The organism is Bifidobacterium sp. UTCIF-1, assembly GCF_006408915.1.
Classification (GTDB): domain Bacteria; phylum Actinomycetota; class Actinomycetes; order Actinomycetales; family Bifidobacteriaceae; genus Bifidobacterium; species Bifidobacterium reuteri.
Genome location: NZ_JFAG01000015.1, coordinates 1 through 85,217 on the forward strand (window position 1 = coordinate 1; position 85,217 = coordinate 85,217).

Genomic DNA, 85,217 nt, shown 5'->3' on the forward strand with positions numbered 1-85,217 from the left:
TCTGATGCCGTCCCACAATTCGCGCTTGTACAGTCTGCACCAGTTGGCCTCGTTGAAGTACCGGGCCTCGGTGTGACGACCGAGCTTGTCCCCGATCAACCTGAGACTCTTGCAGAACACGGTCTGATATGCGGCGAGCGGATGCTCGAACACGGTGATCGTGCCGGGGGCGTCGGCGCCGACTGCTGCATCCGCGGCCACCTCCTCCAGCTGAGAGACGCCGAACTGACGCCAGCGGGCCTTGCTCATATCCGCACCGGTGCTGAGCAGCGCATGCAGCAGCAGCTCGATGTTGCGCCGGTCGAGGATATCGTCATTGTCAGCGAACGCAATGTACTCGCCATGCGCGGCGTCCAAGCCGGCGTTCTGCGCCTTGGAGATGCCGCCGTTGGTCTGGTGAATCACCGTGACGCGGTCGTCCTGCGCGGCGTATTCATCGCAGATCGCGGGGCTGGAATCCTTCGCGCCGTCGTCCACCAGAATCACCTCAAGGTTCGTGTACGACTGCCCCAGGATCGAATCCACGCAGTAGCGCAGATACTTCTCGGCGTTGTACACCGGCACAATCACGGAGACGAACGGCGTTGATTCGGCGGCTGGCATGGCGGACATGATTCTGGCTACTCCTTTATATATGTGCAGTGGACCTGCGTGCGTGTGCGCGTGTCCGGCATGTGAGGGCGCGTGCGATCATACCAAGTATCGCACATTGCACATGCATGTGCCTCGCTCATTCGGCATCATCTTCGGTATCGCAGGGCAGCGGGAGTTGTCTGAGGGCGTGGAATTATCGCTAGTTTACTATAAATCATCGGCTGAATAGCCTATAATTTCAAGTATACTTGAAATCGAAGGGTCAGAGGGCGATGAATTACATTGAACGAGAGGATTTGATGCATGCGCTGCGAGCGCATCGTGGTACGCAAGCAGTCAAAGTGCTGGTGGGCGTTCGCCGCTGCGGCAAGAGCACGTTGCTCGGTCATTACGCCCAATCGCTGATAGACGAGGGCGTGCCGGAGCGCAATGTGTTCATCAAACGGTTCGATTCCTTTGATGTGCCGCTGGACTATGATGCCGAACAGTTATACCGTGACCTACAAAACGCTGTGGAGCGATCCGAACCGGGCATGTTCTATGTGTTTCTCGACGAGATACAGGAAGTAAGCGGATGGGAAAAGGTGGTTCGTCGTCTGCATACGCGAGAACTGACGGATGTATATATCACCGGTTCCAATGCCTATCTGCTCTCCGGCGAGCTTGCCACCTACCTAGCTGGGCGTTATGTAGCCGTGCCCGTGTTCCCGCTGTCGTTCCGTGAATACTCGACATATGCGGCAAGCCTTGATAGCAGGCAGACACAGGAGCGTCTGTTCGCCTCGTACATGATGTTCGGCGGTATGCCCGGTCTGTATGCGGACGGCGACGTGCGGGAGGTCAACCAGGGTAAGGCCGCTGAGATATTGGGTGCCATATACGAATCCGTAGTGGTCAAGGATGTGGCCACCCGGTACGGCGTTCGTGATATGGCGACATTGGAAAAGCTCAGCCGATATCTGTTCTCCACGTCTGGCAATCTGTTCTCCACGAACAAGGTGGTAGGAACGCTGAGATCCGCCGGCATTGGCATTGCGAGCGCGACGGCAGAGAACCAGATCGATGCTTTGGAGAAGGCGTTCATCATCTACGGTTGTGAGCAGTCAAGGATTCGGGGCAAGGAATTGCTTCGACCGCAGCGCAAATACTATCCCGTCGACAATGGTTTCCGCAATCTTGCCAACGGTTTTAACGGTGCCGATCAAGGTGCACAACTCGAGGGAATCGTGTTCATGGAGCTGAAAAGACGTGGTTACGCGGTGTCGATCGGTGCCTTGCCTGACGCGGAAATTGATTTTGTAGCACGGCGTGATTCCGACACTGTATATATGCAAGTCACCTTGAATATGACCGACGAGGCGACGCGTGCCCGCGAGCTCGCTCCGCTGCGGCGGCTGAACAGTGCATTCCCGCGCACGGTGCTGACGCTCGACCGCTTCGGTCTTGGTGTCACCGAGGAGGGCATTCGGATTGTGAATGCACTCGACTGGCTGCTCGGAGCGGAATAGGGGAGGGGAAGGCTCGGGTGGGCTCATGTTTCCGGGATAGCTGATTGACTGTCTGTGAGGAGCTGCACGGCGCGGCGCCCCAACTCGGCCCGTTCGGCCCCGTTCGACCGCGGGGCGACCGCGCAAGGCTGGTGGCTGGTTCACCGCCAGCCTTGCGTCAGTCCCGCTTGAACAGATCCCTGGTGTAGACCTTGTCCTTCACGTCCGCGAGGTCGTCGCTCCAGCGGTTGGAGACGATCACGTCGGCGCGCTGCTTGAATGCGGCGAGATCGTGCGTCACCTCGCTGCCGAAGAAGTCAGGCTTATCGAGCGTGGGCTCGTAGACGAGCACGGTGACGCCTTTGCCTTTGATGCGCTTCATCACGCCCTGGATGGCGGACTGGCGGAAATTGTCCGAACCGGCCTTCATGGTCAGGCGGTACACGCCCACCACCGGGTCGGCCACGCCGGACGCCTTCGCGCGGGCCACCAGCTCCAGAATCTCCGTGGCGATGAAGTCCTTGCGTGTGGTGTTCGAATCCACGATTGCCTCGATGAGGTTCTGCGGCACCTTGTCGTAATTGGCGAGCAGTTGCTTGGTGTCCTTCGGCAGGCAGTAGCCGCCGTAGCCGAAGCTCGGGTTGTTGTAGTCGTCGCGGATGCGCGGGTCGAGACACACGCCCTTGATGATCGCGCGGGTGCTCAGACCGCGGCTTTCCGCATACGTGTCCAGCTCGTTGAAGTATGCCACGCGCAGGGCCAGATACGTGTTGGCGAACAGTTTGATCGCCTCGGCCTCGGTGGTGCCCACCACCAGTTCCGGGATGCCTTGCGTGCCATCAGGGTTCACGCGCTCGTGCTCGGACGGCTCCGCGCCCTGGGACAGCAGCTCGACGAACCGGTGCGCAGCGGCGACCGCCTCCGCGTCATCCTGCGGTGCGCCGGCCACGATACGACTCGGATGCAGATTGTCGTACAGCGCATGGCCTTCGCGCAGGAATTCAGGGGAGAACAGGATGCGCCTGTCACCAAGCTCCTCGCGCAGTTTCGCCGTGTACCCCACCGGAATCGTGGACTTGATCACGATCCAGGCATCCGGGTCATGCTCGCGGACGGCGGCGATGGCGGCCTCCACGCTTGAGGTGTCGAAGTAGTTCTTCTGCGGGTCGTAGTTGGTGGGCGTCGCGATGATCGCGTAATCGGCGCCCGTGTACGCCTGCGCCGGGTCGAGTGTCACATGGAAATCAAGCGGACGCTCGCCGGACTGGTTGCCGTCGAGGAATCGGGTGATCTCCCGATCAACGATAGGGCTTTTACCGGCGTTGAGCATGGCCACCTTCTCCGGTACGATGTCCAGCGCGTGCACCTCATTGTGCTGGGACAGCAGCAGCGCCACCGAAAGTCCCACGTAACCGGTACCTGCAACCGCGATCTTCATATCGACTTGCCTTCCTGTGTTTGCGCTGTGTCTGGTTTGCGCTGACGTCGCCGGCGTTGTCGCCGGGCACCGCGTGCGGCAACTGGTGTGTTGCCGCACGCTGGCCGTTGTTGTCACTGCCTTGATCAACCAAGCACCAGCCTAGTCCATGTCGATGTGGTTATCCGGGCTATGGTTCTCCTTGTCGCAATTTCCTCTTGCTGGTGTGGCGTCAGTGAGAGGAATTTGCAACGGGGCGGGCGATCGGACAGATTGGTGCGGTGGCGACCAGGTAGGTCAGGACAGCCGTGGTGCCTGTCCGTAGCGTCCAGCCGAAGCCGCGGTGTCAGGGTCGCGCTACCATGAACCCAAGCGACTATGCAAGCGCATGTGAACATGGATGATGAAAGGTTGGTGACGCATGGCACAAGGCGAAGCGACTGCGGCAGCGAACGCGAACGTGGTTGAGTACCCCGATTTGGTGATTGTCGGTGCGGGCCTGTTCGGTTTGACGGTGGCGCAGCAGGCTGTTGAACATGCGGGTGCGCGTGTGCATATCATCGACGTGCGCGATCATATCGGCGGCAACGCGTACTCGTACTTCGACGAGGAGACGGGTGCGGAGATCCACAAGTATGGCGCGCACCTGTTCCACACGTCCAACAGGCGTGTGTGGGAGTACGTGAATCGCTTCACCGAGTTCACCGGCTACGTGCACCGCGTGTACGCCACCCATGACGGCGTCGTGTACCCGCTGCCGATCAACCTCGGCACCATCAACCAGTTCTTCCATGCGCATTACACGCCGGCCGAAGCGCAGGCGCTGATCGAGGAGCAGGCGGGCGAGCTGGCCGGCACCGACCCGGCGAACCTGAATGACAAGGGCATCCAGCTGATCGGACGTCCGCTGTATGAGGCGTTCATCAAGAACTACACCGGCAAGCAGTGGCAGACCGACCCGGCCGAGCTGCCCGCGTCGATCATCAAGCGCCTGCCCGTGCGCTTCAACTACGACAACCGCTATTTCAAGGACACGTGGGAGGGGCTGCCCAAGGACGGATACACCAAGTGGATGGAGCGGATGATCGACGACCCGCGCATCACCGTCTCGCTGAAGACCGATTTCTTCGACGAGTCGCAGCCGTATAACAAGAAGGCGCTGCGCGAGGCGGGCGTGCCGGTCGTGTACACGGGCCCGGTGGACCGCTACTTCGATTACGAGCTGGGCGATCTCAAGTGGCGCACGGTGGACTTCAAGGAGGTCCGCTACGACGAGGGCGACCACTTCGGCTGCCCGGTGATGAACTTCTCCGACGCGGACGTGCCGTACACGCGCGCCATCGAGTTCAAGAACTTCAACCCGGAGCGTCGCGAACGGCAGAACCCGGACAGGACGGTCGTGTGGGAGGAGTACTCCCGCTTCGCCGAGCGTGGCGATGAGCCGTACTACCCGATCAACACCGAGGCGGACAAGGCGCTGTACGCGCAGTACGAGGAGAAGGCCGCCGCCGAGCCGAAGACCGTGTTCGGCGGGCGCCTCGGCACGTACAAGTACTACGACATGCACAACGTGATCGACACCGCCCTGACCGCCTACGAGCAGCAGGTTGCGCTACTGCTCGCCGCCGAAGCCGCCAAGTAGGCGGCTGAGGGCCGCTGAAAAAGCGCGTGCGAGGCCGCAGCCGTGGTCACGGTCGAACGAGACCGGCGTGACGATACGGGAAGCAACGGGTTGTTCCGCTCCGCCAGTTGCGAAACGGGACAGCCCGTTCTATGTTTGCGCTGCATGGTCGTCGCATTGGCGATAACGTGGCGGAAAGCTGGCGGATTCGGCGGTAAAGTGGCGGAAAGCTGGCGGTAAAGTGGCGGAAAGCCCGGTTCCTCAGAGGCGAACGTGCTTAGTGTGACGATTCTGTAGCCGGCTGGTACTTTGTCCGCGGTCCGCTGCCTGTGCGTATCAGTAATTGGCCGTTGACCAATGCGTTGATGGTTTTCGCTGCTGTGGATTGTGAGGCTCCGATAACCGATTGCGCTTGTTTGCGGGTGATGCTGCCGTGTTCTTTGGCGTAATCGAGAATTCGTTGTTGCCTAATTGGCAGCGCGGCTTCTGAAGCTGAGTTGACGCTCGGCGTTCCGGAATATGGGAGCGATGATTGCGCCGAGGGGAAAGGCGTTTGTTGATGTTTGGGAAGAACCAGACGAAATGCGTGATCGCTGATATCAAATGAAGGTTGAGTCGCGCAGTTCTTGTAATCTCCGACGATTCTTCGGATACCTGTGCCATATGCCTCTACGAGGTTGAGACGGTAAAACACGTTGGCTAGTTTGGGATTGCGCTGAGAGGAGATGCCGTTCATCATGTCTGCGCGAGTGAAGTTTGCCGGCAGTCCGCCGAGATTGAGGAATTCCATGTGATTGCTGAACACGCTGATGAGTGCAGGACCTGAGAGCCCGTAATCGCGATGGACAATGAGATTGAGCAATGCCTCGCGCAATACCAAGGGGGAATAGTCGTAGCTATCCACGCGGCGCATCGCCTCGCCCGTATGTGAGCGCACTGCATTATGCCGTGCTATGAATTCATTGACTTGATTGAATTGGGTGATGAGCGAACCTGTGAATTCCTGCCTGTTCAGGAATACTTCCTTGACTTCGTCTGCGAACACGGCGGCTTTGATTGAGGCATCGCATTGATCTGAGAGCAGCCAGGCCAGATTGGTGTAGACTCCGTCTGCATTAACCAGCCCAAGTGTGCGCTGTGCTTGTGGCGTGAATGACAGTGCCGCGTCTGCGAATGCTTGCTGGGCTGCGATAAAGGTGAGTTCCTGATTGAGGGATATCGCATCTTCGAAGGAGTCGCCGGCGGTCTGCCTGATCATGTCGATGATGGAGGATTCTGATGCCGGGATGGAAGCTGCTCCTGAACGGATATATACGCCTGCAGGCCTGATCCCTTTATCGGCTAGATAGTAGGGGCGATGTGCTCCCCGTTGTACATGTACGGCCACGATTGGCATGCTGTGCATTGTTTCGGCATCAATGGAGACAAAGCTCATGACATCGGGACGTATGCCGTCAGAAATCGCTTGCGTCGCACGGCGCATGGTTTCGTCAATGTCGTTGATGCCTATAACGGTGCCATCGTCTTCAATGCCGAGGTATATGGTGCCGCCGTCGGTGTTGGCGAAGGCGATGGCTGATCGTTTGGCACCGTCCACCCATGTGCGTTTGAATTCCAGATGGGGGCCTTCAATGAGTTTTTCCATCGCGTTGTTTCCTTCGATAGTGCATTATCTTCTATCTTATCTATTATCTTCTATCTTATCTATTATCTTCTCGTAAGGTAGAAGATAAGATAGAAGATAGATAAGGCGGCGGGTTGCCGTAGTAGGCTGGTGGCTATGGCTATGAGACTTGCACGTTTTTCGCTGAATGATTCGCCGCGCTACGCCTTCGTGCAGAAGGATGAGAACGACGGCAAGGACTATCTCGTCGAGCTGGACGGCCATCCGCTGTCTGGCGGTCAGGTCACCCCCACGGGCAAGCGGTACGCGCTCGACGCGGATGGTATCCGCCTGCTCTCCCCAGTGATTCCTTCCAAGGTCTACGGTCTGGCCAAGAACTATGAGGCCCATGCGCAGTTCATGCACGAGGCCGGTCATTCCGAGATCGCGCACGCGCCGGAGGACATGGTCATCTTCACCAAGCCGTCCACCTCGGTGATCGGTCCGGACGACCCGATTGTCTACCCGGCCTGCTCCAAGGACATGAACTTCGAGCCCGAAGTGGCCGTGGTGATGGGACGCATCGCCAAGAACGTGCCGGTGGAGAACGCGATGGATTACGTGCTCGGCTTCACCTGCGTCAACGATGTGACGTTGCGCGACCTGCAGGGCATCGACCCCACGTGGACGCGCGCCAAGGGTTTCGACACCTCCTGCCCGCTCGGCCCGTGGATCGTGATGCGTGACGATCTCAACTGGCGTGACGCGCACATCTCGTTCACGCTGAACGGTGAGGATGTGCCGATGGCTTCCGGCACCACCGCGAACCTCATCCACGGCATCCCGGAGCAGATCGCCGCGATCTCCTCGTTCTCCACGCTGCTGCCCGGCGACGTGATCATGACCGGCACGCCGAACGCCTCCGGCCATCTCGACCCCGGCGATGAGACCATCGTGCACGTGGAAGGCATCGGCGACCTGCGCAACGTGATCGTGCGCGCGTAAGCTGACTGGCAAAACACTGACCCGGTCATCTTTCCTGTTTGGGGAGGTGGCTGGGCCTTTGTGTTTTCGTTTCACATAGTTCTGCGACTTCTGTTGTTGGGGGTTGGTTGGTGGGTGACGAAGCGGAACTGAGGGGTGGTGAATTCGTCAACGAATGAATGACGCGGACCACTAGGGCGCGCCAAGCCGTGGTCCATATAGTGGGATGATGTTCAAAGCGATGCGACAATGGCGTCGTAGAGCCGTTTGTGGCGGGTGCGACGATGCGCGACAGCCACTGTTTCCTTGACGTTGCATGACGGAAACATAATCGCCACATTGATTCATAACATTATATTCATTCTATTGAATACCCGCGTGGAGGTGCACAAAGAGGCAGGCAGCCATCGATGTGGCTGCGCCCCATTGCCGAACGGGCGATCAGTGGAATGACCCAAGAGGAAGGTGCGATATGAAACGGAATATGATTACGGCAAGCTCTGCAACGGCCGGCGTGTGCGCACTGGCAATGCTTCTTGCGGGCTGCGGCAGCGGCCAGGGTGGCGACGGTTCGGCGACCGCATCGGCGGGCGTTCCTGAAACCGTGAACTACGCGATCCAGCAGGATCCGGGCAAGCTCAACCCGCTCACCAACGCCACAGGCGACGGCGTGCAGCTCGCCACCCTCGCCTATGAGGGCCTGCTTGTCATGCAGGCCGACCAGCAGCCGAAGGGCAATATTGCCAAGGACTGGAAGGCCACCGCCACCGAGGCCACCTTCACGTTGAAGGACGACGTGGTCTGCTCCGACGGCACCCCGCTCAAGGCCAGCGACGTCAAGGCCACCTTCGACTACGTGATCAACGAGGCTCCCGACTCCCAATACAACGGCGTCTACGTGCCCGAAGGTGTCGAGGTCAGCGCGGACGACAGCGCCAAGACCGTGACCTTCAAGGTCAGCACCCCGCAAAGCTTCCTGGCCGAGGAAGTCGGCCAGCTGCCCATCGTCTGCCCGGCCGGTCTCAAAGACCCCTCGGCAATGGACGCCAAGACGTTCGGCACCGGCCCCTACAAGCTCGACAGCGCAACCGAAGGCCAGAAGTACACGTACGTGCGCAACGACGACTACAAGTCCGGTCTGCCGGACGGCACCAAGATCACCGACCTGCCCAAGACCATCGTGGCCAGTGTGGTGACCGATCAGTCCACGCAGGTCAACATGCTCAGCTCCGGTGAGCTCAACCTCGCCAAGCTCAGCGGCACCAACCAGGACCGCGTCGACACCACCACCTACAAGGACGTGAATGCCGGCTCCATGCCGATGACTGCGTTCTTCAACCAGAACAAGGACCGCGCCACGGGTACGCTCGAAGTGCGCAAGGCCATCGCCGAAGCCATCGACCGCACCAAGGTGGGCACGGCCATCACGTCCGGCAAGGGCGAGGTCATGAAGACGATCATGCCTGCGGGCTCTTCGGTTTGCGCCGGATTCGACTCCTCCAGCGCCATTGCCAAGACGGACGCCAAGGACGCCAAGAAACTGCTTGACGAGGCGGGCTGGAAGGCCGGTTCCGACGGCGTGCGCACCAAGGACGGCAAGAAGCTCACCATCAAGCTGCTCTACAACTCCACGTCCGGCGCTGCCGTGGCCGCAGGTGTCGAGCTCGTGCAGAAGGAACTCAAGGAAGTCGGCATCGACGCCCAGCTCGCCCCGTCCGACCAGTACACCAAGGTCATCTTCTCCGGCGGCGACTGGGATGTGGTGATCGCAGGCATCACCGCCAACACCCCGGCCGAATGGTTCGGCATACTCTCCGGTGACGTGGTCCCCAACGGCGGCAACTGGACGTACAACGAGGATCAGGACTACATCCAGCTCGCCAACACGGCTGCCACGCAGGCCGGCGAGGCATCCTGCCCCGCATGGCAGAAGGCCGAGGACCAGCTGATGAAGAACGTGACGTTGCTGCCGATCGCCCAGTCCTGGGACAAGTACTACGCCAAGGGCTTCACGGTGAGCACTGACGGCAGCAACTTCCTGCCCACCACCTTCAAGGCCGCATGACGGCAGACGAGCCGGATCATACAAGGGCCTGCAGGGCGCGTCCTGCAGGCTCTCGTCCACGCCCGGAGCCAATCAGAGCCAATCACAATCAAAATCAAACCAAAACCAACCTATGACACCACCAAGGAAACCAAGGAGTATATCGTGAGCGAAAGCAGCAGCACGGCGTCAGGTGTCACAACGACCCGCCGGACGCACCGCCGCATGAATCCATGGGTGAATTTCGTCGTTCGACGACTCGTGCGCACGGTCGTGGCGCTTTGGGTCATCGTTACCGTGGCGTTCGTGGTGCTGCGATTCTCCGGCGGCGACCCGGTGCGCAACGCGCTCGGCGTCACCGCATCGCCCGAACTGGTGGCTCAACGCCGGGCCACGCTCGGCCTCGACAAGCCGCTGCCCATCCAGTACGCGCAATACATCGCCGGACTGTTCCACGGCGACCTCGGCATCTCCATCATCTCGGGTCGTTCGGTGTCCGAGATCGTGGCCACGCGACTGCCGTGGACCGTGGCGCTCGCCGTGCTGGCTTTCCTGGTGATTCTCGTATTCTCCATCCCAATCGGCATGGCGATGGCCGTGCACACGCAGGGCGACCGCCATCGTGGCAGCGAGCTCGTGTTCACTGGCATTACCGGCTTCTTCGGCAATATCCCGGACTACTTGGTGGCCGTGATCCTGGTCGCCGTGCTCGCCGTGAACCTCAAACTGTTCCCGGTGGCCGGCGCGAACAGTCCCGCATCGTTCGTGCTACCGGTGGCCGCGCTCTCGCTGTCGTCCATCTGCTCGCTCTCGCGCATCGCCCGCATCCAGACCTTCCACACCCTGAACGATGACTATGTGCGTACCGCCCGCGGCAAGCGCCTGAGCCCGATGCGCATCTACTGGCGTCATGTGATGCCGAACATGGTCTCCACGATCATGGTGCTCGTCGGCAACACGCTCGCGCAGATCATGACCGGCACCGTGCTGATCGAGCAGGTCTTCAACTGGCCGGGCATGGGCACCGCGTTCACCAACGCCATCACCTCACGCGACTACGGCATAGTCCAGGGCCTGGCGCTCGTCTATGGCTTCCTGGTGCTGCTCATCACCTTCCTCGTGGATGTGGTGGTGGCGCTGCTCGAACGCCGTTCGACCATGCTGGAGACCGCATGATGAGCAGCGGTATGGCACACGATTGGCTTGCGTATCGCACACACAGCGCAGTCCCGGAGCAGCACACAATCTTCGGAAACCGGACCGGAATCAGTGCCGGAAACCGGATCGGAATCAAGAACGAAATCAGGAATAAGGGAGCGTACCAGTCATGAAACGCACGAAGCAGTTCCTCTCCTCGCCGCTGGTGATAGTGTCCGGCGCGATGATCGTCGTGCTCGCGGTCATCGCCCCCGCCGTGTGGGGCGCGGCGGCGAACACCGAGAACCCGATGTTCCTGCTACGCAAACCTTCCGCCGAGCACTGGTTCGGTACCGACCAACTCGGACGCGACATCTTCGCCCGCACGATGGTGGCCACGCGCCTGTCGCTGGTCACGGCACTGATCTGCACCGCCGTATCCGCCGTGCTCGGCATTGTCGTGGGTGCGGTGCCGGTGGTGTTCGGCAAGCGCGCGCAACGCTGGACGTCGTCGATCATCAACGTCTGGCTTGCCTTCCCGGTGATTCTGCTCGCGATGCTCACGGTGATCGCGCTCGGCACAGGTGCCGCAGCCACCACCATCGCCCTGACCATCACGATGACGCCGACGTTCGCGCGACTTGCGCAGACGCTGTCCGCCACGGTCGCCGGCGCTGATTATATGGCCGCCGCGCGAATGTTCGGCGTATCCGGCCGACGACAGGTCTTCTACTACATTCTTCCCGAAGTCGCCGAACCGTTCGTGGCCAACGTCACCCAGTCGATCGGCGGCGCGATCCTCGCCATGAGCTCCCTGAGCTTCCTCGGGCTGGGCGTGCAGCCGCCCGTCTATGATTGGGGCCGACTGATCAACGAAGGCTTCTCCCAGGTGTATGTCTCGCCGATGGCCGCCGTGGGACCGGGCATCGCGATCGTGTTCGCGGGCCTTGCCTTCAGCCTGTTCGGTGAAGGCATCTCCAACCAGATCCGCCGCGCCTACAAGCCGCTGCCGAGCGCGATGTCGAAGCGTGAGCTCGACAACCCGCCCAAGATGCTGGACAAGACCAACATGGATCTGGTGGTCAAGGCCGCCGCCGAGCGTACCGAACAGCATCGTGTCGAGGTCGAGCGGCTGCGCGCCGAGGACCCGCAGGCCGCCGTGGTGACCGTGCCCCGTCCGGCGCCGGTGCTGTCCGTGCGTGGCCTGACCATCTCCTTCCCGGAGGGCAAACGTTGGAACACGCCGGTCAAAGGCATCAGCTTCGATATCGAAGCTGGCGAAATCGTCGGTCTGGTGGGCGAATCCGGCTCGGGCAAGTCGCTGACGATGATGTCCGTGGCCGACCTTGCCGCGCCCGGCTCGTATGTGGCCGCCGACTCGATTCGGTTCGAGGGCACCGACATCGTCGGCATGCTGCCGAAGGACAAGCGCAAGCTGCTCTCCGGTATCGGTGTGGTGTTCCAGGATTCGCTGACCGCATTGAACCCGTCCATGCGCGTGGGCCGTCAGCTGGCCGAAGTGCTCGAATGTCAGAACGGCACACCGCGCAAGGAGGCTATGGAACGCGCGGTGGAGGCGCTGGAGCATGTGGGCATCGACCCCACGCAGCACGCCGAGCGCAAGTTCCCGCACGAGCTGTCCGGCGGCATGCGTCAGCGCGCGATGATCGCCATGGCCGAGATCAATCATCCCAAGCTGATCATCGCCGACGAGCCGACCACGGCCCTCGACGTCACCGTGCAAAAGCAGGTGCTCACCCTGCTGCGCAACGAATGCGCGCGCAACAGGCAGGCCGCGGTCATCGTCTCGCACGACATCGCCGTGCTTGGCGAGATCTGCAGCCGCATCATGGTGATGTACCACGGTGCGATAGTCGAGATCTTCGACACCGCGCTGCTGCGCACACCTGAGAAACTCAAGCATCCGTACACACGCGCCCTGGTCAGCTCGATTCCGACGCTGGAGACCGACAAGAGCCGGCCGTTGGTCACCATCGACGACGAGCTCGTTTCGCAGCAGTCCGCCAATCTGGCCGATGACGATGCACCTGCCGCTTCGGCGAAAACCATCGCGGACGCCACCGGCGCTGCCGATGCCGCCGCTGAAACCGCAGCCGTGAAGGAGGAGCGATGAGCAACGAAACGATTCTTGAAGTCCGCGACGCCTGCATCACCTTCGAAAAGCGCGACTCCGTAGTGCACGCGGCCGACCACATCTCTCTGACCATGAAGCGCGGCGCGATGCTCGGCCTGGTGGGCGAATCCGGTTCCGGCAAATCCACGCTCGCCAAGGCCATCGTGGGCATGCAGCCGTTGGATTCCGGACAGATCATCATCGACGGCCTGAGCCAACACGACCGCGCGAAGCTCCGCGGCCATGCGCGCGCCGAAATCGTGCAGATGGTGTTCCAGGACCCCTATTCCTCGCTCAACCCGCGCATGAGCGTGGGTGACGCGATCGGCGAGGTGCTGGAGACCTACGAGCATCTGAGCGCCGAAGAGCTTCGTGATTCCGTGGCGGAACTCCTGAGGCTCGTGCATCTGCCGGCCGAAGTGGCCTCCAAGATGCCCGACCAATTGTCCGGCGGCATGCGCCAGCGCATCGCCGTAGCCAAATGCCTTGCCGTGCGGCCGAAACTCATCGTGGCCGACGAGATCACGTCGGCATTGGATGTGTCCGTGCAGGCCGTGGTGCTCAACCTCATCCGTTCGTTGCACGAGCAGCTGGGCCTGTCGATGCTGTTCATCAGTCATAATCTGGCCGCCGTCCGATACATCTGCGACGACATCGCCGTGATGCACCACGGGCGCATCGTGGAGGTCGGGCCGGCAGAGCAGATCGTCAGGAGTCCGAAGGATCCGTACACGCGCTCGCTGGTCGGCGCGATCCCATCGCTGGGCGACGCCGGGCGCGACGTGCTGCTCGATCCGGCGCTCGCCGCCGGTGCTCCGCAGCCCGAGGGGCAGCGATGAGCGCAGTCGGATTGGCGGCGATGACGGAGATGACGAAGACTGTGCGGTCCGAAGACCACGGAGCCCATTTGTCCGCCGACGAGCGTGCGCTGATGGCCAAGGCGGATGTATGGCTGGACGCGCATGCTGAGGAATTCGAAGAGACGCTGTCCCGCTGGGTCGCCGTGCCCTCGATCTGCGATGACCGGTATGCCGGCATCGCCGGTGCTGCGATTGCCGCTGGCGATGCCGGCGGTGAGGCTGAGTGCCCATCGGCTTCGACGCCTCTGGGTCCGGCTGTGGCTCAGATGTTCGACACCGCTGCCGCGGACATGCGCGCCATGGGCCTGCAGCCAAGCGATCACGCGGGATACGCGCTGTCTGCGGCCGTGGAAGATGGTGAATCCCGTGCCGATCTGCCGGTCGGCGGTGACGACGAGATTGCATTGATCAGCCATCTGGACGTAGTGCCGGCCGGTGACGGCTGGACGCGGGCGCCGTTCCGGCTCACCCGGGAAGGCGAGTTCGTTTTCGGGCGCGGCGTGCAGGACTGCAAGGGGCCGTCGCTGGTGAACCTGTTCGTGCTGCGTATGCTCCGCGAGCTTCACGTGCCGATGCGTCATCGTGTACGTGCGCTGATGGGCGGCGGCGAGGAGACCTGCATGAACGATCTGCGCGGATACCTGCGGCATGAGCGGGCGGCCAAGTTCAGCGTGGTCACTGACGGTCCGTTCCCGGTCAACTATGGGCAGAAAGGCATCCTACAGATGGTGCTGAGCATGCCTGCGCCCGGTATCTGGCGTCATTTCACCGCCGGCTCCGCCGCCAACGCGGTACCAGGCGAGGCTTCGATACTGCTGTCCGGCTTCGCAGCCGGTCAGGTCGAGGCTGCGCTCGCAGCCGCTCCGGCGTGCTATCGTAACGTGATTCGTTGGGAACTGTCTGCCGCCGATGATTCCGGATATAACGGCTTCGACACCGCCGGCAAGGCTCCTTCGGTCACCCTCCACGCGCAAGGCGTGGCGGGGCATGCGGCGTTTCAGGCGGGCACGGTGAACGCCATCATGCTGCTCGCCGGATTCCTGAGCGAATCCGGTCTGCTCTCAGGGGCCGATCATGCCGCGGAACTGGCCACGGCCCGCGCGCTGTTCGCCATCGCGAAGTCCACGGACGGCCGTGGACTTCGCATCGCGTGCGCCGACGAATCCGGCCCGCTGACCTTCAACCTGGGTAAGGTCGAGCTTGACAAGGTCGAGCCCGGCCTTACCAAGATTGAAGGCGGCGAAGACGGTGCCGCACAGCCGGAGGATGCTGGCCAGTCCCAATGCCCCGTCGGAAGTCCCAGCCGGCTGCTGTTGCACTGCGACAGCCGGTACCCGGTCTCCGTCAACGGCACCAATCTGGAAGCCGGGCTTCGCGCCGCCGTCGACGCCATGCCGGGTGTGCGCGTCGAATCGCTGCACGACGAGCCGGCGTACCGCATCGACCCGAACAGCGCGGCATGTGTGACCCTGAGCCGGGCGTTCAACGATTTCTTTGATGCGGACAAGCGGCCGTTCACGATGGGCGGCGGCACCCATTCGCGTCTGTTGCCGCAATCGGTCACGTTCGGCGCGGACTTCTGGTACATGGACGACATCGCGCGCAAGGTTGGACGCCCGGGCAAGCCGGACGGCATGAGCGCGGACGAGGGCGGTGCCCACAGCGCGGACGAATGCGTGAACCTCAGGAATCTGCTGACTGCCGCCAAGCTGTACCTCCTCGCCTTGACCAGATTGGACAGAGTACTGTGAAACAGAGTCGTGAAACAACCGTGAAACATAGCGTGAAACAACGCGGGCATCGATGGGCGCACAAGCGCGGAAAGGACAACGGATGAGCAGTGAATCCCGTCACCAGCCAGGTCCGGCAGCCCCCGACCTAGACAAGGCCGTCCGGCTGGACTTCACCAACGAAACAGGGGAGCGGATTGAGTACGAGACGCGTGTGAGCCTGATTGACGTGCCGCGATCAGACGAGGACCGCCGGCCGGTCGGACGCATGTCCGTCACCTCGTTCGTGCGGCAGCTCGACGGCCATGCCGACCCGGCGCGTCCGGTGCTCGTACTGTTCAACGGCGGGCCGATCGTGGCCAGCACCGCGCTGCTGCTCTCCGGCATCGGGCCGAAGCGCGCTGCGTTCAGCGACGACCTCACGGCCCCGGTGCGCGACTCCTTCCATCTGGAGGACAGCCCGTCCTCGCTGCTGACCGTCTGCGATCTGCTGGTCATGGACGCCATCGGCTGCGGATACGGGCGCTATGAGCAGGATGTGGACGTGGAATCCAAGTACACCGCCCGCGAGGACGCCCGGCAGTTCGCCGAAGCCGCCGCGCGTTGGATGGTGCTGGAGGGGCGCGAGACCTCGCCGCTGTACATTCTCGGCGAGAGCTACGGCACCGTGCGCGCGCCGCTCATGGCCAAGGCGCTACTCGAGCTCGGCGACACCGCGATAGCGCCCGCCGGCGTGATCCTGATGGGTACCACCACGAACATCCAGGAGGTGCACGATCGTCTGCGTTCGGTGGTGGCGCCGGCCAGCTCGCTGCCATTGATGGCCGCAGTCGCTTGGTATCACCACAAAGGTTCGCTCGACGCCGCCGATTGGCGCGAGGCCATCGATCATGCGCGCGAGTACGCGTACGGCCCCTACCTGCACGCCCTGTACACCGGCTCCCGGCTGCCGGCCGAGGAGCGCCGGGCGGTGGCCGCCGAGCTTGAGCGCATCACCGGCATCAAGACCGCCGAATGGCTCAAGAACCGACTCAACATCTCCAAGGACCGGTTCCGTTCGATGCTGTTGGAGGACGACGGCGACGTGCTGGGCGTGTACGACGCACGGTACAAGGCCACCGCCTCGCCGACCTATCCGGTCGACCCCTCCAGCAGCCGTGTCGAGCCGGTGCTGTCCGCGTGCGTGCACCTGTTCTACAACGACCTGCTCGGCGTGGATCGCGCAATCACTCATGTGGAGGCGCCGGGCGACGTATGGTCCGTCTGGGATTGGAGCGTGGGCGCGCCCAGCGATTCGGTGAGCGCGGGCGAGAAAAAGTCGCCGTTCGACGAATTCGATTACGCGGGGGCGGTGGAATACTGCCTGCAGCAGGTGGCCGGATTCCGGCTGATGGTGGTCAACGGCTGCTACGACACCATCACCACCGTGGGCGCGTCGGATGCGCTCATCGCCTCGATCGACGCGCCGGAAGGCAGCGTGGTGCAACGCATCTACCCGGCCGGCCACATGACCTACACCGATCGCGAATCGTCCGTGTCGCTGAACCACGACCTCGCCGACTTCGTTACCGGCCGCTGAGCCTCGCCGAACGATCCGCCCGATACGGTATGCCATCCGTTGCGCGGCGCGAGCCGCATGCGTCACCGCAGCAACGCAACGGAATCATACGGAAGTAATAATAAAGAAAGGAACATGATTATGACTGCAGCATCCTCGGCTCCTGAAAGCATCGCCGCTTTCCGCCACAGGGAGGATCTTGCCTCGATTCCGGTCTACCGTCAGGGCAAGCCCGCGCCCACGGACCGTCGCGCGTTCAAGCTCTCCAGCAACGAGAACCCGTACGGTCCGCTGCCTTCCGTGGTCAAGGCGATCGACGAATCCGCGCTCGCCACGATGAACCGGTACCCGGATATGCACGGCTGGAAGGTGGTGGAGCGCCTCGCCAAGCGATACGACGTGGATCCGGCCGCCATCATTCTGGGCGCAGGTTCCTCCGAGATCATCACCGAACTGGTGAACGCGCTGACCGGACCAGGCACCGAGGTCATTTACCCGTGGCGCAGCTTCGAAGCCTACCCGATCATCGTGCGCGGCGCCGGCGCCACCCCGGTCGAAGTACCGCTGACCGTCGACCTGAGGCACGACATCCCCGCGATGATCGACGCCATCACCGATCGCACGCGCCTGATCATCGTCAACAACCCCAACAACCCGACCAGCACCACCGTCTCACGCGCTGAGGCCGAACAGCTGATGGAAGCCGTGCCGAGCGACGTCGTGGTGCTCTTCGACGAAGCCTACTACCAGTTCAACACCGATTCGGATACCGAAGTGGCCATGGACCTCTACCGCAAGTACCCGAACGTCGTGGTGGCGCACACGTTCTCCAAGGCTTACGGTCTGGCGGGCCTGCGCATCGGCTTCGGCATCGGCCCGGTGCCGGTGATCAACGAGATGAGCAAGGTGGCGCTGCCGTTCGCCGTCTCGGATGTGGCGCAGACCGCCGCCGTCGCCTCGCTTGACGCGCAGGATGAGCTCGACGCGCGCGTCAAGGACATCATCGCCGAGCGCGAGCGCATCATCGACGCGCTGCGCGGGCAGGGCTGGCATGTGCCACCGTCCGGAGCGAACTACTTCTGGCTGCAGCTTGGCGGCCTGACAGACGCCGTGGCCGACAAGCTCACCGAGGCGGGCGTGATCGCGCGCGTGTTCAGCGGCTGCGGCATCCGCGTCTCCATCGGCACGCATGAGGCCAACGATCTCGTCATCGAGACCTGTGCGTCCGTAATCAGTGAACTGCCGGCGGCTGCCGAGCAGTGGGGCGAGTGACAGCGGAAGGGATGGTGTTGATGATGACGGAAGATATCGCAGGAGTGACTGGCTCTGCCACTGGGATCGGTGCTGCGGCTGCCGCTGCGGCGGCGAACGCGGCACCGGAAGGCTTTGCGGCGCATCCGGCGGCGGTTTCGCGTGGATTCACCTGGACCGATGGCTCATCGACCATCGATTACACGGCTACGGCCGGTCACCTGGACATCCGTGAGAACGACGGTTCGCCGATAGCGTCGCTGTTCACCGTCTCCTATGTGGCGCAGAAGGTATCCGGCGACGCGGCGGCCGTTGCGGCGGCGGGCGGGGAGCGTCCGGTCACCTTCCTGTTCAACGGCGGGCCGGGGTCGTCCAGCGTGTGGCTCAACACCGGCGGCTTCGGGCCGAAGAAGGCACCATCCATGGCGCCACAGCCTTCGGGGGCCGCGCCATATCCCATCGAAGACAACCCGTATACACTGCTGCGCTGGTCGGATCTGGTGTTCATCGACGCGCCGGAGACCGGCTGGTCGACGATGGCGCCCGGCGTGCCCACCTCGCGCGCATGGGGCGTCGATCAGGATGCGGATGTGTTCAGCCGAGCCGTGATCGACTGGCTGGGCGCGAACAATCGTTGGAATGCGCCGAAGTACCTGTTCGGCGAATCCTATGCCACCACGCGAGTGGCGGTCATGGCCAACATGATCCAGAACCGCTGCATCGATCTCAACGGCGTGGTCATGCTGTCCAATCTGCTCGACTGGGCTGGCGAACAAGCCGGGTCCGATGCCGGATACATCAATCTCATCCCCTCATATGCGGCGGCTGCGGCGTATCATAAGGCGCTCGCCGCAGGCAAGGACGCCGTCGAGGCGAATGCGACGGTGACCGATGATCTGCTGCGCGAGGCCGAGACGTTCGCGTTGGGTGATTATGCGGCCGCGCTGATTCAGGGTGACCGGTTGCCCGTCGAGCGGGAACGTGAGGTGGCACGGCGGCTGGCGGAACTGATCGGCGTGGACAAGGGCCTGCTGTTGCGCCGGCATCTGCGGTTGGACATGGAGGATTTCCGTGCGGCGTTGCGCGGTTCGGAAGGCAAGATGATCGGCCGGTTCGACGCACGGTTCGTGGCGGACAACGATTATGTGGTGGGCTCCGGCGGTGCCGATCCGGCCACGAACGATGCGGCCACGGCGGGCGTCAATTCCGCGGAGACCTGCGCGTTCCGTGCCGCGTTGCATGATATTGGGTATGTCTGGAACCGGCCGTATCTGGTGCTCAACAACATGCAGGTGGAGCCGAATTGGAATTGGATGCATCAGGCGCCGGCAGTGGACGGGCCGATGATGTGCCCGAATACCGCGCTGGACCTGTCGGCGGCCATGCGGCGCAATCCGCTGCTCAAGGTGGCGGTGATGGGCGGCAAATACGATCTGGCCTGCCCGTATCTCTCGGCGCGCAACGACATCGCGCATCTGTTTCTGGCACCGCGGCTGCGCGCGAATATCTCGTATGGACTGTATGCCACCGGACATATGGCCTATGTGGATGCCGCCGCGCTCAAGGTCATGGACGCCGACCTACGTGCGTTCTACCGTGACGGACAGTTCTAGGCCTTGACCATGCGGTGGTCGTGCAGCACGGCTTCGACGCGGTCATCATTTTGGTCGATGATGACGTCGATCAGGGCCAGATGTATCTTCAGGCGCTCGTCGCTGGTCGGGTCGAAGCCGCTCACCCCCAGCGTGGGATCGGTGTCCTCGGCCAGAATGTAGTCGACCAGATTCTGGTAGAAGCTGCGCAGCATGAGGTTCGGGGTGATGTCCGCGATACGTCGGTGCAGCTGCCAGTTGACCTCCTCGCTGGAGGGTGTGTGCCATTGCTCGATCAGCGGCGTACGCAGCGCGTTCAGGTCGGCCACGTCCTGGTCGGTGCGGCAGCGCACCGCGTCATGCATGACCTGCGTATCCAGGCCATCCAGCACCTCGACCGCGTTGTTCACGTCGATCTTGTGCTGGGTCTTCAGGTCGACGATCTCCAAGGCCAAGCGGGACAGCGGCGGCTGGTCGGCCACGAAGATGCCTCCCTTAGGTCCCGGCTTGACGATGACGATGCGGCGCTCGCGCAGGATGCGCAGCGCCTCGTTCAGCGTCGCGGGGGCCACGTTGAACTGCTCGAGCAGTTCGGTTTTCGTGCCGATGCGGCATCCTGCCGGCAGATGGCGGGTGCGGATGCCTTCCTCAAGCGCGTCGGCCACGGTCCCGGACACCGATTGCGTAACGGTCATGCTTCCTCCTTGGCGTTGTCGCCACTATCTTCCCAGCCTACCGCCTTGCAGAGCATGGGCGGGTACCGCCAGCGGCATCGGATAGCCCGTACATCAATTCGTAATAATCATTATTATAGTTATAGAAAACGTGTGGACAACAAACGTGAGGACAACGGACGGAACAATCTGATAATCATCGAGGAGGACTGATGACCCGATTCACCACCGGCGGCGACGCGCTCGCCGAAGCCCTGATCGCGCAAGGCGTAGACACCATCTTCGGTATTCCCGGCGTGCAGTTGGACGCCGCCTGCGACGCGCTCTACTACCGCAAGGCGCAGATCCGCTACATCTGCGCGCGCAACGAGCAGGCCGTCACCTACATGGCCGACGGCTATGCGCGCAGCTCGGGCCGCGAAGGCGTGGGTATGGTGGTGCCCGGTCCCGGCGTGCTTAACGCGCTCGCTGGCCTCGCTACGGCATACTCCACGAATTCGCGTGTGCTGCTCATCTGCGGTCAGGTGGATACTCCGCAGATCGGCAAGGGCGATGGCGTATTGCATGAGCTGCCCGACCAGACCGGCATCATCGCGCGCCTGTGCAAATGGCACGCGCTGGCTAAACATGCGGAAGACATCCCCGGCCTGGTGGCCGAGGCGTTCCGCCAGCTGCGGTCCGGCCGTCCGCGCCCGGTGGTGCTGGAGATTCCGCCGGACGTGCTCGCCGCGTCGATTCCCGCCAATCTGGCGATTCCCGGATATGTCGAGCCGGAGCCCGTCGCGCCTGCGGACGAGGTGCTCAGGCGTGCCGCCGAGCGCATCGCCCAGTCGCAGCGCCCGCTGATCTACGCTGGCGGCGGCGTGCGCGCGGCCGGCGCATCCAAGGAGATCACCGAACTGGCGCACCTGCTGGGGGCACCTGTTGTGGTCACCGAGAACGGCCGCGGCGACATCGACGCTGACGATCCGCTGGCGTTCGATCAGGTGGCGTTCCGCAAACTGCGTGAGACCGCCGACCTCATCATCGCTGTCGGCTCGCGTTTCGTGGGTAGTTTCGGCGGCGAGCTCAATGTGAACGGTGTGCCGTACATCTGCATCAACGCCGACGCCGCGGACCTGACCGGCCCGCGTCACCCGGAGATCGCCGTGCTGGGCGACGCCAAGGTGGCGCTCGCAGGGTTGGTCGGGCTACTTGGCGGGGCGGGCGAGCCTGCAGTCGCTTATCAGCCCATCGACCGGAGCGAGGAACTGGCCGAGGTGCGCGCCTGGAGCGACCGGACGCTCGCCCAACTCGACCCGCAGCGCGAATATCTCGACGTCATCGGGCGCGTGCTCGGCAAGGACGGCGTATTCGTCAGCGAATACACGCAGATCGGATACGCGGCGGCGATATGCATGCCGCGCCACAGCCCCGAGACCTACATCGGCCCGGGCTATGAGGGCACGCTCGGCTTCGGATTCGCCACGTCGCTCGGCGTGCAGGCTGCGGCGCCGGACCGTCGCGTGGTGTCCGTCAGCGGCGACGGCGGCTTCTCCTGGACCTTGCAGGAGCTGTCCACCATGCGTCGGTTCGGGCTGGCGGTGGCCGCCGTGGTGTTCAACGACGGCTATTACGGCAATGTGCGCCGCATTCAGAACGGCAATTACGGCGGTCGAGTGTTCTCCTCGGACCTGACCGACCCGGACTACATGAAGCTTGCAGACGCGTTCGGCATCGCCCACGCGCGTGTTTTCGACCCGCAGGAGCTGGGGCGTGCGCTGGAGAAGGCGCTTGCCAGCCGGACGCCGACGCTGATCGAAGTGCCGGTGGCGGATTTCCCCTCGCCGTGGAACCTTGTGCACGAAGGTCTGCCGACCCCGCCCGCGCTGCCCGAGCATGCCGATCGCGTGCCGCGGGAGTAGCCGAATCCCAAAACTTGAGTCACCTCCGCTCAAGTTTTGGGAATAGAATGTGCCATAGGTCGGTTGAATGAATCAGAACATGACACGAATGCCCGCCTAGGGCGCGCGGTCATGATTCGGCAAGCGGCGGGCCGAGCAATCGGGCCGCCAAGGCCGGATCGCAAACCGTGCGCAACCTCGGGCGGGCATACAAGAATACTTTGGAGGAACACATCATGGAACAGAAGTTCACCACCATGGCCCAAGAGGCCGTCGGCGACGCCATTCAGAGTGCGTCCGCCGCTGGAAACGCGCAGGTCGAGACCCTGCATGTGATGGATGCGCTGCTGCGTCAGGAGAACGGCGTGGTGCGCTCGCTGATCGAGGCGGCGGGCGGCAACGCACAGGCCATCGGAGCCGCCGTGCGCAACGCGCTGGTCGCGCTGCCGAGCGCATCCGGCTCCACCACCTCGCAACCGCAGGCCAGCCGTCAGCTGACCGCGGCCATCGCCCAGGCCGAGAAGGAAATGCAGCAGATGGGCGACGAATACGTCTCCACCGAGCATCTGCTCATCGGCATCGCAGCCAGCAAGCCGAACCAGTCGGCTGAGATTCTTGAGAAGAACGGCGTGACCGCGGCCGCCCTGCGCAAGGCCGTGCCCGGCGTGCGCGGCGGCGCGAAAGTCACCAGCCCGGATGCGGAAGGCTCGTACAAGGCGCTGGAGAAGTACTCCACCGACCTGACCGCCCGCGCCAAGGAAGGCAAGCTCGACCCGGTCATCGGCCGTGATCAGGAGATCCGCCGTGTGATTCAGATTCTGAGCCGTCGTACCAAGAACAACCCGGTGCTGATCGGTGAGCCCGGCGTCGGCAAGACCGCCGTCGTCGAGGGACTCGCCCAGCGTATCGTGGCCGGCGATGTGCCGACCACCCTGCAGGGCAAGAAGCTGATCTCGCTTGACCTCGGCTCGATGGTGGCAGGCTCGAAGTACCGTGGCGAATTCGAGGAGCGTCTGAAGGCCGTTCTGAACGAGATCAAGAACGCCAACGGGCAGATCGTCACGTTCATCGATGAGATCCACACCATCGTGGGCGCGGGTGCCGCCGAGGGCTCCATGGACGCCGGCAATATGCTCAAGCCCATGCTGGCCCGTGGCGAACTGCGTCTGATCGGCGCCACCACGCTGGACGAATACCGCGAGAACATCGAGAAGGACCCGGCGCTGGAGCGTCGTTTCCAGCAGGTGTACGTGGGCGAGCCGTCCGTCGAGGACACCATCGCCATCCTGCGCGGCCTGAAGCAGCGGTACGAGGCGCATCACAAGGTGACGATTGGAGACGATGCGCTGGTCGCGGCGGCCACGCTGTCCAACCGGTACATTTCCGGCCGTCAGCTGCCCGACAAGGCCATCGACCTGGTCGATGAGGCGGCCGCGCATCTGCGTATGGAACTCGATTCCTCCCCGGAGGAAATCGATGAGCTCCAGCGCAAGGTGACCCGTCTCGAGATGGAGGAGATGCAGCTCAAGAAGGCCGAGGACCCGGCATCCAAGGAGCGCTTGGGCAAGCTGCAGGCCGAACTCGCGGATACCCGTGAGAAGCTCAGCGGCCTCAAGGCGCGTTGGGATGCCGAACAGGCCGGCCACAACAAGGTCGGTGAGCTGCGTGCCAAGCTCGACGACCTGCGCGTGCAGGCGGACAAGTACACCCGCGAGGGCAACCTGGCCGAAGCCTCGAAGATCCTGTACGGCGAGATTCCGGCGATTCAGAAGGAGCTCGCCGCCGCCGAGAACGCGGACGCCGAGTCCAAGGACGCCGGCTCCACCGACCCGAACAGCGAGCCGATGGTCCCGGACCGCGTGGACGCCGACTCCGTGGCCGAAATCGTCTCCGATTGGACCGGCATCCCCGTCGGCCGCCTGATGCAGGGCGAGAACGAGAAGCTGCTTCACATGGAGGACTACCTCGGCAAGCGCGTGATCGGGCAGAAGGAAGCCATTCAGGCCGTGTCCGACGCGGTGCGCCGCTCGCGTGCCGGCATCTCAGACCCGAACCGCCCGACCGGCTCGTTCCTGTTCCTGGGCCCCACCGGCGTGGGCAAGACCGAGCTCGCCAAGGCGCTCGCGGACTTCCTGTTCGACGACGAGAAGGCCATGGTGCGCATCGACATGTCCGAATACATGGAGAAGGCGAGCGTGAGCCGTCTGATCGGCGCCGCTCCGGGTTACGTCGGCTACGAGCAGGGCGGTCAGCTGACCGAGGCCGTGCGTCGTCGCCCGTATTCGGTGGTGCTCTTCGACGAGGTCGAGAAGGCCAACCCGGAGATCTTCGACGTGCTGCTGCAGGTGCTGGATGACGGCCGCCTGACCGATGGCCAGGGCCGGACCGTGGACTTCAAGAACACGATCCTCATCATGACCTCCAACCTCGGCTCGCAGTTCCTCGTGAACGAGGATCTCGACGCCGACGCCAAGAAGAAGGCCGTGATGGACGCCGTGCACATGAACTTCAAGCCGGAGTTCCTGAACCGTCTGGACGATATCGTCATGTTCCACCCGCTCACCCGCGAGGAGCTGGGCGGTATCGTGGACATCCAGGTCAATGCCGTGGCCCAGCGCCTGACCGACCGTCGCATCACGCTCGACGTGACCGACTCCGCCCGCGAGTGGCTGGCCAACACCGGCTACGACCCGGCGTACGGCGCCCGTCCGTTGCGTCGTCTGGTGCAGACCGAGGTCGGCGACCAGCTGGCACGCATGCTGCTTGCCGGTAAGGTCCACGACGGCGACACCGTGCTGGTCGACCACACCGGCGGCGAGCATCTCGAGCTCTCCGCCTGGGCCAGCGACCAGATCGTCGGCGACGACCCGGATGTGGAAGTCGGCAACGTCTCCGAAGACAAGTGACGTTGCGGGTGTTCATCGCGCTTGACGCTGTTGCGAGAGCGCATGAAGGCTGAATAATGGTGGCTGCAGGTTTCTGCAGCCACCATTATTGTTGAATGCCATGCTGTTTTGCTGCTTATCTCGCTTACGAGGGGCTGATTCGGCGCCCCGGGGAGATCTATCTGCGTTACGAGGGGCTGGTCCCTCAAGTAACAGCGCTCCAAAACGGCGAAATGGCGTTGACGAAACGTGGTTTTCACGCGTAGCTCAGCTAGTGTCCAGCCCCTCGTAACGCAGATAGATGTTCCAGAAAGCGGAAATCAGCCCCTCGTAAGCGAGATATCACGAGATAGCGCGGGTTGTTGGCTTGGCTATGCGGGTGTGTTCCGTATGCGTTTGCACTTGGCCCCTTCTGACGATGGAAGCAGGCGGCGCGCGGAGCGCGTCTCTGATTGCAAGACGAGCTGTCCCGGCGGGACTGAGGGGTAGTGAATTCGCCGACGTATTTCTGGCGCAGGATAGTAGCGGTTGTACTATCCCGTACACATCGGTGAATACTGTGGGCGGAGACGCGCACTCGTTGCAGTGGAGGAGAAGAAGCAGTCATGACCGGACGATTCGCGCCGACACCATCGGGGCGCATGCACATAGGCAACGTGTACGCCATGCTGGCCGCCTGGCTGTCCGCCCGTTCGCGCGGCGAGCGCATGTTGCTGCGCATCGAGGACGTGGACAAGCCGCGTGTGATCGCCGGTGCCGACCGTCTGATGATGGACGACCTGCGCTGGCTCGGCCTCGACTGGGACAATGCGGCCTCGCCCATGTACCAGTCGCGCCGCACCAAACGATACGAATACGCGCTGGACTGCCTGCGCAAGGCGGATGGCGTGGTCTACCCTTGCTTCTGCTCGCGCGCGGACATCCGCGCCGCCTCTGCCCCGAACGAGGGCGACGGCTTCATGGTCTACCCCGGCACCTGCCGTCGACTGCTCCACGATCACCCGGAAACCGTGCGGGCGCGACTGGCGCACGGAGACCAGCATTCCATTCGCATCGCCATGCCCGAAGCGGGAGAGTGGACGGCTGCCTCAGATGCCATCGGTGGTTCCTGTGACTGCGCGGACAGGGGCGATGCCAGCGCCGTCCATGAAACCGTCCATGAAGGAATCCGTGGTGGAGCGGCGTCGTTCGATGACCGCATATACGGCCCGCAAGACTACGATCTGGCCCGCGAAGTCGGAGATTCGGTGATTCGCCGGGCGGATGGGCTGTTCGGCTACCAGCTTGTCGTGGTCGTGGACGACTTGGACATGGGCGTCGATGACATCGTGCGCGGGCGTGACCTGCTGCGCTCCACGGCATTGCAGATGTGGATCCGCAGATGCCTGCTCGCCGGCGGATTCCAGCCGGAATGCTCGCCGGGCATGGGGGTGGGCGACTCGTCCGCATGTCCAATCTCGCGTCTGGATTCCATCACCATCGACGCCACCCGGCTTGCTGATGCCGGTTGTGCCGCACACGTCGGTAGTGCGTCCGGCAGAGTAGGTTCCCGTCTTCGCTCGCCGGTGAATCCTGCGTACGCGCATTTGCCGCTGATTGACAATGCGGCCGGCCGTCGTCTCGCCAAACGCGAGCGTTCGCTCGACATGGGTGCCCTGCGCGCGCGTGGCATCGCCCCCGAACAGATCATCGGCTACTGCGCCTGGTTGCTGCGCGTCCGTCCGACCCCCGAGCCCTGCACGGCTGCCGAGTTGGTTCCCGATTTCAGCTGGGCTCCTCTGCGCGCCGATCATCCCGACAGGGCCCTTGACCCGAGTGACCCCCTCACCCCGTCATGGCTCGCCGACGCATTATCGGTGTAACCAGTCGTTCGTGCGCCTTCACAAGACGCTCATGGGGCTGTTCATGGGGACGTTCATGGGACACTGGCCTATGCCGGCGTCCGTTGGGCGGTAATCTGATAGCACTGCAACGGAAGGATACGGAAGGAATCCAATGTCTGCAAAATTGCTGAGAAATGTGGTACTGGCCGGCGCTGCGGCCGCCGGTGCCGCCGCATGGGCCGTGGCCCCTCGTTCGTTCAACGACAAGCGCCGCAACTTCGTGCCGTCCATCCCCGAGGTCTGGTATGCGCACCGCGGCCTGCATGACGCCGGCTCGGGCCTCGTGAACCCCGCCGACGCGCCCGAGTACTCCGGCGACGACCCGATCAGCGCCCAGGCGGACACCACCAACACGGCGATGTCCGAAAACGCCGATTACGTGGCGCTCGCCCGCCGCATGGCCATGAAGGCAGGCTACGGCAGTCCGGAGGTCACCGGCCCCATCGCCCCCGAGAACTCGTTGGCCGCGTTCGCCGCCGCCTGCGAAGCCGGCTACGGCATCGAACTCGACCTCCAGCTCACGCTCGACGGGCAGGTGGTCGTGGTGCATGACGCCGACTTGCTGCGTGTGGCCGGCGATCCGCGTCGCGTCGAGGATCTCACCTACGACGAGCTCACCCGTATTCCGCTGTTCCCCGGTGCCAAGCCCGGCGATCTCAAGGCCAAGCCGCTGCCTGGTGCCGATGCGAATCCGCCGCTCGTGGTCACGCCGTCCGCCGCGCCGGAAGGCTACTATCAGCACGTGCCGCTGTTCTCCGACGTACTCAAGGTGGTGGCCGGCCGTGCTCCGCTGATTGTGGAATACAAGTTCAGCGACAATAGCGCCTGGGATGCGCGCACCGAGGAATTGATGGAGAAGGGGCACGCGCTGCTTGAGGACTACCGCGGGCCGTACGTCATCGAATCCTTCCATCCGGGCGCGGTCAACTGGTACAAGCAGCATCACCCCGAGGTCTGCCGCGGCCAGTTGAGCTGGCCGGCGAAGCTGCAGAAGGACGGCCCGCTGGAATGGGGTGCCGGACTGCTGGCGTTCGATTGGCTGTCGCGTCCTGATTTCGTGGCCTATGACTGGACCGGCGGCGCTTCGCCGCAGGTGCGACTGGCTCGTGCGATGGGTGCCACGGCTGTGTCCTGGACCGTGCGTAGCAGCGACGAGCTGGCCCAGTGCGACCAGTACTTCGACCGCCACATCTTTGAGGCGTTCGTCCCCGACGCACGGTAGCGCCGTGCTGCGGTGTAGGCGGGATATGCCCATCATGTAGGGAACTTCCCACCATGTAGGGAACTTCCCATCATGTAGGGATTTTCCCATGATGTAGGGATGCGGAATGGCGGAATTCCGCGGAATCGTAAAAACTACTCCCTACACGATGGGGTAATCCCTACACCGTGGGTATCTTCCTGGGCGGGCGGGCGGCTTGGGCGGGCGTCCGGCCCAGGAAGATGCTTGGCTGGCTACTTATGATACGGTTCGCCGGCGTTGATCTTGTATGCCCGGTAGATCTGCTCGAGCAGGATCACGCGCATGAGCTGATGCGGGAACGTCATCTTCGAGAAGCTGAGTTTGAAGTTCGCGCGGCGCAGTATCGCGTCGTCAAGGCCGATTGATCCGCCGATCACGAGCTGGATATGACTGACGCCGTGCAGTCCCCAATCCTCGATCTTGGCAGCGAATTCCTCGCTGGAGAGCTGTTTGCCGTCGATGGCCAGCGCGATGAGAAACGCGCCGTCACGAAGGTGCTTGGCGATGCGTTCGCCTTCTTTGGCCTTGATCTGCCGTTCGATGCCTTCCGAAGCATGCTCAGGCGTCTTTTCGTCCGCGACTTCGATGATGCTGAGTTTGCAGTACCGCGAAAGTCGTTTGGAATATTCGTCGATGGCGTCGCGCAGATACTGTTCTTTCACGCGGCCCGGCGCAATGATGTCGATTTGCATACTACTTACGTAAACAACGATGGATAATGCTCTATAGTCTCACCAAACGTACGCTGAGTGACCGTGAGCGTACGTTTGGTGAGTAAAGTGGTGCTGAAACCTCGGCAAACGTACGCTAAGACGCTTGATGTACGTTCGACGAGACATTGTCGGGATTGATGGGATGCGTCGGCCGGCACATCCCGCTGAGCTGTCGGCCGACGCAGGTCAGTCGATCACGCCGTACAGGCGATCGCCGGCGTCGCCCAGACCCGGCACGATGTAGCACTTCTCGTTGAGCCTCTCGTCGACCGCGCACACCACGACCTTGAAGTCGATGGACGGGTCGATGTGCTCCTCGACGTACTTGATGCCTTCGGGGGCGGCGATGATGTTGATGGCGGTCACGTCCTTGGCGCCGCGCTCCGCCAGATAATGCGTGGCGGCGACCAGCGTGCCGCCGGTGGCCAGCATCGGGTCGATGAGGAAGCACTGACGGCCGGACAGGTCTTCCGGCAGACGGTTCGCATAGGTGATCTGCTGGGTGGGATGGTCCTCATCGCGCTTCATGCCCAGGAATCCGACCTCGGCGGTGGGCAGCAGACGGGTCATGCCGTCGAGCATGCCGAGACCTGCGCGCAGCACCGGTACGATGATCGGGCGCGGTTCGGCCAGCTTCTTGCCGGTCATCGGGGCGACTGGTGTCTCGATCGGCACGGATACGACGCTCAGGTCGCGGGTGGCTTCGTAGGCCTCCAGCATGACCAGCTCGGAGACGAGCTCGCGGAAGGTGGAGGAGGGGGTGTTCTTGTCGCGCAGCACGGTGAGCTTGTGCTCGACCAGCGGATGGTTCAAAACATGCAATTCCATAGCTCCCAGACTACCCGTTGCCGCCGGGGAAACGGAAATTCGCGGCGTGCAGGTCGGGGAGGCAGGGCAGGGAAAGCTCAGCGGGCTGTTACGAGGCATGACTGTTCCTATGGCTACATTGCCGACTTCGGCTGTTCAATTACCGGTCATCCGGCATTCGCGATTCTTGTCCATTCGGGACATGTCGCCTTTCTAGCGTTGTGCATAAGAGCATTCGCATCGTCGCCAGCCAAGGCCGAGGACGAATGCTTGCGTCTGATGATGCCACAGGCAAGGGCATCGATGCAGACTGACATTGATTGAGGGAGGGACAATGTCCGTATTCACCCAGTACAAGCGCGCGATCGCCGGCCTCGCCGCCGTCGCCACGCTCGCCGCGAGCTTCGCGGCCGCAGTGCCGGCGATGGCTGACGACCAGCCGGCCACCTACCCGTCCGACAGTACCAAGGCCGATCCTCAGGTGCTGCTCAAGGAGTTCAACAACTACTGGACTCCGGTGGACAACCCGAACAATGACGAAACCACCGTGTTCCGTGGCGATGTCACCGATGCCGGTGCCTCGATTCTCAAGCAGAACGATGATCTGACCGTGGCCATCAACAACAAGGCCGCAGATGATGACGCCGCAGGCACCAAGGTCGACGACCATTACAGTCAGCTGCAGAAGGCGCTCATCGACGGCGATCAGAACAACCGCGAAACCTATTGGGATGCCTTCGGTCCGATCATGGGCGAATGGTTCTGGGATGGCATGGTCGTCGATCCGACCACCAAGACCCGCGCCCTGCAGAAGACCTACGACCTGCTCAACGGCATGGTCGGCTACATTCCCGTGACCGGCGCCAAGTACAGCTTCAACTATCCGCGCCCCTCGCTGAACAGGACCACCGGCGGTGACCTGTTCGACCGCAGCGCGAACGGCAAGAACGACATGAAGGGCCTGGCCGCCGAGCTGCCGCTCAAGCGCGCCGCCGACTGGGACAACCCGTGGCAGGATCCCTACCGCAACCTGCCTCACGGTGCCGGCTACTCCGGTCTCGCTGGTTCGCTGGATGACAGCGGCAAGTACAAGAACAACCCTTCGCAGTCCTTCCCCTCCGGCCACACGATGGCGTTCTACACCTCTGGTCTGGTGCTCGCCGCGATGATGCCGGAATTTGCCCCGCAGATCGCGGCCCGTGCCGCCGAGGGTGGCAACAACCGCATCGTGCTCGGCGTCCACTACCCGCTGGACATCATCGGTGGCCGCATCGTCGGTGAGGCCTCCGCCGCCGGCCGTCTGAACGACGACGTGTACTTCGAGCAGGTCGTCAAACCCGCCCAGCAGGAGCTGCGCGACTACCTGACCAAGCGCGGACAGGAAGCCGGATACGGCAACACCTTGGATGAGATCATCGCCAAGACGAACGCCACCACGACCAACGGCTACAAGAACCTCAACACGGACGCCGTGGCCACCGAGCCGGTCACCGACGTCAAGTCCGCTGTCGACGTGTACACCCAGCGTCTCACCTACGGTTTCGCTCCAGTCTCCGCCACTGACCAGCCAGCACGCGTGCCCGCCGGTGCCGAGGGCCTGCTGCGCACCGTGTTCCCGACCCTGACCGCCGACCAGCGCCGTGAGGTGCTCGCCCGCACCGAAATCCAGTCCGGCTACCCGCTCGACTCCACCTCCGACGGCTGGCAGCGTCTGAACCTCGCCGCAGCCTTCAGCTCCAAGGTCACCCTCGATGCCAACGGCAACGTGGTGAATGTCGAGCCAGGCCAGAAGGCCGAGGTCGTCAAGCAGGAAGTGCCGGACAACGGTAACAACAACGGTGGCGATAACGGTGGTAACAACGGTAACAATAACAACGGTTCCAATAACCAGAACAACAACGCCGGTAATAACAACAACGGTTCCAACAACCAGAACAACAACGGCGGCAATCAGAACAACAACGGTTCTGTCAACAAGCCGCAGAACGGCAAGGACAACGGCAAGAACAACGCTTCCGACAAGAACGGCAAGCTGACCGATACCGGTGCTGACGTCAGCGTCTTCGCCGGCATCACCGTGTTGTTCCTCGCCGCCGGTGCCGCGCTCGCCATCGCCCGCCGCGTGCGTCGTTGATCTCGGCCGATGAGTCCCAGTGGTCACCAGTTGATTCCCGGCGAATAGTCCTCTGCAGGTAAATTGGTGCCTCGTACGAACCGCTGCAGGTAATTTGTGTCTCTGTATGGCCTCGATACGGCCGTACACAGACACAAATCACCTGCAGCGGTCGTATATATACCTGTTTTACCTGCAGAAACGAGTCCTATATAGGCACAAATCACCTGCAGGCTTCCACGCGATACACTCCGCGACCGCCTGCAGGTTCGTAATAAGCACTGATTTACCTGCAGTCCTGTTCCAGACTTCTGCCGAGGAACAGGACTGCAGGTATTTTGTGTATTCCAGCGCTGTCGTTTATGTCTGCTACCCGAATCACATCGCGAACGGCTCGTAGTAGATATCGTCGGCGGCCACCCCGTGCTTGAACAGGATTGCGCGCACGGCCTCCATCATCGGCTGCGGACCGGCGATCAGATACACGGCGCCTGGGCGAATCATCGGCGCGATCGTGGCCTCATCAGCGCGTCCGGCCTGCAGTCGCACGCGCGTGGCCGGCGTCGTGCGGCCGAACTGTTCCAGCTGGTCGCGATAGATGAAGTCGCGCTCCGACCGAACGGTGTAGAGGAAATCGACCTGCCGTTCGCCGTCCGCGTACGCGGTGAGGACGCCAAGCAGCGGTGTGATGCCGATGCCGCCGCCGATCAGCGCCAATGGCGTGCGCTGCTGCGTGCCGGTGCCGCCGGCCGTGCGCCCCTGCTGCACGGCGGCCTGGTCGGCCTTGGTGGTGGCGCGGCGGTCGTGCTCGTCGATGAATTCGGCATAGCGTCCATACGGCGGTACGATGCGCACCGCGTCGCCAGGGCGCAAGGCGGCGATGCCGGCGGTGAAGTCACCATCCGCGCGAATCGCGAACGCCATGGTCGGCGCATCCGGATGCGGCATCGTAATGGTGGTACCGTCAGCCGACGTGGTGCTTACTGCGGTGTTCGAGGCGGCCGCGCCCACAGCGAACGAGACGGCCCCCGGTGCCGGATACGAATTCGTCAGCGAGAACGGATGGAATTCGCCCATGCCGCGCTTGCCGGGGAAAGCGATGAATGCGAAATCGCCCGGATTCCAGCGGATTGTGCCGCCGCCTAAGCCCGTGCCGCGCGCGTTGCTTCCCGCGTCGGCGGCATTGCGCGGCCGTGAAACACCGCGCGAGCCGTTCGCATCCTCAATCGCCACCGTCAACTCGGTGACGCGATCGGCCAGCGGCCGAACGGAGACCACACGTCCACGCAACGCGAACGCCTCACGGTTCACCGAACTCCAGATGTAGTACGCAAACACGATGATCGTCGTCGCGTCGAGCAGGAAAATGAACGGTTTGATGGACGCGATGTAGTCAATCACATGCACATGGATCACGATCAGCGCGATGGCCACCAGATTCAACCGATGCAGCCAGACGCTCATCTCATGCCGGAACACCTGCTCCAGCGCGCGCTTGATCCGCGCCAGAACCGGCACGCGAGCAGTCAGCCATCCGGCCATGAACACCAGCGACCACACCGCCACGGCCATGAACAGGTACAGTCCCAGATGTCCCGTCAGGCCGATGAGTTCGCCGGCACCGGGCAGCAGCGACTGATGCACGAACGCCAGCACGATGGCCAGAATCGCCAGCACGCCGTGAATCATATACATATGCGGCAGGCCGACCGTTCGGTCCACCCAGCGCGGGCGACACGCGAGGTACACGGCCGCGAGCATCCATACATAGGCGATGACGCCGAGTTCCGCGCCGAACATCGAACTGCTGTACAGGGCGGGGAAGCCGGCGACGAGCGTCGCCAGAAACGGCAGCGGGATGATGAACAGCACCACCGCCCAAGCCAGGGCGATGTGCGAGGAGATGTGTTTCATGGATTGATCCTTATGGTAAGTGAGCTTTTGTATGGGCTCGTACGTGGGCTCTTGTGCGGGCTTTTGTGCGGGCTCTGCGGCGGCGAGAGCCAGGTTGGTGAACGGTGGGGGCGTGTGCGGCTTCCGTGCGCGTGATGGGGGCGTTCCAGTCGCGTTGGTCGTGCTGCCGAAACCGCGTGGCGCCGTGTTATGCGTCGCTGTGCCGTGTGTGTTGTACTGGGCAGCACTGCACAGCCCGGCTGTATTCGCTCCGCTCGTATTCGCCCGGTTTGTATTTGTTTGGTTTGTATTCGCGCCGCCCGCAAGGTTGGTTGCTGTGATTGTCGATTTCCATGGTCATACGATTCCAGTGGCCTATTATGCTCCTGTTTGTGGCATGACGTCGGGTGCGGTTTTGCCCGGCGCGAACTGCGTGATGCTGCCGTCCGCGCGGACCAGCACCGCATGGAGACTGGCCTGAGCGACTGGATTCTGGTCGATGATGTCGCGGAACGTGCGCTCGCCGGCGCTGATGGCGGCGGTGGCCCACATGTCCGCGAACGCGAGATGGTCGTCGACGATGGTGGCCTGTGCCAGGTCGTGCGCGTTGCGGGTGATGTGTTCGCCGCGTTTGCTGGTGCCGGAGGTGGCGACCGCGCCGTTGCGCAGAGTGATGGTCCGCAGGGTGGCGTTGGGGTTGGCGGGATCCTGCACGCCGATGCGCCATACGAAATCGCTGGTGTCGGCTACTGCGGTCTGGATGTCTCCGCCGCCTCCCAGCGCGGCGGCGTCGCATTGTCCGGATGTGATCAGCGGCATGAGAAACCGCTCGTGCGCTCGTTCGATGGCCCAGCCTTTGACGATGCCGGTCGGGTCGTATTGGCCGGCGTGCATCGGATTGAAATGACCGCGGGTGAGCTGCTTGGCCTGCTCGGCCAGCGCGTAGATTTGCGCGAATTCGGACTGTGATTCGGATTGTGATTCGGACTGGGATTCGGACTGAGAATAGTGGGTCTGAGCTTGGCCGGCGTGTCGGTTGTACGGCGGCGCTGCATAGTGGACGCCGGACTTTGTCGAGGATGCTTTGCTTGTGACGAGCATGGCCGACCAGTCGCCTCGTCGGGCTGCGGCAACCTGCGAATCGGCGCGGAATGGGGAGAACGTGGTGTCGATGTGCTGCAGGTATGCGGTGATCTGCGGCGTGATCTCGTCGATGCATGTGGCGAGGTAGGCGGCATCGCGGCTGTCGCTCGCCAGCTGGATGGTGAACGGGATGGTCATCGCGTGGATGACTCGGGCCTGAATGGTGGTCATGATCGGTGCTGTCCGTATGGGCTGTTGGCTGTTGCCGGCTGTTGTTGGCTATTGGTCGCTAACTTATTTGGCGGCGTTCAGCGACTGGTTGATGGCGTCCTGCAGCGAATTGACGAAGGCAGTGGAGGTTTCGGTCGCTCCGGAGACGAACTGGATATCCGCGCTTTGCGCGCTGATCGCGCGTTCGGTGAGCATCGGGAGCGCCTGGGCGTTCACGGACTGTGAGCGGCCATGGGTCGGGGCTTTCACCGTGGTGATAGTGGTGATTTTCCCGCCCGCGACCGTGACCTGCAATTGGATCTCGCCATAGGCGTTCGGACTGGCCACGCTGGTGTAGGTGCCGTCCTTCAGGGTGTTGGAGTCTGTGGATTCAGTGTTGCTGGAGTCGGCGGAATCAGTGGAATCGTTTGAGTTGGTGGAATCGTTTGAGTCAGTGCTGTTTGCGCTGTTGGAGTCGGTGGAGGACTCAGATTGGGCGTTGGCGCTGCTGCCGTTTCCGCTGGATGTCGTGCCGTTTGAGGCCAGGGCAGATCCTGTGGTTCCCGCCTGCTGTGCGAGATGAGGCTTGATGAACAGCAGAAAAGCGTCGCCAATGATTGCCAGGCCGGCCAGTACGGCGATGGCGGCGCGCGTCACGGTTTTCATGGTTGCTCCTCATGTGTTGTCTTCTTGTACAGCGTTTCGTCAGAGATTCGTCGGCCTATTCCGCGGCTTCCCGGGCGATTGGGCCGGCTTGTGCGGCAGGCCCGACGGGCGGCGACGTTTTGGCTACGTACTGCTGCGAAAGTGCTGGTATTGAGTCTCGGTGTTGTGTGCGTAATGCACTGCGCATCGAATACCACAACCTCGATGACGCGTTGGAATTCCCCACATCGAAAATAACAAGCCGATGCTGGCGACGTCGTATATGTATCCTGAGAATTCGCTGAAATACAGCCGTTTTGTGATGTAGCTCTCATCGCGCGTAGCGCGTCCATACTTGCAGGACGGGCTGTCAGCGAAGCTGACTGGGGGAGAGACGGCATTGAACCCCCAATTATTAGTGAGACGGACCAGTAGGCTTGCTGCCGAACGGGTGAATCGATTGCATGGATCATCCGTATCCTCGGCCGATTGCCTGGCTGATTCGTCCTGATACTTGAAAACAGCCTTGAACATGGCTTCAGAGACAGATTCTCATGTCCTTGAAATGCGATTCAGCCATATTCGGGCTTCCGGGACGGGTTTTCTTGTCCCGGAAACGCGATTCCGTCGTTTTCGCGCTTCGGGGACGGGTTTTCGTGTGCCTGTGCCTGTGGCGTGTGTGTGGCGGGGGTTGGAAATCCTTGGAATTCCGCCATTCTTTCTGAATGGTGATTGATGTGGTGCGGGAGGATCTGTCCCGGAACGACGAAACGGGTCGAATTACGCTTCCGGGACAGGTTTTCGTGTCCCTGAAACGCGATTATGCGGTATTCAAGCTTCAGAGACAGATTCTCGTGTCCTTGAATCACGATTCTGCCGTTTTCGGGCTACAGAGACAGATTCTCGTGTCCCTGAGACGCGTTTACGTCGTATTTGAGTTTCCGGGACAGGTTTTGTGTGCCTGTACCCATGATGTGCGTGTGGTATGAGCTGGAAATCCTTGGAATTCCGCCATTCCTTCTGAATGGTGCTTGGCGTGGTGCGGGAGGATCTGTCCCGGAACGACGAAACGGGTCGAATTACGCTTCCGGGACGGGTTTCCGTGTCCCTGAAATGCGATTCAGCCGTTTTCGGGCTCCAGGGACGGATTCTCGTGTCCCTGAGACGCGTTTACGTCGTATTTGAGTTTCCGGGACAGGTTTTGTGTGCCTGTACCCATGATGTGCATGTGGTATGAGCTGGAAATCCTTGGAATTCCGCCATTCTTTCTGGGCGGCGATTGACGTGGCGCGGGAGGTTCTGTCCCGGAACGGCGAAACGGGTCGAATTGCGCTTCCGGGACGGGTTTTCGTGTCCCTGAAACGCGATTATGCGGTATTCGGGCTTCAGAGACAGATTCTCTTGTCCCTGAAGTGGGATTCTGACGTTTTCGTACTTCCGGGACGGGTGTCGTGTGCCTGTGCCTGTGGCGTGTGTGCGGCGGGGGTTGGGAATCCTTGGAATTCCGCCATTCTTGTTTGCGGTGCGGGTGATGAATCATCGCAGGTCGTCGCGGATGCTGCCACGCCAGCGCAATATCGCGTTATTTGCAGAGCTGCGGCACAAGGTGCAACGCAAGCATCCACCATGTCGTCTCACTTAATGTACGCTGAGTGTCCGTCAGCGTACATTAAGCGAGAAAAGCCATGAAAAGAAGTGTGGGGCGTCGAACCGCGAAAGCGCCTGTCGGCGCAAGGGCCGCTCGCGGCGGCAAAAAATGGAGCCCGGGGCTTAAGCACGGCCCGACGCGGGTATCAGTATAGTTTGCGATGAACTGGGGCACGCCGGAACAGGCGGATATCAGCTGATGGCTGATGCCGAAGTGGTGGATTGGGTCTCTCCCTCAGTCACGGGCCAAGCCCGTGACAGCTCCCTCATCAGAGGGAGCTCTGTTGCGGAGCTTTCGGTCATTTCCCTCGCCTTGACTGTCATTAAGCCCTCGCTTAGAAGCGCTCCCAGCATTTCTTGCAAAGCTTAGCCCACCAGAGGGCTGGTCTTTCCCCAGCCGCGGTCCAAGTCCCTCGTCGGAGGGGAGAGATAAGCGAGCCACTACTCCAGCCGGCCGCGACGCCAGAGGTGTGCGCCGTGCTCGAACGTGCGGGCGGTACTCATCAGGTTTGCGCCGGTGTGTAGGAGTTTGGCCGCCTGAGCGCGTGCGGCTTGTTCGGCTTCGGGGGCGCTGCCGCCATTCGCGGTCGCGCGCTGCACACGCCGTCGTGCCTCCACGCGCAAGCCCAGCGCCACCACATCGGTGAACGCCGCCGCGCGCTCCAGCGCCACGGCGAAATCGCCCACAAATGCACCGGAGAGAATCGAATCCGCCAATCGCACGATGTCATCCTCAGTAGGTGCCTGATCCACGCCGGCGATGGCGGAAGCCGTGGTGGCCACCGGTTCGCCGAGCCGCCAGAGCCGGGCGATGGAATCGCGGTTGCTGCGCATCCACGTGCGCAGCATGTATAGACGCCACAGCACGCCGGGCAGTGAATCGGGCTCGGCGTCGCTCCACAGTTCGGCGATCTCGTCCACGCCGACGGTCTCCACCAATGTCAGCACGCGTTGCACGACTTCCGGATCCTCGCTGTGGCGCACGCGGTCGAGTAGCGCCGCCGCGGAAAGATGGCTCATCTCGCTGATAGCCTGCGGATCCATGCCGCCCGCCAGCCCGTCGGCCACCGCCGGGTCAAGCTGTGCCGGGCGCGAGGGGCGCGAAGCACCCATCCGCACTGGTCCGAATGCGGCACCGGCTGCACGCAACGACCCGAAGCCCGGGCCAAGTCCGGAGCCGCCATGCGCCGAAGCGTGAGCGGCGGCAGCGGCAGCGGACGAGTTCGAGGAATCGGGGTATGCGGGTCTAGTAGACAAGCGGTTGCACTTTCTGAATATCGATGATGACCGGGCCATCCGGAGTACTGATCACGAACAATGCTATCGCGGTGCCGGTAGGCATGTACGGTGATTTCGCGATGAGCCGTCTGCCCAGCGCGGCCGGCCGGCACAGTTCGCGCAGATGCTCGAACATGCCGCCGATGACCGGGCGATGCATGCAGATCGCCGTGCCTTGCTTGCGCTCAAGCGCGAAATCGATTTCGCTGAGCATGGACTCCCACGCGGCATCGGGATTGATGGCGAATGCATCTTCCGTCATCTCGTCCAGTTTGACCATGTCGCTCTTGGTCTCCCACGCGAAATGCTCCAATGTCTGCTGGCAGCGCAGCCAAGGCGAAGTGGCGATGCGAATCGGATTGAAGCAGGCGAGCTCGGCGTTCAGCGCGAAGGCAGCCGCCGCGCCACGCGGTGTGATCGGGCGATTGGCGTCCGTGCCTTTCCACAGTTTGCGGGCCTCCGCCTTGCCGTGTCGCACGATGATCACCGGCTGGGAGTCGAGCGCACCCTCCTGCACACGGTCGACAAACAAGGCCAGAATGTCTTTATCCGTGGAATGCGTCAGGCGTTTGCGCGCTTCGACCGGCGTCAGCCAGAGCATCTGGTCGATTTCGCCCTCGTCGGCACGGTGAACCGGCCCGAAGGCGTGCGTGCGTCGCAGATTATCCACTGGGCTGATGACCTTGGCCATCCAGTACATCACATGTTTGCCGGTGCCGGACAGATTCCTGGTGTGCCTCTGGACGCATCCTTCTTCGGACTGCGGATAGGTGATATCGCCCAGATACGGGCCAAGCGCCACTGGCAGGCCGGTTTCCTCGCCCATCTCGCGCACGGCGGCGTGGCGGTGGGATTCGTTCGGGTCGAGCTTGCCTTTCGGCCAGCTCCAGTCGTCATACTTCGGACGGTGCACAACGCACAGTTCGATATGACCGAGTACGTTGTGCGAAGCGTCTGAGAGGATTTGCGGGTCTATGGTTTCGCGGGTGTCGTGGGTCGTCCGCGGCTCCGGTCGCCCCTGTGCGTGTTCTGGAGTGTTGTTCGTTGCTCTGTCAGAGTTCTCGGCGGTCTTCCACCGGTAGATGATGCCACCGGCGGCTTCTACGACATGCCTCATGCTGTTGCTACCCATCACTGGTCATTGTAGGGCAAAACCCGCTGCCGCTACGTAGTTTGTGCTGGTGATACGACGATGCCCGGTTCCCACAATCGTATGGGAACCGGGCATCGTCGTATCACCTGTGTCGCAATCCACTGTACCAGTGTTTTGCGCGAGCGTTCACAAGCGCGCTGTCTGCATCCGTATCAGCGTGCGCGATTGTTCACAATCAGCTGTGCGCGCTGCGGCTGCGGGAGTGCTTGCGGATCAGGTACTCCTGGCTGTCCACCAGCGGACGGCCTTCGTCGTCCTTGGTGTGCAGCACATAGGTGCCGTCCGGCTGCATGTGCCAGCTGACCGTGGAGTCGGCCATCTGCAGATCCACGTACTTGATGAGCTCGTCGATCTGCTCCGGGGCGGTGATGCGCACCAGAGCCTCCACGCGACGGTCGAGGTTGCGGTGCATCAGATCGGCGGAGCCGATGTATACCTCGGGGCCGGAAGCCGGGCCTTCGCCGATCTGCGGGCCGTCAGCGTTGCAGAAGGCGTAGATGCGGGAGTGCTCAAGGAAGCGGCCGAGGATCGAACGCACGCGGATGTTCTCGGACAGGCCGGGAACGCCGGGCTTCAGGGCGCAGATGCCGCGCTCGACGATGTCGATCTTCACGCCGGCCTGAGAGGCGCGGTACAGAGCATCGATGGTCTTCTCGTCCACGATGGAGTTGACCTTGATCTTGATCCAGGCCTCCTTGCCGGCGCGGGCGGCATCCTCCTCGCGGCGGATGCGCTGGATGAGACCGGTGCGGATGGTGCGCGGGGCAACCAGCAGACGGTGGAAGCTGGACTTCGGCGCGTAGCCGGACAGCTGGTTGAACAGGCGGGTCAGGTCCTGACCGACCACCGGATCACAGGTCAGCAGACCGAAATCGGTGTAGATACGTGCGGTCTTCGGGTTGTAGTTACCGGTGCCCACGTGGCAGTAGCGACGCAGGCCGTCGGCCTCCTGACGCACCACCTCGATGAGCTTGCAGTGGGTCTTGAGGCCCACGATGCCGTACACCACGTGCACGCCGGCGCGTTCGAGCTTGCGGGCCCACGCGATGTTGGCGTCCTCGTCGAAGCGCGCCTTGATCTCGACCAGGGCCAGCACCTGCTTACCGGCGTGTGCGGCGTCGATCAGTGCGTCGATGATCGGTGAGTTGGAGCTGGTCCGGTAGAGCGTCTGCTTGATAGCCAGGACCTTAGGATCCGCAGCAGCCTGTGCCAGAAAGGCCTGCACAGAGGTGGAGAAGGAGTCGTAAGGGTGATGCAGCAGGATGTCGCGCTCGCGGATGGCGGCGAAGATGTCCTGCGCACGGGACGACTCGACTTCTGCAATCTGACGGTTCGTGGTCGGCACGAACGGACGGTTCTTCAGGTCGGGGCGATCGACGCCACCGAGCTCGAAGAGCACGGTCAGATCCAGCGGGCTGGGCAGACGGTACACCTCGTCCTGGCTCACGCCGAGCTGGTCGGCCAGTAGCTGGGAGAGGAACGGGCTGGTGTCGTCGGTGATCTCGAGGCGGATCGGCGGTCCGAAGCGACGGCGCAGCAGTTCCTTCTCCATGGCGTTCAGCAGGTTCTCGGCGTCATCCTCTTCCACGTCGATGTCCTCGTTGCGGGTCACGCGGAAGGAGCGGGCCTCCTTGATGATCATGCCCGGGAACAGGGATTCGAGGTGGGCGGCGATGAGCTTCTCCATGGTGATGAAGCCGTAGCGCTCATCCTTGGATTCCTCGTCGGTCATGTCGTCGACCGGCACGAGGCGCGGCAGGTTGCCCGGGATCTTGACGCGGGCGAAGTGGGACTTGCCGGACGACGGGTTCTCCACGATCACGGCAAGGTTGATGGAGCCGCCGGAGATGTAGGGGAACGGGTGGGCGGGGTCCACCGCGAGCGGGGTCAGCACGGGGAAGACCTGCTGGCGGTAGTAGCGGGAAAGGCGCTCCTGCTCGGAGGGGGTGAGCTTGTCCCAGCTCAGCAGGACGATGTGCTCCTTCTCCAGCTCGGGCAGGATCGTGTCGATGGTGTAGTGCGCATGCTCGTTCTGGAGGCGATGCGCGGTTTCGCTGATGGCGCGCAGCAGCTGGCGTGGGCTCAGGCCGGCTGCGGACGGCACTGCGATGCCGGAGTCGATGCGGCGCTTCAGGCCGGCCACGCGAACCATGAAGAACTCATCAAGGTTCGAGGCGAAGATGGCGGAGAAGTTGGCGCGTTCGAGCAGCGGCACATCTTCATCTTCTGCTAGCTCAAGCACGCGCTGGTTGAACTTGAGCCAGCTCAGTTCGCGGTCGAAGAAGCGATCCTCGGGCAGCGGGGCTTCGCCTTCCTTATCGACGCGGCGGTCATTCTTGTCAGTCTCGGCAATGTGCTCTGCGATTTGGCTTCGCAGAATTGCCTTTGAGGGTGCGTCAAATATTTGTGCCATAGCTTATATCGTATGCTTTGGCGTGGCCGTATACGGGGGTTACTCGCGAGAGTTCAGACTCCGTTCATATTGGTGTCGCAGTCTCGGGCGCCGGATGGATGCTGGGCGGCTAATTGTGGTCGGTCGATTGTTGGCGGTTGGGCGACACGCCGACGGCGGCTCTGGAAGGAACGAAAGCGAACATTGTACGGGTTCGAACCGCACTCAACCATTCGTTTACCGGCGTTGAGCCTGTGCGAATGAACAGTTGTGATAAAAATCGAACATCCGCGATGCGCGGCTTGCGGCATCGGTGATGCGCGAATACATTATGAGGTACAAGGAAAACAGAACAGAGCAGAGCCCACAAATAGTGTATGGTCACGAGGACTGTTACGTTGGACGGGCATTGGAAAGACTTACCGTTGCAACGATGATGTTGTGCAGAGATTCTGCTCTATGCTGTGGAACTTGTAGAAAAGGCCCGCTCCGGCGGGCCTTTTTCTTTGCCTGTTTTGTACGGGGGTGGGGCCCTTCCTCGGTGTGTTGGCGGTATCGCGCTGGGCGGCCGTTAGTGATGGTTATTCTCGCGCAATGGGAAATCTGGGAGACTCGGGGAAACCACGGGAACCCGGTATTGAGCGTGCATGTGTACAGTGGAGGCATGACGGAAACACAGCGAACGCCTGAAGGTTTCAAACCTCGTATCAAACCGGCCGATGCCGATGATGGCCGTCCGGTTTCCATCTCCGCGCGTCTGGGCAGACTGCAGTTCCATACATCCGGTAAATTCCGCGTTCTGCAGGCGGCGGATATCCAGGATGGGGCGAAAATCGCCAAGGACACGGTATCGTTGCTGGCGGCGAGCGTCGACGCCACACGACCTGATTTGGTGGTGTTCTCGGGCAACCAGATCGCCGGGTTCGGCCCGGACTTCGCGGGGTCGTTCAAGAAGCGGCGCTGGAGCAAGGAACCCATCGGCCGTAGTGCGTTGGACAAGACGCGCACGCTGGTGCGCGGCGCTATCGCACAGTTCGTCGCGCCTCTCGAGGAGCGCAAGGTACCGTGGGTGGTGACCTACGGCAATCATGATTTCCAATGCGGCCTCGACAATGAGGAATTGGATGCGATCTACCGTGAGTTCCCCGGCTGCGTGAATGCGGCCGATACGTTGCTGCCTGACCAGACCATATATACATGTGAACCCGGTACCTTGGCGCTGCCGGTGCGAGATGTATCCGATACCCGCAATGTGTTGGGTTTGGTGATTGTGAATTCCGGTGATTATGCCCGTGGCGGTGGCTTTGGCGCACCGTCCGTCCGGACGTTGGACTTCCTGAGGCAGGTGCCGTCATTGTTGAGTGATGGCGGCGGCGAGGAGGCTGCCGGGTCGGCTTCATCGGCGCAGGGCGCGTCTGCGAATGCGCCGGTGCGGTCGATGGTATTCCAGCACATGCCGCTGCCGGAGTACTACCACGTGCTCAAGCCGGTGCCGTCGAACACGGCATACGCCATGCAGGGGTATCGCGATCATGCCGATACCTATTACATCCTCGACGAGCAGCGCACCCAGCCCGGCGGGTATCTGGGGGAGGGTATCTCCTGTCCTGACCGGTCGGGGGAGTTCGCGATTCTGCAGCAGAACGATGGCTACTTCGCGGTGGCCGCAGGCCATGACCATCGCAATGGGTTCGTGGGCGACTATCAGGGACTGATGTTGATCGCCACACCCACCTGCGGATTCAACACTTACGGTCCGGCGCCCGGCAAACGCGCCACGAGACTGATCGAATTCGATGCGCGTCACCCCTATGAGCCGCGTACGCAGTTGCTGGAATTCGAGGAGCTGGTAGGCAAGCCCAGCTCCAAGCAGGCGTACACCTATGCGCTGAACCAGTCAGCTCCAGGCGAGGGCGAAGGTGACGATCTGCTACGCAAGCCGTCGCTCTGGAGCCGCCTGACCGGTCTGTTCAACTAGTGGCCTATCGGACTGCCTTGACTAGCGCTTCGGTGAGGTACTTGCCGGCGGCCATCACCAGCGGGGCGTAACGGCGACCCGGCGCGGCACCCATGCGTCCGGTCGGCCCGGAGATGGAAATCGCGGCGATGACCTGGCCGGAGGCGTTGCGGATCGGGGCGGAGATGGAGCACACGCCCTCCTCGCGTTCGTTCACCGATTCGGACCATCCGCGCTTGCGCACGGCGGCGAGCTTTGTTGCGGTGAACTTGGCATGGCGCAGGCCCTGGTGGAGGCGTTCGGAATCCTCCCACGCGAGCAGGATTTGGGCTGCGGAGCCGGCTTCCATCGAGAGCATGGCGCCCACCGGGATCGAATCGCGCAGGCCGGAGACGCGTTCCACTGCGGCGATGCAGACGCGCTGATCGCCCTGACGGCGGTAGATCTGCGCGGATTCACCGGTGCGGTCGAGCAGCGTCTGCAAGATCGGGCCGGCCGCGGTGAGCAGACGATCCTCGCCGGCCGCTGCGGCGAGCTCGGCAAAACGGGAACCCAGTACGAAACGTCCATGCTGGTCGCGCAGCACAAAACGATGGCGTTCGAGCGCGATTGCCAGACGATGCGCGGTCGGGCGGGCCAATCCGGTGGCGGCCACGAGCTGGCCGAGCGTGGACGGTCCAGATTCGAGTGCGTCGAGAATCTTCACGGTTTTGTCAAGTACGCCGACGCCGGAGTGGATTTCTCCGTCATCCGATGCGGATGGAGTGGCGACTGCCGGAGCGTTGTCAAGTGTTTCGGTCACGGCAGGGTCGGTTGCTAATGGTTCTTCTTGGGAATCAGTCATAATATACGCGATTATGCCATCTCACATTGTGAAATGGCAAATCAGGGAAGTGTCTCACGAGGTGATCACCGGTGAAGCGGACTCCCGTTGATGGAGAATCGTTGTGCGCGCTCACAATCAAGTCATCGCCTGAGTCGCCGCCGACGCAACGCCAAGATGGCGTCGGATATGTCGACATATAGACGGTGGCAGGCATCACCGCGGTGTCTTGTACGCCGCGAAATTGCCACAACGTCATGGCGCGATCGCCATATGACGGCAAGGAGCGCCGTTCGCGAGGCACCGCTATCTCAGTATCCGGCCTGAGTGAAGCCGCACCTCACCTGACCACATAGGCTTATACCACGAACAAGGCGCGAATACAATACCTCGCGCGGAATTTTTTGGAGGAACACTATGGGAACGACACTGGCCGAGAAGGTCTGGGCCGATCATCTGGTGCGCAAGGGCGGCGACGGCGCTCCCGATCTGCTGTACATCGATTTGATGCTCATGCACGAAGTCACCAGCCCGCAGGCGTTTGAAGGCTTGCGTCTGGCCGGCCGTAAGCCGCGTCACGTCGATCAGCTCATCGCCACCGAGGATCACAACACCCCGACCGTTGACATCGATCGCCCGAATCCGGACAAGACGAGCGCCCTGCAGTTGAGCACGTTGGAGAAGAACTGCAAGGAATTCGGCGTGCGACTGCATCCGCTGGGCGACGCCGATCAGGGCATCGTGCACGCGTTCGCGCCGATCCTTGGCTTGACCCAGCCGGGCATGACCATCGTGTGCGGTGACTCGCACACCTCCACCCATGGCGCGTTCGGTGCATTGGCATTCGGCATCGGCACGTCCGAGGTGGAACATGTGATGGCGACGCAGACCTTGAGCCTGAAGCCGTTCAAGACCATGGCCATCAACGTCAACGGCAAGCTGCCGGCCGACGCCACCGCCAAGGACATCATCCTGGCCATCATCGCCAAGATCGGCACCGGCGGCGGCCAGGGCTACGTAATCGAATACCGTGGCGAGGCGATTCGCGACCTCACGATGGATGAGCGCATGACCGTGTGCAACATGTCCATCGAGGCTGGTGCCCGCGCCGGCATGATCGCCCCCGACGAGACCACGTTCGAATACCTGAAGGGCCGTCCGCACGCGCCCGAAGGCGAGATGTGGGACAAGGCCGTGGCGTATTGGAAGACGCTCAAGACCGATGACGACGCCGTGTTCGACAAGGTGGTGGATATCGACGCCACCAAGCTCGGCCCCTATGTGACGTGGGGCACCAACCCGGGTCAGGGTCTGCCGATCACCGCCGACGTGCCGGACCCCGCCAAGATCGCGGACGCCACCGAACGTTCCGCCGCCGAGCGCGCGATTAAGTACATGGGATTGAAGCCCGGCATGCCTATTAAGGACATCGCCGTGGACACCGTGTTCATCGGTTCGTGCACGAACGGCCGCATCGACGACCTGCGTCAGGCCGCCGCGATCATGAAGGGCCACCACAAGGCGAAGAACATCCACCGCGTACTCGTGGTACCGGCGTCCTCCCGCGTCCGTCTTGAGGCGGAGAAAGAGGGCCTTGACAAGGTGTTCAAGGACTTCGGCGCCGAATGGCGCAACGCTGGATGCTCGATGTGCCTCGGCATGAACCCGGACAAGCTGGTGCCGGACGAACGCTCGATTTCGACGTCGAACCGCAACTTCGAAGGTCGTCAGGGCAAGGGTTCGCGCACGCATCTGGCCTCTCCGGCCGTAGCCGCCGCCACTGCCATCCGCGGTACCATTTCCTCTCCCGCCGATCTCTGATTCATCAACTATTACGTATTGGCCCCCTCTGCGAAGGGGGCTCCCGGCAGCGCCGGGTGGGGCAGAGACCCCGAAAGGACAATTATGGAAAAACTTACTACGTTGACCGGTGTGGGCGTGCCGCTGCGCCGCTCCAATGTGGACACCGACCAGATCATTCCGGCCGTGTTCCTCAAGCGCGTGACCAAGTCCGGTTTCGAGGATGCGCTGTTCTACGCATGGCGTCGCGATCCGAACTTCGTGCTCAACAAGCCGGAGTACGCCGGTAAAGGGCAGATCCTGGTGGCCGGTCCCGAATTCGGCATCGGCTCTTCCCGTGAGCACGCGGTGTGGGCGCTGCATGATTATGGGTTCCGTGTGGTGATCGCGCCGAGCTTCGCCGACATCTTCTACGGCAACACCGCCAAGAACGGCGTGCTGGCCGCTATCATGCCGCAGGAGAGCGTCGAGCTGCTGTGGAAGCTGCTCGAGGAGGAGCCCGGCCGTGAAATGACCGTTTCGCTGGAGACCTGTACCGTGACCTGCGGAGACGTGACCCTCCCGTTCGAGGTGAACGATTACACCCGCTGGCGTCTGATGAACGGCTACGACGACATCGATCTGACGCTGCAGCATGAGGACGACATCGCCGCCTACGAGAAGATGCGCGCCGAGAAGTTCCCCTTCAAGCCCAAGACCATCCCCGCCAAGCACTGGCCCGAAGAACAAATCCAATCCGCCCGCGAGCCCGAAGAGGATAATTGGGCAGGGCCGTTGGCTGATCGAGGCATTATCTGAGCCTCGATCAGGCTGCTGGGAGTCCGGTGGACTCTCAGCAGGGCCTGCGCCGAGCTGCGGCAGCGGCTCGGCCAATACTGAGTCTCGCCGTAGGCGAGTCATTAGTTGCCGGACCAGGCCCGTTGGCTGATCGAGGCGTTATCTGAGCCGAGCCGTTAAGCGGACAGTCCGGTGGACTGTCCGTAGGTGAGGCCTGAGCGAGACGATAGTCGAACGAAGGTAGGCTTGCGTCTCGCGTAAGCGAGTCTGTTATTGCTGTTGGCGATCAGGCTGCTGGGAGTCCGGTGGGCTCTCAGCAGGGCCTGCGCCGAGCTGCGGCAGCGGCTCGGCCAATACTGAGTCTCGCCGTAAGGCGAGTCATTAATCGCCGGACCAGGCCCGTTGGCTGATCGAGGCGTTTTTGCCTCGATAGGTCTGCTGTCTGAACCCGCTTCAACCTACGTAGTCGTTGTATGATGCCCCCCTTGCAATAACACGCTTGGGGGCTTTATTGTGTTTTTCCCCTCCCCCCCCCTATACTTGATATCTGTTATACGCAATTGTGCGCGACGGGCGATGATGCTTGGCGCGACACATGGAACAGGGGGTACAGGGTGAGGAAGCCGATACGTAGGTCAATCACAATGCTGGGTGCGGTGCTGTCCGTATTGGTGAGTGTTGTTGTGCTGTTTGGCGCGATGCCGGCCTACGCGGCGGATGATACAAGCGCTCAGGTCCCTGTGCAACAAGTGCTGGCGGCCACAGGAACGAATATCGCAAGCGTTGTGGTGGTGGTTATAGTATTGCTGGCGTTGGCGGCACTGTTCTTCATGTTGTCGAAGCGGCAGCGGCCCAGGCAGCGCAAACGATAGACCCCAGGCAACGCAAACGATAGACCAACGCGGAATGATCGGTGGCTTGACCGTCAATGCCGGTCTTCAAGCCATCCGGCAAGAACGTCTGCGTCCGGCCGATGCATGAACATGAACTGCAGTGCATTGATGCCGTTCATGACGAACAGTGACATCTGCACACGTTCGATGCCGCGCTGTTCGCGCCATAATGCGGTGGATCGTGTGATTGATTGGACACGCGCACGACGCGTCACCATAAGATACGTAGTCGATCTGATACTGCCGGTCACCATGATCCTATGGTTCATCGGCATGCCTGTTAGTATGGCGTACCCTTCCGTGCGCGACTTGAGCCATCGCGTCGCAATCCAATACAATCCTGCAGCCGCTGGTACAACGGCGATCCACCAAGGCCAGCCAAGTTCAGGCCCTGGGCCCGGGTTATCTCCGAGTTCGAGGCCGACGAACGGCCCGGCTTCGGAACCCAGCCACACCAGTGCCGTCGCGCCTACAGCGGCGGCAATCGGCATGGTGAGATAGTACCGGAGCAAATCGCGCCCGGTATACCGCAGCGGGGCGCTGCCTGGGTTATGGATGCTGCGCGCCTCGCTCGGCAGCTGTGGTACATCCCATTCCGGCAGCATCACGCGCAATACATCGTAGACGCGGCGGGTGCTGATCACCGGCAGGATACGAGCCGCCGAAATGCCGCTTTCCTCGTTGGCCGAGTTCACCGAGGAGCTCAGTCCAAGCCCGACCGAACACAGGTGGAAAGGGCGGCGCAACAGCGATTGCCGCACCGCCACCGTCTGGATTCGGCTGACCGGAATCGTCGTGGTATGGCGTGTGAACAGGCCGCGCACCACCACCAGATCGTCGCCGCGACGCCAGACCTCGAACCCATAGAATCGCAGCAGCGACGTGACGATGCTCACCAGCATGAGCAGTATCACGCAGGCGAGGATCAATAGCAGGATCGCCGTCACCCCGCTGGCAAGCACGGCATCGAACGAATCCATGGCATCGTGCATGAGCTTACGGGGCAATACATCCTGCACGTTCTGCACGAACCCGTACACCACGAATGCGGCGGCGATGAATCCGATGTCGGTAATGGAATAGAGCACGATGTCCCTCACCGAGGCACGGAACACGGGGGATTGAGCGGACGCTGTCTGAACAGAAGCTCTGCACGATGATGCCGGGGCAGCGGTGTCCCTGTGCATGGTGATTGCTGGCGTGGGCTCGGATGCGGCGGTGGAGTAGCGTTCGGTGACTAAGCCGGAATCCGAGATTGCCTCCGGCGAGGCGGTGGAAGCCGTTGGCGAGGCCGCTGGCGAGGCTTCCGACAGGGCCGCTGGGCTTGATTCTCGCGCGGCCGCCCGCAACCGCTCCAGTTCAAGCTGCAGTGCGGCGGGCACCGCGTCCAAACGAATGTCCGTATCCATGGCACCGGCCGCCGAAACGGTGAGGCGCACGACGTCGAACGGCTGCAGATACACAGGTGCCGCACTGTTGATGGCGTGAATCGAACCATAGCTGATGGTGCGGTTCTTGCGGAAGAACAGGCCGGATTTGAACGACAGCGCATCGTTCCCGAGCCGGTATCTGGTCGTGAACCAGGCGACGGCGGGCTGGGACAGCGCCACCAAGGTCACGCCGATGATAATCAGCACAATGACCAGCGGTGACAGATGCTCCCTCATGATGATGAGCAGGCCGAGGAACAGGCCCACCACGCCTTTGATGGTTTCCGCCAGTCCCACGATCAGCGCGGCGGGATGCAGCATGCGCCATGCCGCATTGGAGCTGGGTTGGTTATCGGGGCCGGTACCGGAATCGGGATTGGCGCTGGGACCGGGGCGGGAATCAGACGTTGGATTGGTGCCAGAGGGCGTGGCGGTGCCGGAGGACGTGGCGGTGGCGTCGCTCGCGGTGCTATCGGAACCATCGGCAGTTGGAGGGACATCAGCCATCAGAGAGTCATCGGTTGTCGGGGAGACGCGGACGTTGCTGGAATCACTCATCACAGGTCGTCCTTTGCTGCGGCCACACGTTCGGTGATGAGCGCCACGATACGCTCGGCCTCGGCGGTATCCAGCGCGGCTATTTCGTGCTCGTCGGCGGCGGTGTGCACCACCACTGTGGTGAGTCCGAAATGACGTTGGACCGGGTTCTGTTTGGTATCCACGTGCTGCACGCGGGTGTATGGCGTGGTGGTGGAGGTGCGGAACAGCCAGCCTTTGCGGGTGGCCAGATCGCGCTCGCCGATACGGAAGCGCGTGAAGGCATACATATATTTGGTCTGCAACGGCTGTGATACGAGTTCCAGCACCGCATAGACGACGGCGACCCCGATGATGAGCCGTTGCCAGAACCCCCACCAGCCGTTCGCGAGGCAGATGGCCGTAATCACGCCGCATACCGCCAGCCAGATCACGCACTGGAACGCCTCGGTGATGAGCCACACGGTGCGCACCCGCGGCGGCAGCGGCCGCCAGCCGTCGGCACAGGAGATGGCTGGGGTGACGCCCATAGGTGCCGGCTCGATATGCGCCATGGCGGGTTCGGCTATATCGGATTGCGTCGCGTCGGCTTGAACTGTATCGGTTGGTGTTGCATCCGATGGCGTCGTGTCGGTTTGCGCGGTGCGATCCTGTTGATGATTGTCCATCATGTCCCCCTACGTCGGCGGGCGCACTAGTGCTCCCTGTCGTCATCCACTGTATCGGATATGGCTCGTTCTCCGCGGAGTCCCGCCGGCGCATTCATTGGTAATTGTGGACATCGTCACAAATCATTCAGCAACAGCGGTTAGGTTGAACGGTATGACTATGAACGAACCGAATCCGTTGCAGAAGCCGTCACCGTCGACGCAACCGGTGCAACCCAGGCAGAACGAGGCTCCTCAGCAGGATACGCAGACTCAGCATACGCAACCGCAGATTAGTGCTGTGCAGCCGCAAGTCCAGACGCCTACGCCGGCGTACCGGCCGGTATCGCAACCGGTGACGCCGCAACCGTACCCCGCGCAGCCGCAATCGTATGCTGTACCACAGCCGCAGCCCTCTTCTCCGTCGTACCTCGTGCAGCCTCAAGTTCAGATATCTGCACCGGAGCAGGCGTACCAGTCGACGATGCAGCCGCAGCCATATGCAGTGCCGCAGCCGCAACTATCGCTGCAGCCTCAACCTGCACCGCAGTCACAGTCGTATGACTCTGCACAGTACCAACCGCAGCAGCCGGCATATGTTGCGCAGCCGCAGCCGCAATCATACCCCGTACAACCGAACCAGTATCCTGCCCAGCCGCAGCGGCACATGCCGCAAACCGCACAGTATCAGCCGTATTCCGCAGCGCAGCCTCAGCCGGCGTACCCCGTGCAGCCGCAGCCCCAACTGCAGCCGCCGTACCGCACGCAATACCAGCCCCCGCAGCCCCAGCAGCCGCCGGTCATCGCCATCGACCCGCGCCAGGCGTGGCGTACGTGGCGCAGGCGCGTGGTCAATCGCGCGATGGGCCTTACATTCATCTATGAAGCCATGATGTACGTAGGCAGCATCATCGCGATGATTGCGCTTGGTGTAATCACACCCAGTATGGTGGAAGGCGACTCCACCAAAGGCGACGGCATTATCAGCCTCGCTTCGCTGGTTTTCGCCATGGGGTTCCTGCTCATCATGCGTCACCGTGACATCGTCACCCGGGAATTCTGGCTCGGCGGTCCGCATAGGGACAGCTACGGCGAACCGAACCAGATCGGACGGCCGAGCCAATATGGTGGCGGGCGCATGCAGCCGCAATGGTTCCTGATCTTCGTGCTGCTCGGCATGGGCACGCAAAGCGCAGTCAGTCTGGTGCAGCTAGTGCTCTCGTCGTTCGGCGCGGCGATCTCCTCGCCGACGTCGGAAAGTCTCGACCAGTCCGCGAACACCGTGACCATGTGGCTCTATATAGGCCTGTTCGGGCCGATCTGCGAAGAGGTGATGTTCCGCGGCGTGCTGATGAAGGAGCTGAAGCCGCTGGGCAGGAACTTCGCCATCGTGACCTCTGCGCTGGCGTTCGGCCTGTTCCACGGAGACTTCGTGCAGGGGACATTCGCGTTTCTGTTTGGCTTGATTCTGGGCTTTGTGGCGATGGAATACTCGCTGATATGGTCGATCGCGCTGCACATCTTCAACAACGCGGTGCTCTCCGGATTGATCGACACTTGGTTCGCCGGGCAGCTCAACGACAGCCAATACGGCGTGTATGTGATCGTGTTGACGGCGGTCGGAGCGATCGGCGCGGTGGTGGCGCTCGTGGCATACGGGCGCGGACTGAAACAGTACCGGCTGCAGAACCGCAGCATCCCTGACACGTATGCCGGATGGACTTCGCCCGTGTTCATTGTGTTCATCGTGGCGAATGTGGCGCAGGCGGCGCTGTCACTCGCCGGCGTGATGTGACGTTCGCGGCATGGCTTATCGTTGGAATATGAGTGATTTCGAGCCGTTTTATGACGTGAATCGCACGTATGAAGACAACTACGAGTATGGCCCGTTCGGCGCGTTCGCGCAGGCGCTGAAGGCCGATGTCGATGACGAACCGATTGCTGGGAAGCAGCAGGGCGAAACCTTCCTGGGGCAGCCGGTGAACCTGGCGTTCGGCATTCCCGCCGGGCCGCTGCTCAATAGCAAATACACCACTGCCGCTTTCCGCATGGGCTTCGATCTGGCGACCTACAAGACCGTGCGTTCGCGCGCATGGGGCTGCAACCCATTCCCGAACGTGCTGGCCGTGCACCCCAAGTCCGCGGACGGCTCGCTGACCCCCGGCAGCGCCGAGCTGGACGAAGGTGTGCTGGCGGACACCAATTATGAGCTGCCGATGTCCATCTCCAACAGCTTTGGCGTGCCGTCCAAGGATCCGGAGTATTGGCAGCCGGACATGCGTGCCGCCATTGCCGCAGCCGGGCCGGGGCAGGTCTTGGTGCCAAGCTTCCAGGGCTCGCGCGTCGAGGGCATGAGCGAGGCGGAATACATCGCCGACCATGCCACCACGGCCCGTTTGGTCAAGGAGACCGGCGCGAAGCTCATGGTGATGAACACCAGCTGTCCGAACGAGGGGCACAACAGGCTGCTGTGCCATGACCCGCTGCTGGTGGGACGTATCACCGAAGCCGTGAAGAACGAGATCGGCGATACGCCGCTGATGATCAAGCTGGCGTACATCCCCAGCGACGACGACCTCGAACTCATGGTGCGCTCCACGGCCGCGCGCGGCACCGTGCAGGGGTTCAGCACCATCAATACGATTTCCGCCCGTCTGGTGGACGTGCATGGCAATCAGGCGCTGCCCGGCGCGGGGCGGGACCGTTCCGGCGTGTGCGGCAACGCCATTCGCGGCACCGGCCTCGCCATGGTGAGGCGTTTGGCCGCCATCCGCGAGCGTTTGGGACTTGCTTTTGCGATTAACGGCGTCGGTGGTGTGGTGTCTCCGGCCGATTATGCGGCGTACAAGGCCGCCGGTGCAGATTCCGTCATGTCCGCCACCGGAGCCATGTGGGATGCCGGGCTGGCGCGCAAGATTAAAGAAACTCGGTGATCGCTGCGGGATATCGGGAATCGGCCCCTCGTAATGCAGTTATGCAGTGACGAGGGGCCGATTCGGAGAGATTGCGGATACGGATTACGGGGTGTCCCAGCGCAGTCTCAGGGCAGTCCCAGTGCGTTCGGACTCTCAGCTCAGGCTTCGGCGGCGGCCTTCATGGCGACCGCACCCACGTAGTAGACCGGCTTGTCGAAGTTCGGCTGGAACAGGAAGTCCACGTTGGCCAGCTGATCAATGGTGAATCCGGCCTGGATCGCCATCGAGATCACATTCGCGGCACCGGAGATGTCGGCCTTGGAACAGAACTGGCCGCCCTTAACCCTGCGGGTCTCGGGGTCCCAGGTCAGGATCGAGGTGACCGGCGTGGTGGTGAGCATGAAGTCCGGACGGTAGTCGTCGACCAGCGAGGTCTCACGCACGGTGAGCCCGCGCCGCTCGGCACCCGCCTGCGTCAGGCCGGAAGCGGCCAGGGAGAGGTCGTACAGCTGCACGGCCGAGGTGGCCTGCGTGCCCATGTATTTCACGGTCGGCTTCTCGATATTGCGGCCCACCAGCAGGCCCTGGCGCACAGCGTTGGTGGCCAGCGGAATGTAGTCGTGCTTGCCGGTCGGGTTGTAGAACACGGTGGCCGAGTCGCCGGCGGCGTACACGTCCGGCACGGAGGCCTGCATGTAGTCGTCCACGATGATTGCGCCGTTGGGCAGCATGTCCACCTTGCCCTTGAGCAGGTCGGTGTTCGGCAGGAAGCCGACGGCGAGAATCGCCATTTCGGCCGTGTATTCGCCCTTTTCGGTGACCACGGTGACTGTATCGTCGTCATTGTCGCGGAACTCCACCACCTTCTGGCCGAGCGCCAGTGTCACGCCGTGCTCCTCGAACGCGGCGGCCACCTGATCGGTGATGGTCTTGTCGAAGTTGTTGGCCAGCGGGCGGTCAAGGCCGTCCACCAGCGTGGTTGTGACGCCGGTCAGGCTGAACTGCTCGGCGATCTCCGCGCCGATGTACCCGGAGCCGATCACCACCGCCGACTTGGCGGACTTCGCCTTCTCCTTGATAGCGATGGCGTGGTCCCAGTTCTTGCACAGCAGCACATGCGGGCTGTCGATGCCCGGAATCGGCGGAATCACCGGGCGCGAGCCGGTGGTCACGACCAGCTTGTCGAAGGCGAGCGTCTCCTCGGACGCCGAATCCCCACCTTCGAGCGAGCGATAGGTAAGTGTCTTGCCCACCGGGTCCACGCTGGTCACGTCGGTGCGCATGTGCATGGTCGCGCCCGCCTGAGCAAGCGCTTCGGGGGAGGAGTAGAACATCTTCTTCGGGTCGGATACGTGATCGCCGACCCATAGTGCGATGCCGCAGGACAGGAAGGACAGGGTGCCGTTGCGCTCGAATACGTGGACGGTCCAATCCGGGTGCTCGGCGAGGATCGAGGTGGCGGCGAACGTGCCGGCGTGTGTGCAGCCGATGACGGCGACGGTGGTCATAATGCTCCTTTGCTAGTGGCCTAGGCGTCTATTGCCCTGCACTGAATCGTATCGTAGGGGGATGGAGAATGTGTGGCAGAACATGTGAGCTGGGTCACATTATTAGCACATGATTGGGTGTGGTGCCAGGAGGATTGCTGGGTGGCAGCCGCGTAGGTGCCGGGTGGGATACCACTCGGCAAGGTTCCGTGAATCGTGGGAGCGGTGCAAAGGACCCGCGGCGCGGAGGCGTTCGGCTCCAAGCGCATTTCACCGAGTGCGCACATGGGTTATGGCAAACTGGACGATAGCGTTTGAACCGCAGACCGTATATATAGGAGAATGGCGTGGCTGAGAATACGAATGATGTGCTGCATGTTGAGGGCGGCAAGCCGCTGAACGGTACCATCAAGGTCCGTGGCGCGAAGAACTTCGTGAGCAAGGCCATGGTGGCCGCGCTGCTCGCTCCGGGCAGGTCGGTGCTCAGGAACGTGCCCGAGATCCGTGACGTGCACGTGGTCTCGGACCTGCTGCGGCTGCATGGCGTGAGCGTGGATGTGGACGGCGCGAACGGTGTGGTGACCATCGACGCCTCGCATGTGCAGTTGGCGGATGTGGCGGACGTGGACACGCTGTCCGGCTCCTCGCGTATCCCGATCCTGTTCTCGGGCCCGTTGGTGCACCGTCTGGGCGAGGCGTTCATCCCGGCGCTCGGCGGTTGCGCGATCGGGGGCCGTCCGATCGACTTCCATCTGGAGACCCTGCGCAAGCTCGGCGCCACGGTGGACAAGGAGCATGAGGACGGCATCCACATCACCGCGCCGGACGGCCTGCATGGCGCGAAGATCCACCTGCCGTACCCGTCCGTGGGCGCCACCGAGCAGACGCTGCTGGCGGCCGTGCTGGCCGAGGGCAAGACCGAGTTGTCCGGCGCGGCCATCGAGCCGGAGATCATGGATCTGGTGGCCGTCCTGCAGAAGATGGGCGCGGTGATCTCGGTGGATGTGGACCGCACGTTCCGCATCGAGGGCGTCAGGGAGCTCAAGGGCTTCACGCACACGTCGCTCACCGACCGCATCGAGGCGGCCTCCTGGGCCGCGGCCGCGCTCGCCACGCATGGCGACATCTTCGTCAAGGGCGCCACGCAGCCGGAGATGATGACCTTCCTCAACGTGTTCCGCAAGGTCGGCGGCGAGTTCGACGTGACCGACACGGGCATCCGTTTCTGGCATCCGGGCGGCGATCTGAAGCCCGTGGCCATCGAGACCGACGTGCATCCGGGCTTCATGACCGACTGGCAGCAGCCGCTGGTCGTGGCGCTGACCCAGGCGAACGGCCTGAGCATCGTGCATGAGACCGTGTACGAGAACCGGTTCGGTTTCACCAAGCCGCTCGTGCAGATGGGCGCGACCATCCAGCTGTACCGCGAGTGCTTGGGTTCCCTGCCCTGCCGTTTCCAGCAGCGCAACTACAAGCATTCCGCCGTGATCTTCGGACCCACCCCGCTGACCGGCCGCGACATCGACGTGCCCGATCTGCGCGGCGGCTTCAGCCACCTGATCGCGGCCCTCGCGGCCAAGGGCCCCTCCAACGTGCAGGGCATCAGCCTGATCGACCGCGGCTACGCCGACTTCCGCGGCAAGCTCGCAGCCCTCGGCGCCGACTTCGACTGACGGTGCCGGCGGGCAGTTCGGCTTTGATTCGAAATAGTCGATGGGCGTCTCAGGCAGCGAGTCTCAGGCCGCGTCAGTCGCCGAATTTCCCGGACAGCGGCACCATCAGCACGATGAGTACGGCTGAACCGATAGCGGTGGCGGCAAGCACGGCAGCCACCGGGAAGCGGTCGTAGGCCCATCCGTACGCCATCTGGCCAAGTGGTTGGGCGCACATCGAAATGGCGGCGGTCATGGCCATCACCTTGCCGGTCATGGATTCCGGCGTGCTCATCTGGATCGTCGGAATCGCGATGAGATTGGTGAAGCAGCAGGCGATCATCGTGCAGCAGGTGAAGATCACCAGCACGAGCAATCTGGCCCATGCGCTCGCCGGAATCATGAATACCACTGCCTGAGGCACCACGGTCAGCGAAAACAGGAACAACGCCAGCGGGAAATGCCGCATCGTGAGCTTGGCGGCGAACAACCCGGCGGTAAACGCGCCGGCCACGCCGGCGACGCCCACCAGTCCGTCGGCCACGCCATAGACGGTCGCGTCGAAACCGAGCACCGTGCGGATCGTGTAGGGGAAGCCGACCGCAGAGTATCCGATGACGAGGAAGTTCAGCGCTGCGGCGAACAGCAGCAGCTGGAACACGTTCGGCCGGTCCTTGACAAGGAAGCGGATGCCTGCCTTGAAATCCTCTATAGGTGTCGGCAGCGCCTCATCGCCGCGGTCGGGCGCGGCGAGACGGATGAGGCATTCGAGCGCGGCGGCCGCGGCGAAACTCACGATGGTGATGATCATCATCAAACGGATGCCGAACATCGCATACAACACGCCTCCGAGGAAGCTCGGCAGCAACGAACCGATTTGCTGCACCTGATTGACCACGGCCATCGCCTGACGCATGGTGGCCTGACCGTGTTGGCGGAACATCTGGGGGAGCGCGGCCTGCACGGTGGGCGTCTCGAACGCGCCGAGCACAGCGAGCAGCACCTGCATCACGGCGATGGCCGCGATGTTGAACCCGATGGCTGCGAACACCAGGGCGCTCGCCAGCACCAATACGCCGGAAAGCGCATCGAGCGCCACCATGATGGTACGGCGGTTCATGCGGTCGGCCAGAACGCCGCCGAACGGAGAGAGAACGATCATCGGCACGACGGAGACCGCCAGGATCGATCCGAACACCGTGGCCGAGCCGGTTTCGTCCAACACCCACATCGACATGGCGAAGCGCAGCATCAGGTTGCCGAACACTGAGATGCCCTGTCCGGCAACGAGCAGTATGAAGTCGCGGCTGAGCAGCGGTGATCGTTGAGGTTGTGGTGATTGCTGAGGTTGTGGTGATTGCGAGGATTGCGATGCCATAAATGATTCCTTATGGTGCCTGAGATGATTCCTCATCGGTGGGATGGGGTGGAGTCGGTGATTTGTTGGCTTATGGCTATATGTGGCGGATACAGCTGGTGTGACGAATGCATTGGTCGGTTACGGCTGCGGGATTGGGATCGGTGGTTGGTCGCAACGCTTGCGACGGTTGCAGCCGTAGCGAAGCCGCCGCCGCAACGGTAGATGATTATTCACTGTCGAACGATGCGTAGAAATCAGTGGTTTGTTCGATCAGCTTGTCGTCGAACACCGGCACGCCTATGGCGCTCATCATCGCGGCGATGCACTGGACGCGATGCCGCAGTGAGGCGGACGATGCAGGATAGAACATGGGCAGTAGCCAGTAATTGGTGAGCAGGGCGATGAGTTCGGCGGCTTCGCGCGGGTATTCGGTGGGAATCGAACCATCCGCAACGCCCTGCTCGATTATGGGCAGCCAATGCTCCGGCAGATCGGCGGTCCAGAAATGCATGTTGTTGGCCAGGCAGACCGGGTCGTTGAGCATCGGCAGCGCTGCTTGATTGAGCTTGTTGTGCTCCGTGTTGCTGACGGCGAGGGTGAACAATGCCCGCAGCTTGTCGAGTCCGGTGAGGTCTTCTCGGGCCATGATTTGGTCGCGGAGTCCCTGGCTGTAATCCCAATCGGCGCTGTTCAGCCGGTCCAGAATCGCTTCCTTGGATTTGAAATGATGGTAGATCGCTCCTTTGGAGAGGTCGCCGAGCCGGTCCACGATGTTCTGGACAGTGGTCTTTTCGTATCCCTTCTCGACGAACAGATCACGCGCCGCTTCAAGGATGCGGCGCTCGGTCACCTCCGGATGCGCGTTGCGTGCCATGTGCTCCTCCTTCCTGAAGGACTTCCGTCGTTTCCCCAATCTTTCGATTTCCCCGAATTCCGCCGATGGGGTGCTGCCGGCATTTGCGTCTAGGGAGGGAAACCTTGTGATTGTCGAGTGCTGGCTCGCACTATACATACCGACGGTCGGTATGTATAGGGGTTCGGCGGGTCCCTGCGGAAAAGCGATGGTTGTTGTTGGCGGAGTTCGGGCGGTATGTATCGCCACGGATGTGCGTCCACGGTCCTATTCCGCTCCAATGTGATGCGTGGGAGTCCATGGGGATCCATGCGAATCCGCAGTCGCAGCCACAAGTGCCACAGGCCGGTCGCGAATGAGAAGGCGAAGTCATAGGCGAGGAGTCTGCAAACGTCGGTGCGGCCGGTATCCTTGGAAGAATGAGTCCTGAAGCCTTAAGTGAACTGATTTCCAAGATTGCCCACAACCTGGTTGCCGAGGGCAAAGCCGGCCAACTGACCGACGATCTGATCCCGCCGGTCGACAAGCTCGCCGTCATGCGCCCGAAGGATCGCGCGCACGGCGACTGGGCCTCCAACATCGCCATGCAGCTGGCCAAGAAGGCCGGTATGAAGCCGCGCGACCTGGCTGAGCCGTTCGCCGCCGAACTCACCGAGGCGGATGGCGTCAAATCCGTGGAAGTGGCCGGCCCCGGCTTCATCAACATCACCCTTGACTCCGCTTCGGCCGCCGCCGTGGTCGATCAGGTGCTGGCCGCCGTGAAGGACGAACGCGGCATCTCCACGTTCGGTCGCAACGAACACCTTGCCGGCAAGACCCTGAACCTCGAATTCGTCTCCGCCAACCCCACCGGCCCGATCCACATCGGCGGCACCCGCTGGGCAGCCACCGGCGACTCGATGGCCCGCGTGCTCGAAGCCAACGGCGCCAAAGTCGTGCGCGAATACTACTTCAACGACCACGGTGAGCAGATCAACCGCTTCGCCAAGTCGCTGGTGGCCGCATGGGCCCGCGCCAACAACCTCGGCGAGGCCGGCTACCAGACCGAAACCCCGTTCGATGGGTACAAGGGCGCCTATATCGACGAGATCGCCCGCCGCGTACAGGACGAGGCCAAGGCGGACGGCGTGGACCTGACCGCCCTCCAGCATGAGGACCAAGGCCTCAACGCCGACGGCGAGCCGGTCGGCGAATCCGATTCGGAGCTGCGTGAGGAGTTCCGCAAGCGCGCCGTACCGATGATGTTCGACGAGATCCGCAAGTCCATGAAGGACTTCCGCGTGCACTTCGACGTCTGGTTCCACGAGAACAGCCTGTATCAGGATGGCGAGGTGACGCGTGCCATCGAAGAGCTGCGCGAACGCGGCGACATCTACGAGAAGGACGGTGCCACCTGGTTCGAGTCCACCAAGCACGGTGACGACAAGGACCGAGTGATCATCAAGTCCAACGGCGAATTCGCATACTTCGCCGCCGATATCGCCTACTACTGGAACAAGCGCCACCGCGACGGCAAGCCGTCCGCCCCGGCCGACATCGCCATCTACATGCTCGGCGCCGACCACCACGGCTACATCGGCCGCATGATGGCCATGTGCGCGGCCTTCGGCGACAAGCCGGGCGAGAACATGCAGATCCTCATCGGTCAGCTGGTCAATGTGCTCAAGGACGGCAAGGCCGTGCGCATGTCGAAGCGCGCCGGCAACGTCGTCACCATCGACGACCTGGTCGAGGCCATCGGCGTGGACGCATCCCGCTACTCGCTGGCCCGCACCGACTACAACTCGCCGGTGGACATCGACCTCAACCTGCTGGCCTCCCATTCCAACGACAACCCGGTTTACTACGTGCAGTACGCGCACGCCCGCTCCTGCAACGTGGACCGCAACGCCGAGGCCGCCGGCATCTCGTATGACGGTGCCGATCTGTCCCTGCTGGACACCGAGGCGGACGGCGAAGTGCTCGCCGCGATCGCCCAGTGGCCGGCGCTGCTGACCTTGGCGGGCGACGCGCGCGCCCCGCATCGCGTGGCGCATTACCTTGAGGATCTGGCCGCCGCCTACCACAAGTGGTACAACGTGGAACGCGTGGTGCCGATGCCGTTGACCGACCCGGAGGTCCGCGGCGACGAGGAGGCCCGCAAGGCCCTCGAAATCGCCAAGAACCCGGAGCCGGCGCGCGCCGCCGCCCGTCTCAAGCTCAACGACGCCGTCCGCGACGTGATCGCCGCTGGCCTCGACCTGCTCGGTGTTTCTGCGCCGGAAAAGATGTGATGGCCTTCGGCCATCGCTGTATTTCGCGACGCTCGCGACGTATATGACGAATGAGGCAGTCCCGATTATGGGGCTGCCTCATGTTTTTCTGCTGCTGTTTACCGATTGCGGTTTGCGGTTTGCTTGCACATCGTTCACCGGTTTGTGCACTACCGTGGTGCTGATGTGGTAATATTAGCCACAACTGTGCACATATGGCTGTATGTTCATTGGAATTTAAGGAGGATTGCCATGACCGCAGTGACGACTTCCCCGAATGCGACGGAATCCAAGGCCATCAGGGCGAGCAAACAGGTGATCGCCCAGGCGTCGGAAGTGGCCGAGGAGTACGGGCTCACCCTCGCCTCCGCTACGCGTGCATTCTGGACGCAGATGGCCCGCACCCGCAGCATTCCACTGACCTTTGAATCGGAGAAGCCGAACGAGGAAAGCCGCGAAGCCATCCGCGAAACGCAGGAGATCATCAAGAACGGCCGGACGCATGATTTCAAGACGGCTGATGATATGTTCGCCAGTTTGGGAATTTGATTATGCTGGAACCTGAATACACGCCTCGATTCAATAGGGATATCAAACGTCTGAGGAAAAAGCGGATTGATACTGCTCCTTTGCGACAGGTGGTCAGGCTCATCCTTGACGACACCGTCGAATCCATCGAGGAGCTGAAACGCCGCCACAACATGCACACGCTGTCCGGAGAGTGGAAGGGCTCCAACGAATGCCATATCGCCAACGCCGGCGACTGGCTGCTTATCTGGTGCACCACCGACGATCTCGCCATCTTCCAGCGCACCGGCTCCCACGACGAACTCTTCAGCTGACGGTTCAGAGTCGCTGGATAATCGGCCGCTGAGCGGCCGGGGCCTGAGGACGGCAGACCTGATGAAAAGCAGACCTGAGGGCAGCAGCGGACCGCGCGTGCTCGGGCCGTCGAGTCGCACACATTGCAGGTCGGATGGTGCCGCACGACCCGCACAATGGAATATCCGGCGGCACTGTGCACACCGATGTGGCACAGTGGTAGCCAGACCAGTCTGAAAACGCTGCTGCAATCAGGGCCATACGCCTCTGCAGACGCCTGTAAGCGCCAGCAGACGTCGAACGACATCAAGGGACATCCAAGGAGACACCATGCCTATCACCCATATCTGGCCCGCCGCTTCGGCCGTGGACCCGGCCACCGGAGCCATTGAATTCCACGGCCGTACGGCCGAATCGCTGCTGGACGAGTTTGGCTCGCCGCTCTATCTCATCGACACCGACGAGGTCAATGAGCGCGCCCGGCACTTTGTGCGCGCCGCGGCCGCCGCATTCAACAACTCCACCACGCACGTGAGCTTCGCCGGTAAGGCGTTCCTCTCCAAGGAGATCGTGCGGCTCGTGCTCGACGCCGGCATGTACGTGGACACCTGCACGATGGGGGAGATGCGCATCGCCCTCGCCGCCGGTGCACCCGGCCGTCGTCTGGTGCTGCACGGCAACAACAAGTCCGACGCCGAAATCGAGCTTGCCATCGAACAGGGCTTCGCCAAGATCGTCGTTGACGAGCCCGGGGAACCCGAGCGTATCGCGGCCATCGCGCGTCGTCTCGGCAAGCGCGCCCGTGTGATGCTGCGCGTCACCGTCGGCGTGCACGCGGGCGGGCATGAATACATCTCCACAGCGCACGAGGACCAGAAGTTCGGCGTACCGCTGCTGCCGGCCAATGCGAATGCCGCCGTACTGGATACCGCGCTCAAGAATCTCGCGGACGTCACTCCGGCAGTAACCAATGCGCGATTCGCCGAAGCGACTGCTGCTGCTGCGGACAGTGCCGCAAGCGCTGCGGACGGCGGTGTGGAAGTTGGACATAAGGGCGAACGTCAGCTGCAATACAATCTTCGCTACCCATACGATTTGAGCCACGAACAGGTTTCAGACAAGGACAAGGCGCTCGCCGAGGCGATGACCGCCATCGCGGACGGTCCGGCCATCGCCGTGCTGAAGACCATCCTCGCCAATCAGGATGTGTTGGAGCTCGTGGGCGCGCACTCGCACATCGGCTCCAACATCCATGATGCGGACGCGTTCATCCAGGCCGGCAAGCGCATGATGCTGCTGCGCAAGACCTTGTACGCCACCGATGCGTTCACCCTGCCGGAGATCGACCTCGGCGGCGGTTACTCCGTAGCCTACACGGATGGCGAGGATTCGATGGACATCGACGTGGAGCTGGGCCGCTTGGCCAAGGCTGTGGGCGAGACCAATCGTGCGCTCGGCATGCCGGCTCCCGCGATTTCGTTCGAGCCGGGGCGTTATATCGTCGCCCCCGCAGGCGTGACTCTGTACCGCGTGGGCACCATCAAGCATGTGCACCTGAGCGGCGACGGCGACCGTGCGCCGAAGGATGCCGAAGGCAACCCGATCAGCGAACGCGTGTATGTGTCGGTTGATGGCGGCATGTCCGACAACATCCGCCCAGCCCTGTACGGCGCCGATTACACCGCGCGACTGGCGAACCGGGCGGGCTCTGCCGAGACGATGCTTGCGCGCGTCTGCGGCATGCACTGCGAGTCCGGCGACATCGTGGTGCATGAGGTGAGGCTGCCCGCCGATTTGCGGCGCGGCGACATCCTTGCCGTGCCGGTCACCGGCGCCTACGGCCGCACGATGGCGAGCAACTACAACCAGGCGCTTATTCCGGCCGTCGTGGCTGTCAGCGAGATCGGGGCGCATGTGATGCTGCGCCGTCAGACGATCGACGACCTGCTGGACCTCGACGTCAGCGAGTGACATCCGCTGATGACGCCGGCGGACGAATGGACAGTCCCCGGTCGCTGTAGGAATCAATCCGTACAATAACAATGGGAAATCAAGCTTGTATTTGGAAGGAATGGTAAAGTGGCAGAACTGAATGGAACCCCGATTCGCGTAGGCCTGTTGGGTGCCGGCACGGTCGGTTCGCAGACCGCCCGTCTGATCGTCGAGCAGAAGGATGAGCTTTCCGCCCGCATCGGCCGCCCGATCGAACTGACCGGCGTGGCCTGCCTGGACCCCAAGGAAACCGAGAAGTTCCCGTGGATCGACCAGTCCATTGTCACCACGGACACCATGAGCGTGGCCACCAACTCGGACATCGTCATCGAGCTCATCGGCGGCACCACCGTGGCCCGCAAGTTCGTGCTCGCCGCCATCGAATCTGGCGCATCCGTCGTGACCGCCAACAAGGCGCTGCTGGCCAAGTACGGCCCGGAGATCTACGCCGCCGCCGAGGCCAAGGGCGTCGACATCTACTTTGAGGCGGCTGTGGGCGGCGCGATCCCGTTCCTGCGCCCGCTGCGCGAGTCCCTCGTGGGCGACAAGGTGACCAGCATGCTCGGCATCGTCAACGGCACCACCAACTACATCCTCGATGAGATGACCACCAAGGGCCTCCAGTTCGAGGATGTGCTCAAGGACGCGCAGGCCAAGGGCTACGCCGAGGCCGACCCGACCGGCGACATCGAGGGCTACGACGCCGCCAACAAGGCCGCCATCATGGCCACCCTCGGCTTCCACACGCCAGTGACCATCGACGACGTGTCCGTCGAGGGCATCACCAAGATCACCGCCGACGACATCGCAGCTGCCACCGCCGAAGGCAAGGTCATCAAGCTGCTCGCGGTCGTCGAAAACGGCGAGGCCGGCGTCTCCGCCCGCGTCTACCCGGCGCTGCTGCCCGAGTCTCATCCGCTCGCCTCTGTGCACGGCTCGTTCAACGCGATCTTCGTCAAGGCCGAGGCCGCCGACGACCTCATGTTCTACGGCCGCGGCGCCGGCGGCGCGCCGACCGCCTCCGCCGTGGTGGGCGACGTGGTCACCGAAGCCCGTCACATCGCCGCAGGCTGCACCGGCCCGTCCATTCCGCTGTACAAGAACCTGCCCAAGGCCCCCGTCAGCGCCTCCAAGGCAGCCTTCGCCGTGCGCTTCCTCATCCACGACAAGCCGGGCGTGCTGGCCGCCATCGCCACCGAGTTCGCCAAGAACGGCGTCTCCATCAACGGCGTGAACCAGGACCTGAAGCCCACGCTGACCGACCCCGGCTACGACGGCGAAATCCAGCAGCTGCGCGTGGTGACCCATCTGACCGACGAGGACACGTTGCGCGCGACCGTCAAGGCCGTGCAGGCCCTCGACTTCGTGACCGGCGAGCCGTCCATCCTGCGCGTGCTGGACTGATCGGTATGAATGCCATCTCCCTCTGATGCATCGATTTGAGGGGCTCCCGCATCAACGGCTTCCTCTGGTGGGGGAGTTGGCTTGGCGGTTTATCGGTTTGAGGAGTATCCGCATCAACGGCTCCCTCTGATGAGGGAGCTGGCGGCGAAGCCGACTGAGGGAGAGAAAAGCATGGTAGGGTGGTCTCTCCCTCAGCCGCGTTCACACTAGACAGCCCCCTCATCAGAGGGAGCCAATCACAGAGGAAGCTATATGAATCCCATTTGCACACAGGTCAAGGTGCGCGTGCCGGCCACGTCCGCCAATCTGGGCTCCGGCTTCGACACCGTCGGCCTCGCGCTCGACTACCACGACGAGCTCACCTTCACGCTCAACCCCGACCCGTCCGACGGCGTGGCCCATGTGTTCATCCACGGCGAGGGCGAGGACACGCTGCCGCGCGACGAGACGCATTTGGTGGTCTCCACCTTCCGTCGAGCCTGCGCCACCTTCGGTCTGGGGCGGCTCGGTTTCACGCTTGAGGCCACCAACAACATCCCGCAGGCGCGCGGCATGGGATCCTCCGCCGAGGCCATCGTGGCCGGCATCGCGGCGGCGGCCGCCTTTGCGCAGCCCGGCGACCTTAATCGTCCGGCCATTTTCGACATGGCCGCCCAGATCGAGGGCCATCCGGACAACGTGGCGCCGGCCGTCTTCGGCGGGCTGACGGTCTCGTGGGACTTCGCCACGGCTGAAGGCGTCGGCTCGGTGGCCATCCCCGGTGGCGAGCCGCTGCACGGCAGCTTCCACACCGTCAACTATCCGGTCGATCCGGCCATCACAGCTGCCGTGTTCGTGCCTGATTATGAGCTGTCCACCGAAAAGGCCCGTCAGGCGCTGCCCAAGGAACTGCCGCACAAGGACGCCGTATACAATGTCTCCCGCGTGGGACTGCTGCCCGCTGCGATGAACCCGGTGGTGCTCGCCCAGGCTGCGGCACAAGGCGGTGCCGATGCGCTCGGCGGTGATGCCGGTGTTGCTGCAGCTGCCGCGAACGCGCCGGTGAGCGCCGCCGCATTCGCCGCCGCGGCCGCTCAGGCTAACGCGCTGCTGTTCACCGCGACGCAGGACCGTCTGCATCAGCCGTACCGTGCGCCGCTCATGCCGCCGTCCACCGAACTCATCGCGCTGTTCCGCTCCAAAGGCTATGCCGCCGCCGTCTCCGGTGCCGGCCCGTGCGTGCTCGTGCTGCACTACGGCGACGCCCGCGAGGCCATCGACCAGGTGGCCGTCAATCAGCTGGCCTCCGGCCACTGGCGTGTGCTTCACCTGCCCATCAACACCGCCGGCGTCGAAATCGAGCGGCGATAGCGGCCAGATTGCATCTCGATCGTTTCTAATGTGCCTGCCGATGTGCCTGCTGTTCCGTTTTGGCGGATGTAGGCACATCGGCAGGCACATTTTGCATGGTCGTTGTCGAGCAACTGGCTGTATGTTCGCGTCTGCACGACACTGCTGCGAACATACAGCCTGTTTGGATGCGAGAAAGGGCTGTAAGTTCGCGAGCCCATGGTTCAGGCGCGAACATACAGCCAGTTGCGGCATTGTCTGTTGGTGTTTCCTCTGATTGTGCGCTCGGCATGGCACTGAACGTCGTCAGCATCAGTAAACTCAGCTCACTACAGTGATCGTCCCAGTGGGTTCTGGGCATATCCCTACCACGAAGCGACCTTCTCAGTGGGTTCTGGGCATATGACTACCACGAGGCTCCCAATTTGACTGTTTTCGTGGTAGGAATATGCCCAGAACCTTGCTTATGACACGTATATGCCCAGAATAACTGGTAGGTATATGCCCAGAATCCTGTCGCTTGCACTGTTGGCGACACGTATATGTCCAGAACTGTTATGCGGAAGTTGTCGAGCTTCCGCGGCTCGATCGGAAATCGGTCGGAAACCTATCTAACGCAGTAGCTCCCGGCGGCGAAGCCGAATCGTGGAGACCACCCACGCCGCCACAGCCAGCGTCAGCGCGGCCAACGGCATCCAGAATTCCAATCCGGGCATGGTCAGGCGGTTCGTCAGCCAGTTGCCCATCAGGAACATGTTCTGGAAGTAGACGAATTGCGCCGGCAGCAGTACCAACGCCAGCAGCGGCACCATGATCAGCAGCATGCGGATGATGGAGCCCGTCGAACGGCACAGCCACGCGCCCGCCATCGTCGTGGCCAGGGCCAGCACCACGATGGTTGCGCCGATGATTGCCAGATACTGTCCGAGCGTCCAATAGGCCCACGGTACGATCGGCACACCGAAGGGCATCTCGAACGAGACTCCGCCCATGCTGACATTCGTGTTGAGATTCAGCACCGGCGTGCCAAGAAAATCGCGTAACAACACTGCTAGCGGCAGGCCGAACGCCGTCAACGTCAGCACGCTGACGAGCAGGGAACTCGCCGCCACGGCCACCACGCGCACTCGCCGTCCGGACCGTCCGGAACGCGACGCCCACTGCAGCTGGGTCATGCGCCGTCCGCGATCGCGGACCATCACCGGTATGGTGAGCGCGGCGGAGGCGATCACCATAAAGACCGCAATCGCGAAGGCATACGCCCATGTGTTCTCCACGATGTTGTACGCGATGTAGCTGGATTGTCCGGGATGCGCGGCGTAGCGCGCCAGTCGGTCGGTCACCGATGACGGCATCGTGCCGGGAACCCGATATGACGATGACCCCAGCGAGGCATCGGCCGAATCGCAGCCCTCGCCAAGCTGGGCGTCGCCTGTGCTGCCGGATGAGCCGGTTGTGTCGGTCGCGTCGGCCCCGTCCATCGGGGCGTTCTCCTCGCCACCGGTCTCATTGGTCACGGTCTTGCCGGTGACGTCCGTGGCCACGCATCCACCGGAAACGGTGTCATCCCAGCCGTTTGCCGCCGCCGTTCGATAGTCCCGCTCAAACTGCTGCTGCAACGGCGTGACCGGATGGTCGGTGTGTGCGGTGGAGCGCAGCATCGCGACCGAATTGTCGAGATTGCGTTGTGCATCGGACTGGGTGATGGGGAAGTGCTGCATCAGCAGTGCGATGTTATGCAGATCCTGCAGCGCTTCGGAACCATTGGACAGCGTGCGCTCGGCCTCGTACATCGCCGCTTGCTCCGCCTCGGTCATGGTCGCGGTTGGGTCGGTTTTCTTCCTGGCTTCTCTGATGGCGGCGCTCTCGGCAGTGTCCGCGCCGGTCGCCGTGCGCCCCTCCGGAATGGTGTTGGGTGCATCGGTAGGGTAGAACGTCTGGTCGGCGATTGCGTTATACCAGTGTTTGTAGCCGGCGAAATCAGTGATGCCGAGCGTCTTCGCCTCGGCCGGATGCGCTTGGATGTCGCGTGTGGCCTGTTGCTCCAGACGTGGGATGTCCGCCTTCATCCGGTCGATGGTGGACTGGTCGGTGAGCGGTCCGTAGCGTGTGACGAGCCGGCGCTCGCTGGTCAGATTGAGCGGCAGGAAACCCACGCTGCGCTCGGTTTCCGTAAAGGCCTGATAGGCGGGCATGATGCCGACGAACGCCCAGAGCGCGCCCATGGCCATGAGCATCAAAACTGGAATCGGGCGCCAGATTTTGCGCATTTCCGCGGCGAACAGTGTCATGATGACTCCTTTGCAAGTATTGCGAGTGTTGTGCATGTGACCTTGTAGGTGATGATGTCCTGTAGGCGATGATGGCGGTTCAGGCAATCAGATCTCTGTGGTCGAACGCACGCCGTGCCGCAGCCAATGCGGCCGTGAGATACACGAGCGAGCAGGCGGTCACGCCGGTCTCCCAGAAGGCGGTGGGCGCGTCCAAGCCAAGTTCGGTGAACCATTGCTCGCGCAGCAGCAGCACACCCACCGGGTTGAACCCGCCGATCCACGCGCCCCACGGCAGTCCTGCCGCATGTGCCGCGCCTATAATGCCGATGACCAGTATCACGGTGATGCCCACGCATCCAGCCACCGCGAACGTGTTGCGCATCAGCAGCCCGAGAGTCGCCGTGAACAGCGCGAAGCACAGCGTGATCGCCAGCCCCAGCGCCAGTCGCACGAACAGGTACTGGCCGATGGTCAGATCCCACCATGTGACGAACGGACGCTGTCCGAACACCGTGTTGAACTGGCTCGCCACACTCGCGCTCCATACGCCGCGCACGTCGAACACCATGAGATACGGTATGACGATTGCCGCCACGAGCAGCAGGTACGCGATTGTCGAGGCGATCAGGCCCGCCGCGATTTTTGGTGCGACGAGTCGTCGTCCGACGCGCGTGGCCATCATGAGTTGCTCGGTGCCCGCCGTACGCTCGTAGCCGAGCGCCAACGCCATGAGCAGCACCGCCAACGTGCACGTCTCGAAGAACAGGTAGCCGGTCATATTCGTCCAATGGTTCAACGTTGGGTCGGTGGCCGAGCCGGCCGCCAGGTCCAACGCCGCGCCGGTGTTCGCCAGATGGGCCACGCGAGCGGCGTAGGCATCGTATTTGCGCTGCATCAGCCATGTGGCGGCCGGGTCGCCGGCGACCTGCGCGAGCATCGCGTCGCGCGTGGCCGTGGCGTCGTAGCCGGCGAGCGTGTTCGTGGCGCCGCGTGTGACCGCGGCCAGCTGCCGGTGCAGTTCGTCTGCGGTCATCGTTGAATTCTTGGGAATCCGCGCGATGATGACGGGGCTGGTCGGTTTGGCATCGCGGACGGTTTCCGTGTCGGATTGTGCGGCGTCGCGGGGTGATGCAGCGCTGCCGGACGGACCGATCAGCGTGAGTGCCCGGTCGAACTCGGGTCCGACTTTGCCGCCGATGGCCACGGCGACGGCGCTCGCGTAGTTATATCGCGCGACGGTATTCGCGGGAGTGGCCGCCGTGGCCATCAGCAGATTCACCAGCGCGCACAGGACGATGACTGCCCATACCAGCGGGAGCCGCGCAATCTTGACAAGCTCGCCGCTGGTGAATCGTAGCGGTTGCAGGTGGGTGGCCATGTCAGCCTCCATAGATGACGAGGAAGGCGTCCTCGAGGTTCGGGGCGACCATGACCGGGGCGATTGCTGTACCGGCGGCCAACCCGGTCGGAGACAGACCAGCCGAAGTCGCGTTGATGCCGGGCGCGTTTGCACCCCCGGAAAGGGGTTCCTCCGAGTAGATGCGCAGTCTGGTTTCGCCTCCGTACTGCACCTCCGAAAGCAACCGCTGGCCTTCGGCGAGGGGCGTCCCCGCCGCCACCTCGTAGATCCTGCCCTCCATGGACGAGCAGATGTCGGCGGGCGAGGCATTCGTGTACACCGTGCCGTCGCGCAGCATCACGATGTGGCCTGCAATCGTTTCCAAATCGGAGACGATATGGGTGGAGAGAATCACGATACGATCGGCGGCGAGCGAATGGATGATGTTGCGGAAACGCACACGCTCCTTGGGGTCGAGTCCGGCGGTAGGCTCGTCGAGAATCAGGATGCGCGGGTCGTGTACGAGCGCCTGTGCGATGCCGACGCGCTGGATCATGCCGCCCGAGAACGTGCGCATCCGCTTGTTGGCGGCCTCGGACAGGCCCACCATGTCCAGCAGCGCATCGATGCGCGCGTCCAATCCATGCCTGGGCATGCCCTGCAACGCGGCGATATAGCGCAGGAACTGACGAGGCGTGTAGCCGGGGTAGTAGCCGAAATCCTGCGGCAAATATCCGATTTGGCCGCGATAGCGCTCGCCGAGCGTCACGATGTCTTCGCCGTCCAGCCGAATCGAGCCGGAATCGGGGAACAGCAACGTGGTCATGAGCTTCATCAGCGTGGTCTTGCCCGCGCCGTTCGGAGCAAGCAGGCCGTAGACGCCGTGGTCGAACTCGAGATTGATGTCGTGCAGGATGGTTTTGCCGGAGAGCTTCTTGGATACGTTGTCAACGGTAAGCATTGCGATTCCTTTCAGGAGACGCGGGACACTAGTGGTCTGTGTCAGAAATAATTGAGGGATTCAGCTTTTTCTCTCCCCCAGTCAGCTTCGCTGCCAGCCCCCTCGTCAGAGGGGGCCATCACCACTCAACCAATTACGAAACGGACCACTAGCGAATCGGCGGGTAACGGGATGGGCTATGGGAATGGGTTGGGGTGTGGGAACGGGGTGGGATGGAATGAACTGATATGGAAGGGAGCGGATTACGGCATCATGCGGCTTCGGCGACGGATGGTGCGAGCCGTACGAATCGGCCCATTGCCGCGAAATATGCCACACCGGTCGCCACAGCGGTGATGAGCGCGACCATTGGCGGCAGTCCGGCCAGCAGCGGTGCCAGTACGTCGTGCCAGGCCAGCAGCGCCACGCACAGCGCTACCCAGAGGGCAGGTATCGCGATCATCGACCACGGCCAGCGGGCGTGCACGTCTGCCACGAGCTGTGCGATGCCGAACACGAACAGCGCGCTGAAGGCCACGCCCAGCAGCGTCAGCAGCGAGAACCGGGCGGCCGATGTGTCCGGGATGACGCCCGACAGGCCGGCCGGACTCCAGGCCATGCCAGCATTGGCCGCTCCGCTGCCGAGTCCGATTCCGGTAGCGTCGGGGAAGGAGAGCGCTCCGCCGACACCACCGCCGACACCACTGCCGATGCCGCCGACACCACTGCCGATGCTGCCTCCGGCACCGCCGCTCGCAAGACCCACCTGCGCGCCCAGCACACTGACGACTGCTGCATAGCCCACGATGAGCGTGGCCGCAGCAGCCCCCATCACCAGCATGCGCAGCGCGCACAGCCGCGTGAACGACCAGCGCATGGTGCGCAGCAAATCGTCGGTATGGCTTTCATGTTCCTTGAATCGCACCAGCAGATGCGTGGCCTCATACAGGAACGGCGCGGTCAGAAACGCCATCGTATAGACGGTGCCGGGATGGGCGAGCGCGTATGCGGCGTTGGTGAACAGACGTATCAGTGGAATCAGCCAGACGGTCGCGGTCATCACGAGGGCGACTGCCACACAGTCCCATGCACCGAAGAACAGGTCACGCAACCGTAGCGAACTGCGCGCTTCGACCAGTGTGGACCACAGGGTGACACGCTTCGGTACGCCGGCTGCGACCGCGGCCGCAATTGCCTGTTCGCGTTGCATGGGCGAGTCGACGATAACGTTGGCGAGTGTGGTATCGGGGGCGATGGTGCCGCCATCGCCCGGATTATGTACGACATTGCCGGGGAGTGGCGCATTCGCACGTGTCGCCATCGCCCGCATGATGCGCGACTCCATGTCGTCGAGGCTGTTGCCGGCGTTCGCTTCGGTGCGCCCGTGGACATGGTCGTTGACGCAGATGCTTGCCGGGACGCCGACGAAACCGGCGGAACCCGGCATCGCCGCTTCGGCATTGCCGGCAACAGGGCCGTTTGGATCGGACGGGATTGAACGGACAGTTCGATTGGCGCGATCAGTTTGTTCGTTCATCGGCGAACTCCTTTCGAATCGCTTGGATCAGTCGGTAATAGCGGGCCTTCACGGCTTCGGTGCGCTCGCCGCGGGCCGCTGCGATTTGCGGAAACGGTAGACCTGCGGCCGTATGCAAATGGAAGATCTCCTGTGTGCCGGCGTCGAACCGTCCTACAAAGGCATCGATGCGGGCGAGCAGATCGGCGTCGGCCTGGATATCGGCCGGATCGCGGGTACGGTTCGGCCCGCCGCCCGCCACCGTGGCAGCTCCTGATGGGTTGCCGTCGATGCGGGTTTTGCGTACAGTGCCGGTGCCGTCCAGCGTCTCGTCCATTGGCAGCGGTGTGACGGTGACACGATTCGCCCGCCTCGCGTCGATTACCTTGTGAGAGGCAATGGCATACAGCCATGTGCGCAGCGATGCTTTGTCCGGATCGTATCCGGCGAGCGAACGTAACGCCGCGATCATCGTCTCCTGGGTCAGATCAAGCGCGTGTTCCCGGTCCCCCGTCACGCGCCAGACGAAGGCGAGCACGTCATCGAAATGCATGCGCACCAATTGGTCGGCTGCGGTTCGCGAGCCGTGCCGCACGATTGCGCGGATGAGTCGGCGTTCGGTTGCGGCGTTCTCGGCGGACGACGTCTGTGCAGTGGAGGCCGCGGAGTCGGCCGGCGCGGTGCCGTTGGCGGACGGTGTTGCGGCGGATGTGCCGTCGCCCTTCGTCCTGCCGCGTTGCGCCGTGAACCAGCCCATCGTCGTCTTCCCGTCTTTCTGTTGTTGTGTTCACAGGTATATACGTGTGTGGACGGCGAATCGTTGCGGCAAATCCGGCCCGGGCGTGTCGTGTGCGATGCGGATTGTGCGTTGCGCACGTCTTGGTACCGCCCGGTTGGTATGCCCGTGCCGATTCATACAATGCTGGTAGTGAACCTACGTCAGGAGGGTATATGTCCGTTCCCATTCCGCTGATTTTGGCGTCCAAGTCGCGCCCGCGCCGCGATGTGCTGTACTCGGCCGGCATCTGCCCGACCATCCGCGTCTCGCATGTGGACGAGCCGGCCGCGCTCGAAACCGCCGCGCAGGCCGCCGGCGTCACGGTCGATGAGCTGACCGTGGACCAGCGGGTGATGATCCTTGCCGAAGCCAAGGCGCAGGCCGTGCATCGCGCGTATCGTGACGTGGCCGCCACGGCCGCCGCTGCGACCGGCGAGAGGGTGATCGCCTACCCGCTGCGCGCCCCGGAAGTGCAGGCCGAGGATGCGAAAAAGGCGAAGTCGACTGAGCATGGTCGCGAGTCCGCCGGCGTTGCCATGGAGACCAATCAGGGGAAGTCCGCCCAGCCGACTTCCGAAACCGCCGCGCCCATCGACTACTCCAAGGACCGCATCGCCACCACGCGCGACTTCTCCGGTGTGGACATGCCGACCGTCACCGAGCCGATCTCCAACGTCGTGGCCCTGCAGCCGGGCCTCACACGCTCGAGCATCGGCCCGCTCATCGTCGGCTGCGATTCGATGTTCCTCATGGACGGCGAATGCTACGGCAAGCCGCACAGCCCCGAGGTTGCACGCGAGCGTCTGCGTCGGATGCGCGGTGCCAGCGGCGAGCTGTGGACCGGGCACTGTGTCATTGATTTCGCCAGCGGGCGCGTGGCGCGCGGTGCCAGTCACGCCGTGGTGAAGTTCGGCGATTACTCCGATAAGGACATCGAACGGTACATCGCCACCGGCGAGCCGCTGGAAGTGGCCGGATCGTTTACTTTGGAGGGCTTCGGCGGCGCGTTCATCGACGGCGTTGAAGGCGATCCGCACGGCATTATCGGCATCAGCCTGCCCCTGCTGCGCAAGCTGGTCAAGGAGCTGGGCGTGGACTGGACCGACCTGTGGAATGTGCAGCGCGGCGAGATCGCCCCGGAATCCGCGGATGCGGCCGGCATCCCGGCGGCAGGGAAGGACAATCTGCCCCCGATCGAGAACGTGCACCAGCCCGGCGACGGCTGGGTGGACTGCGCGTGCGGGCGCAAGCATTGGGGCACCAACGGCGCTTCGGGCATCCTGCTGGCCCGCCGCGACCCGTCGACCGGCGAGGTGACCCATGTGGTGATGCAGCATCGCGCCGCGTGGAGCGCGGAAGGCGGCACCTGGGGTATCCCAGGCGGTGCCACGGCAGACGGCGAGTCGCCGATCGAGGGCGCGCTGCGTGAGAGCTACGAGGAGGCGAACATCACCCCGGAGGATATCGAGGTGGTCGGCTCCTATCGTGAGGACCACGGCCCGTGGGCGTACACCACCGTGTTCGCGTTCGAGAAGCCGGGCCACGCCGTTGACCCGAGGCCCAACGACGACGAAAGCAAGGAGATCAGCTGGGTGCCGATCGACAAAGTGCCGACGCTCAAGCTCCTGACCGCCATGAAGACCGACTGGCCCCGCTTTGCCGCGCGTCTAGACGAGCTGGCGCGAACCGCCGCCTAGCGCCCGCGTCAGCAATTGTTCGAGTGATGATTGGCCCCCTCTGTGGGACCGTTGCCGTGAAGCAAACAGCGGAGCTGTTTGTAGGCGGCGTGCGAGCCGACAGGCGAGGCAGCATGCCGTGCACGCAGTACGTCCTTAATTGCAGGACGGGCTGTCAGCGAAGCTGACCGGGGGCGGAAGTCGAACCCTCAATTATTGGGGAGACGGATCACTGGCCTGTGTCAGAATGCAATGATCGCGATGCCGAGCCGTTAGGCGGACAGTCCGGTGGACTGTCCGTAGGTGAGGGGAGCGGCTGTGCCGCGGCGGTTCATCGCGATTCCTCAGCTCAGCAGGAATGCAATGATCGCGATGAACACCGGGCTGGTCATCGTGCTCATCAGGATGCCGTCGCGCGCGAATGTGAGGCCCACGTTGTAGCGGGCCGCGTAGTTGTACACGTTCTGGCCGGTCGGCAGCGCGGCGAGCACCACGCACGCATAGAGTTCCGGACCACGGAAGCCCATCATGAAGTAGGCGAGCAGGAACGCGATGATCGGCATCACGATGTTCTTCAGCACGGCCACGGTGAAGATGGCAGGAATATCGCCCTTCTGCTGCAACGGCTTGGTGCCGTGCAGCGACATGCCGAACGCCATCAGAATCATCGGCACCGCGGATTCGCCGATCATGTTGATGGGGTCGTAGATGAAGTTCGGCACCGGGAACCATCCGAGTTTGGCCGAAACCGCCGAAACCACGATGCCCAGCAGCGAGCCGATGAGCAGCGGCTGATGCAACGGCTGCTTCAGAATCTCCTTGGCCGAGACCTTGCCTTTGGTGGTCACGTCGAGCACCGTTAGGCCGATAGGTGTGAACAGCGCCTGCTGCATCACCAGGATCGGCGCCACCAGCGCGCCGTTGCCCAGAATGTACGTGGCGACCGGCAGGCCGATGTTATTGGAATTCAGATATAGGGAGTTCAGCGCGCCGATGGTGGCGTCCGGTGCCTTGAGATGGAAGAACGTCTGATTGAGCACCAGAAACACCACGCCCACGAGCACGGCGGACAGGAACGCCACGATGATCGATGGGTGGAAGATATCGAAGATCGGTTCCTTGGACAGGATCGCGAACATCAGGCATGGGCTGGAGACGAAGAACGAGAACCGGTTGAGCACCATTTGCGCGCTTGGGCCGCCGATGCGCATGCGCGCCGCCACGTATCCCACGAAGATGACGATGCCGATCACGCAGAAACCCTGCATGGCGCTGATCAAACCGGTCATAATGTACTGAAGCCTCCTCTACCGCACCAAGTGTGGCACAGTCGAGCGCATATAGTGCTCAAATCTCACGTTCCGGGCCGTATCGCGGACGCAAGCCTGTGCCAGCATACATCTCAGATGTGCCGCGCCGCAGCAAGCGAGACAATCCCGAATTCCCAAGCCGGCCTCGCGGTAGGCTGGTGCCATGACGCTTGAATTGAACCGTACCGCATCCAAAGCTGTGCAACTGAGCAGCCTGTTGACCCAAATCATGGAGAACTACTCGGTCTCTGACTCCGAGGGTCCGCTCGCCGACGAGATCGAGACATTCCTGAGGCAGTTCCCGCATCTGACCGTCCGTCGTCACGGCGACACCATCGTCGCTTCCACCGATTTCACCGGACCGCAGCAGCGTGTCATACTCGCGGGCCACATCGACACCGTACCGGTCATCGACAACTTCCCGCCGCGCTGGCTTGAGCCCGGCGATCCGCTGATCCGCGAGGACATCGCCAAGGCCCACCCGAACGAGCGCGTGCTCTGGGGCCGCGGGGCCACCGATATGAAGGCATCCGACGCCGTGATGCTCTACCTCGCCGCGGCCCTCGACGGCAGCAGCTCGGGAAGCACGCCGAAAACCAATCTCACCTATGTCTTCTACGACCACGAGGAGGTCGCCGCGGAGAAGAACGGCCTGCGCAAGGTGGTCGAAGCGCATCCCGATTGGATTCAGGGCGATTTCGCCATCATCGGCGAACCCACCAGCTGCGGCATCGAGGGCGGCTGCAACGGCACCATCCGATTCGATGTGGTCACGCACGGTGTCGCCGCGCACTCCGCCCGCTCATGGATGGGGGAGAACGCCATCCACAAGGCCGCCGACATCCTGAACCGGCTCAACGACTACGAGCCGGCCACGGTGAACGTGGATGGGCTCGACTACCGCGAGGGTCTCAACGCCACGCTCATCTCCGGCGGCAAGGGCACGAACGTCATCCCGGACGAATGCCGCGTACACGTGAACTACCGTTTCGCCCCGGACAAGTCGCTGGCCGATGCCAAGGCGCTGATGATGGGCGCGGACGCCGGTGCCGAACTCGGCAATGGCGAACACGTGGCCACGGGCGGCGTGTTCGCGGGCTATGGCATTGAGATGAAGGACGAATCCCCGTCCGCTCGCCCGGGCCTCAACGCGCCGCTCGCCCAGGACCTGGCGCGTCTGGTCCGCGAGCGCACCGGACGCGAGCCGCTGGCCAAGCTTGGCTGGACGGATGTGGCACGGTTCGCGATACTCGGCATTCCGGCGGTGAACCTCGGCGCCGGCGACCCGCTGCTGGCGCATAAGCATGACGAACAGGTCCCCGAGTCCGATTTGCTGGCGCTCGCCGATCTGCTGCTCGGATGGCTCGTCTGAACCGACTTCGTCTGACCGCGTATTCAACGCGAGCCACGCGAAGCATGCACGTCTGCCAGAAAATGTGGCATACTGAAAGACGGTGGTTCTGCATGACCATCAGCGTGCGAAATGGCGTCGATCCCCTTGCGGCTCTCGAGAAAGAGACAACGCAAGCGCCGGTGTCCGCCATTCGCAGGACAGACTTGAGACGAAGTTGCCTTTACGCGAAGCGCATGTTCGCGCGGCCACGGTGAGAGCGTGGTGTGAGCGAAGCGTACAGGCCCGGATGGCGTCGTGATGCAGCGCGCCGCGAGGAGCATTGTGCCCACTGTGAACCCTGAGGGTTTCGTCGGTGACGAAACCGATAATTCAACCGTATCCAATACCGATTCCCGAGCAGGTGCTCAGGATCATGCAGCCGCTGGCGCATCCGCCGATGCCGCCGCGTCTTCGCCTGCGCCCGCTCCTGTGACGCGCCGCCGTCGTGGCGGGCGTCGCGTCGTGCGCGGCACCGGTGCTGCCGGCGCATCACTGGAACTTCAGGTGCAGGAGCATCCCGCGCCGCTGTTCGAGGCGCCGGCGCTTTCTGCTGACGACAACACCGCCGGCGCGAACGCGACCGATGCTGGTGATGCCGATACCGCCGATGACCGCAGCTCCGCGTCCGATGACGACCGCCGTCTGGTGCGCCGCCGGTCCCGCACGCGCAGGGCTGATGCTGCCGAGGATGATCGTTCGCCGCGCCGTCGCCGTTCTGCAGCGTATGACGATGACGAGGACGACGCTCCCCGTCGGGCGACCCGTTCTCGCATCTCGCGAACCTCCCGCTATGATTTCGATGATGCCGATGAGCGGGACAGCGAAGATCGCGTTCGGGAAGACCGCGATAACCGCGCCGATCGTGGTCGCAGGCGCGATGCTGCCGGGCGGGCGGGGCGAGTGGATCGTGCCGATAGTACCGATCGCATGGGTCGCGTGAATCACGCTCAGCCGGATGATCCCGACGAGCGATTGCTGGATGCCGTCGACTCCTTGCCGGAGGGGCACGAAACCGTGCGCCGAGGCAAGCCGATGACCTCTCTGCTGTTCCAGGAGCCGGTATTGCCGGCCACCCGCTACGTCAATCACGCTGATGCCGACGACGCCGACGAGGAGGAGCCGCGCACTCGTCGCCGCTCCCGTTCGCGTCGTGCCGATGATGGCGTTGAGATTGAGGATCGGCGTCCGGTCCGGGCCCGTCGTCATGCGGCGGCCGATGCGCAGGATGACGCCGACGAAACCGGTTCCAACGCCGGTGCCAATACCGGTGCCGACACGGCGACTGATGAGGAGGCTCCACGCTCCCGTCGCTCCCGTCGGTTGAATGCGCAGGAGCGGCGCGCAGCCGCGGAAGTCGAACAGATCGAGGAGGACCTCGAGCTGGACGATATCTCCTATGCGCCGATCACCGAGGAAGAGGATGACGAGGAGTCCGATTCCATGCGCACCCGCTCCCGTCGTCGTCGCCGCCGTGGATCGCGTAGCGAAGCGATGCCCGATGAGACCGAGGGCGTGGAGGGCTCCGAAAGCGGAGACGATGCCGTGTCTCACGGCGACTCCCGCGCGGAGCGCGAGGATGATGGCGAACAGACCCTTACGCGTCGTCGTCGTCGTCGCCGTGGCGGCAAAAACGTCGAAGCCGGCGAGGACCAGCAGGATGAGCAGCCGGTTATCCGTCGCTCCCGCAAGCAGCAGTACATCGACGAGATCACGGATGTCGAGGGTTCCACCCGTCTGGAGGCCAAGAAGCAGCGCCGTCGCGACAACCGTCGCGAACGCAGCCGCCAGAGCCAGCTCATGGAGCAGGACTTCCTCGCACGCCGCGAGAACGTGGATCGTCTGATGGTGGTGCGCGAACGCGAGCATCACACCCAGATCTCCGTGGTGGAGGACAACGTGCTCGTGGAGCATTACGTGTCCGACATCCAGGAAGTACAGACCGTGGGCAACATCTACCTCGGCCGCGTGCAGAACGTGCTGCCGAGCATGGAGGCTGCCTTCGTGGACATCGGCCAGGCGCGCAACGGCGTGCTGTACGCCGGTGAGGTCAATTGGGATGCCGCCCGTCTTGAGGGCCAGCCTCGCCGCATCGAGCTGGCGTTCAAGTCCGGCGATCCGGTGCTCGTGCAGGTCACCAAGGATCCGATCGGCCACAAGGGCGCGCGTCTGACCTCCCAGGTCACCCTCGCCGGCCGCTTCCTGGTCCTGGTGCCCTCCGGCGGCATGACCGGCGTGAGCCGCAAGCTCTCGGAGCGTGAGCGTTCGAGGCTGAAGAACATCGTCTCCAAGATCGCGCCGAAGGATATGGGCGTGATCATCCGTACCGCCGCCGAGGGCGCGTCTGAAGAGGCCATCACCAAGGACCTGGAGGCGCTGACCCGCCAGTGGGAGCGCATCAACGCCAAGCGCGAGGAATTCTGGCATGGCAAGCGCCCGAAGCTGCTGCAGGGCGAGCCGGATGTGGCCATCCGTGTGGTGCGTGACATCTTCAACGACGACTTCAACAAGCTCATCGTCGAAGGTGACAAGGTCTACGACCGCATCGAGGAATACCTTGACACCATGGCCCCCGACCTGAAGGACAAGCTGGAGAAGTGGGACCCGGCCGACCACAACGGCAAGGACGTGTTCGACAAGTGGCAGATCGACTCCCAGCTGCGCAAGGGCATGGAGCGTCAGGTCTACCTGCCGTCCGGTGGTTCTATCGTCATCGACCGCACCGAGGCCATGACCACAATCGACGTGAACACCGGCCGGTTCATCGGCCGGGGCAAGTCCCTGGAAGAGACGGTCACCCGATGCAACCTCGAAGCGTCCGAGGAGATTGCTCGCCAGCTGCGTCTGCGCGATATCGGCGGCATGGTGATGATCGACTATGTGGACATGGTCATGCCCGCCAACCGCGATCTGGTGCTGCGTCGCCTGATTGAATGCTTGGCCCGCGACCGCACCAAGCATCAGGTGGCCGAGGTCACGTCGCTGGGTCTGGTGCAGATGACGCGCAAGCGCATCGGTCAGGGTCTGGTCGAGGCCTTCTCCGAGGAATGCCCGACCTGCAAGGGCCGCGGCTTCATCCTGCACGATCAGCCGACCGTCTCGGCTGATTATGACGATCCGTACGCGCTTCGCGGTGGCGATCCGTTCGTCAAGACCAACAAGCACGGTCGCGGCACCGCCCCCGCACCTGAGCCGGCAGGCTCTAGCGCAGACGTCAAGGCCAAGCTGGCGCAGATCGCAGCCGCAGCCGTGGCCGCCAACAGCGCCGAGGAGTGAGCTTCCGGCTCTTCATCCTCGGTTCATATGCGCGACAGGCCCAAGGGTGTGTCGCGCTTGACACGCGGGCAGAAATCGGTTGATTTCGTCCGCGTGTAGGTGTAGATTCGAAACTCGGTGTCTGACCGCAGGCTCGGTGCGTGTTAGGCAAGGAAGCTTTCCAAAACATAAAAGGAACTATCATGTACGCGATTGTGAAGGCCGGTGGCCATCAGGAAAAGGTCGAGGTTGGCGATACCATCCTCGTGAATCGTCTTAACGCCAAGAAGGGTGAGTCCGTGGAATTCCCGGCTGCCCTCGTTGTTGATGGCGCCAACGTCACGCTGGCTGCCGCTGATCTGGCCAAGGTGTCCGTCAAGGGCGAAGTCGTTGACGACGAAGCCAAGGGCCCGAAGATCAACATCATGAAGTACAAGAACAAGACCGGTGTCGCCCGTCGTAAGGGCCACCGTCAGAAGCTGACCGTCGTCAAGATCACGGCGATCGCCTGAGTCATAGAAAGGACCATGAATCATGGCACATAAGAAGGGTGCGTCCAGCTCTCGTAACGGTCGCGATTCGTCGCCTCAGTACCTCGGCGTGAAGAAGTTCGGCGGCGAGGCTGTCGTGGCCGGCAACATCATCGTTCGCCAGCGTGGCACCAACTTCCACCCGGGCCAGAACGTCGGCATGGGCAAGGATCACACGCTGTTCGCCCTCGCTGACGGCTCCGTGAAGTTCGGCATCCGTCGTGACCGCAAGGTCGTCGACGTCATCGCTGCCTGAGCGATTCGCCGGATTCGCTGGACTAAACGCAGCGAACAAACGGATACCGCGAGTATCGCGAATATTCTTCAAACCGCACTGTGCGCATATTGTTGCGCTAGTGCGGTTTTTTATTGCTCGATTGCTGTTATCTTGATTTCGGTCCCCTGTCAGGACAGCACCGTAAGGCAGCCAACGGTGGTACTGGCCCCTCTGATGGGACGTTGCCGTTAAGCAAACAGCGGAGCTGTTTGTAGGCGACGTGCGAGCCGGCAGGCGAGCCAGCAGGATGCGCGCAGAGCGCGTCCTAAATTGCAGGACGGGCTGTCAGCGTAGCTGACTGGGGGAGAGACCGAATCAGGTCGGCTAGCCTTCTGACGACTACCCCTCAGTCGGCTACGCCGACAGCTCCCCTGACAAGGGGAGCCAGCAGGCTGCCGCGTGCGGCACGTCCGTACTTGCGGGACGAGCTAGCTTAATATCGGCTCCCCTTGTCAGGGGAGCTGGCCCGCGAAGCGGGACTGGGGGGGTAGTCAATTCGTCAACGAATTACTTACGCAGACCGCGAGGATGCCACGTGCGATGCGAGCTGGCCAGCGTGTGCCCGTCTGGTGTCGCTGGGGTGTTGTGTGCGAAGGGGGCCGGCCAGCATGTGCCCGTCTGGCGTCGCTGTCGGACGCTCAGTGAAGTCAGACGGCCAGCTTTCGTCCAGCGACTTCGCTGAGGGCCTGCTCAGTGAAGTTGCCATGACATGTACTGGCCGGCTCCCATCTCCCGAGTCGTTCAGTGAAGCCGGAAGGCCATGTGTTGCCCCGTTCCCATCGCTTGAGTTGTTCACTGGTCTGCTCAGTGAAGTCAGGCGGCCATATGCTGGCCAGCTTCCATCGCTCGGGTTGCTTATCGGCCTGCTCAGTGAAGCCGGAAGGCCATGTGTTGGCCCGTTCCCGTCAATCGGCTTGTTTTCAGTGAAGTCAGGTGGCCAACAACTGGCCACAAGCGTGCTCGGGCATCGCTGGAGTCGGTCGGCGCGTGACTGGTTTGTCGAGAACGGCCGGTGTACGACTGTGGTTGGTTTCGTGGCTGGTTTCGTCATGTGGTCTTGGTTGTCTCGTTTTTTGCGTCCCCCCCCTCGGTAGCGTTGTTTGGTGAGTCGCCGGGTGGTTTGTGGGCGATTGTTTCTCTAGGAGAATTGAGGGTGCGATGAAGGATCGCGATAGTGTGATGAGGGGCGGCGTGAAACCACTGTGGCTGCGTCTGGTTGGTGTGTTGGCCGCCTTGGCGATGCTGCTGACCGGCATGGTGGCCACCGCCACCGCCGATGCCGCCGACAACGCCAGCGGCGACGTGAAGCTGGTCTGGGGCCGGGATATGTTCTATGTCAAGGATGCCATCGAGGGCGTTCGTGATGGCGATGCCTGGACGCCGGATCTGGATACCACCGGTGATTCTGATTATGCGGATACGCTTGACTATGGGCGCGACTTCTATGGTTGGAACACCAAGGCCGACGGCACTGGCGACTGGTACAGGTTCAGGCGCAACTTTGGCCGTGACTCCAGCACCTTTAACAAGGTCGTTGTCGAGCAGGCCCCTAAGTTGTCCAATGGCAAGGTGAAGTATCCCGAGGGTGGTGTGCTGTATGCGCAATGGCAAACTGCCGGGCAGTACGACAAGGTTCAGCTTCAGCAGACGAAGGTGCGCAAGTCCGATTTCAAGAACCTGACGATTACGTCTACGGGCTGGGGTGGCACCTTCCGTGGCGCTCTGTACATCGCAGCGTGTGGCGAGCCCGCGAAGGATAATACCTATGACCAATCCTGCATGGGTCCTGACGGAACCATGGCTAATGAAGGGCCGTTCGGGAACAATTGGTATGCCAACTATTACAACCGCTTCTATGCTGACGCCAATGGGGATTCGGAGCCGTTCTCCTTGGGCAGCGGCACTCTTGATGACGCCGACCTGTCCAAGTTCGTTGATGCCGCGTATGCGAACTCCGAAGTCAAGTACTTCACCGTGTATGTGTTCATCCTCAATAGTGACACGTCTCCGATAAAGATCGGTGACATTGCGTTGGATCGTAGTGTGGCTCCCGCGCCGGATACGGTTGCTCCGGTGTTTGCTGGTGTGTCTGATGTGACGGTTGATCAGGGTGTTGTGTTCGATCCGTTGGCTGGTGTGTCCGCGAGGGATGATCGTGATGGTGATGTGACTTCCGCTGTCACGGTCTCCCCGTCCGCCGTGGATACGTCCGAGCTTGGCGAGACCACATTGACGTACACGGTCAAGGATAAGGCTGGCAATACGGCGACCGTGTCCCGTGTGGTGCGGGTGAAGACGGTGGCGCCGGATGCCGACAGGGATCTGACCGGGGACACGCGGGACGACGGCCTGATTGGCTTGGGCGTGGTCGCTCCGGGCGCGAAGGTGACGCTGCAATTGCCTGCCGGCTATGCGGGCCGGACCGGTGACGTGTACGTGTATTCGGATCCGACGGTTCTGGCTGTGGGCGCGACCGTGTCTGATGAGGG

59 protein-coding genes are annotated in these 85,217 nt (G+C 62.6%); 35 read left to right on the forward strand and 24 right to left on the reverse strand.

From position 1 onward, the window contains the following. Window positions 1-603: glycosyltransferase family 2 protein (locus tag BW09_RS07675; RefSeq protein WP_140464855.1), on the reverse strand; the 603-nt coding region annotated here is incomplete at its 3' end. Window positions 604-866: 263 nt separating this feature from the next. On the opposite strand from BW09_RS07675, the gene BW09_RS07680 reads away from it, so the two are divergent. Then, complete coding sequence (locus tag BW09_RS07680) at window positions 867-2,102, forward strand: ATP-binding protein (protein ID WP_140462939.1); 1,236 nt, start codon at window positions 867-869, stop codon at window positions 2,100-2,102. Window positions 2,103-2,259: 157 nt separating this feature from the next. On the opposite strand, the gene BW09_RS07685 is transcribed toward BW09_RS07680, so the two are convergent. Continuing rightward, complete coding sequence (locus BW09_RS07685) at window positions 2,260-3,519, reverse strand: nucleotide sugar dehydrogenase (protein ID WP_140462941.1); 1,260 nt, start codon at window positions 3,517-3,519, stop codon at window positions 2,260-2,262. A 400-nt stretch (window positions 3,520-3,919) separates the two neighbouring features. Between BW09_RS07685 and glf the strand changes: the two genes are divergently transcribed. Continuing rightward, the gene (gene glf, locus BW09_RS07690; protein WP_140462943.1) at window positions 3,920-5,140 is read left to right on the forward strand and encodes a UDP-galactopyranose mutase; all 1,221 of its coding nucleotides are present in this window, start codon (window positions 3,920-3,922) and stop codon (window positions 5,138-5,140) included. Window positions 5,141-5,396: 256 nt separating this feature from the next. On the opposite strand, the gene BW09_RS07695 is transcribed toward glf, so the two are convergent. Next, window positions 5,397-6,764, reverse strand: coding sequence for an RNA-binding domain-containing protein (locus tag BW09_RS07695; RefSeq protein ID WP_140462945.1), 1,368 nt, complete (start codon window positions 6,762-6,764; stop codon window positions 5,397-5,399). A gap of 141 nt (window positions 6,765-6,905) precedes the next feature. On the opposite strand from BW09_RS07695, the gene BW09_RS07700 reads away from it, so the two are divergent. The 9 genes from BW09_RS07700 (at window position 6,906) to BW09_RS07740 (ending at window position 20,033) form a co-directional block, all read left to right on the forward strand. After that, window positions 6,906-7,727 (forward strand): fumarylacetoacetate hydrolase family protein, encoded by an 822-nt coding sequence (locus BW09_RS07700; protein WP_181161720.1) that lies wholly within the window; start codon window positions 6,906-6,908, stop codon window positions 7,725-7,727. Between the two features lie 451 nt (window positions 7,728-8,178). Next, window positions 8,179-9,771, forward strand: a complete 1,593-nt coding sequence (locus tag BW09_RS07705; protein ID WP_140462949.1) for an ABC transporter substrate-binding protein — start codon at window positions 8,179-8,181, stop codon at window positions 9,769-9,771. A 144-nt stretch (window positions 9,772-9,915) separates the two neighbouring features. Continuing rightward, window positions 9,916-10,926, forward strand: a complete 1,011-nt coding sequence (locus BW09_RS07710; RefSeq protein WP_219846522.1) for an ABC transporter permease — start codon at window positions 9,916-9,918, stop codon at window positions 10,924-10,926. A gap of 151 nt (window positions 10,927-11,077) precedes the next feature. After that, window positions 11,078-13,021, forward strand: a complete 1,944-nt coding sequence (locus tag BW09_RS07715; protein ID WP_140462951.1) for a dipeptide/oligopeptide/nickel ABC transporter permease/ATP-binding protein — start codon at window positions 11,078-11,080, stop codon at window positions 13,019-13,021. Then, entirely contained in the window at window positions 13,018-13,860 is an 843-nt protein-coding gene (locus tag BW09_RS07720; RefSeq protein ID WP_081886673.1) for an ABC transporter ATP-binding protein, read from the forward strand. Before BW09_RS07715 ends, BW09_RS07720 begins: the two co-directional genes overlap by 4 nt. Further along, entirely contained in the window at window positions 13,857-15,632 is a 1,776-nt protein-coding gene (locus BW09_RS07725; RefSeq protein ID WP_044089860.1) for a M20/M25/M40 family metallo-hydrolase, read from the forward strand. The genes BW09_RS07720 and BW09_RS07725 overlap by 4 nt, the downstream gene beginning before the upstream one ends. A gap of 82 nt (window positions 15,633-15,714) precedes the next feature. After that, entirely contained in the window at window positions 15,715-17,190 is a 1,476-nt protein-coding gene (locus BW09_RS07730; RefSeq protein ID WP_044089861.1) for a hypothetical protein, read from the forward strand. A 120-nt stretch (window positions 17,191-17,310) separates the two neighbouring features. Beyond that, complete coding sequence (hisC, locus tag BW09_RS07735; RefSeq protein ID WP_044089863.1) at window positions 17,311-18,441, forward strand: histidinol-phosphate transaminase; 1,131 nt, start codon at window positions 17,311-17,313, stop codon at window positions 18,439-18,441. A 20-nt stretch (window positions 18,442-18,461) separates the two neighbouring features. Further along, window positions 18,462-20,033, forward strand: coding sequence for a S10 family peptidase (locus BW09_RS07740; protein WP_181161718.1), 1,572 nt, complete (start codon window positions 18,462-18,464; stop codon window positions 20,031-20,033). On the opposite strand, the gene BW09_RS07745 is transcribed toward BW09_RS07740, so the two are convergent. Then, on the reverse strand, window positions 20,030-20,707 hold the full coding sequence (locus tag BW09_RS07745; protein WP_140462956.1) for a FadR/GntR family transcriptional regulator: 678 nt from the start codon (window positions 20,705-20,707) through the stop codon (window positions 20,030-20,032). The genes BW09_RS07740 and BW09_RS07745 overlap by 4 nt on opposite strands. A gap of 191 nt (window positions 20,708-20,898) precedes the next feature. Between BW09_RS07745 and BW09_RS07750 the strand changes: the two genes are divergently transcribed. The 4 genes from BW09_RS07750 to BW09_RS07765 all read left to right on the forward strand — a co-directional run bounded on the left by BW09_RS07750 (window position 20,899) and on the right by BW09_RS07765 (window position 28,559). Beyond that, a complete protein-coding gene (locus BW09_RS07750; RefSeq protein ID WP_140464853.1) occupies window positions 20,899-22,590 on the forward strand; it encodes a thiamine pyrophosphate-dependent enzyme in 1,692 nt (563 codons plus the stop codon). Window positions 22,591-22,805: 215 nt separating this feature from the next. After that, window positions 22,806-25,475, forward strand: a complete 2,670-nt coding sequence (gene clpB, locus BW09_RS07755; protein WP_140462960.1) for an ATP-dependent chaperone ClpB — start codon at window positions 22,806-22,808, stop codon at window positions 25,473-25,475. 584 nt (window positions 25,476-26,059) lie between these two features. Next, window positions 26,060-27,316 (forward strand): glutamate--tRNA ligase family protein, encoded by a 1,257-nt coding sequence (locus tag BW09_RS07760; RefSeq protein WP_044089867.1) that lies wholly within the window; start codon window positions 26,060-26,062, stop codon window positions 27,314-27,316. A gap of 133 nt (window positions 27,317-27,449) precedes the next feature. Beyond that, window positions 27,450-28,559 (forward strand): glycerophosphodiester phosphodiesterase family protein, encoded by a 1,110-nt coding sequence (locus tag BW09_RS07765; RefSeq protein WP_044089868.1) that lies wholly within the window; start codon window positions 27,450-27,452, stop codon window positions 28,557-28,559. Between the two features lie 233 nt (window positions 28,560-28,792). Here the strand turns inward: BW09_RS07765 and rlmH are convergent, their stop codons facing one another. Next, window positions 28,793-29,272, reverse strand: a complete 480-nt coding sequence (gene rlmH, locus BW09_RS07770) for a 23S rRNA (pseudouridine(1915)-N(3))-methyltransferase RlmH (RefSeq protein ID WP_044089869.1) — start codon at window positions 29,270-29,272, stop codon at window positions 28,793-28,795. A gap of 207 nt (window positions 29,273-29,479) precedes the next feature. Then, window positions 29,480-30,121: a uracil phosphoribosyltransferase gene (gene upp, locus BW09_RS07775; RefSeq protein WP_140462962.1), complete on the reverse strand. Its 642-nt coding sequence runs from the start codon at window positions 30,119-30,121 to the stop codon at window positions 29,480-29,482. Window positions 30,122-30,434: 313 nt separating this feature from the next. Between upp and BW09_RS07780 the strand changes: the two genes are divergently transcribed. Continuing rightward, a complete protein-coding gene (locus tag BW09_RS07780) occupies window positions 30,435-32,234 on the forward strand; it encodes a phosphatase PAP2 family protein (RefSeq protein WP_052382112.1) in 1,800 nt (599 codons plus the stop codon). Between the two features lie 357 nt (window positions 32,235-32,591). Here the strand turns inward: BW09_RS07780 and BW09_RS07785 are convergent, their stop codons facing one another. From BW09_RS07785 to BW09_RS07810, 6 genes are all read right to left on the reverse strand, one after another. Next, on the reverse strand, window positions 32,592-34,127 hold the full coding sequence (locus tag BW09_RS07785) for a hypothetical protein (protein WP_044089871.1): 1,536 nt from the start codon (window positions 34,125-34,127) through the stop codon (window positions 32,592-32,594). A gap of 357 nt (window positions 34,128-34,484) precedes the next feature. Next, window positions 34,485-35,420: an FAD:protein FMN transferase gene (locus BW09_RS07790; RefSeq protein WP_052404686.1), complete on the reverse strand. Its 936-nt coding sequence runs from the start codon at window positions 35,418-35,420 to the stop codon at window positions 34,485-34,487. 63 nt (window positions 35,421-35,483) lie between these two features. After that, window positions 35,484-36,065, reverse strand: coding sequence for an FMN-binding protein (locus tag BW09_RS07795; protein ID WP_052382110.1), 582 nt, complete (start codon window positions 36,063-36,065; stop codon window positions 35,484-35,486). Between the two features lie 2,067 nt (window positions 36,066-38,132). After that, entirely contained in the window at window positions 38,133-38,948 is an 816-nt protein-coding gene (locus BW09_RS07800) for a hypothetical protein (protein ID WP_081886671.1), read from the reverse strand. After that, window positions 38,938-40,101 (reverse strand): NUDIX hydrolase, encoded by a 1,164-nt coding sequence (locus BW09_RS07805; protein WP_140462965.1) that lies wholly within the window; start codon window positions 40,099-40,101, stop codon window positions 38,938-38,940. Before BW09_RS07805 ends, BW09_RS07800 begins: the two co-directional genes overlap by 11 nt. A 196-nt stretch (window positions 40,102-40,297) precedes the next feature. Next, window positions 40,298-42,535, reverse strand: a complete 2,238-nt coding sequence (locus BW09_RS07810; RefSeq protein ID WP_044089877.1) for an RNA degradosome polyphosphate kinase — start codon at window positions 42,533-42,535, stop codon at window positions 40,298-40,300. A 643-nt stretch (window positions 42,536-43,178) separates the two neighbouring features. Between BW09_RS07810 and BW09_RS07815 the strand changes: the two genes are divergently transcribed. Beyond that, window positions 43,179-44,492 carry a metallophosphoesterase gene (locus tag BW09_RS07815; RefSeq protein WP_044089878.1) on the forward strand — a complete coding sequence of 438 codons (1,314 nt, stop codon included), beginning with the start codon at window positions 43,179-43,181 and terminating at the stop codon, window positions 44,490-44,492. Between the two features lie 4 nt (window positions 44,493-44,496). On the opposite strand, the gene BW09_RS07820 is transcribed toward BW09_RS07815, so the two are convergent. Then, window positions 44,497-45,315 (reverse strand): IclR family transcriptional regulator, encoded by an 819-nt coding sequence (locus tag BW09_RS07820; RefSeq protein WP_044089879.1) that lies wholly within the window; start codon window positions 45,313-45,315, stop codon window positions 44,497-44,499. Between the two features lie 396 nt (window positions 45,316-45,711). On the opposite strand from BW09_RS07820, the gene leuC reads away from it, so the two are divergent. The 3 genes from leuC to BW09_RS07835 all read left to right on the forward strand — a co-directional run bounded on the left by leuC (window position 45,712) and on the right by BW09_RS07835 (window position 48,743). Then, on the forward strand, window positions 45,712-47,115 hold the full coding sequence (gene leuC, locus BW09_RS07825) for a 3-isopropylmalate dehydratase large subunit (RefSeq protein ID WP_044089880.1): 1,404 nt from the start codon (window positions 45,712-45,714) through the stop codon (window positions 47,113-47,115). Between the two features lie 84 nt (window positions 47,116-47,199). Continuing rightward, the gene (gene leuD / locus BW09_RS07830) at window positions 47,200-47,892 is read left to right on the forward strand and encodes a 3-isopropylmalate dehydratase small subunit (RefSeq protein WP_140462970.1); all 693 of its coding nucleotides are present in this window, start codon (window positions 47,200-47,202) and stop codon (window positions 47,890-47,892) included. A 623-nt stretch (window positions 47,893-48,515) separates the two neighbouring features. Further along, window positions 48,516-48,743, forward strand: a complete 228-nt coding sequence (locus BW09_RS07835; protein ID WP_044089883.1) for an LPXTG cell wall anchor domain-containing protein — start codon at window positions 48,516-48,518, stop codon at window positions 48,741-48,743. Window positions 48,744-48,796: 53 nt separating this feature from the next. On the opposite strand, the gene BW09_RS07840 is transcribed toward BW09_RS07835, so the two are convergent. Together BW09_RS07840 and BW09_RS07845 are read right to left on the reverse strand one after the other, a co-directional pair. Further along, window positions 48,797-50,752 carry a PH domain-containing protein gene (locus BW09_RS07840; protein ID WP_140462972.1) on the reverse strand — a complete coding sequence of 652 codons (1,956 nt, stop codon included), beginning with the start codon at window positions 50,750-50,752 and terminating at the stop codon, window positions 48,797-48,799. Next, window positions 50,752-51,402: a PH domain-containing protein gene (locus BW09_RS07845; protein ID WP_081886670.1), complete on the reverse strand. Its 651-nt coding sequence runs from the start codon at window positions 51,400-51,402 to the stop codon at window positions 50,752-50,754. The genes BW09_RS07840 and BW09_RS07845 overlap by 1 nt, the downstream gene beginning before the upstream one ends. Window positions 51,403-52,045: 643 nt before the next feature. Between BW09_RS07845 and BW09_RS07850 the strand changes: the two genes are divergently transcribed. Then, window positions 52,046-53,173, forward strand: coding sequence for a CPBP family intramembrane glutamic endopeptidase (locus BW09_RS07850; RefSeq protein ID WP_081886684.1), 1,128 nt, complete (start codon window positions 52,046-52,048; stop codon window positions 53,171-53,173). A 28-nt stretch (window positions 53,174-53,201) separates the two neighbouring features. Next, the gene (locus BW09_RS07855) at window positions 53,202-54,311 is read left to right on the forward strand and encodes a diguanylate cyclase (protein WP_044089885.1); all 1,110 of its coding nucleotides are present in this window, start codon (window positions 53,202-53,204) and stop codon (window positions 54,309-54,311) included. A 140-nt stretch (window positions 54,312-54,451) separates the two neighbouring features. On the opposite strand, the gene BW09_RS07860 is transcribed toward BW09_RS07855, so the two are convergent. Beyond that, entirely contained in the window at window positions 54,452-55,801 is a 1,350-nt protein-coding gene (locus BW09_RS07860; RefSeq protein ID WP_044089886.1) for an FAD/NAD(P)-binding oxidoreductase, read from the reverse strand. Window positions 55,802-56,127: 326 nt separating this feature from the next. On the opposite strand from BW09_RS07860, the gene murA reads away from it, so the two are divergent. Then, window positions 56,128-57,453, forward strand: coding sequence for a UDP-N-acetylglucosamine 1-carboxyvinyltransferase (gene murA / locus BW09_RS07865; protein ID WP_044089887.1), 1,326 nt, complete (start codon window positions 56,128-56,130; stop codon window positions 57,451-57,453). 73 nt (window positions 57,454-57,526) lie between these two features. On the opposite strand, the gene BW09_RS07870 is transcribed toward murA, so the two are convergent. Continuing rightward, entirely contained in the window at window positions 57,527-58,810 is a 1,284-nt protein-coding gene (locus BW09_RS07870; RefSeq protein WP_044089888.1) for an MFS transporter, read from the reverse strand. Between the two features lie 208 nt (window positions 58,811-59,018). Continuing rightward, window positions 59,019-59,666, reverse strand: coding sequence for a TetR/AcrR family transcriptional regulator (locus tag BW09_RS07875; protein ID WP_044089889.1), 648 nt, complete (start codon window positions 59,664-59,666; stop codon window positions 59,019-59,021). 398 nt (window positions 59,667-60,064) lie between these two features. Here BW09_RS07875 and argS point away from each other — a divergent pair, with 398 nt between their 5' ends. The 6 genes from argS (at window position 60,065) to BW09_RS07905 (ending at window position 67,465) form a co-directional block, all read left to right on the forward strand. After that, on the forward strand, window positions 60,065-61,918 hold the full coding sequence (gene argS / locus BW09_RS07880; protein ID WP_044089890.1) for an arginine--tRNA ligase: 1,854 nt from the start codon (window positions 60,065-60,067) through the stop codon (window positions 61,916-61,918). A 231-nt stretch (window positions 61,919-62,149) separates the two neighbouring features. After that, complete coding sequence (locus BW09_RS07885; RefSeq protein ID WP_044089893.1) at window positions 62,150-62,446, forward strand: type II toxin-antitoxin system RelB/DinJ family antitoxin; 297 nt, start codon at window positions 62,150-62,152, stop codon at window positions 62,444-62,446. Window positions 62,447-62,448: 2 nt separating this feature from the next. After that, window positions 62,449-62,739, forward strand: a complete 291-nt coding sequence (locus tag BW09_RS07890; RefSeq protein ID WP_044089894.1) for a type II toxin-antitoxin system YafQ family toxin — start codon at window positions 62,449-62,451, stop codon at window positions 62,737-62,739. A gap of 310 nt (window positions 62,740-63,049) precedes the next feature. Next, on the forward strand, window positions 63,050-64,690 hold the full coding sequence (locus BW09_RS07895; RefSeq protein ID WP_044089895.1) for a diaminopimelate decarboxylase: 1,641 nt from the start codon (window positions 63,050-63,052) through the stop codon (window positions 64,688-64,690). A 108-nt stretch (window positions 64,691-64,798) separates the two neighbouring features. After that, on the forward strand, window positions 64,799-66,115 hold the full coding sequence (locus tag BW09_RS07900) for a homoserine dehydrogenase (protein WP_044089896.1): 1,317 nt from the start codon (window positions 64,799-64,801) through the stop codon (window positions 66,113-66,115). A gap of 252 nt (window positions 66,116-66,367) precedes the next feature. Then, entirely contained in the window at window positions 66,368-67,465 is a 1,098-nt protein-coding gene (locus tag BW09_RS07905; RefSeq protein ID WP_044089898.1) for a homoserine kinase, read from the forward strand. A 590-nt stretch (window positions 67,466-68,055) separates the two neighbouring features. On the opposite strand, the gene BW09_RS07910 is transcribed toward BW09_RS07905, so the two are convergent. From BW09_RS07910 to BW09_RS07930, 5 genes are all read right to left on the reverse strand, one after another. After that, window positions 68,056-69,735, reverse strand: coding sequence for a hypothetical protein (locus BW09_RS07910; protein WP_044089899.1), 1,680 nt, complete (start codon window positions 69,733-69,735; stop codon window positions 68,056-68,058). Between the two features lie 79 nt (window positions 69,736-69,814). Further along, complete coding sequence (locus tag BW09_RS07915; RefSeq protein ID WP_044089900.1) at window positions 69,815-71,095, reverse strand: hypothetical protein; 1,281 nt, start codon at window positions 71,093-71,095, stop codon at window positions 69,815-69,817. Window position 71,096: 1 nt separating this feature from the next. Beyond that, window positions 71,097-72,017, reverse strand: a complete 921-nt coding sequence (locus BW09_RS07920; RefSeq protein WP_081886669.1) for an ABC transporter ATP-binding protein — start codon at window positions 72,015-72,017, stop codon at window positions 71,097-71,099. A gap of 250 nt (window positions 72,018-72,267) precedes the next feature. Continuing rightward, complete coding sequence (locus tag BW09_RS07925) at window positions 72,268-73,533, reverse strand: hypothetical protein (RefSeq protein WP_140462974.1); 1,266 nt, start codon at window positions 73,531-73,533, stop codon at window positions 72,268-72,270. Next, window positions 73,517-74,269, reverse strand: a complete 753-nt coding sequence (locus BW09_RS07930) for an RNA polymerase sigma factor (protein WP_140462976.1) — start codon at window positions 74,267-74,269, stop codon at window positions 73,517-73,519. Before BW09_RS07930 ends, BW09_RS07925 begins: the two co-directional genes overlap by 17 nt. 194 nt (window positions 74,270-74,463) lie before the next feature. Here BW09_RS07930 and BW09_RS07935 point away from each other — a divergent pair, with 194 nt between their 5' ends. After that, window positions 74,464-75,987 carry a Maf family protein gene (locus BW09_RS07935; RefSeq protein ID WP_140462978.1) on the forward strand — a complete coding sequence of 508 codons (1,524 nt, stop codon included), beginning with the start codon at window positions 74,464-74,466 and terminating at the stop codon, window positions 75,985-75,987. 323 nt (window positions 75,988-76,310) lie between these two features. Here the strand turns inward: BW09_RS07935 and BW09_RS07940 are convergent, their stop codons facing one another. Beyond that, window positions 76,311-77,255, reverse strand: a complete 945-nt coding sequence (locus BW09_RS07940) for an AEC family transporter (RefSeq protein ID WP_140462980.1) — start codon at window positions 77,253-77,255, stop codon at window positions 76,311-76,313. A gap of 184 nt (window positions 77,256-77,439) precedes the next feature. Between BW09_RS07940 and dapE the strand changes: the two genes are divergently transcribed. The 5 genes from dapE to BW09_RS11185 form a co-directional block, all read left to right on the forward strand. Further along, entirely contained in the window at window positions 77,440-78,648 is a 1,209-nt protein-coding gene (gene dapE / locus BW09_RS07945) for a succinyl-diaminopimelate desuccinylase (protein WP_140462982.1), read from the forward strand. A 279-nt stretch (window positions 78,649-78,927) separates the two neighbouring features. Beyond that, entirely contained in the window at window positions 78,928-81,942 is a 3,015-nt protein-coding gene (locus tag BW09_RS07950; protein ID WP_181161721.1) for an Rne/Rng family ribonuclease, read from the forward strand. Window positions 81,943-82,124: 182 nt separating this feature from the next. Next, on the forward strand, window positions 82,125-82,433 hold the full coding sequence (gene rplU / locus BW09_RS07955) for a 50S ribosomal protein L21 (protein WP_044089906.1): 309 nt from the start codon (window positions 82,125-82,127) through the stop codon (window positions 82,431-82,433). A gap of 22 nt (window positions 82,434-82,455) precedes the next feature. Continuing rightward, window positions 82,456-82,707 (forward strand): 50S ribosomal protein L27, encoded by a 252-nt coding sequence (gene rpmA, locus BW09_RS07960; protein ID WP_044089908.1) that lies wholly within the window; start codon window positions 82,456-82,458, stop codon window positions 82,705-82,707. Between the two features lie 1,179 nt (window positions 82,708-83,886). After that, a partial coding sequence (locus BW09_RS11185) for a DUF5011 domain-containing protein (RefSeq protein ID WP_258185031.1) occupies window positions 83,887-85,217 on the forward strand: 1,331 nt, incomplete at its 3' end.

Excerpts from the sequence above, each read along its gene's own strand:
- BW09_RS07850 (WP_081886684.1), top strand. The coding sequence starts at position 52,046 with ATGCCGCAAACCGCACAGTATCAGCCGTATTCCGCAGCGCAGCCTCAG.
- rpmA (WP_044089908.1), top strand. The coding sequence starts at position 82,456 with ATGGCACATAAGAAGGGTGCGTCCAGCTCTCGTAACGGTCGCGATTCG.
- BW09_RS07715 (WP_140462951.1), top strand. The coding sequence starts at position 11,078 with ATGAAACGCACGAAGCAGTTCCTCTCCTCGCCGCTGGTGATAGTGTCC.
- BW09_RS07795 (WP_052382110.1), bottom strand. The coding sequence starts at position 36,065 with ATGAAAACCGTGACGCGCGCCGCCATCGCCGTACTGGCCGGCCTGGCA.
- BW09_RS07680 (WP_140462939.1), top strand. The coding sequence starts at position 867 with ATGAATTACATTGAACGAGAGGATTTGATGCATGCGCTGCGAGCGCAT.
- BW09_RS07810 (WP_044089877.1), bottom strand. The coding sequence starts at position 42,535 with ATGGCACAAATATTTGACGCACCCTCAAAGGCAATTCTGCGAAGCCAA.
- BW09_RS07905 (WP_044089898.1), top strand. The coding sequence starts at position 66,368 with ATGAATCCCATTTGCACACAGGTCAAGGTGCGCGTGCCGGCCACGTCC.
- hisC (WP_044089863.1), top strand. The coding sequence starts at position 17,311 with ATGACTGCAGCATCCTCGGCTCCTGAAAGCATCGCCGCTTTCCGCCAC.
- BW09_RS07890 (WP_044089894.1), top strand. The coding sequence starts at position 62,449 with ATGCTGGAACCTGAATACACGCCTCGATTCAATAGGGATATCAAACGT.
- BW09_RS07765 (WP_044089868.1), top strand. The coding sequence starts at position 27,450 with ATGTCTGCAAAATTGCTGAGAAATGTGGTACTGGCCGGCGCTGCGGCC.
- BW09_RS07935 (WP_140462978.1), top strand. The coding sequence starts at position 74,464 with ATGTCCGTTCCCATTCCGCTGATTTTGGCGTCCAAGTCGCGCCCGCGC.
- BW09_RS07695 (WP_140462945.1), bottom strand. The coding sequence starts at position 6,764 with ATGGAAAAACTCATTGAAGGCCCCCATCTGGAATTCAAACGCACATGG.
- BW09_RS07915 (WP_044089900.1), bottom strand. The coding sequence starts at position 71,095 with ATGGCCACCCACCTGCAACCGCTACGATTCACCAGCGGCGAGCTTGTC.
- BW09_RS07950 (WP_181161721.1), top strand. The coding sequence starts at position 78,928 with ATGCAGCGCGCCGCGAGGAGCATTGTGCCCACTGTGAACCCTGAGGGT.
- BW09_RS07790 (WP_052404686.1), bottom strand. The coding sequence starts at position 35,420 with ATGACCACCATTCAGGCCCGAGTCATCCACGCGATGACCATCCCGTTC.
- clpB (WP_140462960.1), top strand. The coding sequence starts at position 22,806 with ATGGAACAGAAGTTCACCACCATGGCCCAAGAGGCCGTCGGCGACGCC.
- leuC (WP_044089880.1), top strand. The coding sequence starts at position 45,712 with ATGGGAACGACACTGGCCGAGAAGGTCTGGGCCGATCATCTGGTGCGC.
- BW09_RS07700 (WP_181161720.1), top strand. The coding sequence starts at position 6,906 with ATGAGACTTGCACGTTTTTCGCTGAATGATTCGCCGCGCTACGCCTTC.
- leuD (WP_140462970.1), top strand. The coding sequence starts at position 47,200 with ATGGAAAAACTTACTACGTTGACCGGTGTGGGCGTGCCGCTGCGCCGC.
- BW09_RS07870 (WP_044089888.1), bottom strand. The coding sequence starts at position 58,810 with ATGGCATCGCAATCCTCGCAATCACCACAACCTCAGCAATCACCACAA.
- BW09_RS07815 (WP_044089878.1), top strand. The coding sequence starts at position 43,179 with ATGACGGAAACACAGCGAACGCCTGAAGGTTTCAAACCTCGTATCAAA.
- rplU (WP_044089906.1), top strand. The coding sequence starts at position 82,125 with ATGTACGCGATTGTGAAGGCCGGTGGCCATCAGGAAAAGGTCGAGGTT.
- BW09_RS07860 (WP_044089886.1), bottom strand. The coding sequence starts at position 55,801 with ATGACCACCGTCGCCGTCATCGGCTGCACACACGCCGGCACGTTCGCC.
- BW09_RS07740 (WP_181161718.1), top strand. The coding sequence starts at position 18,462 with ATGATGACGGAAGATATCGCAGGAGTGACTGGCTCTGCCACTGGGATC.
- BW09_RS07820 (WP_044089879.1), bottom strand. The coding sequence starts at position 45,315 with ATGACTGATTCCCAAGAAGAACCATTAGCAACCGACCCTGCCGTGACC.
- BW09_RS07910 (WP_044089899.1), bottom strand. The coding sequence starts at position 69,735 with ATGACACTGTTCGCCGCGGAAATGCGCAAAATCTGGCGCCCGATTCCA.
- BW09_RS07855 (WP_044089885.1), top strand. The coding sequence starts at position 53,202 with ATGAGTGATTTCGAGCCGTTTTATGACGTGAATCGCACGTATGAAGAC.
- BW09_RS07745 (WP_140462956.1), bottom strand. The coding sequence starts at position 20,707 with ATGACCGTTACGCAATCGGTGTCCGGGACCGTGGCCGACGCGCTTGAG.
- BW09_RS07780 (WP_052382112.1), top strand. The coding sequence starts at position 30,435 with ATGTCCGTATTCACCCAGTACAAGCGCGCGATCGCCGGCCTCGCCGCC.
- BW09_RS07930 (WP_140462976.1), bottom strand. The coding sequence starts at position 74,269 with ATGGGCTGGTTCACGGCGCAACGCGGCAGGACGAAGGGCGACGGCACA.
- BW09_RS07885 (WP_044089893.1), top strand. The coding sequence starts at position 62,150 with ATGACCGCAGTGACGACTTCCCCGAATGCGACGGAATCCAAGGCCATC.
- BW09_RS07925 (WP_140462974.1), bottom strand. The coding sequence starts at position 73,533 with ATGAACGAACAAACTGATCGCGCCAATCGAACTGTCCGTTCAATCCCG.
- BW09_RS07940 (WP_140462980.1), bottom strand. The coding sequence starts at position 77,255 with ATGACCGGTTTGATCAGCGCCATGCAGGGTTTCTGCGTGATCGGCATC.
- upp (WP_140462962.1), bottom strand. The coding sequence starts at position 30,121 with ATGGAATTGCATGTTTTGAACCATCCGCTGGTCGAGCACAAGCTCACC.
- BW09_RS07685 (WP_140462941.1), bottom strand. The coding sequence starts at position 3,519 with ATGAAGATCGCGGTTGCAGGTACCGGTTACGTGGGACTTTCGGTGGCG.
- BW09_RS07920 (WP_081886669.1), bottom strand. The coding sequence starts at position 72,017 with ATGCTTACCGTTGACAACGTATCCAAGAAGCTCTCCGGCAAAACCATC.
- BW09_RS07750 (WP_140464853.1), top strand. The coding sequence starts at position 20,899 with ATGACCCGATTCACCACCGGCGGCGACGCGCTCGCCGAAGCCCTGATC.
- BW09_RS07785 (WP_044089871.1), bottom strand. The coding sequence starts at position 34,127 with ATGAAACACATCTCCTCGCACATCGCCCTGGCTTGGGCGGTGGTGCTG.
- BW09_RS07840 (WP_140462972.1), bottom strand. The coding sequence starts at position 50,752 with ATGAGTGATTCCAGCAACGTCCGCGTCTCCCCGACAACCGATGACTCT.
- glf (WP_140462943.1), top strand. The coding sequence starts at position 3,920 with ATGGCACAAGGCGAAGCGACTGCGGCAGCGAACGCGAACGTGGTTGAG.
- BW09_RS07705 (WP_140462949.1), top strand. The coding sequence starts at position 8,179 with ATGAAACGGAATATGATTACGGCAAGCTCTGCAACGGCCGGCGTGTGC.
- rlmH (WP_044089869.1), bottom strand. The coding sequence starts at position 29,272 with ATGCAAATCGACATCATTGCGCCGGGCCGCGTGAAAGAACAGTATCTG.
- BW09_RS07730 (WP_044089861.1), top strand. The coding sequence starts at position 15,715 with ATGAGCAGTGAATCCCGTCACCAGCCAGGTCCGGCAGCCCCCGACCTA.
- BW09_RS07720 (WP_081886673.1), top strand. The coding sequence starts at position 13,018 with ATGAGCAACGAAACGATTCTTGAAGTCCGCGACGCCTGCATCACCTTC.
- BW09_RS07895 (WP_044089895.1), top strand. The coding sequence starts at position 63,050 with ATGCCTATCACCCATATCTGGCCCGCCGCTTCGGCCGTGGACCCGGCC.
- dapE (WP_140462982.1), top strand. The coding sequence starts at position 77,440 with ATGACGCTTGAATTGAACCGTACCGCATCCAAAGCTGTGCAACTGAGC.
- BW09_RS07805 (WP_140462965.1), bottom strand. The coding sequence starts at position 40,101 with ATGGGTAGCAACAGCATGAGGCATGTCGTAGAAGCCGCCGGTGGCATC.
- BW09_RS07875 (WP_044089889.1), bottom strand. The coding sequence starts at position 59,666 with ATGGCACGCAACGCGCATCCGGAGGTGACCGAGCGCCGCATCCTTGAA.
- BW09_RS07725 (WP_044089860.1), top strand. The coding sequence starts at position 13,857 with ATGAGCGCAGTCGGATTGGCGGCGATGACGGAGATGACGAAGACTGTG.
- argS (WP_044089890.1), top strand. The coding sequence starts at position 60,065 with ATGAGTCCTGAAGCCTTAAGTGAACTGATTTCCAAGATTGCCCACAAC.
- BW09_RS07760 (WP_044089867.1), top strand. The coding sequence starts at position 26,060 with ATGACCGGACGATTCGCGCCGACACCATCGGGGCGCATGCACATAGGC.
- BW09_RS07835 (WP_044089883.1), top strand. The coding sequence starts at position 48,516 with ATGCTGGGTGCGGTGCTGTCCGTATTGGTGAGTGTTGTTGTGCTGTTT.
- BW09_RS07845 (WP_081886670.1), bottom strand. The coding sequence starts at position 51,402 with ATGATGGACAATCATCAACAGGATCGCACCGCGCAAACCGACACGACG.